This window comes from Flavobacterium coralii (assembly GCF_019891545.1).
In the GTDB taxonomy this organism is placed as follows: domain Bacteria; phylum Bacteroidota; class Bacteroidia; order Flavobacteriales; family Flavobacteriaceae; genus Flavobacterium; species Flavobacterium coralii.
This window is the reverse complement of sequence record NZ_JAHDIU010000011.1, coordinates 1-108,295: the sequence shown is the minus strand read 5'-3', so window position 1 is coordinate 108,295 and position 108,295 is coordinate 1. Positions and strand designations below refer to the sequence as shown.

100 protein-coding genes and 2 tRNA genes are annotated in these 108,295 nt (G+C 41.2%); 49 read left to right on the top strand and 53 right to left on the bottom strand.

Translation table 11 applies throughout. The features are described from left to right. Nucleotides 1–5,924, bottom strand: a 5,924-nt coding sequence (locus KJK34_RS14050) for an FIDD domain-containing protein (protein WP_223054528.1), incomplete at its 3' end; no start/stop codon positions are given. Nucleotides 5,925–6,362: 438 nt separating this feature from the next. Between KJK34_RS14050 and KJK34_RS14045 the strand changes: the two genes are divergently transcribed. From KJK34_RS14045 to KJK34_RS14025, 5 genes are all read left to right on the top strand, one after another. Continuing rightward, complete coding sequence (locus tag KJK34_RS14045; protein ID WP_223054527.1) at nt 6,363–7,622, top strand: putative DNA modification/repair radical SAM protein; 1,260 nt, start codon at nt 6,363–6,365, stop codon at nt 7,620–7,622. Next, entirely contained in the window at nt 7,622–8,398 is a 777-nt protein-coding gene (locus tag KJK34_RS14040) for a TIGR03915 family putative DNA repair protein (RefSeq protein ID WP_223054526.1), read from the top strand. The genes KJK34_RS14045 and KJK34_RS14040 overlap by 1 nt, the downstream gene beginning before the upstream one ends. Nucleotides 8,399–8,675: 277 nt before the next feature. Continuing rightward, complete coding sequence (locus KJK34_RS14035; protein WP_223054525.1) at nt 8,676–9,071, top strand: hypothetical protein; 396 nt, start codon at nt 8,676–8,678, stop codon at nt 9,069–9,071. 357 nt (nt 9,072–9,428) lie between these two features. Beyond that, a complete protein-coding gene (locus tag KJK34_RS14030; protein WP_223054524.1) occupies nt 9,429–10,733 on the top strand; it encodes a pyridoxal phosphate-dependent decarboxylase family protein in 1,305 nt (434 codons plus the stop codon). A gap of 37 nt (nt 10,734–10,770) precedes the next feature. Continuing rightward, entirely contained in the window at nt 10,771–11,325 is a 555-nt protein-coding gene (locus KJK34_RS14025) for a 2'-5' RNA ligase family protein (protein ID WP_223054523.1), read from the top strand. On the opposite strand, the gene KJK34_RS14020 is transcribed toward KJK34_RS14025, so the two are convergent. The 3 genes from KJK34_RS14020 to KJK34_RS14010 are packed head-to-tail and all read right to left on the bottom strand — an operon-like array spanning nt 11,326 to nt 12,011. Then, nucleotides 11,326–11,514 (bottom strand): hypothetical protein, encoded by a 189-nt coding sequence (locus KJK34_RS14020; protein ID WP_223054522.1) that lies wholly within the window; start codon nt 11,512–11,514, stop codon nt 11,326–11,328. Nucleotides 11,515–11,524: 10 nt separating this feature from the next. Next, on the bottom strand, nt 11,525–11,752 hold the full coding sequence (locus KJK34_RS14015; RefSeq protein ID WP_223054521.1) for a hypothetical protein: 228 nt from the start codon (nt 11,750–11,752) through the stop codon (nt 11,525–11,527). Between the two features lie 16 nt (nt 11,753–11,768). Next, nucleotides 11,769–12,011 carry a hypothetical protein gene (locus KJK34_RS14010; protein ID WP_223054520.1) on the bottom strand — a complete coding sequence of 81 codons (243 nt, stop codon included), beginning with the start codon at nt 12,009–12,011 and terminating at the stop codon, nt 11,769–11,771. Between the two features lie 240 nt (nt 12,012–12,251). Between KJK34_RS14010 and KJK34_RS14005 the strand changes: the two genes are divergently transcribed. After that, nucleotides 12,252–12,325, top strand: a tRNA-Ile gene (locus KJK34_RS14005). A gap of 425 nt (nt 12,326–12,750) precedes the next feature. Here KJK34_RS14005 and KJK34_RS14000 read toward each other — a convergent pair. After that, on the bottom strand, nt 12,751–13,353 hold the full coding sequence (locus tag KJK34_RS14000; RefSeq protein WP_223054519.1) for an SHOCT domain-containing protein: 603 nt from the start codon (nt 13,351–13,353) through the stop codon (nt 12,751–12,753). 97 nt (nt 13,354–13,450) lie between these two features. Between KJK34_RS14000 and KJK34_RS13995 the strand changes: the two genes are divergently transcribed. Continuing rightward, complete coding sequence (locus KJK34_RS13995; RefSeq protein WP_223054518.1) at nt 13,451–13,699, top strand: helix-turn-helix domain-containing protein; 249 nt, start codon at nt 13,451–13,453, stop codon at nt 13,697–13,699. A gap of 132 nt (nt 13,700–13,831) precedes the next feature. On the opposite strand, the gene KJK34_RS13990 is transcribed toward KJK34_RS13995, so the two are convergent. The 4 genes from KJK34_RS13990 to KJK34_RS13975 form a co-directional block, all read right to left on the bottom strand. Continuing rightward, nucleotides 13,832–14,476, bottom strand: a complete 645-nt coding sequence (locus KJK34_RS13990; protein WP_223054517.1) for a hypothetical protein — start codon at nt 14,474–14,476, stop codon at nt 13,832–13,834. Nucleotides 14,477–14,863: 387 nt separating this feature from the next. Beyond that, complete coding sequence (locus tag KJK34_RS13985; RefSeq protein ID WP_223054516.1) at nt 14,864–15,697, bottom strand: hypothetical protein; 834 nt, start codon at nt 15,695–15,697, stop codon at nt 14,864–14,866. Then, a complete protein-coding gene (locus tag KJK34_RS15330) occupies nt 15,687–17,123 on the bottom strand; it encodes a restriction endonuclease subunit S (protein WP_223054515.1) in 1,437 nt (478 codons plus the stop codon). The genes KJK34_RS13985 and KJK34_RS15330 overlap by 11 nt, the downstream gene beginning before the upstream one ends. Before the next feature lie 59 nt (nt 17,124–17,182). Then, nucleotides 17,183–19,249 (bottom strand): type I restriction-modification system subunit M, encoded by a 2,067-nt coding sequence (locus KJK34_RS13975; protein ID WP_223054514.1) that lies wholly within the window; start codon nt 19,247–19,249, stop codon nt 17,183–17,185. Nucleotides 19,250–19,584: 335 nt separating this feature from the next. Here KJK34_RS13975 and KJK34_RS13970 point away from each other — a divergent pair, with 335 nt between their 5' ends. After that, entirely contained in the window at nt 19,585–20,595 is a 1,011-nt protein-coding gene (locus KJK34_RS13970) for a HEPN domain-containing protein (RefSeq protein WP_223054513.1), read from the top strand. 22 nt (nt 20,596–20,617) lie between these two features. Here KJK34_RS13970 and KJK34_RS13965 read toward each other — a convergent pair whose 3' ends face one another. Next, on the bottom strand, nt 20,618–22,066 hold the full coding sequence (locus KJK34_RS13965) for a tyrosine-type recombinase/integrase (protein WP_223054512.1): 1,449 nt from the start codon (nt 22,064–22,066) through the stop codon (nt 20,618–20,620). A gap of 381 nt (nt 22,067–22,447) precedes the next feature. On the opposite strand from KJK34_RS13965, the gene KJK34_RS13960 reads away from it, so the two are divergent. Both KJK34_RS13960 and KJK34_RS13955 read left to right on the top strand, forming a co-directional pair. Beyond that, nucleotides 22,448–23,290 (top strand): helix-turn-helix domain-containing protein, encoded by an 843-nt coding sequence (locus KJK34_RS13960; RefSeq protein WP_223054511.1) that lies wholly within the window; start codon nt 22,448–22,450, stop codon nt 23,288–23,290. 75 nt (nt 23,291–23,365) lie between these two features. Next, nucleotides 23,366–24,193, top strand: a complete 828-nt coding sequence (locus tag KJK34_RS13955) for a T9SS type A sorting domain-containing protein (RefSeq protein WP_223054510.1) — start codon at nt 23,366–23,368, stop codon at nt 24,191–24,193. 128 nt (nt 24,194–24,321) lie between these two features. Here the strand turns inward: KJK34_RS13955 and KJK34_RS13950 are convergent, their stop codons facing one another. The 3 genes from KJK34_RS13950 to rseP form a co-directional block, all read right to left on the bottom strand. Beyond that, on the bottom strand, nt 24,322–24,762 hold the full coding sequence (locus KJK34_RS13950; RefSeq protein ID WP_223054509.1) for a hypothetical protein: 441 nt from the start codon (nt 24,760–24,762) through the stop codon (nt 24,322–24,324). Nucleotides 24,763–24,863: 101 nt separating this feature from the next. Beyond that, nucleotides 24,864–24,937, bottom strand: a tRNA-Asn gene (locus KJK34_RS13945). Between the two features lie 145 nt (nt 24,938–25,082). Then, complete coding sequence (rseP, locus tag KJK34_RS13940; protein ID WP_223054508.1) at nt 25,083–26,408, bottom strand: RIP metalloprotease RseP; 1,326 nt, start codon at nt 26,406–26,408, stop codon at nt 25,083–25,085. A gap of 188 nt (nt 26,409–26,596) precedes the next feature. Between rseP and KJK34_RS13935 the strand changes: the two genes are divergently transcribed. The 10 genes from KJK34_RS13935 (at nt 26,597) to KJK34_RS13890 (ending at nt 36,809) form a co-directional block, all read left to right on the top strand. Next, nucleotides 26,597–27,673, top strand: coding sequence for an NADH:flavin oxidoreductase/NADH oxidase (locus KJK34_RS13935; RefSeq protein WP_223054507.1), 1,077 nt, complete (start codon nt 26,597–26,599; stop codon nt 27,671–27,673). Nucleotides 27,674–27,693: 20 nt separating this feature from the next. Next, nucleotides 27,694–28,734 carry a Gfo/Idh/MocA family oxidoreductase gene (locus KJK34_RS13930; protein WP_223054506.1) on the top strand — a complete coding sequence of 347 codons (1,041 nt, stop codon included), beginning with the start codon at nt 27,694–27,696 and terminating at the stop codon, nt 28,732–28,734. Between the two features lie 11 nt (nt 28,735–28,745). Then, a complete protein-coding gene (locus KJK34_RS13925; protein WP_223054505.1) occupies nt 28,746–29,696 on the top strand; it encodes an aldo/keto reductase in 951 nt (316 codons plus the stop codon). A gap of 47 nt (nt 29,697–29,743) precedes the next feature. Then, complete coding sequence (locus KJK34_RS13920; protein ID WP_223054504.1) at nt 29,744–30,241, top strand: hypothetical protein; 498 nt, start codon at nt 29,744–29,746, stop codon at nt 30,239–30,241. Nucleotides 30,242–30,249: 8 nt separating this feature from the next. Beyond that, nucleotides 30,250–31,245 carry an alpha/beta fold hydrolase gene (locus KJK34_RS13915; protein WP_223054503.1) on the top strand — a complete coding sequence of 332 codons (996 nt, stop codon included), beginning with the start codon at nt 30,250–30,252 and terminating at the stop codon, nt 31,243–31,245. 15 nt (nt 31,246–31,260) lie between these two features. After that, nucleotides 31,261–32,484 (top strand): MFS transporter, encoded by a 1,224-nt coding sequence (locus KJK34_RS13910; protein ID WP_236937660.1) that lies wholly within the window; start codon nt 31,261–31,263, stop codon nt 32,482–32,484. Nucleotides 32,485–32,730: 246 nt separating this feature from the next. Next, a complete protein-coding gene (locus tag KJK34_RS13905; protein WP_223054502.1) occupies nt 32,731–33,621 on the top strand; it encodes a succinate dehydrogenase cytochrome b subunit in 891 nt (296 codons plus the stop codon). A 4-nt stretch (nt 33,622–33,625) separates the two neighbouring features. Then, nucleotides 33,626–35,626, top strand: a complete 2,001-nt coding sequence (locus KJK34_RS13900; protein ID WP_223054501.1) for a fumarate reductase/succinate dehydrogenase flavoprotein subunit — start codon at nt 33,626–33,628, stop codon at nt 35,624–35,626. Nucleotides 35,627–35,656: 30 nt separating this feature from the next. Then, complete coding sequence (locus KJK34_RS13895) at nt 35,657–36,025, top strand: four helix bundle protein (RefSeq protein WP_223054500.1); 369 nt, start codon at nt 35,657–35,659, stop codon at nt 36,023–36,025. A gap of 40 nt (nt 36,026–36,065) precedes the next feature. Then, nucleotides 36,066–36,809 (top strand): succinate dehydrogenase/fumarate reductase iron-sulfur subunit, encoded by a 744-nt coding sequence (locus KJK34_RS13890; RefSeq protein WP_223054499.1) that lies wholly within the window; start codon nt 36,066–36,068, stop codon nt 36,807–36,809. Between the two features lie 81 nt (nt 36,810–36,890). On the opposite strand, the gene KJK34_RS13885 is transcribed toward KJK34_RS13890, so the two are convergent. Then, nucleotides 36,891–37,892, bottom strand: a complete 1,002-nt coding sequence (locus KJK34_RS13885; protein ID WP_223054498.1) for a DUF6438 domain-containing protein — start codon at nt 37,890–37,892, stop codon at nt 36,891–36,893. Between the two features lie 361 nt (nt 37,893–38,253). Between KJK34_RS13885 and KJK34_RS13880 the strand changes: the two genes are divergently transcribed. Next, the gene (locus KJK34_RS13880; RefSeq protein WP_223054497.1) at nt 38,254–38,829 is read left to right on the top strand and encodes a hypothetical protein; all 576 of its coding nucleotides are present in this window, start codon (nt 38,254–38,256) and stop codon (nt 38,827–38,829) included. A 32-nt stretch (nt 38,830–38,861) separates the two neighbouring features. Here the strand turns inward: KJK34_RS13880 and KJK34_RS13875 are convergent, their stop codons facing one another. Together KJK34_RS13875 and KJK34_RS13870 are read right to left on the bottom strand one after the other, a co-directional pair. Continuing rightward, nucleotides 38,862–40,406 (bottom strand): glycine--tRNA ligase, encoded by a 1,545-nt coding sequence (locus KJK34_RS13875; RefSeq protein ID WP_223054496.1) that lies wholly within the window; start codon nt 40,404–40,406, stop codon nt 38,862–38,864. A 49-nt stretch (nt 40,407–40,455) separates the two neighbouring features. Beyond that, nucleotides 40,456–41,799, bottom strand: coding sequence for an ATP-binding protein (locus KJK34_RS13870; protein ID WP_223054495.1), 1,344 nt, complete (start codon nt 41,797–41,799; stop codon nt 40,456–40,458). A gap of 118 nt (nt 41,800–41,917) precedes the next feature. Here KJK34_RS13870 and KJK34_RS13865 point away from each other — a divergent pair, with 118 nt between their 5' ends. Both KJK34_RS13865 and KJK34_RS13860 read left to right on the top strand, forming a co-directional pair. Continuing rightward, entirely contained in the window at nt 41,918–42,601 is a 684-nt protein-coding gene (locus tag KJK34_RS13865) for a ComF family protein (protein WP_223054494.1), read from the top strand. Between the two features lie 64 nt (nt 42,602–42,665). Beyond that, nucleotides 42,666–44,297 carry an Ig-like domain-containing protein gene (locus tag KJK34_RS13860; protein WP_223054493.1) on the top strand — a complete coding sequence of 544 codons (1,632 nt, stop codon included), beginning with the start codon at nt 42,666–42,668 and terminating at the stop codon, nt 44,295–44,297. Here the strand turns inward: KJK34_RS13860 and KJK34_RS13855 are convergent. The 3 genes from KJK34_RS13855 to KJK34_RS13845 form a co-directional block, all read right to left on the bottom strand. Next, nucleotides 44,275–45,045, bottom strand: a complete 771-nt coding sequence (locus KJK34_RS13855; RefSeq protein ID WP_223054492.1) for an amidohydrolase — start codon at nt 45,043–45,045, stop codon at nt 44,275–44,277. The genes KJK34_RS13860 and KJK34_RS13855 overlap by 23 nt on opposite strands. A gap of 336 nt (nt 45,046–45,381) precedes the next feature. Next, nucleotides 45,382–46,083: a hypothetical protein gene (locus KJK34_RS13850; RefSeq protein WP_223054491.1), complete on the bottom strand. Its 702-nt coding sequence runs from the start codon at nt 46,081–46,083 to the stop codon at nt 45,382–45,384. A 703-nt stretch (nt 46,084–46,786) separates the two neighbouring features. Continuing rightward, on the bottom strand, nt 46,787–47,395 hold the full coding sequence (locus KJK34_RS13845; protein ID WP_223054490.1) for a superoxide dismutase: 609 nt from the start codon (nt 47,393–47,395) through the stop codon (nt 46,787–46,789). 122 nt (nt 47,396–47,517) lie between these two features. On the opposite strand from KJK34_RS13845, the gene KJK34_RS13840 reads away from it, so the two are divergent. From KJK34_RS13840 to KJK34_RS13815, 6 genes are all read left to right on the top strand, one after another. Next, nucleotides 47,518–50,667 (top strand): UvrD-helicase domain-containing protein, encoded by a 3,150-nt coding sequence (locus tag KJK34_RS13840; protein WP_223054489.1) that lies wholly within the window; start codon nt 47,518–47,520, stop codon nt 50,665–50,667. Between the two features lie 97 nt (nt 50,668–50,764). Continuing rightward, a complete protein-coding gene (gene kbl / locus KJK34_RS13835) occupies nt 50,765–51,958 on the top strand; it encodes a glycine C-acetyltransferase (RefSeq protein WP_223054488.1) in 1,194 nt (397 codons plus the stop codon). 112 nt (nt 51,959–52,070) lie between these two features. Next, nucleotides 52,071–53,468 (top strand): OmpA family protein, encoded by a 1,398-nt coding sequence (locus tag KJK34_RS13830; RefSeq protein ID WP_223054487.1) that lies wholly within the window; start codon nt 52,071–52,073, stop codon nt 53,466–53,468. Nucleotides 53,469–53,535: 67 nt separating this feature from the next. Then, entirely contained in the window at nt 53,536–56,307 is a 2,772-nt protein-coding gene (locus KJK34_RS13825) for a PD-(D/E)XK nuclease family protein (protein WP_223054486.1), read from the top strand. A gap of 26 nt (nt 56,308–56,333) precedes the next feature. Continuing rightward, nucleotides 56,334–56,990 carry a hypothetical protein gene (locus KJK34_RS13820; RefSeq protein ID WP_223054485.1) on the top strand — a complete coding sequence of 219 codons (657 nt, stop codon included), beginning with the start codon at nt 56,334–56,336 and terminating at the stop codon, nt 56,988–56,990. Between the two features lie 42 nt (nt 56,991–57,032). Next, on the top strand, nt 57,033–57,353 hold the full coding sequence (locus tag KJK34_RS13815) for a hypothetical protein (RefSeq protein WP_223054484.1): 321 nt from the start codon (nt 57,033–57,035) through the stop codon (nt 57,351–57,353). A 15-nt stretch (nt 57,354–57,368) separates the two neighbouring features. Here the strand turns inward: KJK34_RS13815 and KJK34_RS13810 are convergent, their stop codons facing one another. Both KJK34_RS13810 and KJK34_RS13805 read right to left on the bottom strand, forming a co-directional pair. Beyond that, complete coding sequence (locus KJK34_RS13810; RefSeq protein WP_223054483.1) at nt 57,369–58,148, bottom strand: alpha/beta fold hydrolase; 780 nt, start codon at nt 58,146–58,148, stop codon at nt 57,369–57,371. Nucleotides 58,149–58,234: 86 nt separating this feature from the next. Further along, nucleotides 58,235–58,696, bottom strand: a complete 462-nt coding sequence (locus tag KJK34_RS13805) for a DUF305 domain-containing protein (RefSeq protein ID WP_223054482.1) — start codon at nt 58,694–58,696, stop codon at nt 58,235–58,237. Nucleotides 58,697–58,826: 130 nt separating this feature from the next. On the opposite strand from KJK34_RS13805, the gene KJK34_RS13800 reads away from it, so the two are divergent. Further along, nucleotides 58,827–60,008: an AbiH family protein gene (locus tag KJK34_RS13800; RefSeq protein ID WP_223054481.1), complete on the top strand. Its 1,182-nt coding sequence runs from the start codon at nt 58,827–58,829 to the stop codon at nt 60,006–60,008. Nucleotides 60,009–60,124: 116 nt separating this feature from the next. Here the strand turns inward: KJK34_RS13800 and KJK34_RS13795 are convergent, their stop codons facing one another. The 18 genes from KJK34_RS13795 to KJK34_RS13710 form a co-directional block, all read right to left on the bottom strand. Next, nucleotides 60,125–61,525: an efflux transporter outer membrane subunit gene (locus tag KJK34_RS13795; RefSeq protein WP_223054480.1), complete on the bottom strand. Its 1,401-nt coding sequence runs from the start codon at nt 61,523–61,525 to the stop codon at nt 60,125–60,127. A 16-nt stretch (nt 61,526–61,541) separates the two neighbouring features. Then, the gene (locus KJK34_RS13790) at nt 61,542–64,691 is read right to left on the bottom strand and encodes an efflux RND transporter permease subunit (RefSeq protein WP_223054479.1); all 3,150 of its coding nucleotides are present in this window, start codon (nt 64,689–64,691) and stop codon (nt 61,542–61,544) included. 12 nt (nt 64,692–64,703) lie between these two features. Further along, nucleotides 64,704–65,858: an efflux RND transporter periplasmic adaptor subunit gene (locus KJK34_RS13785; protein WP_223054478.1), complete on the bottom strand. Its 1,155-nt coding sequence runs from the start codon at nt 65,856–65,858 to the stop codon at nt 64,704–64,706. Nucleotides 65,859–65,861: 3 nt separating this feature from the next. Continuing rightward, complete coding sequence (locus KJK34_RS13780; RefSeq protein WP_236937659.1) at nt 65,862–66,398, bottom strand: GbsR/MarR family transcriptional regulator; 537 nt, start codon at nt 66,396–66,398, stop codon at nt 65,862–65,864. 188 nt (nt 66,399–66,586) lie between these two features. Then, nucleotides 66,587–66,979: a septal ring lytic transglycosylase RlpA family protein gene (locus KJK34_RS13775; RefSeq protein WP_223054477.1), complete on the bottom strand. Its 393-nt coding sequence runs from the start codon at nt 66,977–66,979 to the stop codon at nt 66,587–66,589. An 18-nt stretch (nt 66,980–66,997) separates the two neighbouring features. Beyond that, entirely contained in the window at nt 66,998–67,477 is a 480-nt protein-coding gene (locus KJK34_RS13770; protein WP_223054476.1) for a septal ring lytic transglycosylase RlpA family protein, read from the bottom strand. A 61-nt stretch (nt 67,478–67,538) separates the two neighbouring features. Beyond that, entirely contained in the window at nt 67,539–67,985 is a 447-nt protein-coding gene (locus KJK34_RS13765; protein WP_223054475.1) for a hypothetical protein, read from the bottom strand. A gap of 157 nt (nt 67,986–68,142) precedes the next feature. Then, nucleotides 68,143–70,779: a TonB-dependent receptor gene (locus KJK34_RS13760; protein ID WP_223054474.1), complete on the bottom strand. Its 2,637-nt coding sequence runs from the start codon at nt 70,777–70,779 to the stop codon at nt 68,143–68,145. Between the two features lie 286 nt (nt 70,780–71,065). Then, the gene (pgi, locus tag KJK34_RS13755) at nt 71,066–72,709 is read right to left on the bottom strand and encodes a glucose-6-phosphate isomerase (protein ID WP_223054473.1); all 1,644 of its coding nucleotides are present in this window, start codon (nt 72,707–72,709) and stop codon (nt 71,066–71,068) included. Between the two features lie 3 nt (nt 72,710–72,712). Further along, complete coding sequence (locus tag KJK34_RS13750; RefSeq protein ID WP_223054472.1) at nt 72,713–73,945, bottom strand: peptidoglycan DD-metalloendopeptidase family protein; 1,233 nt, start codon at nt 73,943–73,945, stop codon at nt 72,713–72,715. An 18-nt stretch (nt 73,946–73,963) separates the two neighbouring features. After that, entirely contained in the window at nt 73,964–74,896 is a 933-nt protein-coding gene (locus KJK34_RS13745) for a tryptophan 2,3-dioxygenase family protein (protein WP_223054471.1), read from the bottom strand. Nucleotides 74,897–74,903: 7 nt separating this feature from the next. Beyond that, complete coding sequence (locus KJK34_RS13740) at nt 74,904–75,665, bottom strand: DUF3108 domain-containing protein (RefSeq protein ID WP_223054470.1); 762 nt, start codon at nt 75,663–75,665, stop codon at nt 74,904–74,906. 304 nt (nt 75,666–75,969) lie between these two features. Beyond that, nucleotides 75,970–77,130 carry a 4-hydroxyphenylpyruvate dioxygenase gene (hppD, locus tag KJK34_RS13735; protein ID WP_223054469.1) on the bottom strand — a complete coding sequence of 387 codons (1,161 nt, stop codon included), beginning with the start codon at nt 77,128–77,130 and terminating at the stop codon, nt 75,970–75,972. A 77-nt stretch (nt 77,131–77,207) separates the two neighbouring features. After that, nucleotides 77,208–78,365, bottom strand: coding sequence for a homogentisate 1,2-dioxygenase (locus KJK34_RS13730; protein WP_223054468.1), 1,158 nt, complete (start codon nt 78,363–78,365; stop codon nt 77,208–77,210). Between the two features lie 277 nt (nt 78,366–78,642). Next, nucleotides 78,643–79,209 (bottom strand): guanylate kinase, encoded by a 567-nt coding sequence (gene gmk, locus KJK34_RS13725; protein ID WP_223054467.1) that lies wholly within the window; start codon nt 79,207–79,209, stop codon nt 78,643–78,645. Between the two features lie 102 nt (nt 79,210–79,311). Next, nucleotides 79,312–80,169, bottom strand: coding sequence for a YicC/YloC family endoribonuclease (locus tag KJK34_RS13720; protein ID WP_223054466.1), 858 nt, complete (start codon nt 80,167–80,169; stop codon nt 79,312–79,314). A 192-nt stretch (nt 80,170–80,361) separates the two neighbouring features. Continuing rightward, the gene (locus tag KJK34_RS13715) at nt 80,362–81,258 is read right to left on the bottom strand and encodes a DMT family transporter (protein WP_223054465.1); all 897 of its coding nucleotides are present in this window, start codon (nt 81,256–81,258) and stop codon (nt 80,362–80,364) included. Beyond that, nucleotides 81,251–81,607 carry an arsenate reductase family protein gene (locus tag KJK34_RS13710; protein WP_223054464.1) on the bottom strand — a complete coding sequence of 119 codons (357 nt, stop codon included), beginning with the start codon at nt 81,605–81,607 and terminating at the stop codon, nt 81,251–81,253. The genes KJK34_RS13715 and KJK34_RS13710 overlap by 8 nt, the downstream gene beginning before the upstream one ends. Before the next feature lie 114 nt (nt 81,608–81,721). On the opposite strand from KJK34_RS13710, the gene KJK34_RS13705 reads away from it, so the two are divergent. Next, nucleotides 81,722–82,177 (top strand): DinB family protein, encoded by a 456-nt coding sequence (locus KJK34_RS13705; RefSeq protein ID WP_223054463.1) that lies wholly within the window; start codon nt 81,722–81,724, stop codon nt 82,175–82,177. Nucleotide 82,178: 1 nt separating this feature from the next. Here the strand turns inward: KJK34_RS13705 and KJK34_RS13700 are convergent, their stop codons facing one another. Then, nucleotides 82,179–83,141: a succinylglutamate desuccinylase/aspartoacylase family protein gene (locus tag KJK34_RS13700; RefSeq protein ID WP_223054462.1), complete on the bottom strand. Its 963-nt coding sequence runs from the start codon at nt 83,139–83,141 to the stop codon at nt 82,179–82,181. Nucleotides 83,142–83,584: 443 nt separating this feature from the next. Between KJK34_RS13700 and uvrC the strand changes: the two genes are divergently transcribed. The 4 genes from uvrC (at nt 83,585) to KJK34_RS13680 (ending at nt 88,651) form a co-directional block, all read left to right on the top strand. Beyond that, on the top strand, nt 83,585–85,381 hold the full coding sequence (gene uvrC, locus KJK34_RS13695; protein WP_223054461.1) for an excinuclease ABC subunit UvrC: 1,797 nt from the start codon (nt 83,585–83,587) through the stop codon (nt 85,379–85,381). Then, entirely contained in the window at nt 85,381–87,588 is a 2,208-nt protein-coding gene (locus tag KJK34_RS13690) for a patatin-like phospholipase family protein (RefSeq protein ID WP_223054460.1), read from the top strand. Before uvrC ends, KJK34_RS13690 begins: the two co-directional genes overlap by 1 nt. A 19-nt stretch (nt 87,589–87,607) precedes the next feature. Further along, nucleotides 87,608–88,171 (top strand): 5-formyltetrahydrofolate cyclo-ligase, encoded by a 564-nt coding sequence (locus KJK34_RS13685; protein WP_223054459.1) that lies wholly within the window; start codon nt 87,608–87,610, stop codon nt 88,169–88,171. A gap of 162 nt (nt 88,172–88,333) precedes the next feature. After that, nucleotides 88,334–88,651 carry a hypothetical protein gene (locus KJK34_RS13680; protein WP_223054458.1) on the top strand — a complete coding sequence of 106 codons (318 nt, stop codon included), beginning with the start codon at nt 88,334–88,336 and terminating at the stop codon, nt 88,649–88,651. 47 nt (nt 88,652–88,698) lie between these two features. Here KJK34_RS13680 and KJK34_RS13675 read toward each other — a convergent pair whose 3' ends face one another. From KJK34_RS13675 to KJK34_RS13665, 3 genes are all read right to left on the bottom strand, one after another. After that, a complete protein-coding gene (locus tag KJK34_RS13675) occupies nt 88,699–89,388 on the bottom strand; it encodes an SDR family NAD(P)-dependent oxidoreductase (protein WP_223054457.1) in 690 nt (229 codons plus the stop codon). 81 nt (nt 89,389–89,469) lie between these two features. Further along, nucleotides 89,470–89,757 carry a TIGR03643 family protein gene (locus KJK34_RS13670; RefSeq protein WP_223054456.1) on the bottom strand — a complete coding sequence of 96 codons (288 nt, stop codon included), beginning with the start codon at nt 89,755–89,757 and terminating at the stop codon, nt 89,470–89,472. 4 nt (nt 89,758–89,761) lie between these two features. Further along, entirely contained in the window at nt 89,762–91,054 is a 1,293-nt protein-coding gene (locus tag KJK34_RS13665; RefSeq protein WP_223054455.1) for a DASH family cryptochrome, read from the bottom strand. Nucleotides 91,055–91,260: 206 nt separating this feature from the next. On the opposite strand from KJK34_RS13665, the gene KJK34_RS13660 reads away from it, so the two are divergent. Then, nucleotides 91,261–92,793: a cryptochrome/photolyase family protein gene (locus KJK34_RS13660; protein ID WP_223054454.1), complete on the top strand. Its 1,533-nt coding sequence runs from the start codon at nt 91,261–91,263 to the stop codon at nt 92,791–92,793. On the opposite strand, the gene KJK34_RS13655 is transcribed toward KJK34_RS13660, so the two are convergent. The 8 genes from KJK34_RS13655 to KJK34_RS13620 all read right to left on the bottom strand — a co-directional run bounded on the left by KJK34_RS13655 (nt 92,794) and on the right by KJK34_RS13620 (nt 95,789). Beyond that, nucleotides 92,794–93,039, bottom strand: a complete 246-nt coding sequence (locus KJK34_RS13655; RefSeq protein WP_223054453.1) for a hypothetical protein — start codon at nt 93,037–93,039, stop codon at nt 92,794–92,796. Continuing rightward, nucleotides 93,039–93,278 carry a hypothetical protein gene (locus KJK34_RS13650; RefSeq protein WP_223054452.1) on the bottom strand — a complete coding sequence of 80 codons (240 nt, stop codon included), beginning with the start codon at nt 93,276–93,278 and terminating at the stop codon, nt 93,039–93,041. Before KJK34_RS13650 ends, KJK34_RS13655 begins: the two co-directional genes overlap by 1 nt. A 19-nt stretch (nt 93,279–93,297) precedes the next feature. After that, nucleotides 93,298–93,933 carry a hypothetical protein gene (locus KJK34_RS13645; RefSeq protein ID WP_223054451.1) on the bottom strand — a complete coding sequence of 212 codons (636 nt, stop codon included), beginning with the start codon at nt 93,931–93,933 and terminating at the stop codon, nt 93,298–93,300. A 90-nt stretch (nt 93,934–94,023) separates the two neighbouring features. Next, entirely contained in the window at nt 94,024–94,527 is a 504-nt protein-coding gene (locus KJK34_RS13640; RefSeq protein ID WP_223054450.1) for an HlyD family secretion protein, read from the bottom strand. Between the two features lie 169 nt (nt 94,528–94,696). Beyond that, nucleotides 94,697–94,891 carry a hypothetical protein gene (locus KJK34_RS13635; RefSeq protein WP_223054449.1) on the bottom strand — a complete coding sequence of 65 codons (195 nt, stop codon included), beginning with the start codon at nt 94,889–94,891 and terminating at the stop codon, nt 94,697–94,699. A gap of 33 nt (nt 94,892–94,924) precedes the next feature. Continuing rightward, a complete protein-coding gene (locus KJK34_RS13630) occupies nt 94,925–95,203 on the bottom strand; it encodes a DUF3127 domain-containing protein (protein ID WP_223054448.1) in 279 nt (92 codons plus the stop codon). A 55-nt stretch (nt 95,204–95,258) separates the two neighbouring features. Then, nucleotides 95,259–95,501, bottom strand: a complete 243-nt coding sequence (locus tag KJK34_RS13625) for a hypothetical protein (RefSeq protein ID WP_223054447.1) — start codon at nt 95,499–95,501, stop codon at nt 95,259–95,261. Between the two features lie 3 nt (nt 95,502–95,504). Beyond that, complete coding sequence (locus tag KJK34_RS13620) at nt 95,505–95,789, bottom strand: hypothetical protein (RefSeq protein ID WP_223054446.1); 285 nt, start codon at nt 95,787–95,789, stop codon at nt 95,505–95,507. A 148-nt stretch (nt 95,790–95,937) separates the two neighbouring features. Here KJK34_RS13620 and KJK34_RS13615 point away from each other — a divergent pair, with 148 nt between their 5' ends. The 13 genes from KJK34_RS13615 (at nt 95,938) to KJK34_RS13555 (ending at nt 105,104) form a co-directional block, all read left to right on the top strand. Then, a complete protein-coding gene (locus tag KJK34_RS13615) occupies nt 95,938–96,672 on the top strand; it encodes a helix-turn-helix transcriptional regulator (protein WP_223054445.1) in 735 nt (244 codons plus the stop codon). 160 nt (nt 96,673–96,832) lie between these two features. Next, entirely contained in the window at nt 96,833–97,108 is a 276-nt protein-coding gene (locus KJK34_RS13610) for a hypothetical protein (RefSeq protein WP_223054444.1), read from the top strand. A 257-nt stretch (nt 97,109–97,365) separates the two neighbouring features. After that, the gene (locus tag KJK34_RS13605) at nt 97,366–98,397 is read left to right on the top strand and encodes a Clp protease ClpP (protein ID WP_223054443.1); all 1,032 of its coding nucleotides are present in this window, start codon (nt 97,366–97,368) and stop codon (nt 98,395–98,397) included. Between the two features lie 108 nt (nt 98,398–98,505). After that, complete coding sequence (locus tag KJK34_RS13600; RefSeq protein WP_236937658.1) at nt 98,506–99,456, top strand: hypothetical protein; 951 nt, start codon at nt 98,506–98,508, stop codon at nt 99,454–99,456. Nucleotides 99,457–99,531: 75 nt separating this feature from the next. Continuing rightward, a complete protein-coding gene (locus tag KJK34_RS13595; RefSeq protein ID WP_223054442.1) occupies nt 99,532–100,131 on the top strand; it encodes a hypothetical protein in 600 nt (199 codons plus the stop codon). Nucleotides 100,132–100,139: 8 nt separating this feature from the next. Continuing rightward, entirely contained in the window at nt 100,140–100,598 is a 459-nt protein-coding gene (locus KJK34_RS13590) for a hypothetical protein (RefSeq protein WP_223054441.1), read from the top strand. A 122-nt stretch (nt 100,599–100,720) separates the two neighbouring features. Next, nucleotides 100,721–101,416, top strand: a complete 696-nt coding sequence (locus KJK34_RS13585) for a hypothetical protein (protein WP_223054440.1) — start codon at nt 100,721–100,723, stop codon at nt 101,414–101,416. After that, nucleotides 101,388–101,693: a hypothetical protein gene (locus tag KJK34_RS13580; protein ID WP_223054439.1), complete on the top strand. Its 306-nt coding sequence runs from the start codon at nt 101,388–101,390 to the stop codon at nt 101,691–101,693. The genes KJK34_RS13585 and KJK34_RS13580 overlap by 29 nt, the downstream gene beginning before the upstream one ends. Next, nucleotides 101,690–102,067, top strand: a complete 378-nt coding sequence (locus KJK34_RS13575; protein ID WP_223054438.1) for a hypothetical protein — start codon at nt 101,690–101,692, stop codon at nt 102,065–102,067. Before KJK34_RS13580 ends, KJK34_RS13575 begins: the two co-directional genes overlap by 4 nt. Continuing rightward, nucleotides 102,067–103,362, top strand: coding sequence for a DUF8693 domain-containing protein (locus KJK34_RS13570; protein WP_223054437.1), 1,296 nt, complete (start codon nt 102,067–102,069; stop codon nt 103,360–103,362). Before KJK34_RS13575 ends, KJK34_RS13570 begins: the two co-directional genes overlap by 1 nt. A 106-nt stretch (nt 103,363–103,468) precedes the next feature. Continuing rightward, entirely contained in the window at nt 103,469–103,900 is a 432-nt protein-coding gene (locus tag KJK34_RS13565) for a hypothetical protein (protein ID WP_223054436.1), read from the top strand. Further along, nucleotides 103,900–104,451: a M15 family metallopeptidase gene (locus KJK34_RS13560; protein WP_223054435.1), complete on the top strand. Its 552-nt coding sequence runs from the start codon at nt 103,900–103,902 to the stop codon at nt 104,449–104,451. Before KJK34_RS13565 ends, KJK34_RS13560 begins: the two co-directional genes overlap by 1 nt. Next, a complete protein-coding gene (locus KJK34_RS13555; RefSeq protein ID WP_317196886.1) occupies nt 104,448–105,104 on the top strand; it encodes a DUF6549 family protein in 657 nt (218 codons plus the stop codon). The genes KJK34_RS13560 and KJK34_RS13555 overlap by 4 nt, the downstream gene beginning before the upstream one ends. Here the strand turns inward: KJK34_RS13555 and recO are convergent. Next, complete coding sequence (gene recO, locus KJK34_RS13550; RefSeq protein ID WP_223054433.1) at nt 105,097–105,810, bottom strand: DNA repair protein RecO; 714 nt, start codon at nt 105,808–105,810, stop codon at nt 105,097–105,099. The two genes, KJK34_RS13555 and recO, sit on opposite strands and share 8 nt — an antisense overlap. Nucleotides 105,811–105,816: 6 nt before the next feature. Further along, a complete protein-coding gene (gene porZ, locus KJK34_RS13545; protein WP_223054432.1) occupies nt 105,817–108,084 on the bottom strand; it encodes a type IX secretion system anionic LPS delivery protein PorZ in 2,268 nt (755 codons plus the stop codon). Nucleotides 108,085–108,295 lie beyond the last annotated feature (211 nt).

Here is a 108,295-nt window from a genome sequence, read left to right as displayed (position 1 = left end):
CTTACAAAGATGGTGCGGGTCTGGCTGCTGTAGCTGCCGGGCGCAGTTATCGGGGTGGTGCCGAGCTGGGCGGCGCCAAGGGTTTCGTAGTAGCTTACGGTAAAGAAGGCCGGGCTAAGGTTGCCCAGTACTTCATCTTCCACGCTGGTTAGGTCGAAGATGGCAATGCCGTCGGTATCGCTGATGCCGTTATCGCATAGCTCGTAATCATCAGGTGTTGTGGCCTGCGGACGTGGGTTAACTATAAGCTCCAGCGGTACCACTGTGTAGCATGTTGGTGCTAAATTATTTTGCAGCCTTATATATACTGTCTGGTTTAGGGCAACAATATTATAGTATGCTCCGGGATTTGGTATCGGGTCGTTATTAAACTCGGCATCTGTAAGTGTTTCGTGTATACTAACCGTTACGTTTGGCTGTGCTCCAAGCGCTTCCTGCATAGCAGGCTGAAGGTTGAATATACCATTCCCCTGATCGTTAATACCACAAGTTGTTAAAGGTGCCGGCTGTGTAAACGTGGGCGGATATACAACGCTTACAGTAAAATCGCTCTCATCTGTACAAACCGGTATCGTGTTTGTTTCTGCATAAATGTATATAGTAGTAGTTGTAACTATCGGAGTGCCGGCAGCCAGCATAGTGCCTGTGCCGCCAGGGCCGGTGTAATAATTACCTACCGCTAGTTGTGGCAACACATAACTTTCGCAAGCATAAAAATCTGCTATTTCAGGAACCGATATACTATAAACCGTTACCACATAGCTGTGTTGTGTAAAGCAGGTTACCTCATCATCACCAGTTGCGGCATATATATAAACAGTTTGTGAACTTGTAAGCACATCTCCTGCGCTAAGCATAGTGCCTGTTCCCATAGGCCCTGTGTAGTAGTTACCTACTGTTAACGCCGGAAGCTGATATTGAAAACATACTTCAACATTACCCTGGGTATTATCTACCTGTGGCGTGTCAAATATGGTAATTTCAAAAACATTTTCATCATTACAGTTAACACGCCCGCCAAGCTCTGCATATACATACAGCGTTTGAGAGGCTGTTATAACATCTCCTGCCTCAAGCAGTACCTGCCCCGGGGTATCCGGACCGCCCGGAAGCGTATAGTAATCGCCGATTTCAAGTTCGGGTAATGTATAGCTGTCGCAGGCAGAAACCGCACCATCTTCAGGGTTGTCAGCCGTAATGGTATAAATATCTATTTCAAAGCTGTTTTCAGCAAAACAATTAGGCGTGGTGGCCGACTCTGCATAAATATACATTGTCATCGACTCTGTAATTACATCACCCGCAAAGTAAGCCTGTTGGCCCGGAGCGTTAGGGCCGCCCGGAAGCCCATAATAATTTCCTACCACAAGCTCTGTAAGCGTGTAGCTGTCGCAACGCTCAACTGTAGAACGGGCATCAGGTATAGGTGTATTAAATATTATAACCTCGAAACTTTCTTCTACCGTACAGTTAGGGTTAGTGCCTGTTTCGGCATAAACATATATTGTCTGGGTAGATGTAATAAGCTCACCCGCATTTAACAGCGTACCTGTACCGCCCGGGCCTGTGTAGTAGTTACCTACAGTAATTTCAGGCAGTATATATGAATCGCAAAGCGGCTGAAGCACCGGAACAGGGTCTAATATTGGATATTGGTTTACCGTAACGGTAAAGAAGTTGTTATCTGTACAGTTTGGCACTGTAGTTAAAGGTATATACACATAAATATCCTGCGTGGTAGTAATTACATCACCTGCGCTAAGGAGTGTTCCTGTACCTGCAGGGCCTGTGCGGTACTCACCCACCGGAAGCAACGGAAGTGTGTAGCTTCCGCAAACAGTAACGTTAACCGGGGCCTGCGGATTAATAAATACTGTAAACATGTGTTCTGCCGCACAGTTTGGCGTTCCGCCTGTTTCGGCATACACATAAATATCCATAGTAGTACTGATTACCTGGCCTGCAAAAAGCTGGGTACCTGTTCCGCCGGGGGCAGTATAGTAATTACCCACCGTAAGTGCCGGCAGCGTATATGTTCCGCAAGAACCTACGTTTGGCGGCGTATCAATAGCCGGTGCAGGTTTAATTTCCACATCAAAGCTAACCTCATCCGTACAGATAGGAGGTGTATTTGATGTAGCATATATATAAATTGTCTGATCTGTATCGATAAAGTCTCCTGCATTAAGCATAGTACCCGTTCCGCCCGGGGCAGTATAATAGTTACCTATTTCAAGAGCCGGAAGTGTGTAACCGCCGCACACAAGCTGGTCGGCAGGCTGATCAAGCTCAAAATCGCTGATATTTATATAAAATGCATTTTGTATAAAACAGTCAGGGAAATTAGGGTTGCTGCTGTACACATATAGTGTCTGGGAATTTGATATTACTGTTCCGGCAGCAAGCTGTGTACCTGTACCACCCGGTCCTGTATAATAGTTACCATTGTTAAGTGCAGGAAGCGCATAAGGAACACAAGACTGTACATTAACAGGGTCATCTGCAACAGGAGCATTTTCTATAGTTACCGTAAAACTATCATCATCGGTACAGTTAGCACCAGAGGTAACCGCTACATAAGTGTATATAGTTTGTGTTGTTGTTATTTGAGTGCCCGGTGCAATTTGGGTACCTGTACCGGCAGGGCCTGTATAATAATTACCCAGTGGCAGTTGCGGTAGTGTATAGCCGCCGCACGCCGAAACATTAGCAGGGGCTATAGAACCATTTATAATAGTGATATTTATGGTTCGCTGCCTGGTGCACCCGTTTGGTGATGTTGCATAAGCGTAAACCGGGCCTGAGGTTGTTATTACAGTTCCCGGATTAAGTACAGTTCCTGAACCGTTTGGCCCTCCCGGCGCTGAATAATACTGCGCATAAGACGGAAGTGTATTTGGTAAAGTATAGCTACCGCATGCTATTACCGCAGGTATTGCTGCAAGTACAGGAAGCGGGTTTACCGTAACCTCAAAACTACTCTCGGCTGTACAAATAGGTGTAGTGTTAGACTGTACGTATACATATATAGTCTGAGAGGTTGTAACGTTTGCTCCGGGTGTTAGCTGTGTACCTGTACCGCCCGGCCCTGTAAAGTAGTTACCCACAGGAAGCGCAGGCAGCTGGTAGCTTCCGCATACCTCCTGGTCATCCGGTGTAATGGCATCTATATTTATTATTGTTACTGTAAAAGTACGCTGCCTGGTACACCCGTTTGGCGATACAGCATAAGCATATACGGTTTGTGTTGTTGTTAATACCGTACCTGCGGGTAATATTGTTCCTGTACCGTTTGCCCCTGTATAATAATTGGCATAAGACGGAAGCGTGTTTGGTAATGTATAGCTATCGCACGCCGAAACATTTGGTATAGCCGCAAGAACAGGAAGCGGATTTATGGTTACTGTAAAACTTTCTTCATCTGTACAGTTAGGGTTAACCGGGCTAACCGAATATATATATATGGTTTGCGATGTAGTAATTTGTGTAGATGCAGGTATCACTGTGCCTGTACCACCCGGACCTGTATAATAGTTTTGTCCGGCAGGTAAAGCAGGCAATGTATAGTTACCGCAACGGGTAACGTCAGCTAAATCATCAACCTGTATATTACTTATTGTTACAGTAAAGCTCTGCTCGGTAAAGCACGAAGGATCTACAGGACTTGCAGCATACACAAATAGTGTTTGTGTTGTACTTATAACCGTTCCTGCAGCAAGCTGAGTACCTGTAGCACCTGTACCTGTATAATAGTTTTGCCCCGCCGGCAATGCAGGTAATGTATAAGGAGAACACTCGTTAACATCTGCCGGATCGTTTACAACAGGAGGTGTATTGATTGTTACTGTGAAAGAACTGTTTTCTGTACATTCTGCCGCAGCCGGTATATAAAAATATATAGTTTGTGTTGCCGTTATAGCAGTTCCTGCGGCTATCTGTCCGCCTGTTCCGCCCGGGCCGTTATAATAAAATTGTCCGGCAGGCAATGCAGGCAGTGTGTAAGATTGGCATGCAGTAACGTTTGCCGGTGCCGATGCAGCCGTAATTACCTCTACGTTGAAGCTAACCTGGTTAGAGCAGCTTGTACTGCCCTGTGTGTTGGTAGCAAATATGTAAATGGTCTGGCTTGTAGTTATAGCGTCGCCCGCATTTAGCTGGGTGCCTGTACCGCCTGTACCGGTAAAATAATTACCCGTGGTAAGCGCAGGCAATGTATAAGTATTACATGCCGTAACATCATCAGGCTGGGTAAGCACCGGAAGCGGCACAACAATAAGGTCAAACATTGTTATGGTAAAACAGCCGGGGTCAAAGTTGCGTTGCACCCTTGCATAAATAGTCTGGCTGGTTCCGGTATAGCTCTCAGGAAATTCTATCGGGGCAGAGCCGTCTTCGGCTGCAGCCTGAAAAGTAAAGTAAAGGATGGTATTCTCATTAACAGGCTGAGTACCCAGTATAGTACCATTTTGCAGGGTAAGGTTAAAAATAGCCTCTCCTGAACCTTCAGCACTTTCGCACTGCACCATGTTGTTAGGCTGTGTGGCGGTAGGTACAGGTGCAGTTAATAACTGAAAAGAGTCAACTACAAAGCAGCTGCTGTTATGGCTCTTAACCCTTACATATATTGTTGTATTGGCAGGGCCGGTGTAGGTATTGCCTAAAGCTCCTACCCCACCAATTGCGTCATCTGACGTAGCGTGGTATGAAACCACGGTTGCAGGGTTAAGCCCCTGCTTAATCACAGGTGTATTAAGCGCAAGGTTATAAGTATATGTACCTGACCCATTTTCGCACGCAAACAAGTCATTCGGCGCATTAGGGGTTATCTGCGGTGCATATTCTATAAGAATAGATTGTGTGCTTGTACAGCCATCGGCAGTCCTGGTAACAGTAACTGCATAATTGCCCGGCAGGTTATCGGTAAGCACAGCACCACCCGGTATAGGGTTACTGTTTCTTGTCCAGGCAAAACTGTATTGTGCTGCATTTGGCTGCAGCCCGGTATCAAGTGTAAAGCTATCGCCCGTACAAAGGGCTGTATTGTTAGCCAACGTAAGGTCGAGCCCTAATAGCTCCTGGCCCAGGTTAAGGCTTCCCTGCGGGAAAAATACCGCAGAATCATATTCGCCGTCCGTGCCGTCGGCACCACCGTCATCAGCAATAACTATTTTAAGGTGATATGTGTTGCCGGGTATAAGTGTTGCGGTAGAAGTTATAAGTACTGAGCGCCCTTCAAAATTGATAGGTGCGGCAGCCGCGTTACCTCCCCCGTAAAACGCTCCAAAATATTGTGGGTTTACAGAAGGGCAGGCAGAGTTATTGATAACATCTTTTATTGTATTGATTGATACAGGCTGAGATGTTGGCAGTGTTGCCACATTTACAGCCGGTGTGCCTGCCGTAACATTGGTAAGGTACATTGCAAAGCCATCGTTCGATTCACACTGGTAGGTACCATACTCTTCAGACGCAAAAATATAGCTTGCTGAAAAGTTGCTTGTGGCAGGTACAAAATCAAACTCCAGTATTGTGGCATTTTTTGAGTTAATGCCCATAGTTGCACTAATGTTTGCATCGCCTGCCCATGCCGGAGAGGAGAAACTCGATGTACTGTTGTTTGGCCCCTGTGCGGCAACGGCGTTACCCGAAGTAAGCACCAAACCTCCTGACATTGGAAAGGCAGAACCGGAATAAGTGAACGTACCTATACCGTTACCGGCCGAATAGCCAAAGTTTGTTCCTGTACTTTTTGTAACATTAGAAATTTGTGCCAAGCAGGCATCCTGCGGATTAAGCAGATAATTGGTTACCAGTTGCGTGGTTGCAGCAGGATTGTTTACAGGGTGCGGGGTTACCGTTATACCCTGAGAAAAAGCACCAACTGTAAATGCCAGCAGTGCCAAAAGCAGTAAATTTCTTTTCATATCAGCTATACACCTTTTATATATACATCGGGAGATTTTTAGCGTTTTCCCCCATCAACGTTAAAAACTTAATTTACAGCACCTTAAAAAGAAGCGCAAATATAAAACTAAAACTAAAACTATCTATATACCTGTAACTATTGCTTTTATAGACTTAAATTAACATTATTAAATATCATTTACTACAATATACAATTTTTTTTTGTAATATTTTAACTTATTCTTACGGATTCAAACACATTTCGGATTGCTCCTTATTAATTTAAACCTAAATACTTGCGAAATTACCCACTAATGGGTAGGTTTTAATGTTAAAATCGACCACTGTTGCAATTAAACAGCTAAATAACAAAAAACCCCCATTTATACGTTTTAATAAATTATTAAGGTATAGTTACTTATGATTTTTTTCTTATTTTTGTTGAAAATAATCTTTGTATGTGGGAGAGGTTGAGAGAAAAGCTTACAATACTTGCCGATGCGGCAAAATATGATGTATCATGCTCAAGCAGTGGCGGTAATCGTAAAAACGATAATAAAGGCATAGGCGATAGCAGCAATGGTATATGCCATACTTACACAGAAGACGGAAGGTGTGTATCATTACTAAAAATTTTGCTTACCAACCATTGCATTTATGACTGTGCCTTTTGTGTATCCAGAAAAAGCAACGATGTAAAGCGTGCCGCTTTTACAGTGGATGAAGTAGTGGAATTAACCATGAATTTTTATCGCCGCAATTATATCGAAGGACTTTTTTTAAGTTCGGGCATCTTTAAAAATGCCGATTTTACTATGGAGAGGCTGGTTAAGATTGTAAAAAAACTGCGCATTGAGCAACGCTTTAACGGCTATATACACCTGAAAACCATTCCCGGCGCAAGCCCTGAACTGCTGACAGAAGCGGGTTTGTATGCCGACAGGATGAGCATTAACCTTGAAATGCCCACCGAAAGCGGGCTTAAACTGCTTGCCCCAGATAAATCTCACGAAGATGTAAAAAAGCCGCTTGGCTTTATTCAGGATACCATTACCCAGTTTAAAGATGAAAAGAAAACAGGGCTTATAAAGCGTGTCCCGAAATTTGTGCCTGCCGGGCAAAGCACGCAAATGGTTATTGGCGCTACACCCGAAACCGATATGGAGATTATGCACAGCGCCGCGCAGTATTATAAAAATTATAGCTTAAAAAGGGTATATTATTCAGGATATATACCCATAAGTTATGACAGCCGTATGCCGGTTATTGGCAGCCAGCCACCGCTTTTACGCGAGAACAGGCTCTATCAGACCGACTGGCTCATGCGTTTTTATGGCTTTGAAGTGAAGGAACTACTCAATGAAAAGAACCCGCACCTTGATACTGACATAGACCCTAAGCTGAGCTGGGCATTGCGCAACATGGATCAGTTTCCTGTAGATATAAACACTGCCGACTATAACATGATATTGCGGGTGCCGGGTATTGGCGTTACATCGGCAAAAAAAATAGTACAGGCGCGCAGGTTTGGCAGGCTGCGTAGTGACCAGCTTAAAAAGATAGGGATTGCTTATAACCGTGCCCGCCATTTTATAAGGTGTGCCAATAGCCCTTATGCAATTAATGAACCGGAGGCAAATCATATCAAGAGCCTGATACTGGCCGAAAGCAACAGCAAATACTTAAAAATCCCGCAAACCCAGTTAAGCCTTTTTTAATGGTAACTTTTATATTTGACGGTACTTTTGAAGGATTGCTCACCGCCGTTTTTGATTACTATGAGTTGAAACCGGAGCGTGTGCAACTAATTTGGGACAAGCTTTACCAACCTAAAATGCTGGAAGAAAGCCATACGGTTATTAGTGATGAGGCTAAGGCAAACCGTGTGTGGCAGGGGTTAAAGAAAAAGCTGCAGCCTGACTGGGTTAACACGTATTACTGCGCCTACCTTTCGGAGCAGCCGCAGGCTTTTCAGGCATTGTTTGATTTTGCCCTGTACATATTTGATAATAAACCGGGTGCTGAAGCCAATTTTGGAAATGAGCATGTTATTGCCGTAACCCAGACTGCAAAAAAGGTAAGCCGTGAGCGGCACAGGATGAAGGCTTTTATCCGTTTTCAGAAAACTGCAGATGGTATTTATTATGCACCTGTTGAGCCCGATTTTAATGTTTTACCGCTTATTGCAGGCTTCTTTAAAAACAGGTATGCCGACCAGCAATGGATTATTTATGATGTGCGCCGTAAGTACGGCCTGTTTTATGACCTGCAAAAAGTTAACGAAATCACGTATGAATTTGTTTCGGCAGTGGACACTTCTAAACCAAGGCTCCATGAGTCTTTGACAGATGAAAAAGAAGAGCTGGCCTCTATGCTATGGAAAGATTATTTTAACAGTACAAATATTCCTGCCCGTAAAAACATGAAGCTTCACATTCAGCACGTACCAAAACGATACTGGAAGTATCTCAACGAAAAAGAAGGAAAAAACTAAATGAAGTAAATTTGTTTAACAAATTTTAAAATAAAAGGCAAAGAGCCGCATAATACATTGTTTAATTCTGTAAGATTTACTGTTTAATTCCCCTATCATTAGTCTCTCAACCCTTGATACTATATCCACTAAAAATTTGTTTATCAGGTAATTAATAAAACTATCTGTATAGACAAAATATAGACAGGCCGATTTTCATGTAAAATCAGCTTACAGGTTTTGTAAATTGCCTGTACATATACACCCGATTACTATTTACTAATTTAAGCTAATAACCATGCCGGCGCTACTCGAAAAATTAAAATTCAGGGCGCGCGTTGTTAAGCGTGCATTTAATGTAATACCAAAACGTGATAAAGCTGTAAAACTTGTAGATGTAAACTATCTTACAGACCAAGACAGCAACAACACTTTAATACTGCGTTATAATTTTGAAAACGCATTGTGGTACGAATTTGAGAATAAAAAAACATTTGCCGACAGGCAGGTGGTTTGCAGGCCTGAAGACGGAGAAACAACAGTTCACCTCTCTGTACACGGGCTGTTTAACAAAAATGACTATACGATAGTGCTGCAGCCTGACAAAGTACAAATATCAGGCATATGCAAAAGTTTGTTGCCTAAAGAAAGACGACAGCTTTACAAGCACTCGGAGATAAAACCAAGGGTTTAAAATTTCAGTTCCTTTCCCCCGAGAGGAATGTCCTGAAGCCGGGAGAAGCATCCCAAAAACCACTATTGCTAAAAGAGATACGGCCGTAATTAATTACGGCCGCATCCTAAACTAAACCTAAATAACTTATCGTTACTTATCAATTTGATTAACGCAAATCCTGCCATTTTATTGGCGGGATTTTGTCATTATATGTATTGCGTTTTACCTGATTGATGAAACTACTTTAACACCTTTTTGATAAGCAACTATTATATAGACGCAAAAAAATGAAAAAGGTTGCAGCTATTATGATAAAAATCATAATTTTTTTCTGACGAGTGCATTTCCTTTGCATCAAACATTAAGCAGAATACTATGAAATACTGGAAAAAACTTACAAGGGAGCAACGCCTTGTGCGCATACAAAACGCACTGAAAGATAACGTTAACTTTTCTACAGATGCTTCTTTAGGCTATCCTGCCTCTAAACTTGACGGTAAAGTATTTTATGATGATGCCCCTTTTCTTAAAGATGCTCCGGTATTACAAACTTTTGTAGCCAACCCCAACCATATAGGCTGCCACACCTATGGCACATCCGAAAAAGCATTTAAAGGAACTCAGGAAATAGAGCGTGAAGTTCTCGATATAATTGCCACCGATATCTTTAAAGCACAACCCGGCAGTTTTGACGGCTACATAGCACCCGGTGGCACAGAGGCAAATATACAGGCATTGTGGGTTTACCGAAATTATTTTATTAATGAATACGGTGCCAAACCGGATGAGATAGCCATACTTGCATCTGAAGACACCCATTACTCAATTCCAAAAGGTTCTAACCTGCTGCTTCTTGATTTTATTAAAACTCCGGTACACTTCAGTAGCCGTTACATAGATGAAACAGCACTTGAAGGATTGATAATGGCGGCACGAATGGCAGGTAAAAAATATTTTGTAGTGGTGGCCAATATGGGCACTACCATGTTTGGCTCTGTAGATGAAGCTGAAGTTTATACCGATTTACTCAGAAAATACGGGCTTACTTATAAACTTCACATTGATGGTGCTTATGGCGGGTTTGTTTATCCGTTCAGCAATACAGGCAGCAAGCTTAATTTTGAAAATCCTGATATAAGTTCGGTTACCATAGATGCACACAAGATGCTGCAGGCACCTTATGGTACCGGTATATTTATATGCAGGAAAGGCTTAATAGAAAATGTACTGACTAAAGAAGCAGAATATGTTGAGGGAATGGATTTAACCCTTTGCGGAAGCAGGTCGGGCGCCAACGCTATTGCCGTGTGGATGATACTCACCACTTATGGCCCACACGGTTGGGCAGAAAAGGTAAACATGCTGCACATGCGCACAAACTGGCTGTGCAATGAGCTTGATGCGTTGGGCATAGAATATTTCCGCGAGCCGTACATGAATATTGTAACTATAAAATCTGAATATGTGCCGGAAGAAATTGCGCTGCGATTTAACCTTGTTCCTCAAAAGCACGATAAAAACAACCAATGGTATAAAATTGTTGTGATGGACCATGTGGAAACCGATCATTTAGCTCAGTTTACGGAAGCACTGAAGAACGGGATACCTGAAGGAGAGAAATCTAAATATACTTCTATTACAGAAAGTATTACCGAAAACACCCATTTTGTAAGGTACTAATACCGAAGTTAAATTTAAACAGGTTATTTTTATTGTTATGAAAGACAACCTGTATTTTATTGCCATACTTGCCCCTGATGATATTTCAGCAGAGATAACTGCATTTAAGCAAGATATAGCTGAGAACTTTAACAGCAGCAAAGCCTTAAAGTCTATGCCGCATATTACAATGCTGCCGCCTTTTAAATTGAGCACTGAGCAACATGAAGATCTTAACAGATGGTTTTTAAATGCACCTGTTTCGGTTTCTCCTTTTACTATAAATCTCAACGGGTTTGGTTCTTTCAACAACAGTAATAACCCTGTAATTTATGTTAAACCCGAAGAAGTTGAAGAATTACGGATACTACAAAAAGAGCTCGTCAATTCATTCAAAATCAATTATCCGGAAATCAAGGCTACACATAGTTTTAACCCACACATGACTATTGCATATCGTGATTTAAGCCGCGAAAATTATGAAAAGGCATGGCCACTATATGAAGACAAAGCCTATAAAGCAATGTTTAAAACAACCGAAGTTTGGTTGCTTCAGCACAACGGCAAACGCTGGGTACCAATAACCAGCAAAATCCTTACCGTCGCTTACTGATTATTCACCATCAAGCCCTGTATCGGCGCCGCTGGTATCTCCTTCGTTACTGCCTTCATCGGTAAAAACAGAATCTGTTGTCATCCCTAAATCAGGGTCACTGTCATTATCTCCGGGCTTTGTGTCCCTGCACGAATAACAGCTCAACGCCAGAGTAAACATTGCTATAAATAAAAATCTTCTTTTCATATAATATTTTTTACGGAGTTACCTCATCTTCATCAAGATTGTCGTTAACATCCCTTTCAATTTCGCTTACAGTGTCTATTTCACGTCCGAGGCCATCACTGCCTACATTACTTACACTGTCAAGCTCGGTTTCTGTAACTGTTTCATCTCCTTCCATATCATTCTGCTTATTGTCTTTACAGCCAGTAATACTGAATAATAATGTAAGTGCAAACAGCGCAATTATTTTATTTCTCATGGTTGTATGTGTTTATTTACGGTACTTGTTTATGAAGCTCAAAATCGTCGTTCTCACGATTTACTTTGGTAATGGTATCAGTCTCTGTCATAATTGTGTCTGTACCGTCATCATAACTTGGCTCCATTGGCTCAAGTGTTTCAGGAACAGGATCTACGCCTGTAACCTCCTCCGGAGATTTTTCTTTACATGATGTTAGTGTTATACCGGCTGCAAGTAAGCCGATACACAAAATGCTTTTTACTGTATGTTTCTTCATGATTTTACTTTAAAAGGTTAGTAAACTCAAAGCTAAGGCTTTTATATGTTTTAATTATCTTATAGGTATATTAAATAAAACTTAAAGAGAAATTAAGTACATAATGCATTTTACAACAACTATTACTGAAAACATACTGCTTATCAAGCACTTAAAAACATTTTTATTTTAACAGTAAATTATCCTGTAGAATTATTTGCAGTAAAAGAAAATTAGTAGTAATATTGCAACCTCAAAAGCGGTCCTATAGCTCAGTTGGTTAGAGCACCTGACTCATAATCAGGTGGTCCCTGGTTCGAGCCCAGGTGGGACCACTAGTTTTAAATTAACCCCTTGAATGTCAATAAGATATTTAAGGGGTTTTTATTTACGGCAGAAAATACAGCAGAAAAAATCGTTACCTAATAAAAAAGGATAACCTAATCGCTATCCTTTTTTATCGAAACTACCCCTTAAGAAGTTTTTCCAGTTGTTTCACATGGTACCGCTTTCTGTTAGTATTAAAAACTCTTATAGGTTTTATAAAACCTAAAGCCTCATACTTCAATAATGTAGTTTTGCTTTTAATACCAAGTATCTGCATTGCCTCACGGCTATTAACATAATGCATTAACTTTTTGTATTACCGCACTCTCTGAAACTAACCCCAGTGCGAAGGCAACGTTACCTTGAAAGATAAATCTTTACCGAGTATCAGATTAAAGCAAATATACACAATATAAGCCTTAGTGACAAGAAGCTATATATTCAAGAGCTGCTTTTTCTTTTGGATAAACTCTTCTTCTGTTAAGATTCCCCTTTTAAATAACTCTGATATTTTCTCTAAATCATTCAGCCCATTTGAAGGAAAAGCCGTTTCCGGCTTTTCCTTAAGCCTGAAAGTATCAAGTTGCTCAGCCTCTTTCAATTGATTTAGAGCAATGTAAAATTCAATATGTCCTCCGCCAGAATTATTTTGAATACTAACTTTATAGCCTTTTGAAGCAAACAAATAAGAATAAACATTATATGCTATTTTAGTGCCTAAAAAGCCATCTACCCAAAGCCCTACATTAAACATTACAATCCCAAATATTATCATTACTACACCTAAAAACGAGAGAGGTTCAACACTAATAACCATTGCTATTATCGCTATGATTATTCCCAAAAGTAGCATCCTCAGGCTTATTTGTGTCGGCCGTATTGATAGATAGCTAAACTCTTCAATATTTACACCTCCCATATTATAGCGTTCAATACTTATTTGCTGTTGTGCATTCTTTTCTATTGAGCGAAATAGTATTCTGTCCTCACTAATCTCAATATCTCCCGATATAAAACTAATAACCTTTTTATTCATAATGACATGCTTAAGTTAATGAGCAAATATAAACATTTCGCCTTATAAGGCGAGTTTCGTAAATAAATTTATTTGCTGTGTGCACTTACTTTGTTAAATGCAGAAGGAATTGGACCAATTAGAGCAGCAATTAAATCAAAGAATTTACAATCTATTCAAAGTCAAATTCGATGGCAATAAATCTGCATTTGCAAGAGCTTCACATTGTAGAGAATCAACTATAAGACGTCTATTCAGAAACGAACAGGGTATCACCATTAATCTTCTCTTACGAATAGCAAATGCATTAGATGTTACCGCTGAGGAACTTTTGAAAGATATTAAGTATAGCGATAAGGATGTTTAACTATAAGGCTAGCTTCATTTATCTTTACTAAAAATCTTCTTTGCTGTTTCACCTCTCATTTGGAGCGCAAGCCTCTTCTTCTTTAAAATCCACATATTATCTAACAGTATTTGGAATTGTTGCCTCGTAACCTTAATTCTCAACTCTAACCTCCCTTCTTATATCTTTTCTAAAATCCCAATCTTCACCCTGCAAACCATCTTTAGCTATATAATACACTCCCGCCTGGTTTCTATCATAAATCTTAACCTCAACTCTATCATATTCAAAGAAAACCGCTATCTCATTTACAATAGCCTCTTTGAGTTTCTTGTTATCAACATGAATAACAAAGTGACTATGACATCCTTTGCGGTTTGTAAATTGTTCAGTTGTGAAGAATAATCTTAACCCCGTCTCTTCACCAAATTTATTCAGAAGATGTTCATACATTGCTGTCATTACTTTAAAACAGCTTTTTTTATTACGCTCGGTTTTATAAGCGATAGTATAAAAGAAGCTCCAGTCCATATGCCAAAATAATGATGGAAAGCTATCTTTATCAGCTAAACACTCAAGCAAATTTCTCATACTCTTATTTTGTTGTTCCAGTGTCTTGTACTCATCAAACATCTTCTCACTGTCAAAATACTTGGCATGGCCCTCGGGTATATATCGCCTATTACCCTTTAATTTTGTTTCTTCTTTGAGTTCAGGGTTCTTCTCATAGAATCTATATATAGTAGTTCTACTTTTTCCAGTTGTCTTAATAAACTTATTCATCTTCTCATACTTCATAACTATTTATATTAGTACTCTTGTTATCTAGATACAAGAACCCCATACAAGGGTTTCAATCAAGCATCTACTAATTAAATAGTCTAAAAAATTATAAAGTGTAGCTTCTGCGGTACATTTAGCTGATTTTATTTTTTTAAGCACTCAGAGAAGTGTGTCAAAATGTTACAGTAAAATAAAGAACTGTGAAATTTTGGGAAAATTTACGCTTATATCTATGTGAGGTGTGACCGGCTCCGCCGGACCACACCTGAAAGCGAGGATACCAGACCGCAAATATGTTTAATGTCAAATATTACGGGGGAATGAGGACTAAAAAACCTAGTGGAGGAGTAAAAAAATTAAGTACCGTAACGTGCTAACATAAGCGCCCCTGGTACATATAAACTATCTAATTTTATCTAAAATTAGCTTTAAAAGTGCATAAGCTTCTTTATAAACTTTTTGCGTGGCAACATTAGGAATTAATTCGCCGTGAAAGAGAATATTTCTTAATTGGTATAAAGTTTCAATTAAACCCTTACACACAAATATAGCATAACAATTTGTGTTATTTATGTCTCTTATAAAATTATATGAATCGCATTTATAGTAATTTTTAGGGCTTTCAATTAATGTATATTGCACCAAATCGGTTACTATTATCGGCTCCAGCTGTTTAAAATATAATCTAAGCTGCTCCTTTCGCGGATAACTTAAAGCAATATAAGCCTGTTGAGCTTGCAGATGATTTAAATCATAGGTGTCATGGCGATAACTAAAAATAGTAGTATTATCATTCTTTCGTTTAAGAAAAATTTGTATTTCTGAAATTTCCCCTAGTGGACCAGCATCTACCCTCCTTAAATAATATTTATTATGACCTATAATTTCATTATCGATTAAGTTTTTTGGATTTTTCTCTTTTATGATTGAATTAAAAGATATAACCCCCTCGCTATTTTCTAAATGACTGTTCTGAAGATTGAAATGTAATGACGATAAATAACTCCTAAACTCAAGCCCCTCCTGAGAGTCGGACTCCATATAAGAATTTATAGCATTTCTTACAGGATTAGAGTCTTTTTTAATTTTGTTAATTTTCTTCCTGTCAGAATCTAGAGTTGGATAGCTTGCGTTATACCAGGCGTTAAATGGAATCCATGCCTTGATGAAATTCGTAATATAATCAATGTCGGATTGCTCAATCCATCTTCTGATGTTTTCAGTACTAGTTGGCATCTGTGTAAATATTATTTGTGTTTATATATTCTAGTGCCTTTTCTTCATCTTCTTCGATAGCTATTTCAACGGCTCTTTTAGCAACTTCAAGTAGTTGTTCACTCTGTTGTTTTAAATTGAAGCTCTCTTCTACCAACCTTGCAATTTCTTTTTGCTTTTCGTAGTCTATTATAGGTACAACAACATTTTTAATTTCATTCACTCGCCAGTGCAAGATAATAGACCCTCCAGCATCTCGCTCAGCCTGCATCTTAATCACTTTAGAATTTAATGCTAAAGCTAAATATTCAGGTAGAACCTTCTCAGAGTCTTTTACAGTAAGATGCAATATAGCACTAGACGTGATACCATTAAAATCTTCTCTTAGTAAATATGCGGTACCTACACTGCCATCTTTAGAAAATAATATTGTCCCTGCCTTAGGCATTAATTCATAAATTAACTCCTCGTTTTCTACAACAAAGTTAGTTGATAGTCGCTTGCTGGGATTTATAAGCCCTAATCTATTAAAATCAGCAACACGCATGAATGGCAAAGCACCTTCATCATCCGAATAAAAATCTGAACCTGGTTCTATAGATTTTTTAATTTCAACTATATTACCTAATTCATCGTGGACGACTCCTTTTAAAGCTTTTATAAGATTCTCATACTTTTTCTGGTAATATTCTGCATCTAATCTACCAGTAGACCCAAAGCTAGAGCTAAGACTTTTGATATTGTATGCATAATTGTTTTGTTTATAGTCGATTAAACCTAATTCTTTCAAAAAAAGTAGTTCAGATTTATTATAGTTACTACTTGCATCTTCCATAGTTGAGTTAGCTTTCTCAATAAGGAGCTTTAAATGCTTCATAAACTTTTTCGAACGCTCTGGAACAGGAATCCTTCGTATACGAGACATTGCTACTGTAGGCTGTGCGGAAAGAGTTTTTTCTCTATCTAAAATTTGCTGGCCTATAGCAGAATTAAAAAACGTAGAAACATAGAATGCTAGTTCAACATCTCTCCTAGGTCTTAATCTACATATATTGGGACCTAATTGATATCCGTTGTTTAACAAGGTTAAAGCCCTTCTATATTCACCTGTATATGACAAAACAACATCATATTTAAAAAGCTTTGAACGTAGAAGATTAGCATTAGAAACTTTTTTATCAATTGTGATAAAACTATCTAAATACAATCTTTCATTTTGAATATTTTTACTTGTTAAAGCCACATAACCATCATCACTCGACATATTTAATGGTGTGAAATATTTTGTATATTCGAATCCCGCCAACTTGGACACATCAAATTCTTCGTCAATGTAAAAATATTTGTATGAACGTATTTTTTTTAATAAAGCTAATGGCTCTTTTCTAAAGTATTCGGCATCATAACGGAAAATATTATTATTAACGGAAATATCCCTTAGCTTCACTTCTTGTATTTCTAGCCCTTCTAATAAAGTTGTATACTTTGCTAAATTAAAAGGGCTTTCTACTTTCCCACAAAAGACAATTTCTCTTTTTTAGCAAATTCTGTAAAAGCCTCAGCAATTCCGTCTTTCGTTAAGCCATCGTGATTAAATAAGTCGTGTTTTACGATAAGATGCCCGTGTGTGTCCAGTAAGTATTCATCTAAATCTTTTGGTATCTCATCATAGTGGTCTACTGGTTCTGCAACCTCATCTACTACTTCAGTTATTTGAGAGGATTTTGGAAAATCTCTCTTTTTAACAAATATTTTTTCTCCACTATTATCCTTACTAGGCTCCTGCATAGTAGCAAAGAATATTGGGTAATCCTCTACTTTCGGGCATAATGTCTCATCCCACTTTTGTACAAAAAGTACGCTTGTTTTAGTTCCTGTATGTGGCTTAAATACGTTGCCATGTAATCCTACTACTGCCAATATTCTACAATGCTCCGCAATAAAATCGCGTATGGCTTTGTCTGAGCTATTATTAAATCTTCCTTGCGGCAAAACTACTGCCATACGCCCTCCGGGCGTGAGAAAGTCTAAATTTCGCTCTATAAACAAAATATCTCGCCCTACAGATGACTGGTATTTACCGTTTGGTTTTTTTCCTAACTCATACTTAGCCAATATTCTACTCTCTTTAATATCTCCAGCAAACGGTGGATTAGCCATAAGTACATCAAACTTAAAATCCCTATTACTATCTTTTTCCGTTCTGAGCTTTTTTAATTTTTTCCATCCCTCGAAATATGTATCTTGCCATTCTTCATCCTCTATTTTCTCATCCCATCGCTCCCAGTCGAGTGTGTTGAGGTGTAAAACATTCGTTTGGCCGTCACCCGCAATCAAATTCAATGTGCGTGCCACACGCACAGCTTTCTCGTCAAAATCAATTGCAAACACCTTATTCTGAACATAATCAATACACTCCGCTGGCTTTTCTTCGGTGGTGAATAAATGGCTCTTTGGCAGGCCTTTCTCTTTTAATATTTGTTCCCACACATGAAAAATACTGTGTACTGGGAAACCACAACTCCCCGCAGCAGTATCAATTATTGTTTCTTCCTGTTGAGGGTTAAGCATCTTAACACACATATCAATTACATAGCGGGGTGTAAAATATTGTCCTTTTTCTCCCTTACTACTTTTATTAATGAGGTATTCAAAAGCTTCATCAACTACATCTAGATTAGAATTAAATAACTTGACGTCCTGCAATGATGATACGCACACTGACAAGTGAGAAGGTGTCAGCATTAACTTGGCATCATCTGTAAATACACCTTCCCACTTTTGTTTTGCCCTGTCAAATATTGATTGGATTTTTGCTTTCAATTCTGTTTCAGTATCACCGTAATTCCTAAATTCTAACGCACGGCTCTTATTACGTCCGCTTTCCATTTCGTCAAAAAGCTTAGTGAAAATAAGTTTAAACAGTTCCTCGAATACATCTACACCAGCGTTAGCTAAAACCTCATCCTCCATCTCAAGAATCAAATCCTTGAGTGATTTACGCTCTGTAACAAGCTTATCTTTTCTAACAAGGTCATCTATCGTCCAACGCTCAGTAAGTACATCTGAAAGCTTCTCTGTTGCCCTGGGTATGTTTGGTATATCTTCAAAATAATTAGGGTCTTTACGATTATAGTAAGATATACTATCGCCGTTACTCCATATTCCTATTGGTGCTCCAGTAGCATTGCAATAACTTTTAAGTTGTTCCTTACCATCTTTTAGCTTTGGTTTTTTAAGCTCTACCATCATATAAATTGATGTCGGATTTTGCTTGTCAAAAACTACAATATCTGCTCGCTTCTTTTCACGTCCAAAACTCACTGCATACTCTAGCTCCATCCTGTCAAGTGGATAACCATAATCGTCTGTAAGGACCGATAAATATAATTGCCTCACAGCTTCCTCTGGTGTAAGTCTTATATCTTTTTTACGTACTCTGCATTTAACGTATGGCATCTGCACTCCCCGAACCTCTTTCAGGAAAATGGAATTTTCTAAAGCTAAAATTTGTTCGGCAGAAAATTGCGTTAATTTATAATTGGAATCTCTTAATATGTCTGTAAGAATCATGTATAAATTTTTTACTTAGAGTACAAATATAGTTAACAAAAAGTTAGGAAAAATATGAGGTTTATCCTATCTTTAAATTGCTTAATGAGTTAAATAATGGATAAAAAATTTTATAAAACGGACAACTCCAGTACCACTAATTTACATTATGATATTGTGGTAAGTAAGATTCTTGACAGTTCCCGAAGCCACCACTTAAGAAATGAGCCTTCATTTTCTCCCAGCGCATCATTAGGATTTATAGGTGCATTACTTCAATTATTAGTGGCTCTTATAGTGATTGTATATTTGAGTGTCAAATGGATTTTTAACAAGATGCAATGATAATTTAATATATGGCCGCACAGAAGAAGAATAAAACAGGAACAGAATTAGAACAAAATGAACGGATATACACCAACATTGCAATTTTTACAGGTAGCTTTGTCGACTTGAATGTACTTGACCTTTCAATGTTAAATCTCCGCTTTATGAAGTTTAAATCGGCAGAGTTTAATAAGCTAGTTAAACAAACAGAATATCATAAGGGGCAGATAGCAAGAGTTATAAAAGGAATTTCAGAAGAACACTTAGATAATGATAGACTACAAGTTTTGTTGCCCATAAATTTCTCCAAACCAGTAAAAAAAGAAGATTTATGGCTAGTTAGAGACATTCTTTTAGTTATATTCCCTTCTGATATAGCAATTGCGCGAATTATAGACTTTCAACTTTTAGGTAACAAAATAGGGCTTAGTGGCATATTAAGTTACGAATTTAGAACTACAGGTGAAGATACATTTGCTAATTATTTATTTCTTTACGAACATGAAATTCAGTGTATAAATCAATTCATACCCATTTATATTGAGCGTTATAATAAGATTCCATATTTAACAAAAACTATCCACGCCTATTTGAGTAGTTTTTTTCAAAGCTTTAGCGACATGGAATACCTTAGCCTCTGCATAGCTCTTGAGAGTATTATAAATGGGAAAACTGAGTTGACCTACAGAATACGCAGAAATATTGCAATAATTTTAGCTAGTGATGTCGAACTCGGTAAAATTGTATTTAAAAATATTGGTGATGTATATGATTTACGTTCAGCTATTGCGCACTCCACTGGTGAAAAATATGATAGAATAAGGATTTATCTTCCATATCTTAGAAAAGTAATTTCCAGATTAATTGTGGAATTAATAAGTTTAAACATCCATGATATTGACAAGCTAAATAGCGAGCTTTCTTATATTGGTTTTGGAGATAGGGGTAAACTTTCTGAAAATTATGTTGAATACAAACTTAGCACATCTGTATGGGCAGGAGTTTTTAACGATATTAGGGAAGAATATAAAAATAAGTAATCCCCGGCCTGCCGGGGATTACTTATTGATAACTATATAATTCAGACTTATCCTGCACCACACGCTTAACCTCATCATAGAATAGGGAAGCTTTATTAATCAAGGACCGCTTATCATAATATCCCGACATAGCTGTAGAGGTTTTATTAGGGTGTGTCACATGCTCGATAGTTGCTTGTGGCAAGCCGTAGTTACTCAAGTTGGTATAAAAAGCCTTTCGCATATCATGACTACTTACTATGTCACTAACAGCTTTAGTCTCCTTAATTATTCCGTTTCTAAAGGTGTAGTTCGTTAGTGTAGCTTTAGCATTTATTTTGGCCATTTTAAAAAGGGCTTTAATATTACCATTTAAGGTAGCGTTATCAGGAAATGTCGGAAAAGAATCTTTATTAGTCTCTAAAACCTTCTCAACTAACGGCAACAGAGGTATTATACATTCTGTGTCGGTTTTATTCTGGTCACTATGTATATATTTATATTCACGAAACTCATCTTTATATTGTTGAATTTCTTCTTTGTGTGCCTCAACCATACTTTCATATCTCATACCCGTTAATGAGGCTAAAATAACATAATCTCTAGCATTCTTTATGGCTGGTGTAGAGGGCTCAAACTGTATTATCTTTTTTAGATTAGATTCATCAATGTATATATCCTTTGCTGTTGGTTTTTCCTTCAATATAAGGTTTGTATCGGTGACATCAAGTGCAACCTCGATTTTATCTTTAACAGCTTGTTTACATATATACACTAAAACCTTTTGATATTTGATAATTCCGTTTACAGAGAAGCCGTATTGATTAGTAACCTGTTTACGCTTACCCTCTATTGATGGCACAACAATTTTTCCGCAAAATACATCATCCTGAAACTCCCAAAACTCTCTGTAAAGTTTCTCATCCAGATTTTCAAAGAAAATTATATTATTAAAGTATTTTTGATACCTGTCAACATAATATAATAGTGTTCTAAAAGTTTTAATTCTGCCCTCGCTGATTTCGTTTCTCTGACCGCTTCCCTTTAAGCTCTCATATAGTTCAATTTTCTTACTTAGATATTTATAAAGTTCAACCTTTTGCCTAACATCTCGTTTACTTTTACCTAACTGTATAAACAATTCCTTCTTAAATTCATCCTTTGTGGGGTGCTCATCATGCAGGATATAGTTTGAATAAACTTTGTCTATGTGAGCTTCTAATCTCTTCATCGCATTTTTTATTCCTGCATTTGATTTTGAATAGTGATTAAATATCTTCTCATCAAACTTGAAGTTATTATCGGCAATGCCAAAGTTTGAGGGTTTAATATCACATTGGAGACTAACCTTAAAGGTCTGATACTCCTTCTTCTCATTTACGTATTCAAACCAACCCGCACTAATGCGTGCGGTTATTAATTCAGGTAAGGTTCTTTTACTTATGTCCTTGCTCTTGGCCTCTAATACGTAATTGATTTTAGGTTTCTTCATACAGCAAATATACACAAAAAAGTTTTACGGCAGAATATACGGCATAATAAAATGAAATAATTTGAACTTTTTTGAACCTATTTGAACAGCTCACTTTTTAAATAATCAACTGTATTACAGTGAATAGTACTGAATTTATCTTGTATTATAAGCCTTCCTTTATATTGCAATTGTAGTTTAGGTGGGACCACAACACAAAAGCCCTGTTAATCAGGGCTTTTTTAATTTCAGCGGCTGCGGAAATTAAAAATAGCTATTGCCCTGCTTCATAATAATAGCCAACCTACTAATGGCGATAAACCATAATATAATTTTTCAGGAACAATATTCCGTTTTTGTATTTATACAAATTTTGTAACTTCCCGCTTTAATTATGGTACTATGAGTAGTAAGGATACCAGAGTAAGCCCTGTAGAGTTGCCGCAATACAACAGGCCACTGATTATAGAACCTCTGGACTATAAGAACCCTTATGATTATCATAAATCGCACCGGCACGACTACTTCGAGATCATTCTGGTAGAACAGGGAGAGGGAAAACAATTTATCGACTTTGCAGAATATAAGATGTCAGGCGGGCAGCTTTATGCTATTTATCCCGGCCAGATACACCTGATGCACCGCAACTCAGCAACAGGTTTGTTAATACAGTTCAGGAAAGATATCTTTAAATTCCTCCAGCCCCTAAAACACTATCAGCTCTACTTCCCGAAACAGGTTTTCAACCTCGATATAGAAAGCTTTACCCACTTGTATGATGTTGCAGTCCGGATGATGGGGCTGCTTGAAAATAAAGAACTGACACCTTTTACACACCATAAATTATACAGCTACCTGCAAATTATACTTATATCATTGCCTGAGTTTCATGAAGCGAAAACAGATATGCTAACTACAAATATTGTAACTAAGTTTTTGTCGTTGCTGCCACAACATATTAAAACAGAAAAAAAAGTTTCTGACTACTGCGGCCTCATAGGGTGCAATACAGAAAAACTGAATGAAGCCTGTAAGGCAAGCCTCGGCAAGACTCCGCTAAAGCTGATTCATGAAGAGCTGATGCTGGAAATAAGGCGGCTGATGCTGCTTGGCGAACTCTCTCTTAAAGAAATAGCATTCGAGCTTAATTTTGACAGCCAGGGTAACTTTAGCTCTTTTATAAAAACACACAGCGGGTTAACCCCTTCGGAGCTGCAGCAGGCCACACTTGAAATTTATAAGTAATTCCTGTTTTTTCATAAAATACTAATGATATTGAGGTTATACTTTTACAGAAGTATTAACCTAATAAAATGTGCTATGAAAAATTTTATCTTATCCTTTAGCCTTGTCTTTGCATTTGGCAATATTGCATTTTCGCAATGTGAAGACCCTGTAACACTACCCTATATGGAGGGTGCTGAATCTGCTACTCTGCCCGAGCTGCCCAATTGTATGTACAGCTCTTATTTAACCTTTGCTTCTCCTGAAATATTTCAAACAACAGCCGGACCTGTAGAGGGTTTTTCAGGAAACGTATTTCGCTATAATACCATATTGGATGAACAAATGCCCGAAGGTATAGGAGTAGCCGCTACGCTGGCAAGCAGACCTATAACACTAAATGCGGGATCATCTTACAGGGTGTCTTATAGATACGGGATGAGTAATCCCGAAGGAGTATTAGGGATTATTCGCGTTATGATGACCCGCAGTTTAAACGATTACATTTACCTTCCGGAACAGGAAAACGTCCCCGCTGGTACTCCGGCAATTTTTACATCCGAACCTTTTACCGTAGAAGAAACCGATATCTATTACCTTACTATAGAAGTACATTTATTAGGCAACCAGGGTTTTCTTTATTTTGACGACATTACCCTTGAAGAGGTCCCAACTGCATCAGTACAGGAAAATGCCTTTGAAAATTTCGTGGTGTACCCTAATCCTGTAAAAAATGAAATCAATCTTGCTAATGTTAGCGGGGCTGACATAATGATACACACAATAACCGGGCAATTAGTACTTTCGCAACAGATTACAGAAAACACTTCCCGAATTAATACGGAAGCATTAAGCGCCGGCATTTACCTTTTAAAAGTTAATTCGGGCACAGCCGAAAAAACAGTAAAAATCATTAAAGAATAAAATACCGACTCAACGTAAAAGCCCTGCAATATTGTAGGGCTTTTTTGATAGCACTATGTCATTATTTGTGTGTAGAAAAAGATTACATTTTTGTGTAAAAGTCCCAACATTATCCCTAACCTATCATTTTAGCTCTTGGTGCTTTGATTATTATTATACGATTCATATATAAATTTAAATTCACTATTAAATGTACAACATGTATTTTCTCTTACATTACAAAGCGTCCAATTATCTAATGGATACTCAACATCATTCTTGGTGTTATCACAAAAGACATCTAACCGGTAATCATCAGAAACGTGTAAAGAAAAATCATTAAACTTGTTTACATCTATATCGGTTATATGTTCGTTAGTAATATATTTTATGCCGGATAATATTTTTTCATTATTAATATCTGAGGCAGATGTGCCAATAACTTGATTAGCATGAGAGATACGCCATGCACTATATATAAATAGAACAAACATATCGCCTGAATTATTTTTAAGATCCAAAACAATAATTGACCCATTACTGCCGCCAGCAATAACTTTGGTAATTTTAGTGCCTACTAATAATTTCATAAATATCTTTTTTCCTATATTCTTAATTATCTAAGACAAAGTATGAAACATGCGCACACTATGCAAAACAAAAAAGCCAGTCATTAGACTGGCTTTTAAAGCTCCCCCTCTTGGGCTCGAACCAAGGACCCTCTGATTAACAGTCAGATGCTCTAACCAACTGAGCTAAGGAGGAAACTGTATATTTTAAAAGATAATTATCTTTTGTGTTTCAGTATGTGAGGCAGCTAATCTGTTGCCTTTATTGCGGTGCAAATATATAACCATTTTTAATTTCCGCAAACAAAATAAGAAAAAATTTCTGCTAAATTTTTGATGGCTTATTTCACGATTAGCTGGTAAATATCCTTACCAAACACTAAAGCCATGAGGGTTAACAAAATAACCATACCAACTGTTTGTACTACCCCGGCAGCCTTATCGCCAAGCCTGCGCCCGGTAATCATCTCTGCAATAGTAAATATGGCATGTCCGCCGTCAAGTCCTGGAATTGGCAGCAGGTTCATAAACGCAAGGCCGATACTGAATAGCGCCGTAAACCTCCAGAAAAACTCCCAGTCCCACGTTGTAGGCATAATGGTAGCAATACCAACAGGGCTTTTTACATGCTTGTAGGCACCCGTGCTGGGGCGTAATATCAGCTTAAACTGCTTAACATTATAAACCAGCAAAAAGTACGACTCTTCCATAGCTTTGGGTATCGCTGTAAAAAAGTTATATTTTTCAGTTACCAGATACTCCGGCTTGTCAGATGACATTGGGTTAAACCCTAATTTACCTTCTTTGGTAACATTAGCGTTAAGCGCTATCTCCTGCCCGTCCCTCTTTATATTAAGCACAACACTTTCGCCTTTGTTAGCGGTAATCGCATCGGCTATCTGGTCAAAGTATAGCATATTGGTGCCGTTTACACCCATAATCCTGTCGCCTTTCTTTAGGCCAGCCTTTGCAGCGTTAGAACCCACCACTACAGAATCTACAGTAGTACCCGTAATTCTTGGTCTTATAAAGTTGCGCCCTTCCTTATCAAGTATCTCATTCTTGTCTTCGTCGGTAAGCTCAACATTTACTTCTTTGCCATCGCGCTCTACAACAACATTGTCAGCTAAAAGCACATCCAGTATCATACGGTCAAAACGCTCCTGGTATTTGCCGTCAACACTTAAAATCTTGTCGCCGTTCTCAAAGCCTACGTTATGCCCTGTTTCGCCAAAGGCTAAGCCGTTTTCCTGTATTTTTTGGGTGGAAACATAGTTTTTACCATAAGTAGCATATACTACTGTATAAATAAACCATGCTAAAAGTACGTTTACAATAATACCGCCAAGCATAATAATAAGCCTTTGCCATGCCGGCTTAGAGCGGAACTCCCACGGCTTGGGCTCGCTTTTCATCTGGTCGGTATCCATACTCTCGTCAATCATGCCCGAAAGCTTTACATACCCGCCGAGCGGCAACCAGCCTATACCCCATTCTGTTTCGCCGATTTTCTTTTTAAGAAGCGAAAAGCCCGCATCCATAAACAGGTAAAACTTCTCTACCCTAACCTTAAACATTTTGGCTGTAATGTAGTGCCCAAACTCGTGCAGCACTACCAGTATAGAAAGCATTAATACAAGCTGGGCAATTTGTGTAAGTGTATCCATTAAGTTTTAAATTCCTTTATCAATAAACGCACAAAAATAGTGTTTTCTGATTACTTACCGCCATATTTAAATTATAACGTTTTAGTTTTTAAAACTTTGTTAATAATAGTAAAGGTAAAAGCGCTTATCGGGTTTTGTAAGTAAATTTACAGTTGCATAAGCAACAGCGAAACATCAAAAACCACATTATGTCGCAATTATTCTCACTACTACAGCTAAAAAGCATCATATTAAAAAACCGTATAGTCGTTTCGCCCATGTGCCAGTATTCGGCCAAAGACGGTTTTGCCAACAACTGGCACCTTGTTCACCTTGGCGCAAGGGCCATTGGCGGCGCAGGGCTTATCATACAGGAAGCCACGGCAGTGTCGCCGGAAGGGCGCATATCTCCGGGCGATTTAGGCATCTGGAGTGACGAGCATATCGAAATGTACCGGGAGATAACCGAATTTATACTACAGGAAAATGCCTTTCCGGGCATTCAGCTTGCCCATGCAGGCCGTAAGGCAAGTACTTCAGCACCATGGCAGGGACACCGCAAAATAACCTCTAAGGAAGATGACGGCTGGCAAACCGTAGCCCCCAGCAGCATACCGTATCGTGACGAAGAGCACGAGCCACCATTAGAACTGGATGCTGAAGGTATCGCTAAAGTGACAGCCGATTTTAAATCGGCGGCACGCAGGGCTAAGGAAGCCGGATACAAAGTGGTAGAAATACACGCGGCACACGGCTACCTCATCCACCAGTTCCTTTCACCGCTTTGTAACAGGCGTACTGATAGTTATGGCGGCAGCTTTGAAAACCGCATACGCCTGCTGCTCGAAATACTGGAAGCAGTACAAGAAGAATGGCCAAACAACCTGCCTTTATTTGTCCGTATTTCGGGTACCGACTGGGCCGAAGGCGGATGGAATGTTGACGAATCGGTTAAGCTGTCGGCTATTTTAAAAGAAAAAGGAGTTGATATTATAGACTGTTCCAGCGGTGGTGCGGTGCACTGGCAACAAATTCCGGTAGAGCCGGGTTATCAGGTGCCCATTGCCGAGCGCATAAAAAAAGAGACAGGTATCTGCACCGGGGCTGTAGGGCTTATTACCGAAGCGGCGCAGGCAGAAGAAATTATAGCAAGCGGCAAAGCCGACCTGGTATTCTTTGCGCGCGAATCGTTGCGCGACCCTAACCTGGGACTCACTTTTGCCCATGACCTTAAGGCAGATATTACCTGGCCTAAACAATATGAGCGGGCGGAGCTTGAAGATTAAAAGGTAAAATCAGAAAGTAAATGCAAAAGATAAAAACAGCGCTGCTGTCTTATGGCATGTCAGGCAAAATATTCCACGCGCCATTCATGAGCCTGCATGAAGGCTTTGAGCTTACTGGGGCATGGGAGCGCAGCAGCAAAAACATACAAAACGATTATCCTGGTGTTAAAAGCTACAGCAGCTTAGACGAACTGCTTGATGACGATGTACAGCTTGTAGTGGTTAACACACCCGTTGCCACACATTACCAATATACAAAGATGGCGCTTGAGGCAGGAAAGCACGTACTGGTAGAAAAAGCCTTTACCACTAACGCTGCCGAAGCGGAAGAGCTGGAAGCCCTTGCCGAAGCCAAAGGCGTAAAACTTGCGGTTTACCAAAACCGCCGCTGGGACAGCGATTTCCTCACGGTTAAGAAAGTATTAGAAGAAGGTGTTTTGGGTGACATTGTAGAAGCAGAAATTCATTTCGACCGCTACAACCCTGCCCTGAGCCCCAAAGCACATAAAGAAACTGGCGAGCCCGGCGCAGGCATATTGTGGGATTTAGGCTCACACATTATAGACCAAGCATTGCAGTTGTTCGGTTTCCCGCAGGCGGTGTTCTCCGATATAAGGGTAACGCGCAGCGGCTCTAAAATTGGTGACTGCTTTGATATATTGCTGTATTACCCCGAAAAGAGGGTCAGGCTAAAAGCAGGCTTTTTTATGCGCGAGCCTGTGCCTGCATACATACTACACGGCACCAAAGGCAGCTTTTTAAAGCACAGGGCAGATGTTCAGGAAGACGAACTTAAAGCAGGCAGGCAACCCAACGAAGAAGGCTGGGGCACGGAATCTGCGGATAAAGAAGGACTACTGCACACAGAAATAAATGGCGAGGTTATAAGAAACCATATACCAACAGAAAAGGGCAATTACTTCAGCCTTTTTAACGGGCTGCATAATGCCATAATTAATAATACTGAAGAACCTGTTACCGCTGCGCAGGGAGTTGCCGTGATGAAGATTATTGACGCAGCTGTAACAGGCAACAAATTGAAACAGGTTATACAACTTTAAAAACACACCTTATGCAAAAAGTACAGTTAGGAGAAACAAGCCTGTATGTTTACCCCATAACATTTGGGGGTAACGTGTTCGGGTGGACGATTGATGAAAAGAAATCTTTTGAAATTTTAGATGCCTTTACCGGCGCAGGCTTTAACTTTATTGACACTGCCGATGTATATTCACGTTGGGCGGATGGCAACAAAGGCGGGGAGTCGGAAACCATAATTGGCAAATGGATGAAAAAGCACAATAACCGCGACAAGGTAATCATTGCCACAAAAGTGGGCAGCGACATGGGCAATGGTAAAAAGGGGCTTTCTAAAAAGTATATTTTACAGGCTGCCGAAGATTCCCTTAAAAGGCTGCAGACCGATTACATAGATCTGTACCAAACACACTTTGACGATGAGGGCACACCCATAGAAGAAACCCTTGAAGCATACCAGCAACTTATAAAAGAAGGCAAGGTGCGCCACATCGGGGCAAGTAACCTTTCTGCCGAAAGGCTTAAGGAGTCGTTGCAGACTGCTTTCGAAAATGGGCTGCCTGCCTATGAAACCTTCCAGCCGCATTACAACCTCTATGAGCGCGCCAAGTTTGAAGACGGCTTAGAGCCGGTATGCCTTGGCAATAACCTGGGCGTAATAAACTACTATTCTTTGGCAAGCGGTTTCCTTACCGGGAAATACCGCGGTAAAGATGATTTAGGCAAAAGCAAGCGCGGCAGCGGTGTCGAAAAATATCTTGACGACCGTGGCTTTAAAATACTTGCCGCACTGGATGAAGTAGCCGAAAAGCTTGGCACCACGCAGGCAACTGTTGCCCTTTCATGGCTAATACACCGCCCGTCGGTAACGGTGCCAATTGTAAGTGCGACCACCCTGGAGCAGTTAGAGAGTATTATCAAGGCGCCTGATTTACCTATTACCGCGCACGAAATAGAATTCCTTACACAGGAAAGTGCATGGTAAGTCAATAAGCCCACAAGCAAAGTGTAATAAAACGTAATTTTTGTGCCATGACAACAGAGCAATACCAGTTTACAGACGACGGAACAATACCCAACAGCGTGTTCCCGATGATAGTCTATAGAAAAGCGTTTGGCGTGTCTGAAAACCTTGCCGATGAAATGGAAAGGGTTTTTGCAGATAACAACTGGAAAAATGCATGGCGCAACGGTGTTTATGATTATCATCATTTCCACAGTATTGCACATGAGGTTTTGGGTGTTTATAGTGGCTCGGCACAGTTGCGACTCGGTGGCGAAGGAGGTAAAACAGTAACCGTTGAAGCCGGAGATGTATTGGTGTTACCGGCAGGGACAGGGCATAAAAAAATTTCCGCTTCAGATGATTTCGGGGTTGTTGGTGCTTATCCAGGCGGCTCTGATTATGACATCCGTACAGGAAAGGAAAGTGAAAGGGAAACTGTACTGCAAAACATTGCAAAAGTGTCCTTTCCCGACAACGACCCTGTTCAGGGCAACAATAACGGGATAACTAATTTTTGGAAATAATTTCAGCTATGAAAAAAGGAATAATGATAATTATGATGCTGGTGTTATCTGTATCTGCTAATGCACAGGAAAAACTCCGTGAACTTGGGCTGATGCTTGAAGACTATCAGTACCCTTTCCCTGTTGAGTACCTAACGCTTGATATACAGGGGCAGCAGCTAAAAATGGCTTATATGGATGTAAAACCACAAAAGCCAAACGGCAAAACCATTATGCTGCTGCACGGCAAAAACTTTAACGGTGCCTATTGGGAACAAGCCGCCCGCGACCTCAGCAATGACGGCTACCGCGTAGTAATACCCGACCAGATTGGGTTTGGCAAGTCGGCGAAGCCTGTTAATATTCAATACACTTTTCAGCTACTGGCACAGAACACCAAGGCGGTTCTTGATAAGATTGGTGTAAGCAAAACGTCCGTTTTAGGGCATAGCATGGGCGGCATGCTGGCTACACGTTTCGCGCTGATGTACCCTGAGGTAACGGAGAAACTGATACTGGCTAATCCAATAGGTCTGGAAGACTGGAAGCTGTGGGTGCCTTACCAGAGTGTTGACGAGTGGTACCAGCAGGAACTGAAACAGGATTATGAAAAGATAAAGCAATACCAGCTTACATTCTACTATGATAACAAATGGAAGCCCGAATATGATAAATGGGTAAACATACTGGCAGGCTGGACATTAAATGAGAACTATCCGGTTATTGCTAAAAACGCTGCCTTAACCTATGATATGATCTTTACGCAGCCGGTAGTATATGAGTTTGATAAGCTAAAAATGCCGACATTACTTATAATAGGGCAACGCGACCGCACGGCACTTGGCAAAGCACGCGCCCCGAAAGAGGTGCAGGACAAGCTGGGTAATTACCCCAAACTGGGCAGGGAAACCAAAGAAAAGATACCCGATGCCCAGCTTACAGAACTTGATGATGTAGGGCACCTGCCGCACATAGAAGCCTATGACAGGTTTATAAAACCGCTGAAGGATTTCCTGAAAAAGTAATAGTTTTGCAGGCTTATGATGGGTGAGTTTAAATTCAGGAAAGGCGAAATAAGCCGCGCGCTTCCATACCGCAGGGCCTATAAAGATGTTAAGCAGTCTTACCTTAACCGGATACGGTGGGCGGTAGGGCTGTTTTACTTTAGTATGGGGCTTTGCTTTGCCACCTGGGCAAGCCGCATACCCGATATTAAAACCACACTCGGCCTCAGCGAAGCCGATCTTGGCACCATACTTTTTGCCATCCCGCTGGGGCAACTCTGTATTATGCCGTTTTCCGGAAGGCTTGCCACAAAATACGGCAGCCACCGCACAGCGGTACTCGGGCTCAGTTTTTATGTACTAAGCCTTATCGGCCTCGGGTTAGGCTCAGAAAAGTGGCAACTTTTGGTTGCATTGTTTTTTTTCGGCGTCTTCAGCAACCTTACCAATATATCCATCAACACACAGGGCATTTATACAGAGGGGCTTTTCAGGCGGCCTGTAATGTCAGCCTTTCACGGTGCCTGGAGTACTGCAGGGTTTACCGGTGCAATCACCGGCATCGGCATGATAGCGCTTAAGCTTAGCCCCCTTATGCATTTTGTAATAGTTGCCATTGTGCTTTGGATTGTTATATTATTCAACTACAAACATCTTGTTAAAGCTAAACAGCCTCCCCTACAGCCCAAAAAGAAATTTTTCACAAAACCCGATACTGTCCTGCTGTGGCTGGGAGTAATGTCATTTTGCTGCATGCTGAGTGAGGGCATAATGTTCGACTGGAGCGGGGTTTATTTTAAAGATGTGGTACAGGCCCCCGGAGCACTGGTAGTTTTGGGTTATGCATCATTTATGGTAATGATGGCGCTTGGGCGCTTTTTGGGTGACAGGTTCATCCGCAGGCTGGGGCGCAAGCGGGTATTGCAGATAAGCGGCTGTATGATAACAACGGGGCTTCTGCTGGCAGTGGCGCTCCCCTACCTCATTACTTCTACACTTGCCTTTATGATGGTAGGGCTTGGTGTATCTTCGGTAGTGCCAATAATATACAGCATCGCAGGACGCAGGCCCGGTATTGCACCCGGTATTGCACTGCAAACGGTTTCCAGTGTAAGTTTCCTGGGTTTTATGATAGGGCCTCCGGCAATAGGTTATATAGCACATGCTACAAGCCTGCGGATATCATTTGCCATAATAGCTGTTTTTGGGGTAACTATTGCATTGCTGGTAACCAAAGTAAAAGCCATTGCAGAAGCATAACCAACTGAAGCACATTGTTTTGTTTAATGTTTTTATAAAAATGTTAATCAGCTTATTTATTAAAAAGCAAAGTGTTTTCGCAAACTCCGGCAAAAAAAGATATAAGATGCATTTATAACACGCTTAAACGTTAGATAAAATGTACTTTAAACTGATTATAAATTAGAGCGAAATGGTTGTAGCAATTCGCTTTTAGCCGTATTTTTGTTTGGATTTTTTAAGAAACTTATATTTTAATCAACTACTATGGCAAAATCTGCACTATTAAAGTCCACTCTGGCTAAAAAATACTGGATGGCTTTAACAGGTTTATTTCTGTGCCTGTTCCTTGTGGGGCACTTACTGGGTAACTTACAGCTTATTTTTGCGGACGCGCTGCAATTTAACATGTATGCGCTGTTCATGACAACCAACCCTGCTGTTAAGATACTTTCTTACCTTACTTATTTTTCTATTATTTTCCACGCTGTGGATGGGATATTACTTGCAGTACAAAACCAAAAGGCAAGGCCGGTAAAATATGTAAACAACAGGCCCGACAGGAATACCATTTGGGCATCAAGGAACATGGCCGTGCTGGGTACTTTGCTTTTGGTATTTATTGTAACGCACATGGTAAACTTTTGGGCGGTGATGCACTTTAACAAAGACATGCCGTTGCAAACCATATCTATAACAACACCTATGGGTGGCAAGCAGGACTTTTACATTACTACAGGTTCAGGCAGCTCAAGGTACCTGCCGGTACAACAGGTAGATGGCGAGAACCTTATTAAAGAAGGCAACAAATTTTACTATGTAATGCCTGTAGATGAAAACAGCACCGCTGCAAAAGGATCTGACAAGGAAACACAAAAGGCATTCTTTGCTGAAGGTTATAAAGACCTGCATAAAATTACGGTAGCATTCTTTAAAAACCCTGATTACGGGCTTATTGCTACCATACTTTACGTACTATCTATGGTTGTGCTGGGCTTCCACCTTTACCATGGTTTTGGCAGCGCATTCCAGTCTATGGGTGTTAACAACCCCAACTACAACCTGCTCATTAAAAATTTCGGAAAGGCTTTCGCGATCATCATACCGCTTTTATTTGCCGTTATTCCGGTTTACATTCATTTCTTTCTAAAAGCTTAATATTATGGCATTAGATTCTAAAATACCAAACGGACCAATATCCACTAAGTGGACAGACTATAAAGACCATATTAACCTGGTTAACCCTGCCAACAAGCGTAACATAGATGTTATCATTGTAGGTACAGGGCTTGCAGGAGGTTCTGCCGCAGCAACGCTTGCAGAGCTTGGCTATAACGTTAAGGCATTCTGCTTTCAGGATTCGCCGCGCCGTGCGCACTCTATCGCGGCACAGGGTGGTATTAACGCAGCCAAGAATTACCAGGGTGACGGTGACTCTGTATTCAGGTTATTTTATGACACTGTAAAAGGAGGCGACTACCGTGCCCGTGAAGCTAATGTGCACCGCCTTGCAGAAGTTTCTGCCAATATTATAGACCAGTGCGTTGCACAGGGTGTGCCTTTGGCAAGGGAGTACGGCGGACTTTTAGATAACCGCTCATTTGGTGGTACGCTTGTATCACGTACTTTTTATGCTAAAGGACAGACAGGGCAGCAGCTTTTATTAGGAGCTTATTCTGCAATGAACCGCCAGATAGCACGTGGCAAGATACAAATGTTTAACCGTCACGAAATGCTGGACCTTGTTGTGGTAAATGGCAAAGCAAGGGGCATCATTGCGCGCAACCTGGTAACAGGAGAGCTAGAGCGCCACTCGGCACACGCTGTGGTTATTGCATCAGGCGGTTATGGTAACGTGTTCTTCCTTTCTACAAATGCAATGGGAAGTAACGCTACAGCCGCATGGAAAATACACAAAAAGGGGGCATACTTTGCTAACCCATGTTATACACAAATTCACCCTACCTGTATTCCGGTATCGGGCGACCACCAGTCGAAGCTAACACTGATGTCAGAGTCGCTTCGTAATGACGGGCGTATATGGGTACCTAAGAAGTTAGAAGATGCTCAGGCCATTCGCGAAGGCAGGCTTAAGCCTACACAACTTGCCGAAGAAGACAGGGATTACTACCTTGAAAGGAGATACCCTTCTTTCGGTAACCTTGTACCGAGGGACGTTGCTTCGCGCGCTGCTAAAGAAAGATGTGATGCCGGATTTGGTGTTAACAAAACAGGCGAAGCGGTTTACCTTGACTTTGCTTCGGCTATTATGCGATATGGTAAGGAGCAGGCTAAAATTAAAGGCCTTGACCCCGAAGATGCAGCCCTTGTAAAAAGGCTTGGTACCGAGGTGATAGAAAACAAATACGGTAACCTTTTCCAGATGTATGAAAAAATCGTGGATGAGAACCCGTATGAAACCCCAATGATGATTTACCCGGCAGTGCACTACACTATGGGCGGTATCTGGGTTGACTATAACCTTATGACTACTGTAGAAGGCTGCTACGCTATTGGCGAGGCAAACTTCTCTGACCACGGTGCCAACAGGCTTGGTGCTTCGGCACTGATGCAGGGCCTTGCCGACGGATATTTTGTATTGCCGTACACAATTGGTGATTACCTTGCTAAAGATATCCGTACAGGTAAGATATCAACCGACCTTCCTGAATTTGAAGAAGCAGAAAATAATGTAAGGGGCCAGCTTGAGCGACTTATCAATAATAACGGTACGCATACTGTAGACCATTTCCACAAAAAATTAGGTAAGATTATGTGGGATAAGGTAGGTATGGCACGTAACGCACAGGGACTTAACGAAGCAATTGAAGAGATTGCAGCACTAAGAGAGGAGTTTTACAGAGATGTAAAAGTTCCGGGCAGCATGAACAGCTTTAACCAGGAACTTGAAAAGGCAATGCGTGTTGCCGATTTCCTTGAACTTGGAGAGCTTTTTGCAAAAGATGCCCTGCACAGGAATGAATCGTGCGGAGGCCACTTCAGGGAAGAATACCAGACAGAGGAAGGCGAAGCACAACGCGACGACGAAAACTTTGCCTATGTAGCTGCATGGGAATATAAAGGTAAACCAAGCGAAGCCGTTCTGCACAAAGAGCAACTGGTATTTGAAAATGTGAAACTGGTACAAAGGAGTTATAAATAGCCAAGAGACATTAGCCATTAGCCAATAGAAATGACCGAAGGAGTTCAGAGTTATAAAGATTTATTGGTATGGCAAAAAGGAATTCAGCTTGTAAAACTGGTTTACACCGTATTACAGGATTTTCCCAAAGATGAAGTTTTTGGTTTGCAGAGCCAGATGAAGAGAGCGGCAGTTTCTATCCCTTCTAACATAGCTGAAGGCTGGGGACGAAGTTCTAAACCAAATTATATACAGTTTCTAAGAATAGCCAGAGGCTCTCTTTTTGAACTGGAAACGCAGCTAATAATTGCCAAAGAGCTTGGCTTTGTAGGAGAACTAAAATTTAATGAATTAATAAGTCTTATAACTGAAGAAAGTAAAATGTTAAACGCCTTTATCAGGACATTAAGCATCGCATAAGCTATTGCTTATTGCCTATTGGCTAATAAACTATATTAACATGAATCTTAAACTTAAAATATGGCGTCAGAAAGATGCCCGCGATAAAGGAAGGATGGTAGATTATAACATCAATAATGTATCTCCTGATATGTCTTTCCTTGAAATGCTTGACGTGCTTAACGAAGAGCTGAACAACAAAGGTGAAGAGCCTGTTGCTTTTGACCATGACTGCCGCGAGGGTATTTGCGGTATGTGCTCGCTGTTTATTAATGGTGAGGCTCATGGGCCTGACAGGGGTGTAACTACCTGCCAGCTTCACATGAGGAAGTTTAAAGATGGCGATACTATATACATAGAGCCTTTCCGTGCCAAGGCGTTCCCTGTTATTAAAGACCTTGTTGTGGACAGGTCGGCGTTTGACAGGATACAGCAGGCCGGTGGTTATATATCGATAAACACATCAGGTAACACCCAGGATGCAAACGCTATTCCTATCAAAAAGCACAATGCCGATATGGCGTTTGACGCTGCTACCTGCATTGGTTGTGGTGCGTGTGTGGCGAGCTGTAAAAATGCTTCTGCCATGCTGTTTGTATCTGCTAAGGTATCCCAGCTTGCACTGTTGCCACAGGGCCGTGTTGAAGCTACAGAGCGTGTACTGAACATGGTGGCAAAAATGGACGAAGAAGGTTTTGGCGCCTGTACTAACACCGGTGCCTGCGAAGTGGAATGCCCTAAAGGTATTTCTTTAGAGAACATTGCCCGTATGAACAGGGAATATCTTTTCGCCAGCATGAAATAAGGATAAGTAATAGTTTTTATTTTGATAAAAAAAGCGCAGCCATTTAGGTTGCGCTTTTTGGTTATATCATTAACTGTTTTATTAATGCCAACTTTGGTTTAACCTTAACTCTTTAAAAACAGCATGAAATTTTCGCAGGCCATATGTGCCTTGTAATCCATAATCAGTAATAGTTTTGGTTTTTCCATTATTATAGGTCACTTTCAAGATAGCCGTTTGATCATCAGTCCATGTGACATTATATTCTTCTTGTAAAGATGGGAAATCAATATAATTTAGTAGTGACTTGATTTCATTGAGAGTATCATCCTTGAGTGTTATTTTATAAACACCTTGCAATAGATTCCCTTTTTGCCATGGCTCTGTATAGTTGTATTCTATAGCTGTAAAAACTGAAGTGCCATTTTTATTAATTAACATAGAAAATATAGGGCATTTACCAAAACAGCCTAATGTACTGTACTCAATTTTTTCTATATCATACTCCTTAGGCGAGCGATTGTATTCTACAAAATCATTGAATTTAAAGGTGAGTTCAGATTTGCTTTCTTCTCTCTTATAGCGTTCTACTCTGGTAACATATCGAGGGCTATAGATGACCAGCAAAGCTTTCCCTTCCTCATATTTTACCTTAGGGACTATTCCCCTAAAAATATCTTCGGTAAGATCAAATACCTTTGTATTACCGTTTCCGAAATCCATTATAGTAAAAGCATTAAAGCTTTTTGAAAACATAACTTCCAGGTCAGGGTCATAATTATCAATTGTATAAGTTTTATTTTCACCGGTTGCCAATAGATCCATATATCCATTATTATCAAAATCGGCTTTTACAAAAGTATAATCTACACCTAATCTGTTCGCAAGCTTTACCAAAGAACTATCGCATCCCATACAGGATAGATCCTGTATTTTCTTGAGAGTGAATTTTTTATAAAGCGAATCAGATTTCCTAATAAACTGTTCTACCTCTTTATCATCTTTTAACAAATTAATCTCAGATGGTTGAATGGCTTTTGCTCTCTCCCGTTTGTTGCAGGAAAACAACACCAACAGAACAAGTATATATGATAGTAGCCTCATGTTTTATGACTTTATAAATAGCTTAACGTTTTTATGGCGTAAGTTATTGAATCACTTTAAAACAAAAAAAAGCTCCCGTAAGGCAGCTTTAGTTTTCTATTCATTTTCATGAGCCAACTTCTTGATTTATTATTCCTCTAAGCTCTGATATCTTAACCCTGTCCTGAACCATAGTATAGCGTTGGCAAATTACTAATTATTTGATTATCAGAGTGTATTATACCATGAGTTCATTTGAAAATGTTTATAAGTATGCGGGTATTTAAATAGTATCGTTTTTGTTTTACTTTTCTGAATTGTAAAGGGAAAATTTACATATTTGTATTATCAGCTAAATTTGTTTATTCATCCATCCCCAAATATGAAAAATTTTACTTTACTTGTTATATTACTGCTCAGCACGGCGTGTATTGGACAAGAGCAAAATACGTTGGCAGACACGCTTAATACAAACTGCAGGCATGAGGTTAAAATTGGTCTCTTCAAAGCAATTTTAAGTGGTAAAGTGGAAGCTGGCTATGAAAGGATTATTGCAGAAGACTTTAGCCTTGGCTCTTACGTAATGGTAAATTTTGATCGCACAGGAGCATACATTGAAAATTTTTATGCATCTGCATTTGTAAGATGTTATTTAATGGAGTTTGAGGGTCAGTATGCCGATGGATTCTTTATAGATGCAAACATTAAATATTTGAATGTAACCTATGATGAATATAAACGCTACTATGGAGGTTCAGATGACTTTTATCGTTGGGAGGGATTTAAGCCAAAGACAACTTACGATGCCATAGCTGTAGGTGCTGCGTTAGGCTGGAAATATCAATGGAAAGGTATTTCTCTGGAGTTGTTACTTGGGGCTGAACGAAGGCTCTTAAAACTGAACTATATATCGGAATACGTGTACCGCATCGATGCAAATATTTGCTACAGGTTTTAAAACTAAAGCTCCCTCCCGGGAGCTTTAGTTTTCTATTTTATTTTCATGAGCCATTTCCTCATGGAAACTTCTTCATTTATTATTCCTCTCAGTTCTGATATCTTAACCCTGTCCTGAACCATAGTGTCGCGGTGGCGAATGGTTACCGTCTGGTCTTCCAGTGTCTGGTGGTCAACCGTAATACAGAACGGAGTGCCCAGCGCATCCTGCCTGCGGTAACGGCGGCCAACGGCATCTTTCTCGTCATAGGCTACATTAAAGTCCCATTTCAGGTCGTCTATAATTTCGCGGGCTACTTCCGGTAGTCCGTCTTTTTTAAGTAGTGGAAGCACTGCGGCTTTTGTTGGTGCTAATACTGCAGGAAGTTGCAGTACGGTACGCTCTGAACCGTCTTCAAGGGTTTCTTCTTTAAGCGATGTGGCAAACACCGCAAGGAACATCCTATCTAAGCCAATAGAGGTCTCTACTACATACGGCACGTAGTTTTGGTTCAGCTCAGTATCAAAGAATTGTAGTTTCTTTCCGCTAAACTGTTCATGCGCTTTAAGGTCGAAGTCAGTACGGCTATGGATGCCCTCGAGTTCTTTAAACCCGAATGGGAAGTTAAACTCTATATCTGCTGCTGCATTGGCATAATGCGCCAGTTTTTCGTGGTCGTGAAAGCGGTAATTCTCTGCACCCAGGCCAAGCGACATATGCCATTTAAGGCGTGTTTCTTTCCAGTACTCATACCATTTCATTTCTTCGCCGGGGCGCACAAAAAACTGCATCTCCATCTGCTCAAACTCACGCATACGGAAAATAAACTGCCTTGCTACAATTTCATTACGGAAAGCTTTACCGGTTTGGGCAATACCAAACGGTATTTTCATCCTTCCGGTTTTTTGAACATTAAGGAAGTTAACGAATATACCCTGAGCCGTTTCGGGGCGCAGGTACAAGTCCATAGCATGTTGCGCTTCTGCACCAAGCTTGGTACCGAACATCAGGTTAAACTGGCGTACCTCTGTCCAGTTCTTGCTTCCGGTATCCGGGTCGGCAATTTCAAGCTCCTCGATAAGCGCCTTTACATCTGCAAGGTTCTCGCTTTCCAATGAGCGTGCCATGCGTTGCAGTATAGCGTCTTTGCGCTCTAAATATTCTTTGGTGCGCGCGTTAGTAGCCTTAAACTCTTCTTCGTTAAAGGCTTCACCATAACGGGCACGTGCTTTTTCTATTTCTTTCTGGGCTTTCTGGTTCAGCTTTTCGGCATAATCTTCTATAAGCACATCGGCCCTGTAGCGTTTTTTGCTGTCTTTGTTGTCTATCAGCGGGTCGTTAAAAGCATCTACGTGTCCGCTGGCCTTCCAGGTGGTTGGGTGCATAAATATAGCGGCATCTATACCTACTATGTTTTCATGCATCTGCACCATAGCCTTCCACCAGTATTCGCGGATGTTCTTTTTCAGCTCGGCGCCGTTTTGCCCGTAGTCATAAACTGCGCTTAACCCGTCATATATTTCGCTCGACTGGAATATAAAGCCATACTCCTTTGCGTGCGATATTACATTCTTAAATATATCGTCTTGTTTTGCCATGCTGCAAAAATATAAAAAGCGATTTAAGTTTTAGACTTAACTGCATAGATTATAAATCTTCAAAATCACCAAAATCGAAATCGCCAAAATCATCTTTGAATACTTTTTGAGCCAAAATAAGTTCCTCTTTTAAAACATTTTTAAAATCTATATCAAAATTACTAGTTTTTGGATTGTCTGTCTTTAAAGAGCATTGAACATATGCCTTTATGAACGGATTCGAAAAATAGTATGTATTATGATTACTGTTGAAACGCAACAATTCCGAGCGATCGGGTTGTGTAAACTCATCAATGTACTTTTTTAAATTATTACCCTTGTAGTTTACATTACCTTTTTGAATGCTTTCTTTAAGTTCTGAGATAGAAAAATTTTCTTTTCCTAATGTAATTATAAACCCAAGTATATCTAATGGATTTTCATTTTTTCTTGTATGAATTACCTTAGTAGCCTGTTCATAAATTGCTCTGAAAGAATCTGAGTTTTCTTCAACATATTCTTTCATTGCTTCGTCAAACTTTTGCCCTTGTATTTTAATTTTAATATTTTGTGTCTTAAAAACATCATTTAGTTCACACATCAGAAGACAAAGTTGATGTGTTACTGCTGGTAGACCGCTTGAATAAGTTACTATTCGATTAGTTACATTATCTGAAAACTTAATGTTTAACAAGCGTTCACCTGTTTCTATAATTCTTTTCAATGTGTCGTGAGACATTAAAGGAACTTCAATTTCAGAAATTCGACTTTTCATTTCAGAATCATACTGAACAACCTCCCTAGCTGAGTTTACAGCACCTAGTGCAATTATTTTTAAATCAGAATACTCTGTCGAAGCATCCATAAATACTTTCATAATTTGAGCCATCTGTTTTTTATGAGATTCTTCAATTTTATGAAAGTCCTCAATAACCCAAACCAAATTTTTTGAACCTATAAACTTTGCAAGATTTTGAGGCGTAATTGGTAAATCAACTGCCCTTTTTTGAGATACTTTTGAATCCCCTTTAGACTCAGCCTTTATCCCTGCCTTTAAAACCCAAAAACTCGCTTCTAAATTACCACCTACACTATTAGATTCAACGTTATCTTTTTGGATAGAATAATAAATATCAAGCTGACTAAATGCATCAATAACGATATCTTGTATAGTCATCCCATTAATGCAGCTTGTCTTGATATAGCTAATTTTAAATTCATGGAGTTTTTTAAAAAGTAGTGTTGTTTTTCCTACACCAGAGAAACCATATAGAATGATTTGTTTACCGCTAGTTTTTAAAGCGCGATCTAATCTCCTATTTATCTCATTTCTTTCAACAAATGTTATGTCTGCAGGTTTACTTGGAGTAAATACCTGTTCAAGTTTATAAATTTTTTGTTTGTCTTTTGACATTTTTGTAATTTTTTAGGATTTTATAAACCTACGAAAAATAACATTAAATAATTCAATTCCAATACACAATTTGTTCGTACTCCAAATTTTATATCTTTAAAACCTCGAAATAAAACCCATGCTAAAAAGCCTGATTAACCTGCTGTATCCTGAAATGTGTCCCGGCTGCGATGGTGTACTGCCCGGCGGCGGTATGCTGTTGTGTGCCACGTGCCTGCACGACATGCCCTACACACAGCATCACAAAATAACGGATAACGAAACCTATAAAAGGTTTTATGGCAGGCTGCCTTTAGAGCATGCATCATCATTAGTCTATTTTCATAAAGAGGGTATAGTGCAGCAGCTTATACACCAGCTTAAATATAAAGGCAGGCAGGATGTGGGCGGCTTTATGGGGCAATGGGGTGCGGTTAAGCTGAAAGAGGTTGATGCGCTACACGATGTAACTGATATTATACCTGTGCCGCTTCACCCTAAAAAGCTGAAGGAACGCGGCTATAACCAGGTAACAGCTTTCGGGCAGGCACTCGCAGAAGGTTTAGGCGCAGCCTATACTGAAGATGTACTCGTAAGAACGAGCTATACCAAAACCCAGACTAAGAAAAACCTGGAAGCAAGGGCAGCCATTATAGGCTCTGCTTTTGATGTGCAGTTTAACGAGCACTACCACAACCGGCACTTTTTGCTGATAGACGATGTTGTTACCACGGGCGCCACGCTCGAATCCTGCGGAAGGGCACTGCTTACAATACCCGGCGCAAAGCTTAGCATTGTTACGATTGCCTATGCACATTCTTAAATTTTAAAAAACATTTTATTTCCACTGAATATAATTGTTATTTTGTGCAGATAATGATTTCACCATGCTGAAGAACAGGATACTCATTTACATGATAATTGCCGTATTAGCGCTTGCCGGCTGTGCAAAGCGCGGTAATATTACCGGAGGGCCTTTAGATACCATTCCGCCCGTGCTGGTTAGCAGCTCGCCCAAAAATATGAGCACTAATTTTACCGGTAACGAAATACGCATCAATTTTAATGAGTATATCAAGATAAAAGATGTAAACAAGCAGCTTATTATTTCGCCGCCCATGACTACGCCGCCGGTTATTACGCCTGCGGGCAGTGCCAGCGAATACATCCGTATCAACATAAAAGATACGCTTGAGCCCAATACTACCTACAGCTTTAACTTTGGGCAGAGTATTACTGATAATAACGAGGGCAACCCCTACTCACAGTTCCGGTTTGTATTCAGTACCGGAAGCTATATCGACTCGCTTTCGCTTGGCGGTAAGATAAAAGATGCCTACAGCCTCGAAACCGATAATTTTGTTACGGTAATGTTGTATGAGGAAAATGAAGCTTATAACGACTCTACTATTTACAAGCAGCAGCCCCGCTATGTTACCAATACACTCGACAGTATGGTAATGTACTCGCTACAGAACCTTAAAGAGGGTAGGTACAGGCTTTTTGCTTTAAAAGATGGCAACAACAATTATAAGTACGAACCTAAAAGCGATAAAATTGCATTCCTCAACCAGACCATTACCCTGCCTAACGACACGCTGTACCAGCTAGAATTGTTTAAGGAGAAGTTACCCTACAAACCCAAAAAGCCAAGCCAGGTTTCATCTAGCAGGCTGGTAGCAGGCTATGAGGGCGATATAAAGCCTGAAGAAATTAAAGTTGATGTACGCCATGCCGTATCGGGTGAAGCCATACAAAGCCTGGTTACAAACATGAAAGACAAAGACTCTGTACAGGTGTGGCTGCCACGCAATATTGTTGCCGACTCCCTTAAACTTAATGTAGCTTATCGCGACTCTATTAAAGATTATAATGTGCGGTTTAAGGAAATGAAGGCTGCTGATTCGCTTTCGGTTACTGCAGTACAAAAGGGAGGTATCCATTTTCGTGAAAAGTTTACGCTGCAAATGGCTACACCGCTTATTGCTGTTGACAGCACAAAAATAAGCCTGGTGCAAAAAGACAGTACTGCACTTGCCTTTACTCATGCTTATGATGCTTTTAAGCAGGAGCTTAAATTTGATTTTGTAAAGGACGAAAACCAAAAGTACACGTTTACGCTGTTGCCCGGTGCCTTGCGCGACTTTTACGGTAAGGAGAATGACACAATTACTTATAATCTGTCAACAACGGGATATGCCGATTACGGCAACCTGTTTATCACGCTGCAGAACGCTAAGCGTTTTCCACTAATACTGCATGTAACCGATACTAAAGGTGAAACCATTGCTGAATATTACTCTGAAGGCGAAACCAGGGTTAGTTTTGAAAACCTGCAACCTGCGCAGTACAGGCTAAGGGTTATATATGATGATAACGGTAACCGTGAATGGGACACCGGGAACTACCTCGAGAAAAGGCAGCCTGAACAGGTTATTTACACCCCGAAAACAATAGACCTGCATGCTACCTGGGACATGGAGGAAACTTTTGACCTTAGCGGTGCGGGTGGAGGGTAAAGCTGTCCCTATCGTTCAAAAACCCGAACTTAGCCCGGATTTCGCCAAGATGGGCTTTATCCAGTTCAACCGTCTGCACATCTTCATACGCAAATGGTTCCAGTAAATAATTACCAAGCCCGTCTATAACCTGAGAATGTCCATTGTAATTGTTACCATTCTCATCCTGCCCGTTGCGGTTCAGCCCTGCCACATAGCACATATTTTCTATCGCACGCGCAGGCAGTAATGCATCCCATGCCTGTATGCGTGGCTGCGGCCAGTTGGCCACATACAACAGCAGGTCATAATCTTCCGTATTACGCGTAAAAACAGGAAAGCGTAGGTCGTAACACACCTGCGGGCATATCTTCCAGCCACGGTACTCTAAAATCAATTTTTCGCTGCCTGCAGTATAATGTTTGTGCTCACCTGCAAGTGTAAATAAATGGCGTTTATTGTAGGTCTTGTAGCTGCCGTCAGGAAATACAAAATAAAGGCGGTTGTAGTAGTTGCCGTTTTCCTTAATGACAAGGCTGCCGGTTATGGCGCAGTCTTTTGCCTTAGCCATTTGCTGCATCCATAGCACCGATTCGCCGTTGCTGTCTTCCGCTACGCTTTCTGGGTTCATGGTAAAGCCTGTAGCAAACATTTCGGGCAGCAGTATCAGGTCGGTAGCCTCAATGCTTTTTATCTTTTCGGTAAAGTTATCCCGGTTGGCTTTATGGTCTTCCCACGTTAAATGGGTTTGTATAAGGGAGATTTTCATTATCGGATTTTATATTACATGAAGTTAGTAAAAGTAATCCAAAATGAGAAAAGTACAATAAGGAGACCCACAGCCTAATAATAGTTGTGGATCTCCATTGAACTAAGTATTTCAAATCTAATTTTAATTTAGCCTAAAGTTACTGACAAGCCTTCTTTGGCTTTTTTGTACTGGTAAGACCATAATAAAATATGGAGAGTAGAATTGCAATGTTGAAAAACCTTTCCCAAATTAAAGATTGCGTGTCATAGATGAAAGTGTAGACATCATAAATTAGTTTTGACAACACAACTAATAGACTAAAAATAATTATATATTTTTTCATATAATAATGAGTTAATCCCTATCAGCTCTATAAATACAGAATCCAAAATCTGCAATAGTAATAGCTACTCCTATTGGACCTGCAAATTTAGCTAACGTTTTAGTTAAGGCTTTTGTTATAACTTTTACACCATTCTTTTTCAATTGCTTCATCCCTATTGTAGAACCAATTCCTATGCCTACAGCTTCAACAATACAATACCAAATTTCATCAGGAGTAATTTCTAAAGTACTATCTGGAATTGGATTAGTGATTGTCACCTGTCCGCTTTGCAATACATCACCAATTTCAGAAAGAATTATTTCATTAGCTGCTTCCTCAGTCATATTATCAAATTCTGGATAACTAATATAAACTTGATACACCAAATCGGTAATCATAGTTTGATGATCCAAAATTAATTCAAAATCTACATTATTATTTGTATAGACTTGTTCAACTTCAGTAAAACTTAAGTCTGGATTTGAGATTTGAACTTGAAAGTTTTGCTGGTTTGAGCCTAAAGCTGATTGTTGATAATATGCATAACTCAAATATTCATTAACAAAGTTTTGCACAAAAAGAATGAAATCTGGATTTTCAGATAAATTGAGATTTGATGGATTACTTTTTAAAAATAGTTCTGAACTCTGAGTAGTTTCATTTGAAACGTTATCTTCTGTAGAGCAAGCGAAGATGGTAAGACAAACAATTAAAAAGAGCATCTGTTTCATAAATAATAGATTTAATGTTTAATAATTTTTTATAGTTAGCTAACAACAGTAAATTTAATAATCGATTTTAATTTACAATTGCGGAAAATCCGCAATTAACATTTGTTGAATTGAAAAAGTGTTGTCTCAACGTTTTTATATGCAGTTCATCTAAAACTGTTGCAGTAACCGCATCCCTGCCCTACTTTTGACATCAAATAGCAATAGTAAATTAATTTTTACGGTATTTTTGGGGGCAAAAAAGCGATACACACTATGTATCGCTTTTTTTTATTCTTTAATTTTTGTTGAACTATATCCTGCAGTGTCACCTCAACGTTTTTATATGCAGTTCATCTAAAACTGTTGCAGCAACCGCGCCCCTGCCCTACTTTTGACATCAAATAGCAATAGTAAATTAATTTTTACGGTATTTTTGGGGGCAAAAAAGCGATACACACTATGTATCGCTTTTTTTTATGTTATGTTTAAACACAAAAAATTTACAGTTTAATTACTGCTTATTAATATTTTAAATAAATAATTGCTTTGTAAATTTTATTGCCTATTTTTGCACCAAATAGTATTAGTAAATTTAATTTACGGTATTTTTTGGGGGCGAAAGCGGGAACTATGTTTCCGCTTTTATTTTTTAAGTTTGAACAAAATAAAAAAACGGATGCATCTGCATGCACCCGTTCCTGTCTCCTGAAAGTGAGATCATTTATTTTTCATTGGCATAACGCCTTGCAACTTCTTCCCAGTTTACTACATTAAAAAATGCATCAATATAGTCAGGCCTCCTGTTTTGGTAGTTAAGGTAGTAGGCATGTTCCCAAACGTCAAGCCCAAGTATTGGTGTGCCTCCACAGCCAATTTCTGGCATTAGCGGGTTATCTTGGTTTGGCGTGCTGCATACTTCAAGCTTACCGCCCTGGTGCACGCAAAGCCATGCCCAGCCTGAACCGAACTGTGTCGCAGCAGCCTTAGCAAACTTAGCCTTAAACTCTTCAAAAGAACCAAAAGCTTTTTCTATGGCAGCTTCAAGTTCACCTGTTGGCTCTCCGCCGCCTTTTGGCGACATTACCTGCCAGAAAAGGTTATGGTTGTAATAACCGCCACCGTTGTTGCGAACCGCTGCGTTAGACATATCAAGGTTTATAAGTATATTCTCGATAGTCTTGCCTTCAAGGTCGGTACCATGTATCGCATTATTAAGGTTGGTGGTATATGCATTGTGGTGTTTTGTATGGTGTATTTCCATAGTGCGTGCATCTATATGAGGCTCAAGGGCATCATACGCGTAAGGAAGTTTAGGTAATTCAAAAGCCATGATATGTGCGTTTTTAAAAGATTAATATTAATTTTAATCCAAATTTAGAGATTTTATACTTTAAAAGAAATAAGATTTTGTTATAATTTCTCTTACTAAATTTAAATTTTTACGAAAAGCAAGTGGCAAAATCTGCATTTACTATATATAACGCTTCTGCCGGTTCGGGCAAAACCTATACGCTGGTAAAAGAATACCTTAAGATACTCCTGCTCTCTGGCGAGGATGATACGTATCGTAAAATACTGGCAATAACTTTTACCAACAAAGCGGTAGAAGAAATGAAAAACCGCATCATTTTCAGCCTGTCCGATTTTTCTAAAGACGAGCCTACACCGCGCGCGGAAGCGCTTATTACTGTCCTCTCTCAGGAAACGGGACTTTCGCCTGCCACTATAAAAGATAAGTCGAAAGCTATTATCAAAAATATTATTCACAATTATGCTTCTTTTGATATTTCGACCATCGACAGGTTTACGCATAAAGTAATACGTGCCTTTGCGCATGACCTTAACCTGCCGGTATCTTTTGATGTATCGCTGGAAACCGAAAACCTGCTAAAAGAAGCCGTTGATGCCATTATTGCCAAAGCGGGCGAAAACGATGTGCTTACCTCTTTGCTGGTCGATTTTTCGCTGGATAAAACCGATAATGACAAAAGCTGGGATGTTACCTATGAATTGTTTGAAACAGGCAAGTTGCTTATCAACGAAAACAACCGCAATGAACTGGGGCAGTTCCGCGAAAAAACAATAGAGGAGTTCCTGCTGATAAAAGAAAAGCTGCGCCAGGCAGTTGCCGCTTTAGAGGCTGAATGTAAAGGCTTGGGCAACCAGCTAAACGACATTTTGGAGCAGGAAGGGATTGACCCGAAGTCATTCTCGCGGCAGGACTTTCCTAAACATATCGGTTATATAATTGATGGCACTCTAAAGCCTACTCACAAAAAATACTATGAGGCCGATGACATAAAAATAAACAAAGGCGCTAAAGACCGTTTGGCTATAGAGGGGGTAACGCCAACCCTCCTCAGCCTGCTGCAAAAGGTTTATAAGAACTACGAAAAGAAAAACTTTTATGAGGCTTTCCTTAAAAACATAACACCGCTTTCGCTGCTCAACTCTATAAGCCAGGAACTGGAGCGCATCCAGAAAGAGCAGAACGTGCTTTCTATATCAGAGTTTAATGCCATAATACATAAAGAGATACAAAGCCAGCCTGCACCTTTTATATATGAGCGGCTTGGCGAGCGTTACCGCCACTTTTTTATAGATGAGTTTCAGGACACCAGCCAGATGCAATGGCAAAACCTGATTCCGCTGATAGACAATGCACTCGCACAGGAGGATCTTCAGGGCAATAAAGGCTCGCTTATGATTGTTGGCGACCCGAAACAGTCTATCTATCGCTGGCGCGGCGGCAAGGCGGAACAATTTATAGGGTTGAGCAAGTTATTCAATCCGTTCTCTAATCCGGATATGGATGTTATTAACCTGGGGCGAAATTACAGGAGCTACAGCAATATCATAGATTTTAACAACGAATTCTTTTGTTTCCTCTCTGAAAAGTTTGAGGATGCTGATTATTGCGAACTGTACCGGAACAGCAGCAGGCAGGAACTTAACGATAAACAGGGGGGTTATGTAAATATAGCTTTTATACCCGAAACAGAAACGGATGAAGAAGACATGCCACGTGACAGGAACGAACTGTATCTTGAAGCGACGCTTGCCACCATACAAAAAGCGGTTGCCCGTGGTTTTGATTATAAAGATATAGTGCTGCTCACCCGTAAGCGGCAGCCGGGAGTATTGCTTGCCAATTACCTGACCGAACAGGGCGTGCCGATACTATCTTCTGAAACGCTGCTAATAGAAAATGCCACCGAGGTAAAGCTGATAATCAACTTGCTGCGCTATCTTAAAAGCAATGAAAACAGAGAGGCTAAAGCCCACTTTTTATATTTCGTGGCAAGCAACAGGATGCCCGGCAGCGAAATACACAATTTTATTGCCGAGGGCATGGAGCAGCCTACAGAAGCAGCACTTGAAGCATGGCTGCAAGGTAATGGCGTAAAAATATTATTCAGGGACTGCCGCAAGAAATCGCTTTATGAAGCGGTAGAAACCATAGTTGATGCTTTTATAAAAGAAAAAGCTAACCAAAGCTATGTACAGTATTTCCTTGACCTGGTGCTGGAGCGCGACATACGCACACAGTCGGGCATATCCGACTTTTTAGAGTATTGGGATAACAACGGCTCTAAATTCAGCATACCGTCGCCCGAAGGTAATGATGCCGTACGCATCATGACGATACACAAATCAAAAGGGCTGGAGTTCCCTGTAGTTATTTTCCCTTTTGCCGAAGAAGATTATACACGTGCCCCCCGCAGCAAAATGTGGCTGGAGCTTGACGATGAAACATTCGGTTTCCAGAAGGCGCTTATCGACAGTAATAAGAGTGTTGCCGAGTATGGCGAACGCGGTGCAGAACTCTATAAAATTAAAGAGCAGGAAGAACTGCTCGATAACATTAATATATTATATGTGGCACTAACACGTGCCGAAGAACAGCTATACATTATTTCAGGACGCAACTTTACATCAAGGGGTGAGCTGACCGATAATATGTCATCTTTATTTATAAGCTACCTGCAAAGTATAGATGCTTATGATAACCTTAAAGACGAATATGAGTTTGGTAACCCTGACAGGCTTTCTGAACCGGAAGCGCACTACGGGCAGCAGCAGACAATAGAGGTAGTAACGCAGCATTTTAATCCGCGGGCGGTAAAGATAGCCCAGCGCGAAGCGCTGATGTGGGGCAACAGGCAGCAGCAGGCTATAGAATTTGGTAACGTTACCCACGAAATTTTGTCTTTCATTAAAACAGCGGCTGATATACCTACGGCACTGATAAAGGCTGTAGAGTCGGGACTGATTGTACAAAGCCAGAGCGCAACAGCTACCGAAACGCTGTATAAAATTGTACAGCACCCGGAGCTGCAGGATTTCTTTGCCGAAGAAAACACAGTATATAACGAGCAGAGTATTATAGGCAATGCCTTGGCTACCATCAAGCCCGACAGGGTGGCTGTACGTAACGGAATGGCCTACCTGCTGGATTATAAAACAGGCGAACACAACGCACGCTATGAAAGCCAGCTTAACGGCTATCAGGCAGCACTTGCAGAAATGGGACTCAGGGTAGCCCGTAAAACACTTGTATATATAGGTGAAGATATAAATGTGGTAGATTTAGCCTTGTAACGCACAGGCAGGAATATGCTTTCTGTATCTTTGCCAATAATTTTTATGTGTTGATTAAAGGAGAATAAAAACAGAACAACAACAAACTAATACTATCATGTACGGAAAAATTAAAGACTATCTGGCTAATGAGCTGGAGCAGATAAAAGAAAACGGCCTGTATAAAAAAGAGCGCATCATAGCTTCTCCGCAGGATGCTGAAATTACACTTACAGATGGCAGCAAGGTACTTAACTTTTGTGCCAACAATTACCTGGGACTCTCATCGCACCCGGAAGTTATACAGGCAGCAAAAGACACGCTGGACAGCCACGGGTTTGGTATGTCGTCAGTGCGTTTTATCTGCGGAACGCAGGATATACATAAGGAGCTGGAACAAAAGATAGCTGATTTTTACGGCACCGAAGACACTATATTATATGCCGCGGCTTTTGATGCCAACGGCGGTGTTTTTGAACCGTTACTGGGCGAAGAGGATGCCATAATATCAGACAGCCTTAACCACGCTTCTATTATAGATGGTGTGCGCCTTTGTAAAGCAGCCCGCTACCGTTATGAAAATAACAATATGGAGCAGCTTGAAGAGATGCTTATAAAAGCCAATGAAGAAAACAGGAGGTTTAAGATTATTGTTACCGATGGTGTTTTCTCTATGGATGGCCTTGTTGCCCCGCTTGACAAGATATGCGACCTTGCCGATAAATATGATGCACTGGTAATGGTAGATGAATGCCACGCGGCGGGCTTTATAGGCATGACAGGGAAAGGAACCCCCGAAGCAAAAGGTGTTATGGGGCGTATAGATATCATTACAGGCACGCTTGGCAAAGCACTGGGTGGCGCTATGGGTGGCTATACTACAGGCAAAAAAGAAATTATAGAAATGCTCAGGCAGCGCAGCCGTCCTTACCTTTTCAGTAACTCGCTTGCTCCTGCTATTGTGGGTGCTTCTATTAAGGTGTTCGACCTGCTAAAGAATGATACTTCATTACGCGACAAGCTGGAGTGGAACACCAACTACTTTAAAGAGGGAATGAAAAAGGCAGGGTTTGACATTATAGACGGCGACAGTGCCATAGTGCCCGTTATGCTGTATGATGCCAAGCTTAGCCAAGTCATGGCAGACGAACTTTTGAAGAAAGGCATATATGTTATAGGGTTCTTCTTCCCTGTGGTACCAAAGGATAAGGCACGTATAAGAGTACAGCTTTCCGCAGCCCATACTAAGGAACATCTGGACAAGGCAATTGCCTCATTTACAGAAGTTGGGAAAGCGTTAACTATTATTTAACTACAATTTAGCGGGTTTAGTAGGATAATTTTTAATAAATCGTTTTGCTGTTAACACACAACAGAGTAAATTTGTTCTTGATATAACCTATTTGTAATTAAATTTAAAAAGTATGAGACATCTTAACAAACTGTTCGTTGCTGCACTTATGGCAATGGGACTTAACGCCCATGCGCAGGACGAGAACAACCCTTGGGCCGTTTCATTTGGTGCCAATGCAGTGAGTACACGTTTTGGCGCTGCTTCTGAATTCGGTGACCAGTTCAGCGGCTATTTTGACGCTAAAGAACACTGGAACATCCTTCCTTCTGTATCTTATCTGAATGTATCGAGGCACATTGGCCAAGGTTTCGTATTTGGAGTAACAGGTTCGGTAAACAAAATAGATAAGCTTGTAACCCGTACTCCGGGCACGCAGGATTATATGGTATCAGATCCGGGAGACCTATCTTACTACGGTGTAGATGGTACTATTAAGTACAGCTTCCTTAGCATGCTTGGTACAAGCTGGTTCGACCCAAGCCTACACATTGGTGGTGGTTACACCTGGATTGATGAAAAAGGTAACGGTACACTAAACGGTGGTCTTGGTGTTACTTTCTGGTTTGCAGAAAACGTGGGCCTTTCTCTATCTTCAACTTACAAGCATACGTTTGAAGATCAGGCAGAAGCTAATGTACCAAGGCACATACAGCACATGGCCGGTCTTACTTTCAAATTCGGAGGTAAAGACACAGATAAAGACGGTATCTATGACAAAGACGACCTTTGTCCTGAAGTACCCGGACTACCACAATTCCAGGGATGTCCTGACTCAGATGCTGACGGAATACAAGACAGCCAGGATGACTGCCCTAACGAAGCAGGACTTGCTGAACTTAACGGATGCCCTGACAGGGATGGTGACGGTGTAGCTGATAAAGATGACCAGTGCCCGGATGTAGCAGGTATAGCAAGCATGATGGGTTGCCCTGATACTGACGGTGACGGTATTGCTGATAACAGCGACCAGTGCCCTAACGAAGCAGGACCTAAAGCTAACAACGGTTGCCCTTGGCCTGATACTGACGGTGACGGCGTTCTTGACAAAGACGATCTTTGCCCTGAAGTAAAAGGTACTGCTGCTAACCGTGGTTGCCCTGAAGTAACTGAAGAAGTTATGAAGCAGCTTAACGAGTATGCAAGAACAATCCTGTTCAACAGTGGTAAAGCTTCTTTCAAAGATGAAACACTACCTGTACTTGAAAACATGAAAGATATCCTTAAAGAATATCCACAGGCAAGGTTCAGCATCGAAGGACACACTGACAGCGATGGTAGCAACGCACTTAACCAGACACTATCTGAAAACAGGGCTGCTGCTGTAGTTACTTACTTAGTAGAGCACGGAATTGCACGTGACAGGTTAATGTCTGTAGGTTTCGGTGAAACTAAGCCAATCGCTTCTAACAAAACTGCTGCCGGTAAGGCTCAGAACCGTAGGGTTGAAGTGAAGCTTATCAAAGAATAATTTGATACAACCAAAATAAATTGAAAGATGCCTCCGCAATGCGGGGGCATTTTTTTATTTTTATACCATGACCGGGCCAACTTTTTTAGACAAACTAAGCACGCAGCTTGTTGCCGATTATGGCAACGCATTATCAGGCATTACAATTGTACTTCCTAATAAGAGAGCCCGCATCTTTTTAATTGAAGCTCTTAAAAAAAAGTTGTCGGCGGTTGTCTTTGCTCCCGAGATAATAAGCATAGAAGATTTTATACAGGATGTTGCCGGCGTGCGCAGCATAGACACTATAGAATTGCTTTTTGAGTTCTACAATGTTTACATTGGGCTTACCCCTAAAGAAAAGCAACAACCTTTCGAAAATTTTGCCAACTGGGCTAAAACACTGTTGCAGGACTTTAATGAAATAGACCGCTACCTGCTTAACCCAAAGCATGTACTTTCTTACCTTAAAGATATAGAAGAGCTAAGCCATTGGTCGCTGGATGTGGAGAACCACACCGGGATGATTAAAAATTACCTCGAATTTTGGGAGCTGTTGCCAAAATATTACGAAGCATTATACAACCACCTCCTCGATAAAGGTGCAGGCTACCAGGGGCTCATATACAGGGAAGCAGTAAATAATATCAACCACTTTTCTAATGCTTTTGCAAAAGAACAACTCATTTTTGCAGGGTTTAATGCCCTGAATGCTGCCGAAGAAAACATTATACAGCACCTGCTTACATGCGGTCAGGCTAAAATATACTGGGATATAGACCAGGCTTTCCTTAACGACCCCTATCATGATGCGGGCTTGTTTATCCGCAGGTTTAAAAAAGAGTGGCGCCAGTTTTACGGGCAGCCTTTTGAGTGGGTAGCCGATGAGTTCAGCAAGGAAAAGAATATAACTATAATCGGCACACCTAAAACGGTGGGGCAGGCAAAAATTGCAGGAAAGATTATAGAAGAAATCCAGCAAACCGGGCAATCGTTAGATAAAACCGCAGTAGTGCTGGGAGAAGAAAACCTGCTTATACCATTACTGTACAGCCTCCCACTGGGTGTGGGCGGGCTTAATATTACCATGGGTTACAGCAGCCGTAACAACCCTGCACAGATACTGGTGCAAAAGCTGTTTAAAATGCATACTAATGCATTGCAACGCAGTGAAAAAAGCTACACGCTTTATTACCGTGAAGTACTTGATATACTTACTCATCCGCTTGTAGAGCCTTATAGCGGCGCTGCAAAGCTGACAGAAACCATCAACAGGAACAATATTACCTTTTTATCGCACAGTAAACTGTTCGACATCCATCCGGATGCATCGCCATTTTTCAGGCTGCTCTTTGACAGGTGGGATGATAACGCCGGGAGTGTCTTGCAAAGGTTGTCTGATATCATCATAAGCCTTAAAGGTTTTTTGAGTAATGATGAGGAAGAAGATAAAATAACAAAGGCATTTTTATATTCCATCTTTAAGGTTATCAATAAGCTCATCAACTATTATGAGAACCATCCGCAAATGGCAGGGCTTGCCATACTGCAATCTGTTTACAAACAGGTAATAGAGCTTGCAGAGGTATCTTTTGAGGGTGAGCCGCTTTCAGGGCTTCAGGTAATGGGTGTGCTGGAAAGCCGTGTGCTCGACTTCGAAAATGTTATCATTACCAGTATGAACGAGGGTAAATTCCCAGCAGGGAAAACGCAAAATTCATTTATACCGTTTGATGTAAAGCGCGAACTGGGGTTGCCGACTTATAAAGAAAAAGATGCCATATACAGCTACCACTTTTACCACCTGCTGATGCGGGCTAAAAACATATACCTGCTGCACAACACCGAAAGCGACGGGCTCGATGCCGGCGAGCGGAGCCGTTTTCTTACCCAGCTGGAAATTGAGCAGAAACCTTCGCACAACCTGAAAAGTGTTATTTATAATGCCTACCTGCCTGATATAGCTTATAAACCCATGCTGATACCGAAATCGGCAGAGGTACAACAACGGCTAAAGGAAATTGCCACAGGTAAGGGTTTTTCGCCCTCGGCATTAACGAGCTATATCCGTAACCCGATACAGTTTTATTACCAGAGGGTGCTACGCATACGCGAAGTGGACGAAGTAGAGGAAAGCATTGCGCTTAACACACTGGGCACCATAATACACGGCGCACTTGAGGAGCTATACAAACCCTATCTGGGTAAGTACCTTGCTGTGCATGATATAGAAAATATGGCTGCGCTGGCCAACGATGAAGTGATGCGTCAGTTTACGGCTGTATATAAGGAAGGCGAGATAAAAAAAGGGCGTAACCTGCTGGCTTTTGAAGTAGCCAAACGCAACGTGCAAAATATGCTGAAACAGGAAAAAGAACAGCTAAAGGCAGGCGACAGCGTAAAAGTACTGGCACTGGAACAAACCTTTGAACGTTGGCTTGAAGATGCACGGCTGCCCTACCCTGTAAAAATTGCAGGAAACATAGACCGGATTGAAGAACGCAACGGCAAAATAAGGATTACTGATTACAAAACCGGTAAAGTAGATAAATACAACCTTACCCTTAAAACATGGGATGGGCTATCGGGCGATATTAAGAATGAAAAGATAATACAGTTGCTTACTTATGCTTTTATGTATGAACCGCTTGCAGGGGGCAAAGAAATTGAAGCAGGCATTATATCGTTCAAGAATATGAAAAGCGGTTTTATGAATTTCAGTTTTAAAGATGCGGTAGATAAATCTTTACCTGTTATTGAGGTTATAGATAAAGATGTGCTTGCAGAGTATAGCTCGCAACTGGTATTGCTGATTAATGAAATACTGGATGGGGAAGTTCCGTTTGAGGAGGTGACATAATAGTAATCAAACACTAATAACATAAAATGCAAATTCCTCTTTCAAAAACATTATTAAAAGAAATAGTTATAACTACTTTTGCTGAAAATGCTTTGGGCTTTAAGTTTAAAAAATACAATAACAGGAGGTACTATTTTCAGAGAGAATCTAAAGATGCCGAAATCACTGATTTTATCCGCATTGTTGTTAATTTAAAGAAAGGAAGAATTCTTTGTATCTTACAATCAATCGGTGACAAGTCATTAATGAATAAGTTTTATGTCGAAGGTCATTTGCTTAATAAAGGCGTATATATGAAAAATACTTTTGCTGAAACTAATAGCTTTCGGGAAAACATTATTTATCAATTTGATAATAATGAAGAGTCTTTGAAAAGAATTATGGAGCAGATTCTCTATGACTTTAACATAGAGGGAAAATGTTTTTTTAATGAAAATGATAAAAGGTGTAATTCTGAAAAATATAAAATAGGACAGAATTTCATCAGATTGCTTAAAGTAGATAAGAAGGAGTTAAAGAAAGAGTTTGCTGAATATAAAAGTCAGCATATTAATATTCGTAAAATTCAAAATGTTAATTTTTGTAATTTAGTATCGGAGCTTCAAAAAAATGAAAACGAAAATTATAATAGTGAAAATTACATGGTAGCATTTGAATTTTTACACAAATACATATTTGAGTAAATAACTTATTTAGGTCAAGAAAACAATTCTCTTCCAACATTCATGAAAAATATAATTTTATTCCTGCCGGTCTTTTCTTTCTTGTTTTTTATTTCTTGTTCGGATAAAAAAGAAGTACAAGTTATTCCTGATCAAAAAGCAACAACAGCACAAGAAGAATCCCCATGCAAAATACAGTATGAGGAATGCGTTAAACCTTTGGAAGATGCCTATGCAAAAGCGGTTGAAAAAGCTGCCGATAAACTTAAGGCAGATTCCATTTCAAAAAACGAGTATACTATTGCCTGTGATGAAGCCTTTGCAACTATGCAAAATGAGATAGAGAAGTGTGATAAAATATTTGAAGACTGCTTGCTGAAATAGCAACTTTAAAAACAATTAGCACTTTTTAAAAAACTCCAGTAGTTCCTTTAGCAGTGCATCGCGGTTTTCGATATGGCTCATGTGCCCGTCAGGATAGGTTACCAGCTTTGCCGCAGTGTTATCTATTTGGTCATAATGCTCATTATACGGCAGGCTCTGGTCTTTTTCACCCAATACCACCATAATAGGATATGGCGCAAAATGCAGTATCACCTCACGGTCTTTGCGCACTTTCATGCCCTCTAACGCTGCCACAATACCCTGCAAAGGCGTTTGCAATGACTGGGCGCGCAGCGCCTCAATATCCGGCATAAAACGCTCACGGTTTTCCTCGCTGAAAAGGTTGCTTATAGCAAGTCGTATAAATCCCGATGCATCTCTTTTAACGGCTTTTATAGCCCTGTCACGGTTCAGTTTCTTTTCCTCGCTGTCGGGCCTTGCGGTAGAGTTTTGCAGCACTATGCCTTTTACCATGTCGGGGTACAGCTCTGCAAAAGCCATAGCCACATAACCGCCCATAGAATGCCCAACCAGTATTGCCTTCCGGACGCGCAGCTCATGCAGTACGGCATGTACCGCATCGGCCATATCTTCCATCGTGTGTATGTAGCCCAGGCAGCCTGTTTCGCCATGCCCTAAATGATCTAATGTTACAATACGGTACTTCTTCAAGAATTCGGGTTTTAGATCATCCCACATGGTCTGGTTTTCTAAAAAACCATGCAGCAGCACAACGGCAGTGCCTTTACCTGAATCGGTATAGCGGATGTTGATATTTTTATAGGCGAGTTGCACGTTAAAAGTTTATCTGTTTACTGTTAAAGCACCGCAAAATTACAGCATATTGCCAACAGCTACAATGCCATGTTGTTAAATAACGGCTATTTATTTCCTTCGGCTTCCATACGTTGCAGCATGGCTTTCATCTGCGCTATTTCTTCACGTTGCGACTTAATGATCTGATTGGCGAGTTCGCGTGCCTCCGGGTCGCTTATATTAGCACGGGTGCTGGTTAGTATGGCAGAAGAATGGTGCGGTATCATGGCCTTCATCCATTGTTCATCCCCTACCGGTATTTGCTGCCGCAACCCGAAAAGGCATATAATAAACAGCACTCCCGCCCCGCCCATTATACCATAGTTGAGTTTCTTTTTCGGGTACATGCCCCACATAAAAAGCATCATGCTTACCGCCATAGGGCATATCATCAGGAAAGTCATATACGTTCTTGTGGTACTCAAATAAACGTCATCCGATTCATACACATTTAGGTACATAACGCCGTACATCAGCACGAATGAGACCGCCATCATCAGGAAAAATTTTATGTAAGCTGTTTTCATAAAAGTTCTGTTTTAAGTTGCCTTATAAATTTACCGCTTAAAGAAACTACTTACAATCAACAGGTTGTTTTTTGTAATAAAATTAAGATACCTGATAAATATTTATATTTGAATACTAAACAATTAAAAAATGAACAGGCTGGTTATTATTGGTAATGGTTTTGATTTGGCACACGGACTCCCAACAGGATATTGTGATTTTATTGATTGGTATTGGAGTAGGGTAGGTGAACGGTTGAATGAAAAAATTCCAGATATGAGCCCAAGACATAAAAATTATATTGACGAATTAATTAATATAAAATTCATCTTTAGTGAAAGAAGATATTATGAACAAGAAGAAGAATTAAAAAATGATTTAAATTATCTCTTTTTAAATTTTTCTTATATCAATCTGAATAAGTTCATTAAAAATAGGCATGGAAAGTTTAACGATGTTTGTATTAAAAACTACAAAAACATATTTTTTAAAACCATATGTGATAAGCACCATATCCAAAATTGGGTAGATATTGAAAATGAATACTATCAATTATTAAAAGAGTGTCTTCAAGAGAAAGATAATAAAAAAGTAAAAAGACTAAATGAGGAGTTTGAGCAAGTAAAAAATCTTTTAGAAGAATATTTGGTTACAGAAGTTGAGAAGAAATATAACTTATATGTTGATAAAAAAATCTTAAATATAATTACAAAAACATCCTATAATTATGAAGAAGCAAAAATATTTGTTAGGGAGCTTAATAAAAGAGAAAGCGCTAAACTTCTCTCATTACTTGGTTTATCAATTAATCTGGTAAAATTCCTAAATTTCAATTATACATCACTTTTAAAAAAATCTATTTCATATTATGCTGAAGATGTATATGATTGTAATCATATTCATGGAGAGTTAGATAATAAAGACAATTTAATTAACTTCGGCTTTGGCGATGAAATGGATGATGATTACAAAACGATAGAAAAGAAAGATGATAATGAGTATTTAAGAAACATCAAATCTTTTGCTTATCTGAACACGCCCAATTATAAAAATTTGATCGATTTCTTAGAGTTAGATAAGTATCAGGTATATATCATGGGGCATTCATGTGGGTTATCGGACAGGATATTACTAAATAAAGTATTTGAGCATCAAAACTGTATTTCTATAAAAATATATTACCATCAAAAGGACGGATGGGATAACTACACTGATATAGCACAAAATGTATCACGCCATTTTAATAAGAAAGAAATGATGCGGGAAAGGATTGTAAATAAAACCTATTGCGAGCCTTTACCACAAACTAAACTACCTCTTAAAAATAGTTAGAAATATCAATAGATTTATAATTAAAAAACCCGGTACAGTTTTGCACCGGGTTTCCAAACATAAACTAAACAATTAAATCCTATTGGAACAAAACTAACTTAATTCTCTTCTTTCTATTAGCGCCATCCGCCACCAAGGGCTTTATAAAGGTCTATTATAGCAAGGTACTGCCTGTACTTGTTATCCAGCAGGTTAAGCTCGCTGTTAAGGGCACTGTCTTTTGCGGTAAGCACTTCAAGGTAATTTACCATACCATACTCCAAAAGTTCATCAGAGTAATCTGCCGCTTTGGTAAGGGCATCTACCTGCTTTTCGCGGATAGACAGTTTCAGTGTCTCGTTTTCATAATTGGAAAGGGCATCGCTAACCTCGTGGCCTGCGTTTACAAGTGCCTGCTCAAACTCAATATAGGCCTGCTCCTGCTGTGCCTTGCTTACCTCATACTGGGTGCGTATCTGCCTCTGGTTAAAAATAGGCTGTGCAAGCCCGGTAACAATGTTGGCAAAAAGCGAGTTAGCGCTAAACCACTCTTTCAGGTCAATACTCTGTAAACCACCCGAAGCCGTAAGCGTTAGCGAAGGGTAAAAGTTACTTCTTGCTACATTAGTAAGCTCAAAGGCATTTACAAGGCCATACTCAGCCGCTATAACATCGGGCCTGTTGCGCAACAGCGAAGCCGAAAAGCCCAGTTTAATATCTGGGTTAAGCTGCTGCTGTGCCAGCGTGGTGCGCTCTATAGCCATTGGCTCTTCGCCCAACAGCAGGCTCATGTAATTCTCAAGTATTACAATGCTGTTCTTCAGGTCGGCAATAATAAGCTCAGTGGCATATTTTTGCGCCTCGGTCTGCTTTACGCCCACCTCGTTTACGCTGCCGGCTTCTTTTAATGCCTGTATGGTTTCCACACTTTCGTTGCGGTTGCCAAGTGTTTGCTGGGCAACTTCAAGCTGTGCGTCTAACGACAGCAGTTGGTAATAAGTAGCGGCAATATCGGTAATTACCTGTGTTTTTACCGCCTGGTTGGCTGCAATAGTTTGCAGGTAAGATGCCGCGGCAGCACGTTTGTTACTGCGTATCTTGCCCCATATATCAGCCTCCCACGAAAGGTTTCCGCTAAGCTGGTACTGGTCTATAGCCCCGTTAAAAAAGCTGCCGAACTGGCTGTTTCTTGCAAGCTGCTGGTGTGTCCAGGTAGCATTACCGCTTAATGACGGGAAGTAAGAAGCCTTTGCCTGCTTAAGGTATGCCTCTGCCGCAGTAATGTTTTGTATGGCTATACGGATATCAAAATTGTTTCGCAGCCCGGTTTTTATGTGCTTTTGCAGCACCGTGTCGGTAAACAGGTTCTCCCACGATATATCGGCAAGGCTTGCGCTGTCCTGCGCCACCACTTCGGTGCGGTAGAGGTTTTCAGCCTTTACATCGGGCCTTTTATAGGTCTTTGCCGTAAAGCAAGACTGCATCAGCAGCCCTGCTCCCGCCACAAGTAGTATTTTATAGGTTGTTGCTAATCTCATTTTCAGGATTTGAATTTTATGCTACGGTTTCAGTTTCATCCACTTTCGGTTTGCCGGATATTCGCTCCTGCAACGCCTGGAATATTACAAACAGTACAGGTATCACAAACACGCCGAACAGTGTACCGATAAGCATACCGCCCACGGCACCCATACCAATACTGCGGTTACCCACCGCGCCCACACCGCTTGAAAGCGCCAGTGGCAGTAGCCCGAATATAAAAGCGAACGACGTCATCAGGATTGGCCTTAAACGCGCCCTGCTGCCCTCTATGGCTGCTTTAACCAAGTCCATTCCGTGGCGCCTTCGCTGTATGGCAAACTCCACAATAAGGATGGCGTTCTTGGCAAGGAGGCCTATAAGCATGATAAGTGCCACCTGAAAGTAAATGTTATTCTCAAGCCCTGCCAGCTTTACAAAGCCGATAGCCCCTGCTATACCTACCGGCAGCGATAATAATACCGATAGCGGAACGATATAGCTTTCGTACTGCGCACTAAGCAGGAAGTAAACAAATATGAGGCTGAGAAGGAAAACGCCTGCCGCCTGGTTGCCGGCAATAATTTCTTCCCTTGTCATACCGCTAAACTCATAGGTATAGGTGCTTGGCAGGTGCTGCTCGGCAACTTCCTGTATGGCTTTAATAGCATCACCACTACTGTAGCCCGGGTTGGCCTTACCGTTAACGTTCACTGCTTTTAGCAGGTTAAACCTTGATACCGCTTCGGGGCCGTATATCTTTTTAAAATCGACAAACTGGCTTATGGCTACCATCTGTCCTGCGGCATTGCGCACATATACATCGTTTATACTTTGCTCATCAGCCCGTTCGCTTGGTAATGACTGTATCATTACCCTGAACTGCTTACCAAAACGGTTAAAGTCGGTTGTATAAAGTCCGCCATAATAACCCTGCATGGTATTAAAGATATCGCTTACCGATACCCCTGCATCCTTAGCCCTTTCCACGTTAATATCCATTTGGTATTGCGGGAAGTTAGGGTTAAAATTGGTAATGGCATATTGTATCTCCGGGCGTTTGCTCAGCTCGGCAAGGAACTCATTACTCACCTGGCTTACTTTAGACCAGTCGTCGTCAGCTTTTGCCTGCAGCTTAAACTCGAAACCATCGGCAGTACCAAAGCCCTGCACACTCGGAGGTGTAAAGAACAGCACACGGGCATCTTTAAAGGCTGCCGTCCGTGCAAACAGCTGCCCTACTATGGCGTCTACGCTCTGGTTATCTTCCTTACGCTCTTTCCAGTCTTTCAGCTTTATAATGGTAAAGGCATAAGAGCCACCGTTTACCCTGTTTAAAAGGCTAAAGCCCACTACGCTCATCCTTGCATCTACTTCGGGTATACTGGTAATAACACTGTCAAGCTGGTCAACCGCTTTCTGCGTCTGCTCCAATGTTGTTCCCGGAGGCATGGTAAGGTCGCTCATAATGATACCCCTGTCCTCATTCGGTATAAATCCTGATGGCGTTGTGGTAAACAGGTAATAGGTAATTCCTGTAAAGACAAGAAGCCCGATAACCGTTATCCATTTTTTACGTACCAAGAAGCCCAATGAGCGGGTATATTTACGGTTCATGCTGTCGAACCCGGCATTAAAAGCTGTAAAGAACCTTTCTTTAATGTTTTTCTTTTTATGATGCTCGCCCTCTTTGTGCGGCTTCAGGAAAAGGGCACAAAGTGCGGGGCTTAATGTTAATGCGTTTACTGCCGAGATAAGGATGGCTACCGCAAGGGTTAGCGCGAACTGCTGGTAAAACACCCCTGAAGGCCCTTGAAGGAACGATACCGGAACAAACACCGCAGCCATAACCAATGTAATGGACACGATAGCACCTGTAATTTCGCTCATGGCAGAAAGCGTTGCCTTCTTAGCCGACTGCTCCCCTTCATCGAGCTTGGCATGTACCGCCTCTACCACCACAATGGCATCATCTACCACAATACCAATGGCAAGCACAAGCGCAAAGAGCGTAAGCAGGTTGATAGAGAAGCCAAAGAGGTTCAGGAAGAAGAATGTACCCACAATGGCTACCGGAACGGCAATTGCCGGAATAAGGGTAGAACGCACATCCTGAAGGAAAAGGAACACCACGATAAATACCAGCACAAATGCTTCTATTAGGGTAGAAACCACTTTATCTATAGAGGCGTCAAGGAATGTTTTAGTGTTAAACGGCACTACATACTCTATCCCTTTAGGGAAATTCGGTTTTTCATCTTCTAAGATCTTCGTTACCTCATCAATAATATCGTTGGCATTAGAACCTGATGTCTGGAAGATACCCATAGCAACGCCGGGATTGCCCATACCGAAGTTCTTTTGCCCATAATTAAAGGCACCAAGTTCTATCTTGGCAACATCTTTAAGGCGGAGAAAGTTACCACCACCTGTAGCTTTAACTACAATATCTTCATATTCGGGCACGCTGCTAAGGCGGCCTTTGTATTTTATTACATATTCATAAACACCATCGGCATTTTCACCAAATTTACCCGGTGCTGCCTCTACGTTCTGTTCCTGCAGGGCTCGCTGTATATCGGCAGGCGTAAGTCCGTAAGCCGCCATTTTTTCGGGGTCAATCCATATACGCATCGAGTAGTCTTTACCACCAAATACGTTTACCTGCCCCACACCCTTAACCCTTTGCAGCTTTGGCACAAGGTTAATCTTTGCATAGTTCTGCACGAACGTACCGTCGTACTCCGGGTTGGTTGAATAAACCGAAAGGAACATCAGCGCGCTTGTCTGGCTCTTAACTGTGGTAACACCTGTTTGTACTACTGCCTGAGGAAGCTTGCTGGTGGCACGCGCCACACGGTTCTGCACGTTTACTGCGGCAATATCAGGGTTAACACCAAGTTCGAAAAACACGTTTATGCTTGCCGAACCGTCGTTAGCGGCAGTAGATGTCATGTAGGTCATGCCCTCTACACCGTTTATCTCTTCTTCCAGCGGAATAATAACGCTGTTAAGCACGGTACCTGCATTGGCACCGGTATAGGTTGCCGATACCTGAACGGTAGGCGGTGCAATTTCGGGGTACTGCTCTACCGGCAGCGCCATTAGGCCAAGTACACCCAAAATGGTTATCAATATTGAAACTACGGTACTTAGTACCGGCCTTTCTATAAAAGTTTTAAGCATCTTCTGTTACTTTTATTTTTTTTGCTGAGTAGTATTGCCTGATGGCTTTGCTGTTGCGGTACTGTCTGTAGCAGGTGCGCCCTGCTGCTGTGCAGTTTCCTGCTGCGGCACTATTTGCTGGCCTTCCTTAAGTTTTGTTGCGCCTGCGGTTACATATACCTCGCCCGGCTCAAGGCCTCCTGTAACAATATAGTTGTTACCTGCCGTTGTGCTTGTTTCTATAACCCTTGATGTAACAGTATTGTCTTTACCCACAACATAAATAAGCTGTTTGCCCTGCATATCCATAACGGCGTTTTGCGGTACCAGTATGGCTTCATTCTTTTCTACCGGAATGCGCACCACACCACTGCTTCCGCTCCTTAAGATACTTTCAGGATTCGGAAACTCGGCACGGAACTCTGTTGTACCGGTTACTGGATCTACAATACCGCTAACAGCTGTAAGTTTGCCTTTATACTCATACTCACTGCCGTCAACCAGTATAAGGCTTACCTGCTGTACATTTTTAAGTTTCTCCTGGAGTGTAGCCCCTTTAAAAGTGCGCGAAAAATCGAGCAGTTGCTTTTCGTTCATGGTAAAGTAAGCATATACCACCTTCGAATCTGAAACGGTTGTAAGCGGCATCTCTGTAGTGCTGCTTACAAGCGCTCCTTCTTTATAAGGCAAGGTGCCTATTACACCATTAACGGGAGAAGTTATTGTACCATAACCCACATTTGCGGCAACGCTGCTGTAAGCGGCTTTTGCCTGAGCAAGTTTAGCTTTAGCCGTTTCAAGCTGCACATTGCTTATAATGTTGCGCTCTACCAGCGGCTTAAGCCTGTCAACCTCTACTTGTGCAGCATCTACACTGGCTTTTGCAGCAGCAGCATCCTGGTTTAATGTTTGGGTTTCCAGCTTAAATAACAACTGCCCTTTTTTAACCTGGTCGCCTTCATCCACATAAATTTTCTGGATAAAGCCATTAACCTTCGGGCGTATCTCTACATTTTGCTGCCCCTCCAGGTTGGCAGTATAATCCTGATAAATGGTGGCATCCTGCCTGGCTACGGTTTGCACCGGAAAAGGAGCCGGGCCCTGCGCCTGGGGCGCCTGCTCTTCTTTTTTGCCGCAGGCCGAAAGTATAAGTAAGGCAACAAGTGCCAATAAACTACTCTTCTTCATTTGTTAACTGTTATTCTGATTGTGATTATTAAATTGATCTCTGTTTTTTTCTATTTCCTTAAACCTCGCAATGGTTTTCAGCAGCAGCTTTTCCACTTCCAGCACATGCTCTTTATAGGCTTTGGTGTTTTCGAGGTTACACAGCTCGGCATCGCATGATGCTGTTTTTTCGCGGTAAGCCAGCATACGCTCTATAATCAGCTTTTCGTGCTCAATCATTTTTATGTAGCTGGCAAGCCTTTCGCTTAACGGTGAAGGGCGGAAGTATTTCTTGCGGTCGCCTGCAAGGGTATAGTATTGTATCTTACCCATTTTAAGCAACAGGTTAACGCTGGTAGAAACAGAGCTTTTACTTGCCCCCATTCGTTCCACCAAATCTTCAAATGTTATCCCTGCTTTGCAACTGTCTATAATCAGGATTCCTAATATCCTGGCTGCCAATGGCGGAATATTATATTGCCTTTCGAAATGGACGCCAAACATTTCCCTCAATTCCTCTTTCTCTTTCTGTATGTCCTGCATTGTGTCCTTAAATTTCATGCAAAGATATTACGTAGTTCGGTTATTACCGAACTAAACGAACCAATTTAATAGTTAAATATTTGTTAATAGGACCTGTGTTCTTAACTATAACGTTTTAGTAATCTATAATGAAACATCACATTCATTATAGATTCTTCAAATGCTGTTTTGGATAGAGTAAACGAAAATCAGGTAAAAAAAAGTGGCTATTTAGCCACTTCTATGATCACGTTAAGTGTTCCGTGATTTTTATTATCTGTAATTTCCATAAAGGCTTTTTTGCTAAGGTCGATATCCCTGCCCCGGGTAAAGGGCCCGCGGTCATTTATGGTAACAATTACTGATTTATCATTAGCTTTATTGGTAACCTTTACCTTTGTACCGAATGGCAATTTTTTATGCGCTGCTGTATATTTGCTGTTACTGAATTTTTCTCCGCTGGCGGTTTTCCTGCCATTGAATTTATCATGATAGTAACAGGCTACGGCCTTTTTGTCGTAAACAGAAAAAGAACCGGATGCCGATGTACCCCTGCGTGATGATGAACAGGCAGCAAGCAGGCAGGCAGTAACAAAAACAATAAGAACGCGTTTAGCCATTGGTAGTACTAGTAATACTTATTTAGTTTCTATAATTTCAATTTTAACCTTAAAAGTACCGGAACTTTTATTGGAAGCTATTTCCATAAAAGCTTTTTTGGTAAGGTCTATTTCGAGTTTTTTGTTATACGGGCCACGGTCGTTCACTTTTACATCTACCCATTTGCCGTTGGCCTCGTTAGTAACACGTACCATAGTGCCGAAGGGCAGCTTCATATGGGCGGCGGTATATTTTTTATTGTCAAACCGCTCACCGCTGCTGGTTTTACGCCCGTTAAACTTATCGGCATAATAAGTTGCCAGTACATTTTTTTTGTAGGGCTTCAGCTTAACCTCTTTTGCGGCAGCAACCGGGGCTGTTTTAGCGGTGTCTGCAACTGCTGTTGCTTTCGCAGAGATGCTGACTTCAGCTATGCTGCTACCCGATTCTTGTTGCGTAAAGCTTAGTAGCGCTGCTACGCCAAACACTGCAATGCTAACATATAAACATTTTTTCATACTTCCTGCATCTGTAAAATTATACAAAAAGCAAAAAGCCCTTAAAAGGGCTTATATGCTGTTAGTTTAACCACTGGCTCCACGGAATCCTGCTTAAAAGCAGTATGAATCCTAAAGCATATAAATAGGCAAGCCTTTTAAATTTGGCAGGGCTTTCGGCAGCTTTTTTGTGACCGCTCCAGCCAATTGTTATCAGTATAACAGCTATAATGTTAGTAAGCGGGTGCTCTACCACAAAAAGCCTAAGGTTGCTGTCTTTCATTACCGCACCCATTCCTGCTGCTTTGGCAGCCTCAAGCTTTGGTGAAAGGAAATACAGCACCATACCCAGTAAAAACTGTATGTGCGTAAAGGTTAGCGCTATCAGTGCTATCTGCCTGTCCCTTTTCAGGAATGGCCTCTTTGCGCTTAAGCCTGCGAAAGAATTAAGCAGTGCAATAAGCAGTAATCCTAATGTTGCAAATGCCCAGTAAGAGTGCAGGGCGAGTACTGACTGATATGCATCCATAAATATTTCAGTTTTCGGTTATTGGCAAAAATAAGTATTTATGAAATAGAACGTAACATAATTTGCTGAATATGATTAAAAAATTACCCCCCGACTTGCCGGGGGGCAATATCAACAACCTGTATGAAACAAAACTAACTTTAAAAATTTATTCTTTTTAGAAATTAAACCTCATCCCGAAGTTCCATGTCCTTCCGTTACCAAAGAAACCGAAGTTGTTTACATTTATGCCTTTGTAAGTTTCAGCACTCTCTTCAACCGGTATGGCAGAGGTAAGTTCTGAAATATACACTTCGTCAAAAACGTTGTTTACGTTAAGCCTGAAGGTAAGCGAGCTCTTAACAAACTTCATGGTATAAGTAACACCTGCATCTACAAGATCGTAAGATGGCAATTCCAGATTTTCTTTAACTACCGCCTGTGCATACAGGTTATCATACGTCCTCCAGTCAGTATCTATAGAGAAGTTAGGAGTAATCCTGTAAATAGCGCCAAGGCCTATAGTAGTTTGCGCACCGCCGCCTACTTTGCTGCCATCTACATCCTGTATCTGCTCACCAATTACAGGCTCATCATTTATGGTAAATTGCCCGTCAGAAACCAGGTTCTGGTTTTCATCAAATACCCTGATGTAAACATCGTCATCATACTCCCAATTACCTAAAGATGCAAATCCCCTCACGTCAAGCTGCTCTAAAGGCCTTGCCATAAAGCTAAGTTCTATACCGGTATGCAACTGGCTAAGCCCTGAGTTGTTTATATAAAGTACTGCTTCACCTTGGTCGGCAATATCACTTTCGGTAGTAACCCTGTCCTTCCAGCTTGTCCTGTAGGCATCAAGGTTAATGTCTAAGTACTGGCTTTTAAACCTGTAACCGGCTTCTATACCTGTAATTTTTTCGTTCTCGGTAAGCGGGTTAACATCATTACCAAAGTTAAGGTAAATATTATCGTGGTATGGCTGCTTGCTGTAATAGCCGGCGTTAACAAAAATGGTATTCTGCTCATTGATGTTAAAACTACCGCCACCTTTAATATTAAAGCCAGTATTGCTTACCCTGTCAGATTCTTCCTCTGCTTCTGTATAGCCAAACCTGTCCCAACGGATGTGCGATTGTGTAGATACCGAACCCTGTATAAATACCGAGAACATATCAGTTGCATATTCTGCCTGTCCGAAAATACCACCGTAGCTAATTCTTTCGTCATAATCATAATTAACCTTCTGGTTATCGGCAGGATCATTGGTAAAAGCACTCCACGGGTTTGCACTGAACGTTTCTGTTACAACATAACCGTCAGGATACTGCACATTGTTATCTACACGGAAACCATTAAGTCCTAACAGGTTCGATATTTCCCTGTAGTGGGTTCCTTTATATGTCCTCACATCCAATCCGGCGTTGTAGCTAAAGTTATCGTTTACCCTGTGGTTAAAATTAGACACAAGCCCATACCATGCATGGTTGTTAACCGAGTTACGGATAGCATAAGCCCTTTCACCGGCTTCCCTGCTTTCAGTACCAATCATTCCGGGAAGCATCATGTTGTTATCGCGGATGGTATTAAAATCTACATGGCCATCTGCTGTACGCACCCTGCCGTTACCCCAGTTACCGGTACCGCCTCCGCGTCCATATGAGGCATATAATACTGATGACAGTTCCATTGCTGAGTTTATGTTCCAGTCCCAGTTAAGGTTAAGCACCGGCTTGTGGTAGTAATTTCTCCTTTCAGACAGGTAATCACCATCCAGAAAACCGTAGTTGTTGTTATACTTCCTTCCGAATTTAAGGTAATCGGCAATTGGTTTAGTAAAGTTCTGGTCGTGCCACTGTGGCGCACCAAACACAAGGAAGTTAAACAGGTGCTGGTCGTTAGGCTTATAACCTAAAGATATAAAATAGTTATAACCCTCACCAAAAGTACCACGGTTGTAGCCATCGCCGCTCCACTTAGTAAGCATGGCGCTAAAGCCAAAGCCATTTTCCATTAGGCCAGTGTTGTAAGAAAGAGTTGTTTTCTGATAATCATCATTACCGATTATTGACTGCGCAAAACCGCCTTGGCGGAAATCGGTAGCTTTAGTAACGATGTTTACCGTACCTCCCACAGAAGATATGGCAAGTTTAGATGAACCAAGACCCCTTTGCACCTGTACCGAATTTGCAACATCGGTCATACCGCTCCAGTTACTCCAGTACATATTACCGTCTTCCATACCGTTTATTGGCTGACCATTTAAAAGGAATGCCGTATTGGTCTGGTCAAAACCGCGTACATACATTTTAGAGTCGCCATAACCTCCCGCCTGGCTTGCCACATATACAGATGGCGTATTTTTCATAACCTCCGGAAATTCCTGGTTACCCGATTTCAGCTTAATTTCCCTCTGGCTGATGTTAGACACGGCAACAGGCGTTCTCCTGTCCTGCTCAAGGTCAATTACACCACGCCCTATAATTACAACGGTTTCCAGCTCTTCAGAGTTCTCTGTAAGGTTAATAGTACCAATGTTTAGCTGTTGCCCGGGATTGATTGTAAAAGGCAGCTTAAGGCTGTTAAAGCCCAAGTAAGAAATAGTCAGTTCGCCGCTCAAAGAACTTGTTTGTAATGTAAACATACCGTTTACATCAGTTGTGGCACTATCCATAGTACCTGTTACGGTAATAGATGCGCCGGGTAAGGGCATCTGCCCATCGGTAACTGTACCGGTAATGGTTTCCTGAGCCATTGCAAAAACGCCGATCAGCATCATGGAAACCGAAAACAAAATTCGAGTAAAATTTGTCATTTTTCAGAGTGTTATTTTAGGTTTTGCGGCAAATTTGATGCATGCATAGCATTGTAAAGTTAAGCTAAGTTTAAGAGGGATATTTTTTACCGAAGTTTGACCGTTAGCTTACCCTTACTTAAAAAAACGGAAGTATTCTTACAAAGAAATAAACGTTACGTTTAATTAAGTTTAAACCTTTTTTAAACCCTTAAGGTTGCAAAACAAACCGGATTTTCGTACACCTGGATAACAAATAAAAAAGCCCACTGTTACAGCGGGCTTATAATATATTGGCGTTAAAAAACTATTTTTTACTTAAGTATTCTTTCAGTAAAAATGAGGTACTGCTGTCGTGCTCTTTTACTTCGCCGGTGTTGATTTCATCAAGAATAGAGTTAGCAAGCTGCTTGCCAAGCTCTACACCCCACTGGTCATAACTAAAGATATTCCATATAACACCCTGAACAAATATTTTATGCTCGTAAAGCGCTATAAGGCTGCCTAAGGTTTGCGGTGTAAGCTTATCTATCAAAAGAGTATTGGTAGGCTTATTGCCCCTGAAAACCTTAAATGGCAGTAAAAACGCTGCTTTCTCCCCGCTTATGCCCTGTTTTTCAAACTCAGCCTTAACCTGTGTATCAGTTTTACCATTAAGCAAGGCTTCAGTCTGTGCGAAAAAGTTCGACATCAGTTTGTCATGATGGTCTGTATTACCATGCAATGGCTGTGCAAACCCTATAAAATCAGTTGGGATAAGCTTTGTGCCCTGATGTATCAGCTGGAAAAAAGCGTGTTGAGAGTTAGTACCCGGCTCTCCCCATATAATAGTACCGGTCTGGTAATTTACGGGGTTGCCATCGCGGCCCACACTCTTACCGTTGCTTTCCATAATGCCCTGCTGCAGGTAAGGAGCCAGTTTTTGCAGGTATTGTGTGTATGGTATCAGCGCTTCGCTTTCGGCACTGAAAAAGTTGTTGTACCAAATGCTCAACAATGCCAGCACTACCGGTATGTTCTCTTCATGCGGTGCAGTACGGAAATGCTCATCCATCTCATGCGCACCTTTCAGCAGGTTATCAAAATTATCAAACCCTACCGAAAGCGCTATACTAAGGCCTACGGCGCTCCACAATGAAAAACGCCCGCCAACCCAGTCCCACATCGGGAATATATTTTCTTCGGCTATGCCAAAACCGGTTACTTTACTTATGTTGGTGCTTACCGCCACAAAATGCTTCGCTACATCCTGCTGCGATGCATGCTTCAAAAACCATTCGCGCACTGTTTCGGCATTGCTAAGGGTTTCCTGTGTGGTAAACGTTTTAGATACTATTACAAAAAGTGTTGTTTCCGGGTTTAGCCCTTTAAGGCTTTCCATCACATGGTCACCATCCACGTTAGATATAAAACGTACCTCAAGGTGGTTGCTGTAATAAGCAAGTGCCTCTGCCACCATTGCCGGGCCAAGGTCGCTACCCCCTATACCAATATTTACAACATGGGTAAAAGCTTTGCCTGTGTAGCCTTTACGACTGCCGCTTATAACCTCATCAGTAAACTGTTTTATCTTGTTTTTAACGGCATATACCTCGGGCATTACATTTTGCCCGTCAACTTTTATATCTGCATTTTCAAGTGCCCGCAGTGCAGTGTGCAGTACCGCACGGTTCTCAGTACGGTTTATAGCCTCCCCGCCAAAATAACTCTCAATAGCTCCTGCAAGATCTACCTCTTTTGCCAGGCCCTGTAAAAGCAATGCCGTTTTTTCGTTGATGATATTCTTGGAATAGTCTACCAAAAAATTATTCCACTTAATGTGGAATTTCTCGCTCCTGCTGCTGTCGGCAGCAAACATTTCCTGCATGGATGCATATTGCATTTCCGAAAAATGTTCCCGCAATGCCTGCCATGCAGCGGTACCGGACGGATTGGTATTTTGTAATGCCATAGGTTAATTTTTGAATGTGATGTTATAGATGCTGTCTAATTCTTTTTTCAGCGGCTCCATCTGCGCCATAAACTGGGGCTTGTATTTAGCCTCCATTGGCAGAGAGCTTGGCAGCCTTTGCTTTAATGCGTCGACCTGCACACCGTTTTTCCAGAAGCGGTAACAAACATGCGGGCCCGTTGCAAGGCCTGTACTCCCCACAAGGCCGATTACATCGCCCTGCTGAACGTGCTGCCCCCTCCTCACTTTTATCTTGCTCATGTGCAGGTACTGGGTGGTATAAGTGCCGTTGTGCCTTACTTTTACATAGTTACCGTTACCGGAGCTGTATCCCGCTTCTATTACAGTGCCTGTTGCGGTTGTCATAATAGGCGTTCCTGTTGGTGCGGCATAATCAGTACCGTTATGTGCCTTCCACCTTTTTTGTACAGGGTGAAAACGTTTTGGCGAAAAACGTGATGTAATGCGGCTGAACTTTAACGGCGCTTTTAAGAACATGCTTTTAAGCACCTTGCCTTCATCGTCATAATAATCAGCACGTTTTGCGTCCGGGTTCTGCTTAAACGGGAATGCGTATTTCTTTTCGCCCTTTGTTTCAAAAACAGCGGCTTCTATGCTTTCTACACCGGCATAAACAGTATCGCTTATAAAACGCTCATTTACCGTAACAGCAAACTTATCGCCTTTTTGAAGCTTAAAGAAGTCGATAGACCATGCATATATTTCCGATAGCTCGTGTGTAAGTGCCGGCCCTGCACCCGCCTTGTTTATGGTTTCGGCAAGGGAACCTTCTATAGTTGCGGCTATAACCCTGCGCTTAATGCTGAGTGGACGTGTTTTTTTATAGGCTTTGGCAATACTGTCACGAAAGTCTACCACATAATAGCTGAGCCTGTCGGCCTGATATACAAAAACCTCCAGGTTATTGGGGTTCTTTTTGTTCTTTAGTAATGTGTAAGGTTTGCCGATACGTATATCCCTCAGGTTAAAGCTGTCGCGTATGGCTTGGGTTATATTGTGCACCTGTGCTACATCATAACCCTGCTCCTGCAGCAGCCCGCCAAAAGTATCGCCGCTTTTAATGGTATCGTGCTCTACCTTAAAGTCGTTAAGTATAAAGCCGAACTCTTTTACAACTTTTTCTTTGGCTACTACGGGCTTCTTTATCTTTTGTTCTTCCTCTTTATTACAGGCTATTAAAGTTAATATAAGTAATATGGCAGTAAAATACTTCAATTTCGGCTGTTTATTCGGTTATACATTTTCGCCCCATGTGCGCAGTTCTTCTTCTGTCCATAACTCGGGGAAAAATATCCTTCTCTGGTATTTTGGGTGCATATACTTTTTCCAGTCGCTGCCGCCTGTAGCCTCCTGCGGGCCGCTGGCACTTTCAATATATTTTTTTGCGGCATTGTAATGTCCCATAACCCAAGTAACATTTACTGTATAGTCATAATGGCGCATGGCTTTTACCAGCATGGCATCATTCTGCGCTTCCTGCGGCAGTTGCTTAAATTTCCTCCAGATGTTTATGGTGTTATACTCTTCCATAAAACGCAGGAACTCGCCCTTATATTTCCTTTCAAATTCTTTTAGCAGATAGGTTTTTTCACCTGTCTTGTAGTCTTTACCGGCTGCCTGCCAGTACAGGTGTTCCAGGGCGTGCTCATAGGGTGTATTGCGGTCTATCGTGGCGCGGTAGCGGTAATCTATAAGGTTTATAAGATCTGTACTGGCAAACTCAATAAGCCTGTACTGCGCGCTTTGGAAACCACTTGCAGGTGTAAGTGTGTTTCTGAACTTCATGTACTGCTCTACCTCCATCCCTTCTTTCATAATATCAAAAGAAGTGGTAAGCATATCAAAGTAGCGGCTAATGCGCATCAGCTTTTCTGTAAAATAGACGGTTTCAGGCTGTTCGGTATGGCAAAGCTGCTCTACCTCCCAAAGTATCATTTTAAAAAGCAGTTCATTAACCTGGTGGTACATAATAAATACCATTTCATCAGGCAGCGTGGTGCGCTGTATCTGAAGGTTAAGCAGCGCATCGGTTTGTATATAATCCCAATAGGTTATAGGTTTGGCCCAAAGCAGGCCTTCAAGATGTGTTTCTGTTTTTTGGTTAATATCCCTGAATTTCTCATCAAGTGCATTAAGCTTATCAAGGATTGGGGTGGTTAACTCCATTTGCCTGTTATTTTGCATTAAAAGGATGACTTAATCCTCTGTATTCCTCAAGGTCAGCCTTAAGCGAACCCACTGCGAGGCTGGCCTTTATGCGCAAAGGTACTTTATTTTTGTCGTCTGAAATCCAGACTGTTAAACTCTCTTCTTCCTTAAACACCCGGCCGGCCTGAACATAGGGCCTGAATATCATGGCTGATACTGTGCCAAATTTAGTAGATATATTTTCCCTGCCAATGAATTTGAGCTTAAATTTTGTGGTTTCATCATCAAAAAACATATCTACAGATATAGATTCACCCACTTTTAGCTTGTCCACATCCGGGTGGTTGCGCAGGTAATAAAATGTTGAAACGATATCCTGAACATTTTCGGGCACGCTGAATGTTTTCTGCTTCTTGTTTTTGTAGTCTTTAACCAGCACGGTATTGCTACCCTGGTTAAAAAAACCTTCCTGGTTTTTAGTATAGCCGCCCTCGTCAATCTTCCTTACAAATTGGTAAGGCTGGCCTGTTATTTTATCAAAATAGCTTTCATAAAGGTCTTCTACCTTGAAGAAGAATTTTGTCATACCTGTAGTATAGCCCTTACCAACCACATGGTGCACTTTTTTGCCGCTGCGGGTTGCTTCCTTAACTTCGAGTGTGGCATAGCCTGCATTTACAATGCCGTAATGAATGCGGAACTTAAAATATTCTCCGGTATCGAAAGCGCGTTGCGGTACAGCACTTACCGACGCCAGCAGAAATAAGATTACCAATAATTTTTTCATAGTAAATTTTTGTTTTTTGGGTGTTTTACGGCAATAAAAGCAATTACTGTTCCAAAAATAAGAAAACAAAAAAACCCAGTCAAAAGTATGACCGGGTTTTTATGCTATTAACCAACCAAAAAACTATAAATTATGAAAAATTTACCACAAAAAATTTAATGTGTCAGCACCTCCTTTTTTGCGAGTGCAAATGTATTCACATTATTGAGAATTTGTATGCAAAAATTTTACTTTAACACATTATCCTCAAAAAACAGTTTACAAATTGGTTTAAAATTTAACTATGTGCAAAAATCAGGCGCTTTTATAGCGTTCCACGCAACTCCTGTTCACGCTCTATGCTTTCAAACAGTGCCTTAAAGTTACCGGCACCAAAGCCACGGGCACCCATACGCTGTATTATTTCATAGAAAAGTGTTGGCCTGTCTTCTACCGGCTTGGTAAAAATCTGCAGTAAATAGCCTTCTTCATCGGCATCTACCATAATACCCAGCTTTTCAAGAACAGCAATATCTTCTTTCATGATGCTCATGTGTTCGCCCAGCCTTTCCGGCACTGCTTCATAGTACGTGTGTGGCGGTGGCGAAAGGAACTCAACACCCCTTGATTTAAGGTCTGAAACCGTTTTAATGATATCATCGGTAGCAATGGCTATGTGCTGCACGCCCGGGCCGCCATAGAAATCAAGATATTCCTCAATTTGGGAGCGCTTTTTACCCTCAGCAGGCTCATTGATAGGGAATTTTATACGTCCGTTGCCATTGCTCATTACCTTACTCATCAATGCAGAATATTCGGTATTAATCTGCTTATCATCAAAACTCAGGAAGTTTACAAAGCCCATAACCTCTTCATACCACTTAACCCAGGTATTCATTTCGTTCCAGCCCACGTTGCCCACCATGTGGTCTACATACTTAAGCCCGGTAGGCTCGGGGTTATAGTCGCTCTTCCACTCACGGAAGCCCGGCAGGAACACACCGTTATAGTTTTTACGCTCTACAAACATGTGCACGGTTTCGCCATACGTATAAATACCCGCGCGTACTACCTCACCAAATTCGTCTTTTTCTACCGTTGGCTCCATATAAGGCTTTGCGCCACGGCTTGTTGTTTCTTCAAAAGACTTGCGGGCATCTTCTACCCAAAGGGCTACTACTTTAACACCGTCGCCATGCTTAACAATATGGTCGTTAAGCGGCGAATCTGCTGTTAGCGGCGTGGTAAGCACTATGCGTATCTTATCCTGCTTAAGTACATAACTTGCACGGTCTTTTACACCGGTTTCAAGGCCTGCATAGGCCAGTGACTGGTAACCGAAAGCCGTTTTATAATAATGGGCAGCCTGCTTGGCATTACCCACAATAAATTCTACATAATCTGTTCCTAAAAGCGGAAGGAAATCCTGTGCGCCCTCAAATATTTTTTCGAGTCCGTATTCTACACTTTTAACTTCTTTGCTCATTTTATTTATATTTTCTTTAACTGACGCTGTGACACTGACAGGCAGTTAGCATTATTGACTAATTTAATATTTAATACTTACTCTACCCAGCTTTTGTAATACTGGCCATCATCTAAGCCCATAGCTTCTTTTGTTACCATAAGCGGGCGGAAGGTGTCTACCATTACGGCAAGCTCCTGTGTTACGGTTTGGCCTATGCTGCGCTCTGTAGCTCCGGGCGCAGGGCCGTGCGGTATGCCTTTAGGGTGCAGGGTTATATGTCCCTGCTCGATATTATTGCGGCTCATGAAGTCACCATCTACATAATACAGCACCTCATCGCTGTCTATATTACTGTGGTTGTATGGTGCCGGTATAGAAAGCGGGTGATAATCATAAAGCCTCGGGCAGAAAGAACACACTACAAATGCAGGTGTTTCAAACGTTTGGTGTACCGGAGGCGGTTGGTGTACCCTGCCGGTAATTGGCTCAAAGTTATGGATACTGAAGCTGTAAGGATAGTTATAGCCATCCCACCCTATTACATCAAACGGGTGCGTAGCATATACTACCTCGTGCAGCATGCCCTCTTTTTTTATCTTGATAACAAAATCGCCTTTTTCGTCATAAGTTTCCAGTTCCTGCGGCAGCTTAAAGTCGCGCTCGCAGAAAGGAGAATGTTCCAGTAGCTGGCCGCTTGAGTTTTTATAACGCTTAGGCGTATATAACGGCGCAACCGACTCTACATAAAAAATACGGTTATCTTCGGTATCAAAATCTATCTGGTAAATCATACCGCGTGGTATGATAAGGTAATCGCCATACTCAAAAGGTATATTACCCATAAAAGTGCGAAGCGTACCCGTGCCTTTGTGAATGAAAAGCATCTCATCAGCATCGGCATTTTTATAAAAATAGGTGCGAAGCGATTTGCGCGGGGCAGCAAGGCCAATGGCACAGTCGCGGTTAACCAGCATGGTTTTGCGGCTGTCTAAAAAGTCATCTTCCGGCTTAAGCTCAAAACCTTTAAGCAGTAATGACTTAATATTCTTATCTATAGCAATTTCAGGCTCTACCGAATAAGATTTAAGTATCTCTTTTACCTGAGTGGGCCTGTGCACCTGGTATAGCAAAGATGAGTGGCCGTGAAAGCCCTCTGTACCGAAAAGCTGCTCATAATAAAGCCCGCCATCGGGTTTGCGAAACTGTACGTGCCTTTTTTGGGGAAATTCTCCAAGTTTGTGATATATAGGCATAATAGAAATTTATTAATTAAACATAACGTGCGGCAATAGTAGTGCCGTCCCTCATTCCGGATTTCTTTTGATGAGGAATTTTAAGTAGCTTAATAAACCCTGCCATTGCGAATTCATGTAACAAATATCGTAAAAATTTAATTTTTACCTGTTGTTTTAGGCAATTTTTACGATATTTTCTTTTACAACGCTAAAAGAAAAAAATGTAGAAGCCGCCTGTAGCCTTATCCAAAAACAAGGTTTACAGGCGGCTTTAGTATTTATTGTAAAAATTCGTTTATGATATAAAGTTCTTTACCAGCTCATAGGCTTCTGCCTTGGCGGTATCAAGGTCATAATTTTTAATGATGGTATCAAACTGCGGGGCTGTTGCCAGCTCTACCGATGCTTTTGCGATACGCATATTAATTTTATCATCACTTTCTGTACTGCGGTTCTTCAGCCTTATTTTAAGTTCATCAATACTTGGCGGCTTTACGAAAACAGCAAGTGTTTCTTCAGGAAACTTGCGCTTAATGCGCAGGCCACCGGCGACATCAATATCAAAAATTACGTTCTTGCCCATAGCCCATATACGCTCAACTTCACTTTTAAGAGTGCCGTAAAAGTTGTCGCGATACACCTCTTCCCATTCTACAAAGTCTTCTGCCTTTATGTGCTTTTTAAACTCGTGTATGCTCATAAAGTAGTAGTCTTTGCCGTCCTGCTCCTCTCCGCGCGGGCTTCTTGTAGCTGCCGAGATGCTGAACTCAAGGTTAAGCTCGGGCTGTGCCAGCAGGTGCCGCACTATAGTGGTTTTACCCGAACCAGACGGCGCCGAGAATACAATTAATTTACCTTTCATTGTGTGTTGTCAGCTTTCAGCGCTCTGCCTTCAGCTATTAGTAGTTATTCTGTGTTGTAATTACCCTGCATTTACTAACAGCTAAAAGCTGAAAGCAAACAGCTATAAAATATTAAGTACCTGTTCCTTTATTTTTTCCAGCTCATCCTTCATCTGTACCACGAGCTTTTGCATCTGGGCATGATTGGCCTTGCTGCCCATAGTGTTTATTTCGCGGCCCATTTCCTGGGTTATAAAGCCCAGCTTGCGCCCGTTGGCCTCATTCCCGGCAAGAGTTTCCATGAAATAGTTAAGGTGATTTTCGAGGCGTACTTTCTCTTCGGTAATATCCATCTTTTCGAGGTAGTAAATAAGCTCCTGCTCAAAGCGGTTCTCATCTACATTTACCTGTAGCTCGTTTATAGCATTTTGCAGCCTGTTCTTTACGTTTTCTATTCGCTCGCTGTCATAGGCAACTGTTTGCTTCATAAGCGACATGATATTAGAGATGCGTACTAAAAATTCCTTTTCAAGCGCAATGCCTTCCGTCACCCTGAAACTGTTAATGTTTACAAGCGCCTGCTCTATAACCTCTTCAATCTGCGCCCAGTCCTTTTCATCAATTTCCTCACGCTCAGTTTTAAGGGCATCCGGCATACGTACTGCCATCTTCAATAATTCTGTCTGGTCGCCAGCCACTACTTCCCTAAGCTGGTTTATATAGGCTTTTACTATCGGCACATTAACCTTACTCGATGTTTCTTCGCCGGTTACCTCAACAAAAATGGAAAGGTCTATTTTACCGCGCTCCAGCTTTTGTGCCACGCGGTTTCGCAGGCTAAGTTCCATCTCCCTGAAGGCAGAGGGCATACGCACATTCAGGTCGAGCCCTTTGCTGTTTAGCGACTTAATTTCTACAGTAACTTTTTTGTTGGGCAGTTGCATAGAAGCTTTGCCAAACCCCGTCATGGATTGTATCATGCAAAAAATTTAAAGGCACAAAGTTACAAAAATTTGTGGGGGATTTTAAGTGTAGTGCAGCCCGAAGGATTTGAAAATTTGAAAATGAGCCTATTTGAAAATTATACATATCCCTCCACTTCGGTCGGAATGGAAGCCAAAACTGATATTTTCAAATTTTCAAATTTCCAAATTGGCTCATTTTCAAATCAATTATGCCACATTCTTATCCTTTGGCTTGATACTGACAAGGTAAACCCCGCCGAATATCAGTAACGCCGAGAGTATCTTAACCACATCAAGGCTGTCTTTACCAAGCCCGATAGAAAACAGGGTGGCAAAAAGTGGCTGCAAATAAATAAAAACCGCAACGGTTGTAGGCTTAAGCTCTTTCATGCTCAGCAGGTTGAGCAGATAGGTAAGAAAGGTAGAGATTACCACCACAAATGCTGTTTTAAGGATAATATCTAAAGGCATTGCGCTAAAATCAGCCGCCTCTGCCTGTGTCCACCCGAAAGGCAGTACCATGATAAAACCAAAGAGGTATATCCATTTTACAAAAGCAAAAGCATTGTATTTGTCCATCAGCTTTTTTACCAGGATTAGGTACAGGCCATAGCTTACCGCATTTACAAACACCAGGAAATTACCCCACAACGCGTTTTGCGCATTGCCGACACTCTTACCATATAATATTAGCATAACAGTACCCACAAGCCCCAGCAGTATGCCTGCCGCCCTGCGCTTCACAATACGCTGGCGCATTATTATAGCTGATAGCACCAAAACAATTATAGGCGTGGTTACCATTAGTACCGAAGCCATAATGGGCGATGTAAGGCTTAACCCTTCAAAAAAAGTGAGCATATTAAGTGCTACGCCAAACAGTGCGGCAGCGGCAATTCGCGGAAAATCGGCTAAGGCGATTTTTTGGCGGGTTACCAAAAGTGCGGCCACCCAGAACAAAACTGCCGAAACACCAACCCGCAGCACTATAAACCCAAAAGGCTTAATGTAGGCAGGCATTACATCTTTGGCAATGGTAAACGTTACACCATATATAACTGATACCAGTGTGGCGGCAGCAAGGGCAAAATTACGCTTACTCATTACCCAGGTGTGCTATGGCAGCTTCGGTTACGGCTTTGCTGTTACCTATAAAAATGGTATCCGCATCTACAATAACAGGCCGGCTCAAAAAGGTGTAATGCTCCAGTATCAGGTTTTTATAATCTTCCTCGGTAAGTTGCTGGTCTTTTAGCCCTCGCTCTTTGTACAGGGTAGCCCTGCGGCTGAAAAGCGCCTCATAACTCCCGGCCAGCCCTCTCAATTCTTCAAGCTGTGCGGCAGTTATAGGATTTGTCTTTATGTCCTGTAAATCAAATCCGTCTGTATTTGGTAACGATTTTAATATGCGCTTGCAGGTATCGCAGGTTTTCAGGTAAAATATGGTTTTCATTACTAAGGCTTCTGTTGTAAAGTGCAAAGGTATTTATAACACTAAAACTTTACTAATTATAATTGCTGCAAACTTTACAGGAATTACTTACTTTTATCTTATAAAATCTATCTTATGCAAACTACATTCAGCGTGTTGCGCAAAAGCCGGGAACTGTATTTAAGGTTTCTTGACAATTATACCCCGGAGCAGCTTAACAAAGTACCCGAAGGGTTTAACAATAACATATACTGGAACATAGCGCACATAGTGGTAACACAGCAGCGCATTGTATATTCGCTTTCGGGGCTGCCGATGATGATTAGCGAAGAAATGGCTAAGAGCTATATGCGCGGCACAAAGCCGGAACGCGATGCTACACAGGCAGAAATAAATGAATTAAAAGAGCTACTGTTTACCACTGTAGATAAAACCGAACAGGACTTTAATAACGGCATTTTTACCGGGTATAAAGAATATACTACCGAGTTTGGCTACACCCTGCGCAGCGCAAAAGAAGGGCTGGAGTTCAACAACTTTCATGAAGGCGTGCACATGGGTGTAGTGATGTCCCTCCGAAAGTTGGTATAGCCTAAACAAGCTTTTGCGAAATATGAAAAATAGCGTCGCCCTGATATACTATCGGGGCATCGTTACTGTTAATGATATAGCCGCTGTAGGGCGCTTTAACCGTATGCTCGAACTTACCGAACGGATCTGTAATACAGGCAATAATCTCTCCCTTTTGAACCAGCTTACCGGCAGGCGTTGGGTTTTGCAGTAATCCCGAAAAATTAGCGCGCACCCACGCCGAGCGTTCTATGTAAACCGTATTGCGCTCCGGGTGTTTTACATTCTTTTTGGGGTTCAGCATATCAAGGTGGTGCAGTACCCGCTTGGCACCACGAACCGCTTCCTGGGTTACCTCCTGGTTTAAATCAAGCGATTTACCGCCTTCGAACAGTAATATTTTTACCCCCAGCTTACCGCATGCATTACGGAACGAGCCTGTAATGTTTTTGCTGTATAGGGTAAATGGAGCATTAAAAATATCAGCAAGGTGTTTCAGGTCTGGGTTGTTGGGCACGATACGGATTTGCGGAGCATTGAAGCGGCTCGCACCCCCTGCGTGAAAATCGATGCAATAATCCACATTAGGCAGAACCTCTTTCAGCAGGTGCCAGGCAAAGCGCGAGGCAAGCGAACCGCGCTGGCTGCCGGGGAAAACCCTGTTAAGGTCGCGCCCGTCAGGAAACTCACGGCTTTTGTTTACAAATCCGAAAATATTAATAACCGGGATACAGATAATAGTACCACGCTTTGGCTTATTGATTTTTCTTACAATAATCTGGCGCACTATCTCGGTACCGTTAATCTCGTCGCCGTGCAGGGCAGCCGTAAAAAGCACTACAGGGCCGTCAAGCTTTGCCCTTTCTATAATAATAGGCACCTTAAGGCGGCTCATGGTATGTAGCCTTGCAATTTCCATGTTAATCGTTTTGCTTTCGCCGGGCATTACGGTTTCGCCGAGAATGGTTATATTCCTGTGAGCCATAGGTTTGTTTTACTGGTGGTGTAAAGATATAAAATAGGCTTCACAGTTGGTAATAAGAGGTATGGTTATCAGTTAATGGTTCTTTTCCATTTCGAACGCAGCAAAGCGAAGTTGAGAAATCTCTACAGCTTATTTAGATTCCTCCGCTCCGGTCGGAATGGAAACAATGACACTTTCCATTTTTGAACTAAGCAAAGTAAGGAATCTCAAGCTTATTCGGATTCTTCCACTGCGGTCGGAATGGAAGCAATTAACACTTTCCATTTCGAACGCAGCAAAGCGAAGTGAGAAATCTCAACTTATTTAGGTTCTCCCGTTTCGGTCGGAATGGAAACAACAGCATCAGACGCCAGACACCAGACATCGGACATCCTGCATCCTTCGTCTTCTTAAAATTTGAATTTACCCATTAGCCAATAAAACTTTGTCACTAACTTTGTAGTATGCAAACGCCTTTAGAACTTCAGATACAAACACTACCCGACAGCCCGGGTGTGTACCAGTATTTTGATAAAGATGATAAGCTGCTGTATGTAGGCAAGGCAAAGAACCTTAAAAAGAGGGTAATGTCCTATTTCAATAAGGTTAACGAGAGCGGGCGCATCCGCGTTATGGTGCGCAAAATTGCCCGCGTTAAGCACATTGTTGTACCTACCGAGAGCGAGGCACTGTTGCTTGAGAACAATCTCATCAAAAAGCTGCAGCCACGCTATAATGTGCTGCTTAAAGATGATAAGAGCTACCCCTGGATGTGCATCAAAAAAGAGCCTTTCTCACGCGTGTTCCATACCCGGAATGTCATAAAGGATGGCTCTGAGTATTTCGGGCCTTACACCTCTTTTAAAACGGTCCATACACTCATGAGCCTTATAAAAGAGCTGTACCCGTTGCGCACCTGCAACTACGACCTTAATGAAGCCAACATAAAATCGGGTAAATATAAAGTTTGCCTGGAGTACCACATAGGCAACTGCAAAGGCCCCTGCGAAGGCAATGAACCGCTTGCCGAATACCAGCGCCATGTAGATGCAATCCGCGAAATATTAAAAGGCAACTTTAAAGACAGCCTGCGCGATTTTAAAAAACTGATGCAGGAGCTGGCTGCCGATATGCGCTTTGAAGAAGCCCAGAAAATAAAAGAAAAGATAGACGTGCTGGAAAGCTACCAGGCACGCAGCACTGTGTTTAATCCGCGTATAAGCAACCTTGATGTTTTCAGCATTATAAGCGATGAAAGCATGGCTTATGTCAACTTTATACAGGTAAGCCACGGGGCTATTGTGCGCTCGCACACTATGGAAATAAAAAAGAAGCTGGATGAACCCGATGAAGAGCTTTTGGAAATTGCCGTGGTAGAACTTCGCGAGCGTTTTAACCTGCGCAGTAGGGAAATACTTGTGCCCTATGAAATTGACCTGGGCGAAAATATAAAAGTAACCGTACCCAAACTCGGCGACAAAAAACAAATACTGGACCTGAGCGAGCGTAATGCCCGTTTTTACCGTATGGACCAGCTAAAGCAGATAAAGATTACCGACCCCGACCGCCACACCAAACGCATTATGGCACAGATGAAGCAGGACCTGCGCCTGCCCGAAGAGCCGCGCCATATAGAATGTTTTGATAATAGTAACATACAGGGTACCAACCCGGTTAGTGCCTGTGTGGTGTTTAAAGACGGCAAGCCAAGCAAGAAAGACTACCGCCATTTTAACATTAAAACTGTTGAGGGGCCTAACGACTTTGCCAGTATGGAAGAGGTGGTTTTCCGCCGTTACCGCAGGCTGCTTGATGAAAACGAACCCCTGCCGCAACTGATTATTATAGATGGTGGCAAGGGCCAGTTAAGTTCGGCATTAAAGAGCCTCGAAGCGTTGGGTTTGCGTGGTAAAATCACTATATTAGGCATCGCAAAAAGGCTGGAAGAACTCTTTTACCCCGAAGACCCTGTGCCGCTGTACCTCGACAAAAAGTCGGAAACGCTAAAGGTGATACAACATTTACGTAATGAGGCGCACCGATTCGGCATAACGCACCACCGCAACAAACGCAGCAAAGGTGCTTTGCAAACATCGGTGGAGAGCATACCCGGCATAGGTGAAAAAACAATGGTAACGCTGCTGAAACAATTTAAGTCGGTTAAGCGTTTAAAGGAAGCAGCCGAAGAAGATATTGCAAAAGTGATTGGCCCCACGAAAGCTAAAAAGATAACAGAATATTACAAAACGCAGCCCAACTGATGAAAACCCCCACCCTCCTGTTAGTTTGCTTACTGTTTTTTTGCAGTGTTTCCGCACAGGAACAGGATGCCGACAGGCCAAAAATAGGGGTGGTACTAAGTGGTGGCGGTGCAAAAGGGCTTGCACACATTGGTGTGCTTAAGGTTCTGGAAGAAGCGGGTATTAAAGTAGATTACATTGGCGGCACCAGCATGGGTGCCATTGTGGGCGGCCTGTATGCAGCAGGCTATTCGGCGACTGAACTCGACTCTATTTTTAATTCGCTTGATGCCGATGCCCTCATACAGGATTATACCCCACGCGGCAGCAAAAACTTTTTTGAAAAGCGCAATGATGAGCTCTATGCGCTTGCATTACCGTTTAAAGATTTTAAGCTTGGTTTCCCTACGGCAATATCAAAGGGCCTATATAACTATACAACAGTTAACCGCCTTACCGACCATGTGAGGCACATACGCGATTTTGACTGCCTGCCTATCCCGTTTGTTTGTATTGCTACCGACATTGAAACAGGCGAAGAGGTAGTGCTGCGCAACGGCGTGCTGCCCGATGCCATACTGGCAAGCGGTGCCTTCCCCTCTTTATACTATCCGGTAGAGATTGACGGCAGGCTGCTTATAGACGGTGGGGTTACCAATAACTATCCTATAGAGGAAGTACGCAAAATGGGCGCTGACATTATTATTGGGGTAGATGTGCAGGACGGGCTTAAAGACCGTACCCAGATAAAGGGTGCAACCGGCGTACTGGTACAGATTAACAACTACCAGATGATTAAAAAAATGGAGGAAAAGCGCAAAGCTACCGACATTTATATAAAACCGGATATTTCGAGCTATACGGTAATATCTTTTGATGAGGGCCAGCAGATAATTGATGAGGGCGAAGAATCAGCACGGATGATACTGGAAAGCCTAAAAGCGCTTGGCACAGGCAGCCCTGTAGAGCGTAAGCCTATACAAGCCACAGACTCGGTACTGGTAGAGAAATTTAATATAAAAGGGCTTAACAACTATACCAAGAGCTACGTGATTGGTAAGCTAAACTTTAAGCCCGGAACAAAAATATCGTACGAAAAATTTACCCAGGGAATCAGCAACCTGAATGCCACTCAAAACTTTAACAGCATTTCATATTGCTTTGATGAAGGCGCTAATGGTGACATCCTAAGCCTGAAGCTTACAGAGAACCCTGTAAACCGCTACCTTAAGTTCGGGCTGCATTATGACGGTTTATATAAAAGCGGCGTTTTAGTAAACCTTACGCAAAAAAAACTGCTGAAACGTAACGATGTTGCCTCGCTTGATGTGATACTGGGCGATAACTTCCGGTACATGTTCAATTATTATATTGACAACGGTTTCCATATAAGTTACGGGCTACGCTCTGCACTCAATAATTTTAACCGTAACCTGGATGCCGACCTGACTGCCGGAGAACTTGCAGGACAACTTGGCATCAGTTCTGTTAATGTAGATTTTACCGACCACACGCAACAGGCTTACATACAAACCATATTTGCCCAAAAATTTATGCTGGGTGGCGGCCTTGAGCTAAAGCACCTTAAAATAAAATCAGAAACAATAACCGATAACGAGTTTAACGTGTTTGATAACAGTGATTATTTTTCTGCTTATACCTACCTGAAGTTTGATTCGTATGACAACCGCTACTTTCCTGACGAAGGATGGTTTTTTGCAGGGGAGGCAAAGTGGTACCTTTCATCCAGTAATTATACAGGCATGTTTACCCCTTTTAGTATGGTAAAAGCCGAAATGGGAACGGCAAAGAGGCTGCGCCGTAACGTTACATTTGAATTTCAGGCAGAAACAGGACTTACCGTTGGGGAGGAAACCGTTAACTTTTTCGATTTTGTGCTGGGTGGTTACGGTTATTATATGATAAATAACTTCCGCCATTTTTACGGTTATGATTTTCTGAGCATATCAGGCAACAGCTACCTGAAGGCTATGGGTACGCTTGACTGGGAGTTTGTACGTAAAAACCACCTCAACGTAAGTGCTAACTTTGCCAATATTGGGGAAAACCTTTTTGAGGAAGGCGAGATACTCTCTATCCCGCAATACAGCGGGTATGCAGTGGGTTATGGCATGGAAACCATTATTGGCCCAATCGAAATTAAGCACAGCTGGTCACCCGAAACCAACAAGCACCATACCTGGTTTAGTGTGGGCTTCTGGTTCTAAATTATTAGCTGATTATTGTATGGACAAAAAAGAGTTAAGGCAAAAATACCGCAGCAGGAGGCAAGAACTTACCCTGGAAGCCGTAGAAGAAAAAAGCCTTGCCATTGCCAACAACCTGCTGAAGTTGCCCATATGGGATAAAACCTATTACCATGTTTTCCTTACAATTGAGGAACAGAAAGAGGTGCATACTGATTTGATATTACATATACTTTCAGGAAAGGATAAGGAAATTGTAGTATCAAAATCCAACTTTAGCGACTACTCCATGAAGCACTACCTGCTTACCGATAATACCCGGCTGGTAAAAAACAAATATGGCATACCTGAGCCCGCAAACGGGCTGGAAGTGCCGCCGCAAATGCTTGATGTGGTTTTTATACCCATGCTTGCCTTTGATATTTATGGCAACCGTGCCGGCTATGGCAAAGGATTTTATGACCGGTTTTTATCGCAATGCCGTAAAGATGTATTGAAAGTGGGGTTAAGCTTTTTTGACGCAGAACAAAAAACCATACCAAATAATCCTACTGATATTCCGCTGACGATTTGCGTTACACCAGATAAAATATACCAGTTTTAAATCGCTCGTATTTATTTTGCTTATTGCTGGCTATCAATATTCTAACCTCTCCAATGTTAAGTTTTCGCCTACACATAAAAACTTAACATTGAAACTCAGGAAATTAAATTTACCTATGTTAATTTTGCGTTAACTTATCGTTAATACATTAATTTACGCATCATGATTAAAGAAGACTTAAGGCTTGTAGAGTACACCGTTACAGAAAAAAGCAAATCAAAGAAAACGAAGAAAACAACTTCTAAAACCAAAAAGAAAATAGGTTTGTTCCATGCCTGGGGCACAACAACCAATGGCAAAGGTAAAGAACAGTTTTTCGGCCTGGTAGAAGATACACAAACCGGTAAGCTTTTAGAGGTAAGCTACAAAAACATACGTTTTATTAACGAGGCCGACCTTGAGATAATTGCCGAAGCGGAAGAACTTACGGAAGAAGAAACAAGTACTGAAGCCGAAACAGCGGAAGCCGTTTCTGAATAACACAACCCCCTACTGTAACTACAACAATAAAGGCTGCCAAAGGTTTACTAAAGCAGCCTTAATTTGTTCATACCCCCATCTACAGCAAGTACCTGCCCGGTAACCCAGCGCGAAGTATCACTTAGCAGGAAAGCAGCGGCATTTGCTATATCTAAAGGGTTACCCACAATTTTTAGCGGATTCCTGTTTTTTGCCGCTTCCGTTTTTTCGGCAGAGCCTAATAACTTCTCGGCAAGAGGAGTATCGGTTAAAGAAGGCGCTATACAGTTTACTCGAATTTTTGGTGCAAACTCAGCCGCAAGCGAGCGTGTAAGCCCTTCCAGCGCGCCTTTTGCCATGCTTACAGAAGCATGGAACGGCATACCTGTCTGTACTGCAACCGTACTTATAAACACTACAGATGCGGCTTCACTTTTTTTGAGGTTAGGCAAATAGGCCTGTACAAACGCTGCAGCACCCAGCGCGCTAACAGCATAATCATTTTCAAAGTCCTGTTTGCTGATGCGGTTAAACGGCTTCAGGTTGATAGTTCCGGGAAAATAAGCAACACCGTCTATAACCGCATCAATAGCAGGGAAACTGCCAAAGGAATAGTTATCTACTTTGTGCCAGCCGTCATACTTTCCGTTATCATCTTTGGTGGAGATGCCAATTACGTTGTGTCCCTGTTCTTTTAATAATTGTGCAGTTTGCACAGCCATTGCAGATGATGCGCCTGCAAATAAAAATGTAGCCATAGCTTTAAAGGTTTATACTACAAATTTAGTTAAAGCAAATGGTGGTAAACCTTCAACAAAAGCTAAAAAAATTAAAAGATGTTACCTCTTGCTTATTTTATTACCTGTTATACTGCGCTGACGGCTGCATTTAAAACGGCCAATCTCTTCGCTGCGTTTTTTGGCATGCTTGGTTTTACAGTTTTCTACGCGGGTGCGCCACAGCCTGTAGCTCGATGGCTTTAGTTCACGCTTCATCAGGGCTTTTACTTTATCCTCCGTAAGCCCAAACTGGTATTCAATAGCATCAAACGGGGTACGGTCTTCCCATGCCATTTCTATTATACGGTCAATTTCCGCTATCGTAAAATCTCTTTCAGTATTTGCCATAGTACTATTTGTTGTTAAGCCAAAGGTTCCTGTAACTCATGTCGGCATCATAATCAGATGCCTGCTTTTGCGGGTTAAACTGGCGCTCTTCGCGCGGGTCGTTACCCACACCGGCTATATAAGCCCAGTTACCCCAGTTGCTGGATGGGTCATAATCAATAAGTATTTCTTCAAAATAGGCAGCGCCATAACGCCAGTCCTGCCCCAGGTCGTGGCAAAAATAGCTTGCCACATTCTGCCTGCCCCTGTTGCTCATATAACCGGTAAGCTTTAGCTCGCGCATGTTGGCATCTATAAAGTCCTGCCCCGTTTCGCCATCTATCCATTTTTGGATGACATCCGGATTGCAGCCACCACCAACAGGTTTGTTTTTAATGCCGCCTTTCAGGAAGAGGCGTTGGCGGTGCTTCTTCATCATAAACCGGAAGTAATCACGCCACAAAAGCTCAAAAATCATCCAGTAGGTACTTTTGTTGGCACCAAACTTTTCTTCATATTTTTTAACCTCATGATATACCTCCCGCGGCGAAAGGCAGCCCATAGCCAGCCACGGCGAAAATTTAGACGAATAATCGGCTCCTACCATACCGTTGCGGGTATCTTTATAAGTAGCAATGCCCTGCTGTTCAAAAATATAATAATTGAGCCTTTTGAGTCCTTCTGTTTCACCTCCTTTAAACGGCAACACGCCACGCGGATCGGTAACTGCCGGCTTAAGGCCAAGATCCTGTAATGAAGGTAGCTCTAAAGGCGCTATTACCGGGCTTGGTATGTGCTCCGGCTTTTTAAAGACCGGGCGTATTCCCGCCTCTTTTTCTATCTTCTTGCGGAATGTTGTAAATACATCAGGGATGCCCTTTAGCGGAAACGGCAGGTCCTCTGCATGGTAAAGGGTGCTGGTGCTGAATGTTTCCACAACGCAGCCCTGTTTCCATAATGCTGCCGCTACTCTTTCTTCCTGCTTCTTCTCATCTGTGGTTACCTCTTTTTTAGCATATACTTTTTTAGCGTTATACAGGCGGGCCAGGCGTGGCAGTTCTTCTTCGGGAACTCCTTTTACAACTACCAATCCGCTCTGATACTGCCGCAATTGCGCATCAAGGTCGGCAAGCGATTCTAAAAGGAATTGTGCACGGAAGCTGCCTGTTTTCTTAAAGCCGAATTTAGTCGTGCCGAACTGGCCTTCGTCTATACAGAAAACAGGAACAACGCTGTCGCTTTGCTGTATAGCCCGCACCAGCGCCTCGTTATCATGAAGCCGTAAATCGGTTTTAAACCAAACTATAGAAACAGGCATTTTTGAGAGAGTTTTTGTTTTATTTAAAAGTATTCTAAATAAAAATACATTGCAAATATAACGTAAAAAAATGCCTTAAAAAACTTATTTAGGGAGATTTACAGAATTGTTTAATCAGTTATTTCTTCTTAAAAAAATAATAATAAGCCTGATTTTTAAGATGCTTAGAGGTATATTTGATAAGCAACAATAACATTTACCACAACATGAAAACCCTGCGCCTTATACTTGGCGACCAGCTTAACATTAAGCACTCATGGCTAAGGAATACAGATGATTCTGTAGTGTACTGCATGTTCGAAATGCGGCAGGAAACAGATTATACTTACCATCATATACAGAAAGCTGCTGCGTTCTTTGCTGCCATGAGAAGATTTGCCAGGCAGCTTGAACGTGACGGGCATAAGGTTGTTTATTACAAACTTGACGCGAAGGAAAATAAACAAAAGTTAACAGAAAATGTACGCTTTCTGATTGATAAACATAATATAGAAAAATTTGAATACCAGCTACCCGATGAATACAGGCTTGACGAGCAACTGAAAAATTTCTGCGCGGATATCGATATTGAAACTGAAGCGTTTGACACCGAGCATTTTTATACATCACGCAACGAGCTTGAGGAGTTTTTTAAAGGCAAAAAGCAGTTGCTGATGGAAAATTTTTACCGCTACATGCGTAAAAAACACGATATACTGATGGAGGGTACAAATCCTGAAGGAGGTAAATGGAATTATGATGAGAAGAACCGAAACAAATGGAATGCAGAGGATACAGTACCTGAAAAACCCGATTTTAATCATGATGTAAAAGATATTATCTCCCTGCTGGAAAAACAGGGTGTAAAGACAATGGGACGGGCAGGAAGCGGTTCTATAAACCAGCCGCTTACACGCAAAGAGGCGCTGGAACTACTTAAGTTTTTCTGCCAGAAGCTGCTGTTGCATTTTGGCGACTACCAGGATGCCATGCATACTGAAGAAACAACACTTTTCCATTCTCAGTTATCATTCGCAATAAATGCAAAAATAATTTCGCCACGCGATGTGGTTACTACCGTGCACAATTACTACCACAAGCACAGAAGTGATATAAATATCTCTGAAGCAGAAGGCTTTATTCGGCAGATAATCGGGTGGCGCGAGTATATGCGCGGCATATACTGGATGCACATGCCCGGTTATAAAAGAGAAAATTTCTTTAATAACAAAAACAAGCTGCCTGATTTTTACTGGACCGCAAAAACAAAAATGAACTGCCTTAAGCACAGCGTTAATAACTCACTGGATACTGCCTATGCCCACCACATACAGCGGCTTATGGTTTTAGGCAATTTTGCATTGCTTATACAAGCTGACCCTGATGAAGTTGACGAGTGGTACCTTGGCGTATATGTTGATGCTGTAGAATGGGTGCAGTTACCCAACACACGCGCCATGAGCCAGTTTGCCGATGGCGGTATAGTTGCCACAAAACCCTACATATCCAGTGCTAATTATATTAATAATATGAGCAACTACTGCATCAATTGCAGCTATAACCACAAAACCCGCACTGAAGAAGACAGCTGCCCTTTTAACAGCCTGTACTGGAATTTTTTACACGACAAAAAAAAGCTGCTTGAACACAACCCGCGAATGGCGTTTATGTACAAGCAGCTTGATAAAATTAAACCCGAAGAAATTGAACTGATTTTAAAAAGGGCAGATAAAATAATAAGTGCCCCTGACGATTTTTAGTTAATTGTCTTCCATAAATGCTATAACATTAAACATGGTGCGTTCCGTTATACCATATTGTTCGGCGGCACAGCCTGCCGCGTGAGTTTTGCGGGGTTTTTTAAAGTGTTTTTGCTGGTATTCCATTTCTTTAAGGTAAGCTTCATAGTACACCTTCCAGTCCAGTATATGCACCGGCATGAGGCCTTTGCCCATCAGCTTCATAAAAGTTTCTCCCAAGTTTAGTATAGTTTCATAGCGGTTCATCACCATTTGTTTTCAGGGCAAATATCATTGCTGCGCACCTTGGCGCTAAGGGGGCAGCCGCATTTGCTGCAATAAGCCCCCTCTACCTCTGTAAGGTCATCTTTAATAAAGGCGAGTAACTTGCCGTTCCGCAGGCTTGGGCAGGCGGCACATATAGCGGCACGCTTTCTTGCAACAGCCTCTGTTACTTCGCTTTTATCAAGATAATTTTTCCATCCCGATAAAATTTCTTTCAGCATCTATTTTACGTGATATAGTTTAAAAATCGGCATCCTGCCTTATCCTTACATAGCTATTACTTTCAGTTACTATGTCTTTTACTGCTACTACAGGCGCGGGCATCCTGCTGTTGGCATCGGCTATTTTAGAGGCAAGTTCGTCGGTATCCAAACCGGGCTGCGCAATAGAGCGCGACACTATACCGCCATTTGCAAAGTAGTTGGGCGCTGCACCACCACCCGCAGGGAATGCATTATTAAAAGCCATGAAATGCTGAGCAGCGTTTCGGTTCATTACCCCGATAAGCTCACCCTTTTCAGCTTCAAACTGTGTACCGTCGGCACCCGTAAACAAAGTGCCACCTTCGCTGTGGCGTTTGCCCCCTATGTTAAAAAGCGCACCTTTTTCGGCTTTTGGTGTTTCCGGTTTTTTTGTACTGGCAATTTTTCTCACGGTTTGTAAGCCCGATGCTACTGCTGCTGCAGCCGCAGCAATACCCAGCCCCGGCCCAACTACAGGTATAACCGACATAGAGCTGTAAGCTGCAACCGCACTTTTGTAGGTATCTATGGTGGCCTGGGCAATGGCCATTGCTCTGCCTGCCGCACTTTCTTTACCCATTATAGATGAAAGACTGCTAAGCGTGGTAGATGCCAGTTGCAGCTTATTATCCATTACCTCTTTGCGGATGTCTTTTTCCTCTTTTGCGTACTTTTCATCAATGAGGTTTAGGTCAGCACCTGTTGCCTTTGCTGCCTCAACCTCCTACTGCTTTCTTATAGCCAGCTCGTCCAGTTGGGCTTTTAGGTTGTAATCCGTATTCTCTGTATTGGCAAGGCGCCTGTTCTCTTCGTCAATGGCTTTCTTTTTATCTTCTGCTTCTTTCTGCTCTGATTGCAGCCCTTCTTTGGCAACGCGGTTCTCATTATCTATGGCAGTAATAGCTTCATTATACTGCTGCTGGCTGATAACGCCTTCCTGTAGGCGCACAGCTTCATAATCCCTGCGCTTTTGCGCTATGGCATCAAGGCTGGCTACCTCTGCATTAACATTGTTATAAGTGCCTTTTGAGCCGCTGATGTGAAATTCTATTTCGGCTACATCGCCGGGCAGTATATCACCCAGCAGTTCTATTTTTGTACCGAGTGCCGAGGGGTAAATTATCCTCCCTGACTCCTGCTCAAAATGCAGTTGCTGTACCGCAGTACCCATTTTGGTAGTTTTTATATCGCCTATGGCGGTAACTATCCCTTTTATTTTGAATTGCATAATTAAGTTGGTTTAAAGAGCCCCCTGCCCTTAAAAACGGCAGAGGGCATATTAGTAATTATTGAGTTGGTCCGTTTTCTGTAACTCCCGCCGGTTGTTCTTCCTGTGCTTTGCCCGGCAGGTGAGCATTCTGGAAACACAGCCTGTTGGCTATGTGGTTAAATTCCAGCTAGCCTGCTTTTTTACCCGTAAGGTTATTATATATCACCGCAGGTGCCAAGTTAGCCAGCGCATGAAAGAAGTCGGCTGCGTTGGCGTTATCCTTCAGTTCTTCAGGAGCGATTGTATGCTCTCCCTCATCCTCAAACAGTTGCTGCAACTGCCCAAGTATTTTTACAGTATATTGATGTTGTTTGTTTTCCATTTCAGTATTAAGTATTTGTAATATTTTGAAGTTTTAGATTGCAGTGTTGTACTCTGCTGCTGCAACTAACTCTACGTCCTGCGCCACAAGGTTATTATATTGTATGCCGCTGTTTTTAGAAGTTTTACCTTCAAGCGTTACAGTTACAGAAATCTCGTCGTTCTCTTTTAAATGATCAAGGTCGGCCATTTTTCTACCGCGAAACTCAACAAACGCTTTTTGCCTGAAGCCCGGAAGCAGGGTTACTACTTTTTTTTCATGTCCGGCTGTGTTACGGTACTCAATACTTTCGATGTTTCCTGTGATTTTCATGATTGTAAATTTTAATAATTATTAATTGAATGCTTGGATTTAATGAGGTTCGGCATTACAGAATATTTACTATGTTTTTGGCTTCTACCCGGGCAAGGCGCCTTAATTGTTTCAGCAACTGTAATTTTTGCTGTAGGAGCGCCGTTTTAAGTTCACCCAGCTTGTCAATATCTTTTTTTCGCTGCGCTTCGGTGCTAAAAACAGCATAAAAAGGCAGCTTATCAATTGCCTGCATTTCCTGCTCACATTCGGCAATACGGGCATCTAACTGTTTAAGCCGTACAAAAATCTTTTTCATATTTTATTCTGTAATGGTAAACCTGTAGTCTTTATTAAACAACATAATTGCTTTAGCTTCAAAATCGGCACCGGTTTGCCTGCGGTTGCGTGGCACCACCTTACCTGTAAAACCTTCTTTTCTTTTAATTGAATCAAGTTTTTGATACAAACTACGAAGGCTGTCTTTAATAATTTCTTTATTCATGAGTATATATGTGGTATTTTCAACACTTGCACCTGCTTTCTGTGAACATAAAAAATGCAGGTAACACTTTTTTACAGCTTCAAGCAATTTAATTTGTTCCATAATTTGTTGCTTATTACACATTTATTTATACCTTTGCTGAAATCATGGGACAAATTTAAGTGGAATATTCCACACTACAAAATTTTAAAGATTAAAATTTCCGAACATAAGGGAAATTTAGTTACAACAGCTACTTAAAGCATTGGTTATGGATGGTTTAGAAATAAAAAAACGTCGTGAGCTATTAGGACTTACACAAAAAGAACTTGCTGATTTAGTGGGTGCAAGCCGCGAAACTATAATTAATTATGAGAAAGGGCGGCCTATCCCCCGGTCAAAAAGTGAAATATTAAACAAAGTGTTGCTTCAGGAAAGTGTTGAGGATAAAAATGTTACACACGAGCAGGTAAAACCTGGGAATGAAGCTTTCGAAAATAAAAATGGCAACAAATTTATAGAACTGCCTAACGGACAGTACTATATGCTTATGCCCCTTGCAGAATTTAATGTTCAGGCGGGTTTTTTAGGGAATTATCAGGATGCTGACTTTTTAATGGATTTGGGCCATCACGGTATTTTGGTAGACAGGCCCTACCAGGGGCGCTATGTTGCCTTCAGGGTTAACGGCGACAGCATGGACGATGGCAGCAGTAACGCCATAGCCCGCAACAGTATTGTTACAACCCGCGAGCTGCAGCGCCACCACTGGACAGACAAGCTCCGTTACCGCGACTTTCCTTATTGGGTTATTTATACCACGCAAAGCAAGATGCCGCTGCTGAAAGAGATCATAGAGCACAACACGGAAGAAGGTTACATAGTTTGCCATTCATTAAATGACAGCCCTGAGTTTACCGACTTTAAATTATCTTTAAACGATGTACAGGCGCTTTTCTATGTTATAGATGTAAACAAGAGCATAAGCAAAAAAGTAAACTATTAGCTGTAAACGTTTTATAGTATAAATCGTTACTACAAAATGACACCAATGCATTATTGAATGAATAACTTTACTAAATTTAGGTTGAATTTCATAAAAGCTATTCTTACATATTTTTTTTAATTAGCTCCTCAAATCACTTAACAGCTACGGGGGTTTACATATGAATTACAAAAAGTTTGAAAATGAATTGGGCGATGCCTGCAGGCAGGTACAAACAGAGTTTTTGAAACGTTTTAAACAAGGAGTATACATTTCGGCAGGAGGGGCTAACCTCGAAAATTTTATTAACGATTTACAACAGGAGTACGAAAAAGTTGCTTCTAATTTTATCAAGGAAAACGGGCTGGAGAACGACATAGCAGCCCGTAAAAGAGTACTTGCGCTTGCAAAACAGCACGCTAAAAAATGTATTGAGGAATTTAGCAAAATTCAATAATGCAAAAATATTAATCGTAAATATAATTTTTATTCATTTTTAATATCGATGCAGGCTGTACACCACTGAAAACAGCTTCAGTAAAACAACCTTCTCAGGTTATAATTTTGTAACCGGAAATAAGCAATAAGCCAAACACCAGATTTAACAGCCGCAATCAGTATACGGTAAAGAAACATTTACCCTTTAACAAGCTGGTCATCAATCGGTTTTGGAATTGCAATCCTTCCTGATATTTCAATCATTCATTACCCGGAATGACAGGAAACATTTATATCTCCGGCCAGATAGGCTCTTTTGATGGTGTTACCGGTATTGGGCTTGCAGATGTTATTGCACAGGTAAAAAAACAGCCCGGCGCAACAGCCTTTAATGTACACATAAACAGCGAAGGCGGCCTGGTAGATGTAGGTTTCGACATTTACAATTACCTCAAATCCCTAAAAAAGCCTTTAAGCACTATTGGCAGTGGCATAGTGGCCAGCATTGCAACCGTTATTTTTATGGCAGGGCAAAAAAGGCAGCTACGCCCCAACACCCCTTTTATGATTCACCTGCCCTGGGGCGGCTCTATGGGCACTGCGGATGAACTAGAGCAGTTTGCAGGGCAGCTAAGGCAGGTAGAGCAAAAAATGGTAGGCTTTTACAACAAAGCATTGGGTGTGCAAGAGCAGGCCATACTGCCATTACTTAAAAATGAAACCTGGCTAACACCAAAACAACTGCACGGGTTAGGCTTTACCACTACACTACAGCCCGTTAAGGCTTGCGCAAAAGCATTCATTAATCCAAATTTTACTATGAAAGGAACTTTTACCGAAAAAGACAGGCACTGGATGGAGAGCCTGTTTACCAAAGTGCTGGGCCGCTTTAATAACGCCCGCATTTTTAGGAAAGTGGTACAGGATGCAACAGGTGCCGAAATTGATTTTACCGAATTGCCTGATGACGGGCTTATTGAGGTTGGCGCAACAGCTACGGTAGATGGCATGCCTGCCGAAGGCGAGTACCTGCTGCCCGACGGCACAACCTATGTATTTGAAGCCGGTGAGCTTACTGAAATTATTGAGCCCGAAGCCGGAGCCGCAGAAGAAGCTGCAGCCCTGCGTGCCGAAAACAAAGCGCTTAAACGCCAGCTAAACCATATTAAGAGCGAAGTAATGGCGCTTAAAAAACAGGTAGGGAGCCGCTATAGTGTAGATGGCAAAAAAGCGGCTATGAGAAAACCGGCTCAGGCCGACAGGCTTACCGGCATGAAACAGTATTTGCATAATAAAAACAGGAAGTAATGGGGCTTATTAACGCTGATGCTTTAACACTGAATGCCCGCGAGGCCGAAACGGTAAGCGAGGTTATTTTTGAAAGGGTTTTTAATGACAGCGACCTTGCCGAGTATCATGAAATTTGAAACGGGCATAGACGTAAAAACCCAGATAGCTTTTGCAGAAAGGCTTGGGTTGCTCGGCAAAAAATCAGAAGGCTGCTCGCCTAACGAAGCCGATGGCTTTGCCATGACAGAAAAACTCTGGACACCCGTAATGGAAGATTTCCGCCTTAAGCATTGCCAGAACGATATGCCGGCACTGCTAAAGCTGTTCCGCAAAAGCCAGCGCATTAACCCTGACTTTTTTGATATGGTGGGCACGCAGGAACTTGGTGTAATCATTTCGGCGGTAGAAACTGCCCTGCTCGAAAACATCCACCGCAAGGTCTGGTTTAATGATACGGCTGCGGCAACGGTAGCAAACAGCGGTGTGTTTACGAATGGTACTGATCTTGACTACTTTAACTCGTTTAATGGCTTGTTCAAGCAAATATTTGCCGAGGTGCCAACAACTGCGGCTAATTATGTAGCCATAGAAGCCAATGCCGGTACAGGCTATGCCACACAAGCGCTTGAAGAAGATGCTGCACTGGCTATTTTTGAGCAAATGGTTACAAAGGCCGATGAAAGGCTGGTTTCGGCAGATGACGCCTTTATACTTGCATCACGCTCGCTTGCCGATAATTACCGCGCTACATTACGTAATAAAAACCTGGGTTCAGGCTTCCTTGAAATAGTAGAAGAAGGGCGCCCTAAGCTGTACTTTGACGGTATAGAGGTTAAAGTACGTTATGACTGGGACAGGTATATAAAAACCTATCAGGATAACGGCACAAAGCACCACCTGCCGCACCGTGCCGTGCTTACCACAAAAAGCAACATACCTGTAGGCACACTTAGCAAAGACGACCTTACCAAGCTTGATGTGTTTTATGATAAGGTATCTAAGCAAAACATTATGGATGCCGCCTATACTATAGATGCCAAGCACCTGGAAAGCTATATGACTGTAGCCGCTTATTAAGCCTGCCCACAACAGCAAACAAAATCTAATCAAAACCAAAAGCATCAATATTTGAAACTTTAATCTCAAAACAACATGCCAGTAGATTGTACCGGAAACCTTACAGCAGATATTCTTTTTGATTGTGCCAACGCCCCGATTGGCGGTATAGAGCAAAACGTAGTGCTCATTAATAAAGATGATATAGATTTAAGTGCAACCACCGTAGATGCCACCAACCGCATACTGGTTACCAACCTGCAGCTTAAGCCCGGCAAAACCGGCTACCTGCTTACAGGTGTTAAGCAGGCTAACGGCAAGGCGTGGGAGCTTGTTAAAAAAGAGAACGCGCCCGATAAGTTTAAGCACACCTTTAGCGGGGTAATATTTAACCCGAGCGCAGCAAACAAGCAGCAGGCCGACAGCCTTAGCAAAGGGGCTAAATACATAGCCGTTATAGAGCAGATGTGGAAAGGTACCGACAGCGAAGAAGCCTTTGAAGTGCTTGGCCTTAACTCGGGGCTGGAGCTAATGACCATGACCAACAACTCTAAAGAGAACGACAACATGATCATGTTCGAACTTGCTTCTGCCGACGGTTTCGAGGAGACCACAATACCTAAAACGCTGCTTGATGTAGATTATGCAGCAACCAAAACAGCTTTCAGCAACAAGTTTGCCCAGGCTGAAGCCTAACCCGGTTTATGGATTTTACTAAAATGGATATCAGCACCGTCGCCCACGGCAAAAGGGGCGACGGTGTGCGGTATCTCCGGCTTTTCCTGCAGGAGTATACCTCTTTGTTCAACCAGAAGGTCAACCCCGGTTGCCCCAAATGTTTAACCCAGTACCTCAACAGGTACAAAAACCACTTTAAGGAAATGGATAAAAAACCACAATACAGGCTTCATGCAAAGTACGAAAATATTCCGCTCGAATTTGGCTCTCCCATACTGGTTAACAACGCTAATATAACGCCTGAATATGCCCAAAAGCTGCTACAGCAAAAAAACGGCAGCAGGTATTTTGCCTACATACCAACCCAAGAGGAACTTTTACAAGCTGATGAAGAGCAAAAACTAAACGGCATACCGGGAAAAGAACCCGGACTGGAGTGTGACAGATACTGTAGGCACTCCACTGAATGCTGCACTCAATATTAGTCAGAATTTCTACATCATTATAGCCGGAGTGCTCCAAAGTGCAGATGACACTTTATATCAAAAGTCACTAAAAATCACTTTTGAAAAATTTACTACTTAAGATTTATAAGTTTAAATAATCTATGGTAATTATTAATTCTGTAAATGATACACGTTTTTCACTTAATGGTATAGAATACCTTAAAAATTATGTTTCACAAGTATATGGCCAATTTGTAGAAATCTATAATTGCTATGAGCGAAATGATACACTGCTTGAGCAAACAAGGTACAATGACATAATAGTAAATGGACAGGTATATAGCTCCGCGGCAGGGTTACATGCGACACTCCAATCCGTTTTATTTACACGAAGCACATTAACTTCCGGATCCTCAGATTTTAATCAGGACAATAAAGGTAAGTCTATATATATCGGAACAATAACCCAGCCCTACTCAGTTTATAGTATTTTAAATAAAATAAACAGCAGAAGAACGGTTATTGAAGCAACTGATACACCTGTTATTTTTTGGGGAGACAAAGTAATTAACGGAGTTCCTGCTGAACGAATAAATTATTTATGGATGGGTGGTAAAGGTGTAGTAGGAACAGGAGGAAGCCCAGCAAGCCTCTCAGAACTTTATCTTCTGCCTTCTTCAAGCATAAGCCAAGGCGACATTGAGGAAATAGATAATAGCATTATTATTGACTTAGGTGAAATTTCAAACGGCAACTATATAGATGCTGTAAATGCCGAACCCCGCGAGCTTAATCTACCTGATAAAACATATTACTTCAGTTACATTAGTGGCGGAAATCTTTATTTTAATTTTTAAAGGTGTTCCTGGTATTTATAACGGAAACCTTACCGTTTCAGACTTTACTGCCACACCTGTAAATACTGAGATAATAGCCCCCGGCTTGAATGACGTTCTGCAATCCTCTTTTCAGGCTAATGACAAGAGAATTGGTCTTTTTGAAAATGAAGGAGAAGAGGGAGAATCTTATCTCGAGCTTAGTGCGAACGGATATTCATACAGGAAAAACGATTATGAGGTAAACATTGTTTTCTCAACTCCGGTAACAGAAAATGACGTGCAGCTTCAATCATGATACCTGTTGTAAAAGAAGATAACAGTTTTGCCCTTAAAAGTGATAGAAGAAAGCAGGAGCTAAAGGTAATTGACAATTCTATTGAAGATAATCTTTATACTATAACTCCAGATGACTTCGGCAAAACACTTATATATAATGGCGTAGAAAATATCGACATGTTGCTTAGTACTAATATGCTTTATGAAAATGGAGATACACTTCATTTTTTACAAGCTGGGGCAGGCACAATTAAATTTGTAACAAATGGATTTATACTTCATCATGCGGCTGATGAACTACCGGAAACCTATGGTTTTTACTCCATGGCTGCCATAACCATACTGGATGAATTTTCTGTAATGGTATTTGGAAAATTAAAATTAGCCGACTAATGTATGCTGCGTTACCAAAAACATCAAAACAAAAAAAAGAAACTATATGGAACGGTGTGTCCTGGAGCCAGGGCGAGCCAGATGCATACAAAAATGCTGTAATTATTGCAAACTACAGCACAACTTTAGGAAGCTTTAGCTGTAATAATTTAATCTTAACAGATAACGCTGAATTAACTATAGCTGAAAATACTTATGTAAAAGTTATTAAAGATTTAAACCAGTCTTCAAGTTCATTAATCTCAGTAAAACATCTCGGAAATTTAATCTTGCTTGACAATAAAAACCTGCATAATACAGCTAGAGTATCAGTAGAGCGTATTTATTATAACCTGCAAAGGCTGGACTATATTTATTTCTCATCACCAATTTCCGGTATCGTTTTAAAAACTGTTTCGCCATTAACATTAAACAACAGGTTCTATGCTTTAAATGAATCAAGTAATATCTATACAATTTTAGATCCAAACAATGAAATAATTCCAAAAGGTAAAGGTTATTTAATACGCACACCTAATAACTTTAACAGCACGCCTACTAACTTTATTATTACAATTAACAATATTTATTCAGGAACTTTGAACTCAGGAAAAATAGAAACTCCTGTTGATTACACAGTTTCAGGCTTTAATTTAATTGGAAACCCTTATTCATCTTTATTTTCTTTAAGAAAATTCTATAATAGAAATCGAGACACTATATATGATTGGTTATCAATATTCAGCGATTATACAAATGGGTCACAAGGCACTCCAAATATTTTATTTAATTTAATAACTAACAATTTAAAAGAAGATTTTACTTTAAATGCAATGCAGGCATTTGGAATCGGAAGCAAAATTCCAAATACCACAAGCCAGTTATGTTTCACTCCAGATATGCAGCTTGTATACTCAAATTATTCTGTTGCAGACAGGCTTCATATAAATCTTAAGCAGCAGAATGTTAATTTCCCAATAGGAAGTATATGCTATGATGTTGAGAATTTTCCTGAGAATTTTAGCGATGTTGAACAACTGCCAGGTACAACTATATCAATTTTTAAAGACGATAAAAATTATTTAATATACCGGGAAAAGTCATTCACTTCTTCTGTTATACTCCATATCAACGTTAATACCGCTTCTCAGTATTATCTTCATTTGCGTGATTTTTCCGGCATATTCTCGAGCAACTACGATATATTTATTACAGATACTTTACAAAATATAACACATAACCTTAAAGCTGGTGATTATTCTTTCTTTTCCGAAGCAGGTACATTTACCGACCGCTTTATATTACATTTTGAGTAATATTTCATTTTTCGTGTAAATAATGAAACTCATTTATCTTTTTTTATGTTCAAATCTTTCCTTTTTGCATAGTGGACCGTTATATCTAAAATTTAAAGGTTTAATTATGCTGTCATTACCATTCAGCATAGTCACGTGGCTACTTTCAAAAATTGCCGGATGGTCCTATGATAACAGTGAATATATAGCCGGAGTGTTAACCTGTATTGCTATTGACCATTTTATCGGGAGTATATATCATGCATTTAAACTTAAAGACTTCACTTTCAGAAAAAATATTATTGGGTTGCTCACTAAACTTTCTCTGTGTGCAGGTGCTGCAATACTTTTTGAAGTCATACATACAACTCTTAAAGATGCCTCTTTTATTTACGATTACCTCAAATCACTCACAAGATTAATAGTAATACTGTATCCTGCAGGTTCTGCATTTCTAAATATGAGCGCTATAACAAACGGTATTTTTCCGCCATTAGGATGGATCAATAAAATGAAAGCCTTTAATGAGAATCTCGATTTGAATAAAATAAAAAAGTAATGGACCTAACTACAATAAACAGAATCAGGCTATTACATCCTGCTGTAAGAAATGAAGTTAATGAGGCATATACCTGGGTAAATAACTCGCTGTTAGGAAAAAATGTACGCCTGCGTTTTACACATACGTTACGTACACCTGAAGAACAGGATATACTTTACCGACAAGGCCGTACAACTAATAAAGATCTCAACGGCAATAATTTAAAAAAAGTTACTAATGCCAAAGCATGGCAGTCCATTCACAACTATGGGCTTGCTTTTGATTTTACGCTTTTGGTTGACGCTGACGGCAATGGCTCGTTTGAAACTGTGTCATGGTCAACGGTAAAAGATTATGATGGTGACAAACAGGCTGATTGGATGGAGGTAGTGCATTACTTTAAAAAACTTGGATGGCAATGGGGTGGCGACTGGAAAAAATTTCCTGACTACCCTCATTTGGAGAAAAACTTTGGATTGGATTGGAAAGCTTTAAAATTGAGGTATGATAGCGGTGATATTTTTACAGAAGTAATAGAAGGAAAAACTTATAAATGGATTAACCTATGAAATCATACTTTCCTTATTTGATAGCACTTTTATTAGCAGTACTATTAGTACATCAATGTGAAAGAAATGTGTCTGACAATATTACTAGCACTAACAATATTGCCGCATTAACAGATTCTGTTTCTTATTATAAAAATAAATTGGGAACGTCAACTGCGTCAGTTCGCACGTTACAGTTAGAAGCGAAAGACATGAAGAAAGTAATCATTGAAAAAGATAAAAATATTGCTGCACTAACTTCAGAATTCTCAAGGTTAAAAAGCATAACATCTGTAAAGTCTCAAATAAATCTGCCTCCTGTCAGGATTAAGTACACCGAACCGATAGCAAACGATTCAATTCTGCCGCTAAAATTTGAAAGAAAAGGCTTCAATAAGACTGACTGGTATAATTTAGGATATAAGGTAACTCAGGACAGCCTGATAATATACCCCTTATCTGTACCGACGCAGACAACTATAATTACAGGTTTTAAACGGAAATGGCTTCTCGGCAGGCAAACCCTTACTACCGATGTAACCAATAGTAATCCTTATATATCGGTGCAGGAGATAAAATCTGCAGAGGTTATTGTTCCTGAGCCTCTATACAAAAAATGGTATGTATGGCTGGCTATTGGTGTTGCAGGCGGAGCTGTAATGGCATCTAACTAAAAACCTCCCGCAATACTTCTAATGATTTAGGGCGCATAAAACCCTCGAGATGGATAGCATAATAATCCATCAGTATTTTTAGCAATGCCTGCCTTTCTGAAACATGAAATGCTTTTGCAGATGTATCCGGCTTTAATTGGAGTAACCTGTGCATAAGGGCAGTATCGGCTTCAGAGAGGCAGCTAATTGTTGCATGTGGCATAAAAACACCTTCTGCCATCTCAAAAAAAGGATAATCGCATTGTGTCACATCAGGATAAAAGCCTAAGAACTTACTCAGTTCTAAAAGTACAATGAGGTGAAAATTAGCAACACCCTCATGCGTGTCTAACCACAGCAGGGCCGTTTCAAGATATTCATAAAGATTTTTATTGGCCTCTTCCTCTTTTATACAGTAATGCAATATTTCTGAGATAAATATTGCTATTGTGGTTTTAGATATATCGGTGTGAAGCGTATGATAAGGCTGAGAGAGCCTCACCTCTTTAAAATATTCTAATGTACCTTTATTTTTGTGGGATGCTTCAATCTCAAGAATATTAAGAGGACGAAAGTAAACTGTTTTCTGGCTGCTTTTACGAGATGAGAATGCATCTCTTACATAGTAGGACTTTAACCCGGCACTCTCTGTAAAACATTTAACAATAAGGCTTTTTTCCTGATAGCGAAGTGCACTTATTACAATTGCTTTAGTTTTAATAAGCATAGCTCTTTATCTTATAATCATTACCTTTTTTACTTTGGTTTTTGTACCATCGTCAGAGGCAATAAAAATCATATAAACGCCGGAGGCTACCTTATACCTGCCAAATGCACGGGTATCCCAAAGTACGGTACCACCTTCAGAAGTAGTTTCATGCACAAGGTTACCTTCAATATCTGTTATCTTAATATTGGCGTTATCAATTAGCCCACTTATTTTTACATCTCCTTCAAATCCTGGTCGCACCGGGTTAGGATATACGTAAACATTATTAAGATCATCTGCTGCTTCTGTTGCAGTCCCTTTATACGATACCATGCCCCTGTCAGTCGCGAAAAAAACTTCTCCCGAGACCTGGTTAATCTCAATATCATTAACCGTATTACTCGGCAATGGAGAATTACTGCTTGTAAAATGAAAAATAGTCCTTTGCCCGTCAGGCGAAACCAGGAAAGCCCCTGCTCCTGCGGTGGCTATCCATTTGTTATTTGAGCCGTCAACCTCAATATCAGTTAAAATCTGCTCAAAGAGCAACTCCTGTGCAAGGCCGTCTTCCTCAATAATAATTTCATTAACAGAGAGTATATCCTCGGTTAAAAAACGGTCTACACCGGGCAGCACCCGTAACCCGCTTGATGTACCTATCCACAAACGGTTATTATTATCCACCGCAACACAACGCACATAATCACTTGGCATATTTACTGATTCACCTTTAAGAACCATAAATTTATTACCCACAGTTTCATTAAAACCAATAAGCCCGTTATTGATGGAGGGAATCCATTTTGTACCGTTCTTATCAATAGCCATTCTTTGGTAACGATCTGATTTAGGGTTTGAAGTTACATCCTCAAAACTGTAAGAAGACCAGTTGCCATTACGGAAAACAACAAGAGGCTTATCTGTCTGGTCGTTAGTCATCCAGAGGCCGCCTGAACTGTCAAAAGCAAGGCTATTCACCCTAAGGTCATAATAGGTTGGTACAACCACCTGCTGGTTTTGCAAAGGGCTGTTGGTTTCATTATATAAAATTACTGGTTCAAGCCCTTCGAGACGAAGCAAACCGTTATGATAAGACGATATATAAACATCCGAAGGATTGGAAGGATTTACTGCAATATCTGATAACGACTGTGCGCCGAAAACATCTTCATAAGGTATGCTTTCCCAACCCTCTTGTGTTAGCCTGCTTATGCCTTTTCTTGAAAGGTCGGGTGTGAGGAAGAAATTATAACTTCCGTAAACAGCCCAAAGTCCGTTGGGTGCAAATTCTAAAGAGAAGATATTGCTGTATAACGGGCCCTGGGGGGTAATGTTTTCGCGGACTGCAATGTTATTTAAAGCGCTCTGTATTACGCCGTCTTCTTGAGTTCCAATAAAAATCTGTCCCGAAACTACAGTGGCACAGGTAAAAACAACATCTTCATTAGGCAGGCCATTTAACTGAAGTACCTGTATCACGTTTTCACCATATACTAAAATACGGCTTGCAGATGTAACCACGAGATAACCGTTTGCTTCCCTTATATCAGTGGCTGCGCTACCCATAAAAGCCAGATTAAAAGTGTTCCCATTTTCCAGCCTTACAAGGCTTGCGGAACTATCGGTCGCAAAAAGCTGGTTACCAAAGGTGGAAATTCCGGTCCATGATCCGCCATATTCCTGCATCCACTGTGTGTAATCGTTTAGGTTCGGGTTACTGAGTAGCCCTCTCCTTATACCATTTTCTGCTGTGGCAGCATAAAGGTAACCGTTATGTACTGCAGTTTGCACAACAGAGATCTCAGAACCGTTTGGCCCTAAGAAATATGTATCGCCAAATTCTAATGTTTCAAGGTTAAAAACTGCAATACCAAAATCGCAGCTTATATAGGCAATACCATTAAATTCATCAATATTATTAATACCCTTGCGTGATGGCTGAACAGTTGTTTCTTCTATAATATCTACTTTATTTAAAATAGAATTATCACCGTTTACAACAATAAGTAACCCGTTACTGCTGCCCACAAGTGTGCGGTTGTAGGTGCTGCTATAGTGAATCGCAGTAATAGTTTCCGGTTTTAACCCGTCTACAGATGTAAGTGTTTTAATTTCGTTTGTTGTAGTGCTCTTAGAAAAAATTGCACTCTCTGCGGCGGCATACATCCTGCTGTTGCTCTGTGCCATATCCTGTATGTTGGTATACGAAAAATGGCTGGCCCACGGCTGATTGCCTTGGGCAAACAGTACAGAGCCGAGAAAAACAAATACAAACAGGCAAAAATATCTCATCAGTATATATTTAGGGCAAATATAAGCTAAAACGCATATATAGCCTTTTTTGTATAACCGGCAATAAAAAAAGGGGCTGTCTCAAAAGGGTAGCCCCTTTTTCATTTTATAATTTTGGATGTTGATGTTTATCATACTTTGGATTTTTTCCAAACTATTTTCGCTATAAAAAAAGGCTATATTTTTGAAGAAGCTAAAAGAGCCCTGTCAT

Bases quoted from the DNA above. Each gene is read 5' to 3' on its own strand.
- KJK34_RS13885 (WP_223054498.1), bottom strand. From the start codon at position 37,892: ATGAGGCTACTATCATATATACTTGTTCTGTTGGTGTTGTTTTCCTGC.
- KJK34_RS14030 (WP_223054524.1), top strand. From the start codon at position 9,429: ATGAAATACTGGAAAAAACTTACAAGGGAGCAACGCCTTGTGCGCATA.
- KJK34_RS13770 (WP_223054476.1), bottom strand. From the start codon at position 67,477: ATGAAAAAATGTTTATATGTTAGCATTGCAGTGTTTGGCGTAGCAGCG.
- KJK34_RS13705 (WP_223054463.1), top strand. From the start codon at position 81,722: ATGCAAACTACATTCAGCGTGTTGCGCAAAAGCCGGGAACTGTATTTA.
- KJK34_RS13675 (WP_223054457.1), bottom strand. From the start codon at position 89,388: ATGGCTACATTTTTATTTGCAGGCGCATCATCTGCAATGGCTGTGCAA.
- KJK34_RS13830 (WP_223054487.1), top strand. From the start codon at position 52,071: ATGAGACATCTTAACAAACTGTTCGTTGCTGCACTTATGGCAATGGGA.
- KJK34_RS13745 (WP_223054471.1), bottom strand. From the start codon at position 74,896: ATGGAGTTAACCACCCCAATCCTTGATAAGCTTAATGCACTTGATGAG.
- gmk (WP_223054467.1), bottom strand. From the start codon at position 79,209: ATGAAAGGTAAATTAATTGTATTCTCGGCGCCGTCTGGTTCGGGTAAA.
- KJK34_RS13950 (WP_223054509.1), bottom strand. From the start codon at position 24,762: ATGAAATTATTAGTAGGCACTAAAATTACCAAAGTTATTGCTGGCGGC.
- KJK34_RS13605 (WP_223054443.1), top strand. From the start codon at position 97,366: ATGACAGGAAACATTTATATCTCCGGCCAGATAGGCTCTTTTGATGGT.
- KJK34_RS13670 (WP_223054456.1), bottom strand. From the start codon at position 89,757: ATGGCAAATACTGAAAGAGATTTTACGATAGCGGAAATTGACCGTATA.
- KJK34_RS13920 (WP_223054504.1), top strand. From the start codon at position 29,744: ATGACAACAGAGCAATACCAGTTTACAGACGACGGAACAATACCCAAC.
- KJK34_RS14035 (WP_223054525.1), top strand. From the start codon at position 8,676: ATGCCGGCGCTACTCGAAAAATTAAAATTCAGGGCGCGCGTTGTTAAG.
- KJK34_RS13775 (WP_223054477.1), bottom strand. From the start codon at position 66,979: ATGGCTAAACGCGTTCTTATTGTTTTTGTTACTGCCTGCCTGCTTGCT.
- KJK34_RS13600 (WP_236937658.1), top strand. From the start codon at position 98,506: ATGAAATTTGAAACGGGCATAGACGTAAAAACCCAGATAGCTTTTGCA.
- KJK34_RS14025 (WP_223054523.1), top strand. From the start codon at position 10,771: ATGAAAGACAACCTGTATTTTATTGCCATACTTGCCCCTGATGATATT.
- porZ (WP_223054432.1), bottom strand. From the start codon at position 108,084: ATGAGATATTTTTGCCTGTTTGTATTTGTTTTTCTCGGCTCTGTACTG.
- KJK34_RS13685 (WP_223054459.1), top strand. From the start codon at position 87,608: ATGGACAAAAAAGAGTTAAGGCAAAAATACCGCAGCAGGAGGCAAGAA.
- KJK34_RS13730 (WP_223054468.1), bottom strand. From the start codon at position 78,365: ATGCCTATATATCACAAACTTGGAGAATTTCCCCAAAAAAGGCACGTA.
- KJK34_RS13990 (WP_223054517.1), bottom strand. From the start codon at position 14,476: ATGAAGTATGAGAAGATGAATAAGTTTATTAAGACAACTGGAAAAAGT.
- KJK34_RS14010 (WP_223054520.1), bottom strand. From the start codon at position 12,011: ATGAAGAAACATACAGTAAAAAGCATTTTGTGTATCGGCTTACTTGCA.
- KJK34_RS13785 (WP_223054478.1), bottom strand. From the start codon at position 65,858: ATGAAGAAGAGTAGTTTATTGGCACTTGTTGCCTTACTTATACTTTCG.
- KJK34_RS13890 (WP_223054499.1), top strand. From the start codon at position 36,066: ATGAATCTTAAACTTAAAATATGGCGTCAGAAAGATGCCCGCGATAAA.
- KJK34_RS13715 (WP_223054465.1), bottom strand. From the start codon at position 81,258: ATGAGTAAGCGTAATTTTGCCCTTGCTGCCGCCACACTGGTATCAGTT.
- KJK34_RS13960 (WP_223054511.1), top strand. From the start codon at position 22,448: ATGAGTAGTAAGGATACCAGAGTAAGCCCTGTAGAGTTGCCGCAATAC.
- KJK34_RS13625 (WP_223054447.1), bottom strand. From the start codon at position 95,501: ATGAAAAAGATTTTTGTACGGCTTAAACAGTTAGATGCCCGTATTGCC.
- KJK34_RS13910 (WP_236937660.1), top strand. From the start codon at position 31,261: ATGATGGGTGAGTTTAAATTCAGGAAAGGCGAAATAAGCCGCGCGCTT.
- KJK34_RS14000 (WP_223054519.1), bottom strand. From the start codon at position 13,353: ATGAATAAAAAGGTTATTAGTTTTATATCGGGAGATATTGAGATTAGT.
- KJK34_RS13870 (WP_223054495.1), bottom strand. From the start codon at position 41,799: ATGTCAAAAGACAAACAAAAAATTTATAAACTTGAACAGGTATTTACT.
- KJK34_RS13760 (WP_223054474.1), bottom strand. From the start codon at position 70,779: ATGACAAATTTTACTCGAATTTTGTTTTCGGTTTCCATGATGCTGATC.
- KJK34_RS13820 (WP_223054485.1), top strand. From the start codon at position 56,334: ATGCAAATTCCTCTTTCAAAAACATTATTAAAAGAAATAGTTATAACT.
- KJK34_RS13690 (WP_223054460.1), top strand. From the start codon at position 85,381: ATGAAAACCCCCACCCTCCTGTTAGTTTGCTTACTGTTTTTTTGCAGT.
- KJK34_RS13875 (WP_223054496.1), bottom strand. From the start codon at position 40,406: ATGGCAAAACAAGACGATATATTTAAGAATGTAATATCGCACGCAAAG.
- KJK34_RS13595 (WP_223054442.1), top strand. From the start codon at position 99,532: ATGCCAGTAGATTGTACCGGAAACCTTACAGCAGATATTCTTTTTGAT.
- KJK34_RS13720 (WP_223054466.1), bottom strand. From the start codon at position 80,169: ATGATACAATCCATGACGGGGTTTGGCAAAGCTTCTATGCAACTGCCC.
- KJK34_RS13925 (WP_223054505.1), top strand. From the start codon at position 28,746: ATGCAAAAAGTACAGTTAGGAGAAACAAGCCTGTATGTTTACCCCATA.
- pgi (WP_223054473.1), bottom strand. From the start codon at position 72,709: ATGGCATTACAAAATACCAATCCGTCCGGTACCGCTGCATGGCAGGCA.
- KJK34_RS13880 (WP_223054497.1), top strand. From the start codon at position 38,254: ATGAAAAATTTTACTTTACTTGTTATATTACTGCTCAGCACGGCGTGT.
- uvrC (WP_223054461.1), top strand. From the start codon at position 83,585: ATGCAAACGCCTTTAGAACTTCAGATACAAACACTACCCGACAGCCCG.
- KJK34_RS13780 (WP_236937659.1), bottom strand. From the start codon at position 66,398: ATGAAATTTAAGGACACAATGCAGGACATACAGAAAGAGAAAGAGGAA.
- KJK34_RS13930 (WP_223054506.1), top strand. From the start codon at position 27,694: ATGCAAAAGATAAAAACAGCGCTGCTGTCTTATGGCATGTCAGGCAAA.
- KJK34_RS13645 (WP_223054451.1), bottom strand. From the start codon at position 93,933: ATGGATAATAAGCTGCAACTGGCATCTACCACGCTTAGCAGTCTTTCA.
- KJK34_RS13865 (WP_223054494.1), top strand. From the start codon at position 41,918: ATGCTAAAAAGCCTGATTAACCTGCTGTATCCTGAAATGTGTCCCGGC.
- KJK34_RS13845 (WP_223054490.1), bottom strand. From the start codon at position 47,395: ATGGCTTTTGAATTACCTAAACTTCCTTACGCGTATGATGCCCTTGAG.
- KJK34_RS13905 (WP_223054502.1), top strand. From the start codon at position 32,731: ATGGCAAAATCTGCACTATTAAAGTCCACTCTGGCTAAAAAATACTGG.
- KJK34_RS13815 (WP_223054484.1), top strand. From the start codon at position 57,033: ATGAAAAATATAATTTTATTCCTGCCGGTCTTTTCTTTCTTGTTTTTT.
- KJK34_RS13590 (WP_223054441.1), top strand. From the start codon at position 100,140: ATGGATTTTACTAAAATGGATATCAGCACCGTCGCCCACGGCAAAAGG.
- KJK34_RS13985 (WP_223054516.1), bottom strand. From the start codon at position 15,697: ATGCCAACTAGTACTGAAAACATCAGAAGATGGATTGAGCAATCCGAC.
- KJK34_RS13995 (WP_223054518.1), top strand. From the start codon at position 13,451: ATGCAGAAGGAATTGGACCAATTAGAGCAGCAATTAAATCAAAGAATT.
- KJK34_RS13935 (WP_223054507.1), top strand. From the start codon at position 26,597: ATGTCGCAATTATTCTCACTACTACAGCTAAAAAGCATCATATTAAAA.
- recO (WP_223054433.1), bottom strand. From the start codon at position 105,810: ATGCTTATTAAAACTAAAGCAATTGTAATAAGTGCACTTCGCTATCAG.
- KJK34_RS13850 (WP_223054491.1), bottom strand. From the start codon at position 46,083: ATGAAACAGATGCTCTTTTTAATTGTTTGTCTTACCATCTTCGCTTGC.
- KJK34_RS14045 (WP_223054527.1), top strand. From the start codon at position 6,363: ATGTGGGAGAGGTTGAGAGAAAAGCTTACAATACTTGCCGATGCGGCA.
- KJK34_RS13895 (WP_223054500.1), top strand. From the start codon at position 35,657: ATGACCGAAGGAGTTCAGAGTTATAAAGATTTATTGGTATGGCAAAAA.
- KJK34_RS13570 (WP_223054437.1), top strand. From the start codon at position 102,067: ATGTATGCTGCGTTACCAAAAACATCAAAACAAAAAAAAGAAACTATA.
- KJK34_RS13975 (WP_223054514.1), bottom strand. From the start codon at position 19,249: ATGATTCTTACAGACATATTAAGAGATTCCAATTATAAATTAACGCAA.
- KJK34_RS13855 (WP_223054492.1), bottom strand. From the start codon at position 45,045: ATGAAAATCTCCCTTATACAAACCCATTTAACGTGGGAAGACCATAAA.
- KJK34_RS13825 (WP_223054486.1), top strand. From the start codon at position 53,536: ATGACCGGGCCAACTTTTTTAGACAAACTAAGCACGCAGCTTGTTGCC.
- KJK34_RS13620 (WP_223054446.1), bottom strand. From the start codon at position 95,789: ATGGAACAAATTAAATTGCTTGAAGCTGTAAAAAAGTGTTACCTGCAT.
- KJK34_RS13680 (WP_223054458.1), top strand. From the start codon at position 88,334: ATGATTAAAGAAGACTTAAGGCTTGTAGAGTACACCGTTACAGAAAAA.
- KJK34_RS13635 (WP_223054449.1), bottom strand. From the start codon at position 94,891: ATGGAAAACAAACAACATCAATATACTGTAAAAATACTTGGGCAGTTG.
- KJK34_RS13740 (WP_223054470.1), bottom strand. From the start codon at position 75,665: ATGAAAAAATTATTGGTAATCTTATTTCTGCTGGCGTCGGTAAGTGCT.
- KJK34_RS13665 (WP_223054455.1), bottom strand. From the start codon at position 91,054: ATGCCTGTTTCTATAGTTTGGTTTAAAACCGATTTACGGCTTCATGAT.
- KJK34_RS13800 (WP_223054481.1), top strand. From the start codon at position 58,827: ATGAACAGGCTGGTTATTATTGGTAATGGTTTTGATTTGGCACACGGA.
- KJK34_RS13900 (WP_223054501.1), top strand. From the start codon at position 33,626: ATGGCATTAGATTCTAAAATACCAAACGGACCAATATCCACTAAGTGG.
- KJK34_RS13790 (WP_223054479.1), bottom strand. From the start codon at position 64,691: ATGCTTAAAACTTTTATAGAAAGGCCGGTACTAAGTACCGTAGTTTCA.
- KJK34_RS14040 (WP_223054526.1), top strand. From the start codon at position 7,622: ATGGTAACTTTTATATTTGACGGTACTTTTGAAGGATTGCTCACCGCC.
- KJK34_RS13860 (WP_223054493.1), top strand. From the start codon at position 42,666: ATGCTGAAGAACAGGATACTCATTTACATGATAATTGCCGTATTAGCG.
- KJK34_RS13615 (WP_223054445.1), top strand. From the start codon at position 95,938: ATGGATGGTTTAGAAATAAAAAAACGTCGTGAGCTATTAGGACTTACA.
- KJK34_RS13630 (WP_223054448.1), bottom strand. From the start codon at position 95,203: ATGAAAATCACAGGAAACATCGAAAGTATTGAGTACCGTAACACAGCC.
- KJK34_RS13640 (WP_223054450.1), bottom strand. From the start codon at position 94,527: ATGCAATTCAAAATAAAAGGGATAGTTACCGCCATAGGCGATATAAAA.
- KJK34_RS13555 (WP_317196886.1), top strand. From the start codon at position 104,448: ATGAAATCATACTTTCCTTATTTGATAGCACTTTTATTAGCAGTACTA.
- hppD (WP_223054469.1), bottom strand. From the start codon at position 77,130: ATGAGCAAAGAAGTTAAAAGTGTAGAATACGGACTCGAAAAAATATTT.
- KJK34_RS13560 (WP_223054435.1), top strand. From the start codon at position 103,900: ATGGACCTAACTACAATAAACAGAATCAGGCTATTACATCCTGCTGTA.
- KJK34_RS13955 (WP_223054510.1), top strand. From the start codon at position 23,366: ATGAAAAATTTTATCTTATCCTTTAGCCTTGTCTTTGCATTTGGCAAT.
- KJK34_RS13650 (WP_223054452.1), bottom strand. From the start codon at position 93,278: ATGCTGAAAGAAATTTTATCGGGATGGAAAAATTATCTTGATAAAAGC.
- KJK34_RS13565 (WP_223054436.1), top strand. From the start codon at position 103,469: ATGCTGTCATTACCATTCAGCATAGTCACGTGGCTACTTTCAAAAATT.
- KJK34_RS13610 (WP_223054444.1), top strand. From the start codon at position 96,833: ATGAATTACAAAAAGTTTGAAAATGAATTGGGCGATGCCTGCAGGCAG.
- KJK34_RS13585 (WP_223054440.1), top strand. From the start codon at position 100,721: ATGGTAATTATTAATTCTGTAAATGATACACGTTTTTCACTTAATGGT.
- KJK34_RS13765 (WP_223054475.1), bottom strand. From the start codon at position 67,985: ATGGATGCATATCAGTCAGTACTCGCCCTGCACTCTTACTGGGCATTT.
- KJK34_RS13575 (WP_223054438.1), top strand. From the start codon at position 101,690: ATGATACCTGTTGTAAAAGAAGATAACAGTTTTGCCCTTAAAAGTGAT.
- kbl (WP_223054488.1), top strand. From the start codon at position 50,765: ATGTACGGAAAAATTAAAGACTATCTGGCTAATGAGCTGGAGCAGATA.
- KJK34_RS13915 (WP_223054503.1), top strand. From the start codon at position 30,250: ATGAAAAAAGGAATAATGATAATTATGATGCTGGTGTTATCTGTATCT.
- KJK34_RS13660 (WP_223054454.1), top strand. From the start codon at position 91,261: ATGAAAACCCTGCGCCTTATACTTGGCGACCAGCTTAACATTAAGCAC.
- KJK34_RS13655 (WP_223054453.1), bottom strand. From the start codon at position 93,039: ATGAACCGCTATGAAACTATACTAAACTTGGGAGAAACTTTTATGAAG.
- KJK34_RS13700 (WP_223054462.1), bottom strand. From the start codon at position 83,141: ATGGCTCACAGGAATATAACCATTCTCGGCGAAACCGTAATGCCCGGC.
- KJK34_RS13795 (WP_223054480.1), bottom strand. From the start codon at position 61,525: ATGAGATTAGCAACAACCTATAAAATACTACTTGTGGCGGGAGCAGGG.
- KJK34_RS13970 (WP_223054513.1), top strand. From the start codon at position 19,585: ATGGCCGCACAGAAGAAGAATAAAACAGGAACAGAATTAGAACAAAAT.
- KJK34_RS14020 (WP_223054522.1), bottom strand. From the start codon at position 11,514: ATGAAAAGAAGATTTTTATTTATAGCAATGTTTACTCTGGCGTTGAGC.
- KJK34_RS14015 (WP_223054521.1), bottom strand. From the start codon at position 11,752: ATGAGAAATAAAATAATTGCGCTGTTTGCACTTACATTATTATTCAGT.
- KJK34_RS13965 (WP_223054512.1), bottom strand. From the start codon at position 22,066: ATGAAGAAACCTAAAATCAATTACGTATTAGAGGCCAAGAGCAAGGAC.
- KJK34_RS13710 (WP_223054464.1), bottom strand. From the start codon at position 81,607: ATGAAAACCATATTTTACCTGAAAACCTGCGATACCTGCAAGCGCATA.
- KJK34_RS13805 (WP_223054482.1), bottom strand. From the start codon at position 58,696: ATGAAAACAGCTTACATAAAATTTTTCCTGATGATGGCGGTCTCATTC.
- rseP (WP_223054508.1), bottom strand. From the start codon at position 26,408: ATGGATACACTTACACAAATTGCCCAGCTTGTATTAATGCTTTCTATA.